Here is a 103,425-nt window from a genome sequence, read left to right as displayed (position 1 = left end):
CCGAAAAGCTTTTCTACAAGTGGAAAGGGCTTTTCCTAAAGCACAAGAAGCTATGGCTGGGCGACCTTTTGAACACCACCACTTCCTCTGAATCGTTCATGGAAAGTCTGATCTCTGAACCTTATTCCAGGTTCATTTCGAAATTCATCAGTACTTTCACCTTCTCATTCCTTCAGGCTCACAAAAATCCATCCGTGACCTTCAGGAATACCGCAGGTTACTGCCAGAAGGTTTTTACTCCGGATTATTTTGTTGTATGACCACACAACCTGTTCTTAGTCCTCTGACTTCGAAGCCTTTATTATGTAGAAAAAGATAAAGGAGGTTCAAAAAACATGTCCAATAATCCCGAAATAACAAAACATGATGCCGATATCGCACAGTTCCGTTTTGCCCTTATAGCTCCTGTCGTGCAGGGGCTTTTCACTGATGCTTCAGCCACTGCCTATTACAAAAGGATCGCTCAGAATCCACTAACGCTTCCTGATGGGACCATAGTGAAATACAGCTACAAGACACTGGAGAAATGGAAATCCCAGTACTCCATCGGAGGTCTCGATGCACTTCTCCCGGGAAAACGATCGGATCTTGGTACCTCACGTGCCCTGAATGACGAAGCGATCTCTGAGATCTACCGTCTGAAAGAAGAATTCCCACGTATGAATGCCACCCAGATCTACTATCACCTTATCAAGGAGTCATTCATACCGGCATGTGTCAGCGTGGATTCAGTCCAGCGGTTCATAAAGAACAATGACCTGAAATCCGCACGCAATCCAAACCTCAAAGACCGTAAGGCATTTGAGGAAGACAGCTTCGGCAAATGCTGGCAGGCCGATACCTGTTACCTTCCATACATCACTGAAGACGGGAAAAACCGCCGTGTCTACTGCATGATAATAATCGATGATCATTCCAGGCTCATCGTAGGCGGAGGTCTGTTCTACAACGACAATGCTTATAACTTTCAGAAAGTCTTCAAGCAGGCTGTTGCCACCTATGGGATACCGGACAAGATCTACGTTGACAATGGGTGCAGTTACTCCAATGAACAGCTGTCCATGATCTGCGTTTCTCTCGGTACCGTGCTCCTTCACACAAAAGTACGTGACGGGGCCAGTAAAGGGAAGGTGGAGCGCCATTTCAGGACGCTTAAAGAAAGATGGTTATACACCCTTGACCTGGAATCCATCACTTCTCTGGCTCAGTTCGATGAGATGTTGAAGGACTACATCCGTACCTACAACACCACATTCCACCGTGGTATAAACTCATCACCAATGGACAGATACCTTAATTCCAGCTACAGGATCAAGCAGGCTCCATCTGCCGAGTGGCTTGATGAATGCTTCCTTAACCGTATAACCAGAAAGGTGAGAAACGACTCAACTGTCTCGATAGAGAAAGTCAGCTTTGATGTCCCCATGCAGTTCATAGGATCCAGAATCGAGATCCGTTTTCTTCCCGATGACATGGATTCTGCCTACATTCTTTTTGAAGACAGTCATTATGAGATCCGCAAGACTAATCGCAACGAAAACTGTCGTGTTAAGCGCCAGAATCCAATTGATTATTCCAAGATTGGAGGTAATGCCTGATGTACAACAGTTTTTATGGACTTTCCTACAATCCTTTTGACAAACAGCAGTTGAAGGAAAAGGACTGCTTCATATCCAAAGACTTCACAGAAATGACTAGTCGGCTTGAGTATCTCAAGGACATCCGTGGGATCGGTGTCTTTACCGCAAGGCCCGGAATGGGAAAATCCTATGCTCTCAGATGTTTTGCAGCGAACCTAAATCCCAGCCTGTACCATATGGAGTACATGTGTCTTTCAACCATAAGCGTTGCCGACTTTTACAAGCAGTTCTGCGCCATACTCGGTGTTTCCGAGAAAGGCGGTAAACCGGCCATGTTCCAGGCGATCAGGGAACAGGTAACCTATCTTTACAAAGAGAAACGTCAGCCCCTCCTGCTTGCCATAGACGAAGCCCAATACCTCAATACCGGCATACTCAACGACATCAAGATGCTGATGAACTATGGTTATGATTCAGTCAACTATTTTACACTGATACTTTGCGGCGAGTCCCATCTGAATGACACACTCAGAAAACCTGTACATGAAGCACTCCGTCAGAGAATCACAGTCCACTATAACTACAATGGTCTCGATGATGAAGAAGTCGCAAACTATGTCCTTCATAAGATCGCTCTCACCGGAGCTTCCAAAAAGATCATAGATGCTGCAGCGCTCTCAGCTGTTCATAGCTACACGCAGGGCAATCCCCGTCTGATAGATAATCTTATGACAGATGCCATTGCGATCGGTTCCCAGCAGAAAGCCAAGGTCATCAATGCAGATATAATCCACGATGCTGTCGATAATCAGGTTCTGGGTTGATGAAGTTTTCAATGTTCAAGGCTGTGACATCTCTGGTGTCATGGCCTTATTTCAAAATACACTCTGGTTGTCTTTTGAAATAAGGCTACAACAATCTGCGGTATCACCGCTGATATCGTGCGGTCGATAATTATGCCGCACGATCGGGGAGTGATATCTGCCTAAAATAATCAGCAGTTACCGCCTCCCACAATCTGCCGTCGGACATCTAAGGTAGGGTATACTGTTAGATATCCCTCTGAATATCCTTCATCATCCCTATAGTAACAGTTATACATGTAGACATATTTCCCAATCGGTTCATCCTGCAAGAATTTTTGTATCATCTGATCCACTGTCTCTATGTACAGATTGAGGCTTTCATGAAGACTTGACCATCCCATGTCATATCCTTTGGGTGGTTGCCCGCAATCTGGCATGGTCTGAATGAGTTCCTGCCAAAGTGGCTTTTTTTCTTCGTAAGACAACCTGTGACACTGATATATGAGCCATGCTGCCTCCAAAGAATTGAACTTATAATCTTGACTCCATAAGTACTCTCGTATGTCTTTGGAATTGATTAAGGTGAAAACATCCATTGTATATTCCTTTATTTCGGGATGATAAAAATATTTTATTCATTCCCTTTCAATTGCCTGCGTCGAATAATCCCACCAACTGATTGTAGTATCATTAGCAAGGACTTGTTCCAGGTATTTCTTCCTGAAAACCCTTAGAAGAACTTCAACATCAAATTTCCCTTTCATATAATTGCTGAGTACTTTCAAAAATTCCTCTTCCGGTTTTAATGGCTCTCTATAGAACTCATAATCCATATAATTATATGGGTGATCGTAATCTATTCCGTAATTAGGGAACGCCATGTATACAATGCCATTCATATCAGTGTTATCCCTGTAGGTTTTATCTACATCCGGAGAATCCCAAGTACATAAATATTTTAATACAAAGCGCTCGTCACAATATCGATCAAAAACGCCTTTGTAATTTGGAATCCAAAGGATATCCCCCTTTTCAAAAGGTGTTGGGAATTCCAAGTAGAGTTCCTCAAAAAAATTCGGGATAGGATTATATTCATCGGGATTCTCGTATATATCAAGTATTTGTCCATCACTACGATATGTTACCTCTATGTAATGATATGGATTATCAAGAGATTGTTTTTTGATTTTATATGAGAGAACTTCATCTCCATCCTCAGACTCTTCTTGAAAATCAGCAAGACATAACTTCAAAGATGGAAAAATCGCATAATAATCTTCAGTCCTTTCCTTTTCATAAGACCCGTACCGATAACTGTACATATAGACGTTTTTATGATCCGGTGCATTATTTAAGAATAATTTTATCTTTTGATCAAATATCTCAATATAGCGCCGGATGCTTTCATGAAGGCTTTTAGTTTCTGTTTCGTAGCTTCTCTGTGGCAAAGTGCAGTTTGGCATAATCTGTATAAGTTCTTGCCACAGCATTTTTTTCTCTTTATAGGACAATCTATGGCATTGATATATTAGCCAGGCAGTTTCCAGAGAATTAAATCGGTAGTTGATGCTCTGTAAGTGATCTCGAATATCTTTTGAGTTTATAAATGAATAAATATCCATAAGAAACTTCCTATATGTTTGATCTAGGCCTTAATACTCATTAGCAAAAGATTTTTCATCAAAGATTCTATTTCTTTATCTAAAAGTGTCTTTTCATTTTCGGAACCCGTTATTTTACTATTCTCAAGATTATTGATTCTATTCATAATTTTATCTATCTATTTCTTGATAATGAATGGTTGAACAATCATGATATATGCTCCCTTCAAGTAATAATTCATATTAATACTGTCATTAATAATACTAGAAGCTTTTGAACCAAGGATTTCACAGTTAGTATTTAATAAAACCAGATAAATCAACAAGCTTTTATTTTTTTGCAATCTATCACAAACCCCACTCATATATATAAAAGTGAGGCTTTAGAATATTATGTTCACAAGATAATCACCTTTTCAATGGATAGATTGTTGTATTTAATCCTTAATGCATATTACGAACCTCAACGGCCAAGTTTACGACACCAAACGGCCGTATTCTGGACCTAACAGCCACAGGGGAAGTATTCCTATCCTTAATCGCTTAATTACCATTAACCGGTATTGGTCTGGGCAGTCAAGTATGCGTAGCACAAAGCTTGTCCTTGACTGCCCAGATCAATACTGGCATTCATATCTAAGCGGTTAAGTATGGCCGTTATGCTTCGGAAACCGACCGTTCGAAAACGGAATGGCGACCGCCAGGCTCCGTAAACTGCACTTAACGGAAAACCTTTAAAATATCAGGTAAATCCTTATAAAATTTGTAAATTTTCCATAATCGACGAACTATTGAAAAAATAATATTTATAATAATAGCAATTATAATTAATTTAAGTATATTAGGTATTCTAAGTTTTTCTCTTTTGCTTTTTTTATTTAAAATCCTTTTATTTAACTCATCATATTCGGACTGAGTTATTACATCATCATCTAAAAGAGCTTTTAATTCATCTCTATTCTTCATAAAATCACCTATTATATATCAGAATCATTATTTTTTTTGCGTAATTCCCAATCTCCCCATTTACCTTTAGTCACATACTCAGGTTCTTTACCTTCTTTGATGCTAACAGCAAACGCTACAGCTGAAATTAATATACCAACTGCACCTCCGATTACAGCCATTGTAGCTTTTTTCCAATTTCTATTTTCAGAACTAATATCATTAATTATAGTATCGTTTGTGTTTTGATCGATTAAACCTGGATCATTTGTGTCGTTCTTGTTTATATTATCATTCATGATTCATCCTCCTTGATAATCAATGATTTTTCGTTAAATAAAACATCGGAAATATAACTTAAATCTTTTGATGTTATTAAAAAATGATTATTACTTATAGTTGCAGATCTTCCTCCATAACTTAAATATCTCTCATATCCATATTTATTCCTTAATGATTGAATATATTCTGACTCTCTTTTTTCAGTCAACATCATTTCATCAAATTCGCCTAAATTTGCTTGAACCAATATGATTAATTTAATAGCTGCACAGTAAATATGGATGTTTTCATTCAAAATATTAACGTTTTGATCTGCAGTAGATTGTTGAATTCCACAAAACAATTTCTTTAAAGTACTTTTAGGAAGCTTGCTAAAAAAGGCCGTCATCTGTTCTATTTCGGTTTTGATTTGTCGAATCGCATCTATTAATTTAGAATCAATACTTTGTAGTAAATCATACCTTGAAGTTAAATCTTTTTTAGCTTCAGCATTTTCATACATATCAAAACATGCCTTAACATCACTTACATATTCATCATGCATTTTTTCTGCAATACTATTAATTTCATTATGAATAGAATCTAATTCATTTAATGCACATGCACAAAAAAATTTAACCATCGATTCATAATCATCTTTGGGAATATTGATTTTTATGTTTCCATAACTATCCTCCTCAATGATGTCATTTAAATCAATAGATTTATTTACTCTGGACAGTTCTACGGAAATCTTTGGTGGAGTATTATTTTCAAGGTATTTAAAACAATACTCTTTAAAAGAACTATCTGAATTATTTGAATATAAATAGTCCTTAAATGATGATATAGATATATATTTATTATCTAGTTCACTGCCACAATTTTGACAGTATTTTCCGTCATTAGCAGTATCTTTTCCGCATATTTTACATTTCATCCTATGACCTCTATATTACTTTTTTTTTCTGATTTTTTTAAACGCCTTTTTAAGGACAGGAGTTTTTTGTATTCCTGTTTTGTCTAATAACTCTTCTGTAGTTTCATCTATTATTTTCTTAACTTGTTTTTTTATGGCTTTTTTTATTTTTCTAATATTAGGTGATATCACTTCTTCAAGTATTTCATTTTTATAATCTGATACTTCTGTCTTAATATCATCATTAAATACTTTGTCTCTTATATTATCTTCATATACTGTATCTTCATAGTTAATATCTATGTCATCAAACTGTCTAACTCCACAAATAGGGCAAATTTCACTATTATCTTCTATTTGTGAACGGCAATTTTTACAAAACATTTTTGTGCCCTCCTGTTAATGATTATAATTAAAGGTTTGTTGCTTAATTCACTGTTGTAATACTACTAGATGATGATTTTGATTAATTGTTTTTTATATCATTCTATAAGTGTTAATTTAATGAATAATATTTTGGCTTCGTTGCAATTTACATTAGGATTTTCTTGATCCACAATATTAACATCATTTCTATTTGCATTTTTGATAACAAAACAAACTTTACACATTTAATAGCGTAAACCATCAAAAGAAAAATGTGACCTATAGTCAAAATTACTCTATGCCAAAACGTCATATAATTTATCGTACACAGTCTGTAATTCATCTGCGACCTCAGTTATTCGTTTGATAATTTCATCTGAAACGTCAAACTTGCTTTTAAGTTTATCAAACATTTCTGTTTCTGATTTCTCTATCTTAGAGTCTGCACATATCATTCCGTATAATTCAAAAAGTATAATCTTCTTAACCGGCTCATTTCTAGTAGCGAAGAAATCAATCAACTCGTCAACACTCCTCGTATCACCAACATTCTTGATGTTGAGCTCTGCTTTATAACTATTAATTATGTCTTCTTCATCTTTAGAATAATTACCATCGACCTGAGCCAACTTATATGCAAGTTCTAAAAAAGCTTCTTTTTCATCACTATTCATAGAATTCAAAAACATAAAAAACCTCCTAACTAAAGAATTCATCTACTTGTTGTCGACTTACTACAATTCTGCTCTTTTCTACTCCGGAAATCTCCGCGAGTGTGATAGAGTGTTCAGCACGACCTTGAGAAGTATTATTATCATCAAATGTTTCTTTGAGTTCAAAATATAGTTCTTGATATTCTTTTTCAATTATTTGAGTATACTCTATAAACAGTATATCAAGCTGATCTTGGTATTCCTCTAATCTTTGATTAAAATCATAAATAAGTTTCTTTTCTGCTGGAGTCTTTACGGCAGCCATTGAATTATCAATAAACTCACGAATTACAAGATCAAGAACTGGACCATACCTTATTTTTAATTCACTTAATACTAAAGTTATAAGACGCATCCAACCGACAATATTCAAATGACAAACAAAACTTACAATATTAAATCCTCCATCTACAATACCATGAAGGGCTGAATCGGCTCCATCAATAATACATAACGTGCTATTTCCAACTATCAGCATGATTCTAAGGTCTGTGTGATCTTTTGTTGGATAACTTTGATTCCAGCTTTTTTTTCTAATATATTTCTGTCTAACAACCCAGATAACTTTAATCATCAATTCTTCCATGATGACAGGGATTGCCATTGTAGTTGCAAATCTTGTATCGTACCCTTCTTCAAATACTTTTACCATAATATTTGAGAAAGTTTTTCCATCTATATTCCCAAAATCACAGAACAAGAATAATTCGTAAAACGGCATAGGTATTCCTGCTCCTCTGCCTGTTTTTCCTTCTTTACGTGTTGAAGATGATCCCACAAGGTCAGACATGAGATGTCCAATCCAATTCACAAAACCACAAAAAAGCATTGATGGTAGTGTTGTTCCTTGCAAATATGGAATTGCTCCGGATGTTTTTTTAGGGATTACATGAATTAATTTTCCATTGTCAATAAATGTTGCATAGCCCATGAACTGGTCTATTATTGAGAAAATCAGTCCTATAGGATCAGGGCTATGTGCCAACGACATTAAATGATGATTGGAAGGACGCATCCTAGCAAGAACACCATCTTTAACCATAAGGTCTTTCGAATATCGAGCATCATAGTTAACAGGAAATGCTTGTTCTAAATAACTTATACATTGCTCTAATGTCTGAGGCATTTTTTTAGGTTTTCCAGATTGTCTGGGATCTTTTATCCAAAACATCTGAGCTGCCTTCTTAGTAAATCCATCGGCAACCTTATCCATGGATTTACCTAACTTACTAGTTAATGGATCCCCAACAAAAAAAACATCAATGAGACCTGCCACGCCTCCACAGAAGGCTGCAATCATAAAATCATATTTATCACATTTTGCTGTTTGCCAATCATTTATATCTAATGATGTAGGTATATATGGTTCGTTATCGATCAAACAATTTTCACTCCAATTCTTTTTGAAAGTGCTTCCGCAGAATTTATCATCATCATCAATGTATCCTTATCGCTATCAGAGAACATCTTGTAATTATTATATTCCAATGTCCTCAATGATTTTAATACAGACTTTACTCCAGAATTTAATTGATCAATTGCCTTGATTTCAGCACACACCTTGCTGTTGGTCTTTTGTATATTGATAGTTTCTGCTTTTATTTCTTTGGTATGTTTTTCGGCTTCTGCAGCAATTTTTTTATTTTTGCTATTTGCCAATAAACCACCACCTATCAAGGCTGCTCCACCTATAGCCCAACCAGCTGGTCCAGCTAAAGCTAACAGGGCTTGTCCTGCGGCCATTCCGCCACCACCTGCTGTTAATGCTCCACCACCGAGCCAAGCCAGAGCAGCATTAGTTTGAGCCACCCCAGACAAAGTTGCAATAGCTGTTCCTGTAGATGCTGTACCGAATGTTGTGGCTACACCCATGGCTGCTGTTGGTCCAAAAGTGGCAACACCCACTCCTGCCAATGCACCTGCTCCTGCAACATTTTGACTGACTGTATTTGCTTTCTTGCTTTCAAGATTAATCTTTTCTATTTCTTTTTCAAATTCCTTTCTACGAACAGAGATCTCACTTTTCTTTTTCTCAATATACTTTGGTTTATTTGCTAGAGAGTTAATATAGTTTTCGTAGTCTAGAAGAATATTTACAGCATTTTTCTTTTTCTCATATAGTTTTTCGCAGCTTTCTACCGTTGTATCAAATTGTTTCTTATATTCCTTTCCTGCACGTTCGTAAGCCTTTAAAGCTTCTTTTTTATATCCGGCATTAAACATTATTTTACCTCTTGAGTAAATGTTAGTTATGACTTACCAATTAATCTAATTTGCTTATTTTAAGATAAAAAGAAGTATGGTGATACTAGTACAGCATATATTAAGTGTTTTATACATCATATTCACTTTGACAGCGTAGATTTAAGTGATTTGTTAACACATAGTGTGCTAGATACTTATTATTCGATGTACTAGGCAATATCTCTTATATTTGTTCAGGTCTGTTTTTTGCTTTTTATAGCAGTTTAAGGCATCAATCAATATATTTCCTTTTCAGTCAAAGCATATCTCGTACACTTATACTATATAATTTTTACATTTTCGCCCTGACTTTTCAGCCACATATCTATCCCATCACCAAATACTTCTGCCTGAATTATATACTTTCCGTTATTTTCACGGATAATCTTTGCTGTTGGCAGTCTATCCAAAACTGCTTCTAAAGAATACCCTGTGTATTCGAATTTGACTCTTTTTAGTTTTCCGCCGAACATGAACTGGATTCTTTTCCTGAACTCGCCTTCTTCGAATCGGTCTTTATATGGAATCAAAAAGTGTTCGGAAGTTATTTTTAATCCATTTATTCTGTCAATTCGATATATAGTAGGATTTATGTCATCAGGATTTTCAAATTGTTTTTTGGGGTTAACATTCTCAAGAATAGCCGCTAAATAGAAATAGTATTCAGAGAACATTATTGCCAAGGGTTTAACTGTCCGTTCGTGGCCAATTTTCCCTTGGATTCCTTTATAGAAAAACTGAATTTTTAAACCATCTCTAATTGCAGTACCTATGGACCACATCTTATTGAGAAAATGACTGTTATGCGTCGGAGGGATATAGTGGTATATTTCATTACCAATAAGACCTGTCACAATCTTCTGACTTTCCTTCGGCACACAGCAGTCCAGTAGTTTAGCAAGGATCGTTTTCATGTCGTCTTTTCGAAAAGCTCGGCTGTCAAGGAGAATCTTGCATATAGCAAGTATCTCATCATTTGTAAACTTCATTTTGTCGATATGCTCGAAACGGTATCCCCGATATTTGTAATCATAAATAAGATCGTTATGAATATCTTCGCTTACAAATTGACCATCAAGAAACAGCCTTATGTCCTCAAGGTCACGCTGTATCGTCTTTTCATTTACATGGAACTTTTCTGCAAGATCTTTTTTATTTAAAATTTTTCCGTTCAGAAGTTCTGAATATATAGTTAATACTCGATTGCTTTTATTCTGGTCATTCTCATACATATAGATACTCTCTTATCAATGAACAATTTAAGTGCTCCTATAAGCAGTATACTGATCGGGTTGGCCATTATATGTCCAAGTAAAAGCGTTATTTATAAACATTTAGTAAAAAATATTAATCATAGAAATATATCAATGCCATTTATACAGAAAGGACTTTTTTTAATTTATCTTTCGCATATACCCAATATTTTTATCGGCAAAAAACATTATATTCATGATGCTATATAATAATGATTAATTATGCTGTTCATGTAAATTTTTTACACCATATATAAAGCCACCAGAAATCGAAGCTGCCGATTCTGGTGACTATATGACTTAAATAAGTTGTCACTCACTTGTGATACAGAGGTAAAACAGTATCAGATGTCTCAAGTTGTTTCGGATTTCTTCTTCGTTGGAGCTGTAAAGGCATAGTATTCCGTCTGAATCTCCCCCACCAGCTCATCATAAAGATAGAAGCTTGTCTTCTTCTCACTCCAGTCATACTCCACGCTGTCAAAAACAATCTCCGACTCCCCGTTGTAGATCTCATACCTCGCCTCCGGAGCAGTCTTGATCCTTATACTCTTTCTAAGCTCACAGTAATCCGCCCGTGGCACGGTGATGAGCATCTGCGGCACTGCTTCTTCATCTCTCCTCTTAAGCGGCGTAGCATCCAGCGCCAGAACACCATCATTCAGTTCCTTTATAGTAAGTCTGCATCTTCTATGCTTTATAAGTGTCCACTTTGTCCAGCCCGGAGAATAGAACTTTACAGTCCGTCCTTTATCTACAAACTCCTTCCGGGTCTCTTCCAGGGCCTTCTGAATGTTGTTAAAGACCACGGTATCCCCGTAAAAGTTCAGGTCTATTCTCTTCCGGATGGCATAGTCTGCCTGCAGGTAGTAATAGTAAGCAGCTTCAGCATTAACTTGAGCTCCGATGCCCTCTCTGTATACATTACCCATGCGGAGTGCTGCATCGGCAAATTTACAGTCATCGCCCTTCATAAAGCGCTTTAGGTTCTGCTTATAAACCTTCCAGTACAGATGGTTTGCGGAATACTCGTCCTTGACCACTCCGTAGCCGTGAGCCAGCATATCGGCAAGCTTGTAGGTACTCTCAAAGTAAGAGTAGGCATGGCCCACGCTGAAATACATAAAAGCCTTGTCGTACTCAGGCACGCCGCCGGTACACCTTCCGTAGTAGTAGATGTAACCGAGGGTATTGGCGGCCGAAGCATCTCCGGTCATCTGATAATATTCCTCGAATGCATCCCGGGCCTTAAGCCAGTCATTCGGGAAGATTTTCGTTCCGCAGTAATAGCAGTAACCTCTACGCTGTATGGAACCGGGATCTTTCTTCACATCACACCAGTAGTCCAGGCATTCCTTGAACAGCTTCTGAGTGGCCTCGGACTGCTTGTCGATATCATTGTCATCGTACTGGGTAGCGATCTCATGCTTTATGAAATCAGAATACTCCTTCCCGTCGGATTCCACCCAGGTTCCCAGGATATCATTAAATGGAGCCAGTTCATCCTCACAAATATCATCAGGTTCAGAGTCGGACAGCTCCCAATGAAGCTCATCCATCACATCTAAGACATATGCCAGAATATTCTTCTCCGTAACTGAATCAACAACCAGTCTGCTCATATCTTCAGGGAAATGCATATCCTCTACCAGTAGCATGATGGTATCGATCCAACGAAAGACCTCGTCCACTGTCTTTCCGGTATAATGCTTAACTCCGGCATAAAAGTCCTCCGTACTGATCCTGTACTCCACCGAATCCTTTTTTGCCCGGTCATCGATCAGATTAGTCCCATTAGAAATCTCAGTAAGGCTAATGTCTCCACGCACAAACGCCCGGAGCTCTGATGTCTTAATTTTCGGCAGCTCAACAACCTTCAGTTCATGCTCTTTAAATGTCAGATCTTCAGGATGTATGAATGATTTGTCGTAGAACGAAACGATAACATTGGACTTCTTCCGGCTGACTACTTCACCTACACGTCCGGTTGCGATGACTTCAACATAGCTACCATCACTAATATGTTCCATAACTGTCTCACTTTCAGTATTAATATCAATCCTCTTCCGCCGCCTCATACGCCGAATCATAGTCCAGGCCCTCGGCATCCATATACTCTTCGGCCAGGTTCTCCATATAGTCATCTCTTCTGTGTGTTTTTGAAGAACTCTTCTTGGTTCCGGGATAGACATAGGAGTATGTATATACAGATCGATCATGCTCTCTTAACCATTTCACATCTGCCGTTGGTTTATACTCTTCTGTTTCTTCAACTTCTGTAACATCGTCACTCAATTTATCGGTCACCATACTGATTTCATAACTTTTGGCGGATTCAGTTTCCTTAAGACTAATGTCTACACTTGTTGACTCGATCAATTCCCGTTCTTTTCTGCGAATCTCCGCCATTTCCTTTTCTCTTTGTATCTGTTCATCCTTTTGATGGTTATGCTTTACTAGAAAAGTATTGTATAGAAGAATGATGGTGAATAAGATAACTAAGGCACGTAACCTTCTAATGATATCTTCTCTATTAAAATTCTTATCCATATTTTTAAACCCTTAACATATAGCCTGGATAATGCTTACGATCAGCACTACCGGCATGATCATTAAGATCAAACATGAAAGGCAACCACCGGAATTTCGGTGCATATTATCAAGCATAAATAAATCAAATAACTCATCATCGTCATCCATATAAATACCTGCCTATTCTAAATATCGACTTATCTCTTGCTTCTATATCTTAATTCTACTCGTACTCAAAACAAAAAAATGCACATCTATAACAAGTTTATAATCATTTAATAATTGAAAAAAGCCGTCAGTAACCGGTGATGTCCGGTTCTAACGGCTTGTATTGTTAACCTATATTCACGATATTTGCCCCAAACGGACAAAGACACAGCTTTGCGATCTTAAAGTGTATAGCTGCAATTTTTCTTGTATAAAAATATCGAGGCTATACTATAATTTACTTAAACAACACGAATTAATACCATATAACAAGCAGTTCCGGCAATGATAGATAAATACATGTTTTTCCTTATGAGTTGCAGAATGACAATTAATGTACAGGCGATGAGTTCCGGAATCCCGTATGGAAACTGTCCGATGTTCATATTCCGAAGACAATAAAATACAAGTACCATCATAATTGCGGGAGGAAGCACACTGCCTAGATACTGTATCGTTTTAGGCAACGGTCTGCTGCCGAATAGCAAGAACGGGAAGGCACGAAGAATCCACGTGACAATTGTAATAACGGAAATGACTGCAATCAGATAAGCCGTATTATTCATTCGGGATGCCCTCCTTTATTTCAATGGGTCTGCGGAGCAGTATCAGTGCGATAAGACAGCTAATCATGGTGGGAATCAGGAAATACTCTTTTCCGAGCAAGAGGTAAAATCCTAGCGCACAGACAGCCGCCGTTAAGAAAGGTAATTTGGAACGATACTGCTGCCATTGGTTAACGACTACAATCAAAAAAAATGCTGTAGCGGAAAAATCAATCCCACTCATATCAAATTGCAGGAATTGTCCGGCACAGGCGCCTATGAAAGATCCGAATACCCAGTATAAATGGTCAAGCATGGCAATCATGAACGCGGCCCTATCTTCATCAAGGTTTGCCTCATACTTTACAGAACAGAGAACAGAGTATGTTTCATCGGTCAGAGTCAGGATCATATACGGATAACGCCAGCCCATTCTGCGGAATTTCTCGATAAAACCGATGCCATAAAAAATATGACGGGCATTGATGAAGAAAGCCATAAACGCAAGTGAGGGCAGGGATGCACCAGAAGTCATCATTGGAACCATCACAATCTGCATTGATCCGGCAAAAATAAACAAGCTGGAAGCAGTGGTGAGCAAAATGCTATAACCGGCATCGCTCATCAGTATGCCGAACGCAATACCGATGAACAGATAAGTAAAAAAAATAGGAATCGTATTTTTGACTGCAAAACGAAACTCTTTCATTGACTTCGCTCCCATTGACATGAAAATAGATTTGCTATATTTTAGGGCATATCATTGTTCTGTACAAGTACTCTAAAAATAGATAGATACTATCATTTTTGATACTGTGAGGAGGAAATATGAAATCCGGCAAAAAATTCAATTGCACAATTGAAGCTTCTATACCTATCATATACTACTGCTATAACGATGTATTTTTCTACCGCGCTCTTTCTGAACTCCACGAGCATATGTCGTTTCAGGATATCCAAAGCCAATGATAAGTCCCATATAATGATTCTTAGGAACACCCAGCATCTGCCTTGCATCCGGAGCAAGTTCGTTTAATACTTCAGCTGGATAACTCATAATCGCAGTCCCAAGACCATGCGCATTGCACAGAAGCTCAAAATATGCTGTAGCAATGTTACAGTTGACTTTTGCATCTTCAGCCCACTTTCCTTCACTCTTTTCATGCGCAATAAAAAGATGTGGTGCCCCGCAAAAGAGAAGATCATCTTTTCTTACGGTTTTTTTAGCCTGTTCCATACCATCACCTTCTTACTCAATGATCTGTACTCTCCCAGGCTTTCTCGGTTTGCTGATGGGTTGTTCCCCGTCGATATAACCGAGTATCACAAAAGCCTGACATATATAATTATCGGGAACGCCCCATTCTTTCATGAGCGCCCGGCCTTCTTCACTGTCAAACGTTTCTTCACCCCTGGAGATGATACAAGAGGCAATACCCAGTTCCGTAGCCTGCAGCACGATATTTTCAGCCATGCAGAAAGCATCCGCGGTCTTAAACAGGAAATTACCCTGGGCAAAGATTGCAATCACTGTAGGTGCTCCATAGAATCCATCCTACATGGTGGGATCATCAATGACACTCGGCTGCTCCTTAGATACATAAGAACCTACCAGGTTCCCTCTGTTAAACTTCGCAAGATTCATGACACCAAGCTTTCTTGTCAGTTCCCTGTTATGCAGTGCTACCATCATGCTTCGTTGTCCGCCGCCTGCATTAGGAGCAAAATTTCCCGCTTCAAGGATCTTCTCAAGATCCTCACGACTGATCTGTTCGTCCGTATATTTTCTGATTGAATGTCTGCTTTCTTGTTAAAGTATGTCTTGCACCCCTTCGCTTCATATTCTTTGAATTTCTTATCACATATGGCAAGTAGTTCTCTATATTCCTGTGCGGTCATAGATGCATCCAGTTCACAGCCACTCGGCACATATCTTGAAAAAGCGAATACATTTGCACCTGCCTTAACTACTTCATCAATGATTCCCGGAACCTCCATACGGTTTGTCTTTGAAACCGTAGTCATGATGACACTGCGGATGCCCGCCTTATTGATACATTCAATCTTTTCAAGTGTACAGTCAAAAGAACCAGGTTTTCTGAACCAGTCATGTGTTTCTCTCAGACCATCAATGGAAAGCTGATACTTCTCGCATCCATAACCTTTAAGTTCCATGCAGACCTGATCGTTTAAGTAAAAAGGATTCCCCATGATAGTGAACCTGATATCATGCTCCTTCATCAAAGACAGAAGTCTCCAGAAATACGGATGGAGGAATGGGGCCTGGATTATAAAAAAAACTTGTAGAAAAAAGGAGCAATGGGGTTTTATTTCTAAATACCATTGCTCCTTTTCCCATCACCTATTTACTTTTTATCATTTCCAAAATCCCAAAAACCTGTCCCCGTTTCGGCATCGAATTGTCTTTTGATTACACCTCCGATAACAGGGCGAAGCTCTATTTCAGCTGTATATAAAACCGTGATAGACTTTATATGTCCTGCAGAAATATGGTGCTGATTGCCTTTTTTATTATTTTGAAAGTCTTGCTCCCATTTGAAAAGCCATATCGAGATCTGCTGGAAACTGCTTCTCTCGCATTTCTTTCTTATGTTCTTCACTAAAGCCTGCCATATTAAACTTGCTATAGTCTGCTACCTGCAAAGTATCACAGCAAGGATATATTTCGACAGTTCCATTAAGCGCTTTAAATGCTTCCATTTGTCTCTCCATCTGAGCCTTATATGCGCTTTCATAAAAGGCTTTTGGAGCATTCATAGTAAGCACTACTCCTACATTCACCTTTCCCTTAAAATAGTTAGAATAATCATCGTATGACAAATCACAAAAATGTAGCCTTTCAATCAATGCATGAACCTGGCTGGTGATATCTCCAAGATAAATCGGAGAACCTATAAACATTGCATCTGCTGAAAATATCTTATCTATAACAGGAGACAAATCATCCTTCCAAAAGCAGTGGCATCTTTCTATATCCTTGCGTTTGCAGGCCATACAGCTTCTACATCCGGTATAGTTCAAGCTGTATAAATCAATGTATTCCGTCTCTGCACCAACTGACTCAGCACCCTTCTGCACTGACTTAAGCATTTCTGCTGTATTCCAGTTTTTTCTTGGGCTTCCATTTAAAATGATAGTTTTCATAGTTCCTCCTAACATGATCAAATCACTTTATATCCAGCCGCTTCAAGTACCGATAATGCTCTGTCAAAATTATCAGCTTTAGTCAGGATATAATCTGTATTATAGGTCGATACTGCGAATATCCCTATCTTATTATCAGCCAATATGCCTGAAATCTTTGAAAGAATTCCAATAAGAGAGAAATCCAGAACTCCCTGTATCCGAAATGCTCTCCATCCATCGTCCCTTTCCAAAGTATTGGCAGGAGCATCCTCTGTCTTACATACTAAAGATATCTCCTCATCCGTTTTCCCAACAAAATAAAAACTCTTTGTGACATCTATATCTGAATCTTGTTTCAATTTACATACTGTAAAATCATAGTGTATCTTCTTTAATTCCATATAATCATTCTCCACTCTAAAAGGAAGATGTTCGTATTATCCAAAGCTCTGTGGTACTGAGCTCATTAAAATGCTTAACTATCAAATCCATCAAGTATCTTCATTAACTCCTTATTTCTTTCAAGCATATTATAAATGCCATGCCTTGTATTTATTCTTTATGTACTTGGATACATCATCTCTTATGGATGCCATCAAAACACCTCCTGCTATAATCTCACACATTATTAGTCCGGCTGCTGACCATCATGAGCCTTCCATGCGCAATCTGTTATTTGCATATCTGTAAATACGGCCTTAAAGCTGGAATCTTCCGGACTGCACGCATAGGTTCCAAAGGAAATCGTTCCGGCTCCTTCCCACATATGGCAGACTCTCATTTGAGAAAAATCTTTTCCATCGTAGGAACACTCAATACAGTAATCATCTTCTCTCCTGCTAAATCTATACCACATCTGCTTTACATCAGCTGGAATAGCCGTAGTTGCCCAATCAGAATATCCGTGGTTTGTAACAACAGAGCCAAGATGCTGAAACTTATCATTTTCATACTCAACAGAAGCCTTAAGCCAGTTCTCTGAATCAAGATACATGACAATTCCGCACTGATCAAAACGATGATGGCTGTCGGTAAAGTCTGTCTTTACTATAAAGGAGAAGAATTTATCATCTGTTTCCATCTGCAAAACAGGAGCATTGTCATTCCTAAAATGATAGTAGGTTCTCTGCCACAAATCTGTGTACGGCATCGTTGTTACCTCAATGCACTTTTCTGTGATTTTATAATCCTCAGGCTCCCTGAGCCATTTCATTTTTTCAATCATCTCTCTGCCCCTCATTATTCTGCCTTAAATATGCTTAATCCCTTTAAAATCTCATTACTAAACCAACTTATCCAGCTCAGCCTTGCACTTACCCAAGTACTTAAGACACTCTTTTGAGTTCTTTATCGTATCCTTATCCAGCGAGCATTTTTCATCTTCAAGCTCTTTTATATTGGCTTCAACTTTCTTAATTGTATGCTGACGCTTAAAATACCTTTATTCTTTTGCAAAAGAAAATGGGCTTTGCAACCGGTGCTGTGTTCCGTTCGCTTGACCCATTGTAAATATAACACGTCCAAAATCCATTGAAAAGATGCACCAATGGAGAACTTTTGGGGCACCGAAATCATAGGTGCCAGTCACTGTGAACATGGGCTTTATCAGTATGTGTGGCTACTATGAAAGCATGATTTCCTCCGTTTCATCAAAACGGAGCGGCATCACTGCCGCCCAATGTATGTGTTTTGTCATGTGACATTAAGGTTACTGTTTTTACAAAAAGTTAATTTCTTTTTTTATTGAATACATTGAATTTTTAATTGTTTTCGCTTAAACTCATTGGTACGTAGAGCGGCCTGCTAGATGGTCATTCATCAAAGTGGCGTTTGTAAGAGTCGGAGCGGCCTACCGGATAGCCCAGCTATCGAAGTGGCAGTTGTTAAAAGTCGGAGCGGCCTACCGGATAGCCCAGCTATCAAAGTGGCAGTTGAAAAGGACTGTTCTTCGGAGCAGTCCTTTAAGTTTGGAGGACTTAATGAAACAAGAGCAGCTATCTTTTTATACTGTGGATATGAAACTAATCCGTAATATGCATAATCAGGGCGATGACAGAGTATTCTCTGTTTCACCACAAGCAGGTAAAGATAATCGTCCATTCGTAGGTTTGATAGTCATGCTTAATGAGCGTCAATACTGTGTTCCTTTAAGTTCCCCAAAATCAAAACACGAATCTATGAAAAATGGTCTCGATTTTCATCGTATTCTTGATTCAGAAGGAAAGCTTATTGGTGTTTTGGATTTCAACAATATGATTCCCGTCCGTCCCGATGTTGTAAAAAAGATTCATCCTCAAATACGTAAAAACGACAATTCTGCAGTTCAGCATTATAAAGAGCTCATAAGTGACCAGTTGACATTCTGCCGTCAGAATCATGAAGTTATAGTTAACAAAGCAAATAAGCTTTATCGAATGGTTCATCAGAAGAAAACCAGTGGTTTTGTGAAACGCCGATGCCTAAACTGGACAAAGCTTGAAGAAATACTTGATCGTTACAAGTCAGATTAATCTGATACTCATCACCTTTGAGCGCATTCAGAAATGAATCAAACACTTCGTATTCCCTGCGCATCATGGCTATCGTCCATATATCCTTTTTATGTTTTTCAGGATTATCCGTGTCCTTGAGGATCCCACCATCCGTATCACATCGTTCTATTGCCTCACGGATCATCACCCTCTCAACAGCCATCTTTGCTGTAGGATCGCTTTTATTGCTTGTCTGGACTCTTACTCCGAGATCAGCACTGTTCTTGGCTCTTCTGTTGTATTCCTTCTCATTAAGGATTGTGTTGAACAGCCCGATTTCAAAACAATCAACCAGCTGCGGGAACACAGAGTAGTTCTCGTAAATCAGATCAAATCTTTCTTTCGCATTGCCTGTTCCATAAGATTCAACAAGTTCATCTTTTGTAATGCTCATATCGCACCTCCTATTTGAACCCCGGAGGTCAGGTTAGCCGGCTAAGCTGTACCTCTTGCTTACATATGTAATTCTACGGAACGTGACGGAATAATACGTTCTCTTAGATATAGAACTTTAGGTTCGAGATTTTCGAACAAAAGGACAAAAAAAGCACCAGCCACAAGTGCATTTGCACTCATGAACTGATGCTCTCTTATTATTTCTTCTTATGATAAGTAATAGCAGGACACATGTCATTCGACTCGTGGTTGATAATCGTTACCTACTCCTCATTTTCCTTGCCACAAGTTTTTCTCTTGTTATTGTCAAAAATGATAGTCAAAAGCTGCAACTATATAATAAACATCTCCATCCTTGCAACGACGCATTAACTGCTCAGGGCTCTCAAAATCTCCATAATCACTGTAGAATTGCAAAGCACATGTATCATCCATTACACACTGCAGCTTATACAGCAAATAACTGATATCTCTGTCTTCACTATCCAAAAGTTTTTCCAATGTAAGAGCATTGCTGAATTTTTTTAAAGCCTTGCGATATCTTTGATAAACGCCTTTCATGAATTTTTCACGATTTTTAATGGTCATCTTGTACTGCACAAAGTTGTCTTCAGGATAATCCTCATACTCCGTTTTCATGATCTCTGTCTGAAAAAATTCGGAGTAATATCCAGAAAAATAGTCCCTTGCTTCATACTCAAGATTCGTTACACCACAATAATCATATCCCCGGCGCTCTATCTGACTCACTGAAAAATAGTCATCGTCAATGACATCGTTTTCCGAAATCGGATTATCATTCAAAACAAAAATTGTAGAATGCATTATTTGTTCACCTTATCTCTGATTCGCAATTCTAGCCAGTTCTCGCTTAAATGCATCGTAATTCCGACTGTCCTTAGGACTGCAATAAACAGCAAATTCTATATTTTTGAACATATACAGATAGTCATTAATCACATTTGCTGCAGCTCTGGCAACAATCTCCGGTTTATTCTGAAATGCTCCACATCCAAATGCCCCCAATATAACTACTTCATCAGCATTAGCCACGGCAACATCCAATATTCTCCTTAGCCTCTTTTCATGAAGCTCAAGTAGATCTTTATCTGATATTTTCACTTTTTTCGTTCCATCGCTCTTATTATATGGATTGCTGGGGTTGTCCCTAAGATTAGGAGCAGCACATGTAATAACGTCAACCTCATACCACTGAGTTTCTGGCATGGCAACAGGAGCTGCTGTGTCTGTTTTAAACACTACAACTCCCGGAGTATATATAATGTCATCATTGTGAATTGGATCAGCTGCATTCCTGTGAGGAGCATAAAATCCATTCCACATCTCCTTGGTATTAAGCATGCTGTACAAAGTCGAGCATCTGCACAGACATTCTTCCTGGGCTGTAGATCCCTTAACTACTCCACCGCCCGGATTTGTTGCTGAAGCAAAATTGTGAACAGCAACCCTCATTCCCTTATATGCACTTGCAGCTTCTAATGCTCTTTTCTTTGAGACTATAATCTTAGCCGCCTCATCATATTTATCATTGTCATATGCAGATGTTGAATCGCCCTCCAGAATAAGCTTCTGATTCTCAGATGCCAGTTTTATAGACTCCCTTAATCGACCGTTCTCTTTGCACATTTTTTCCGTATCCTGGAATATTGCTACATTTTCATCTCGTCCCATTATTCTCACCTTCTTATTCTGTCAATTCGTATCATGAATACAATTTCTCTAAAAGAGCTTCATTGTCACAATCATATTTTTTAATCTCATCACGAATCTTCTGCTTAAAGTGTCTGAAGAATAATTCTATGTTCTCCCGTTCAGAACCTGTGTAGTTATTCGTCTGATGATGGTACTTATCCAAACTGTAGATATAGAGAATAGACTTTGAGATTCTCGGGTCAGCATTACATGCAACTCCCACAGCAAAGAAATATATCATATCAAATGTCTGTTTTCTTGCAGATGCTATCATACATATACGCGGACTCTCCATCTGCAGAATTCTGAACGCATCTTCTTCGAACTTCTTGTTCTCAATATCAGTTTGTGAAAGAGGTCCGTATTTACTCATATCAACCTCTTTCTCATCATGGTCCATAAAGTTACCAAGAAATAGTTTCTGCCCGCAAGAACAGCTGACTGTTATTGCCATGCCAAGAGATGTTGGTGAAAAAGAATAGGAAAACCTGTCTCCAGCCAGTCCCTCAAGACAGCCATCATGAAGCTTTTGGAATTCATTAAGTTTTTTCGCATCTCTGCCTATTATTTTAAATGTGATGTCCTCAGTTTGCATCTATATTCTCCTGTTTCCATCCTTCTAGTGCCTCATCTTCTCTCATAAAACTAAATCAGCATAATCTCTGGTGTCGTACCATTCTGATTTGTACCAGTCCTCACAGAACTTCATTGCATAATCAACGCCACATTGTTCGCCAGGAACGTCATAGATACTTCCTCCTGGTCCGAGGAATGCACCCCAGTATTCATCAGCTTCCTTACTGTCCCTACTAAGCTCTTTGGCTCTTAGCTCACAAATCCTATACACCGCAAGCGCTCCAGATTCACTATAGTTAAATACATAGATACGTTCATCAGGACTATATAAATCCCCAACATCCTGCAAGTATGTGAACATTTTCTTAGCTGAATCAAATGTAATAGGGCGATATTTAATACTATTTCTATTATTGTTTTCGATTCCCGAATTCATAAGCTACATTCTTTTAACTGCTATTCATAAATCCCACGCATCTTCTGTCAGCAAGCTTTCAGGTTCTCCCTTAATTCTTTCCTATAACTTCCATAATTTCTCAGCTTTCAATTACTTATCTCAGGATACTCCACAATCAGTTTTTCAACATTTGCCGGTGCAAGCACTGCCATGATATCAGTGATGTCCTTTTCGTTCCCAATTGCCTTGAATCCAGCCCATGCGTATGGAGAATCCTTTATGGTCATGGCTACTGCTTTCCTGTCGTGGTCGTATTCTTCATAAAGGCGCCTGGAATAGAGCATCATGTCTTCTGCTTTATGCTTCATCTCAGCAAACTGCCAATCATAGTACTTAATGATATGGGCATTAGCCGGAAAATCTTTTGCCAGCTTTGAAAGATCCTCACCATTACAGAAAAACTCAGCCATTCTCTTTACAGTGAACACTTTATTCGTAGATAATCTGTGCATAGCCACGTATGCCGGAGACTTTATCTTGACCCTGTTATGTTTCTCATCAACCACGACAAAGCCCTCATCCTCTATCTCGTCGCCCTTATTTAGCGCAAGAGCAGCAACAAGACACTCATTCAAAGATATTAGTGCAAAGCTCCTGGGTCTCCTAAATTGCAGAAGCTCTGTATCCAACTCTTCACCTGTAAGATTATTTCTTGCGGTCAGGAAGAACAAAGCAGTCATTTCATATCTGACAACAATCTGAGTAAGCGGAGAAACAAGCTCAAAAATGTAGGTATAGTCTTTATTCAGTTCCTCAAAAGGAATCTCATTTACGTTTTCAGCACGGGCAATTATGTCCGCATAAGTCAGTTCGTTATACCCTGGAATAGCTGCATCCTTAGCATCACAGGTAGAACTTGTCGCAAATCTCCAAGCATCTTTGTACCAGAAAAGCTTTATCATAGAGCCATCTATCTTTTCCAGCACCCTGGCGCTATTCCAGTCGATATCTGCAGCATACTGTTCCTGTACATTAAAAAACTTATCAAACGGCCAGCAGACCACTACGCGCTGAACCACGTCAATTATAATTCCTCTTGCTTCGCATACCAGCGGATCTGAGAAATCGGCTTCAGTTGCATATTTGAAGCACACAAGATCTCCGTTATGGTTTGTGCGTATAAGCCTTTCATTCAGCTTTTCTTCCCAGGTATCCGGGTTATTTTTTATGAATTCTAATATTCTCGACTTCATGTCTGTGTCTCTTTGTTAATCCACTTCTTTTCCTTCTTATCTACGGCGTGGTCAATTGTGATCCTGTGAATGCCGTCTATATCCGACAAAATCCCATCCTTTATCAGTTTTCCCAGATTAACCGGTGTATATCCGCAGACATTGGCTGCAAGATTCAGATGCTTACACCCTTCTTTATACATTTCCATATTGCTATGATCGTGGCCATGAATGTTAAGGCACCACGGCAGACCATAAACCGGCTCATGCGACAAAAGAATCTTATCAGCTATAAAAAGCGGGCCGGCATATATCTCATCAAATAGCCCTGTATACGCGCCTCTTCTATCATGATTGCCAAGAAGCAGAATCTTTTTTCTGACCTTAAGCTGTTTTACATACTCAGGCTTTCCTACATCACCAAGGCATACAAAGGTATCATTTTTCATGATCACAGAATTCAGTATTCTGACCTGTTCCGCAGGATCTATCCAATTCGGATCCATTAGCTTACAGTCATCATCATCAAAATGTGTATCAGACAGGATATATACCGATCCGTTTTCTGACCAGTGCCTAAATGGCTCATACAATGTAGATATCATGTTCCCTCCCGTCTTTGATTACTCATTATTTTTCCACAATGAGTCTATTACAAATTCTTCATCATCTTCCTGTGTTTCTATCCCACTTGGAAGTGGCGTTAATTCAACAACTGATATGCTATACTCATGCTTGGATTTATACAGATCTCTTATCTCACGCTCACTAAAAGAATCCAGTAATTTTTTTGAATCTAACGAATTTATCACAGCAGTCCTGCACTCGAAATCAACTTTATCGGTAACCGCTTCATCGCGGCCAACTCTTTTTTCACACTCCTCAACATATTTGTTGAAAATATCTTTAGCAACAGTACTAAATCTTTTAGGTATAATATGATTCGGTTCATCTTCATCACATATCAGATATACAAATTCTTCAATTACCTGTTCCTTTACATCATCTAAAAATACAGGGTCATCATTATAGGCATAGTCTAGCGTGTTTTCCAAGAATATATCTACTGCATCATACATATTATCTGCGTGAACTAAGTTGTATGTGTGAATCGAGCAGCTACCAACCACAAAAAAATCTTCATTGAACCCATCAGCCAAATCTCCGCGCCAGCAGACCATATAATCTCTCACTTTTTCCTCCAAAAATTGCCTACAGCACAGCCATGCGGTATCACTTCAGGTCAACCGGCTTAGCGCCAAACCTTCCCATGGATTTCAGCATATCTCTATGCCTAAAGAACAGTTATCCTCTGACTATTCAAAAAGCAAGACAAAAACCGATAAATAAACATGATTCATAAATAACCAAGAACATAAAACCCAAAATAGTGGAGACTATTATCAGCCAGTCGAGCTGCCAATGATTGCGACAATCATTGGGTTCCAAAAACAGGATTTGAACCTGTATTTCAAGCTTTTGGGCTTGCGCCTTATCCATTTGGCTATTTCGGACTTTTAAGTGGTTTTACAGACCATATTGTAACTTGACCCTGTTACAGAGAAGCCGGGTTCGAAGTTTTCGTGCTGCAGGCAATACTTTTACATTAGATTTCTATAAAAGTTGTAGCGTTGGACACCTTGATCTGAGTATCAAGCTCAGTAAGCAGGGTATCGCGTTTTTCTTTTAGCGCATCAGCTTTTTTCTGTGCTTCAAGCGGATCAACTACTTCAGTTGTATTTTCCTTAACATATGCATCTACAACTCCCAGTGGCTTATCATCCTTTACCTTGGTATCCTTACCAAGGATAGAAAGCCTCATGCTTTCAGCAGTACTTTGGAGCTGCTTATTCTTCGTATCTGCATACTGGATCATTTTCTGAAGATCAGTCTCCATCTTTTTCTGAAGCATATATTCAAAATTTGTGCTGCCATCATAAGAGCCTGTGCTTCGAAGTCTATTTCTTAGAGAAATCGCTCCAGCAACAGTATACTCACCATATGAAGTCTTTACCTTGGTCTTGGCATTTGATGCTACTATGGCTGAATCTATTTTCTGATATCTGTCTATCAGATCCTGGATCTGTTGATATGCGCTCTCTGCATTTTTAGCAAAATCTTCTCTGGAAATTCGCTCTTCAAATACCTTATCCTCATTAGGCTTTATCGTATCAATGAAAACCGCTTTACCTATCTTATCAGTGATTTTGTCAACAAGAAGGTCTCTTTCATCAAGTGCCTGTGTTACAAGCATTTTCTCTGCCATATCTACCACTCTCCTTTTCTAAGTATTACTCATCATTCTTCATTAGATATTTGTTGTTTATTACCTTCATCGATAACGGTCCGCTCAATGTATACGAATGAACCGGCTCTATGGGACGGATTACTATTCCTTCTCTGGTAGTTCCGTTGAAACCAATTCCTTCTGCCCTAGCTAAAAGAGCTGCTTCATCAGGATACTTTGCAAGAAGGTCATCTCCTTCCTCTTCAACCGGAACCATCTGGCAATGAACGTATTCACAGATTTCCCTTAGCGTTGCCAGATCAGTTCTCTTGTCATCCATTTTGGCTGTAAACACAAACCACTCCGGTTTCTTTAACTTAAGCCTGTTCTTCTGAATTCCTTCACCGCACCATTCTCCCTGAAGAACCAACGTGCTAAGCCCATGCTCATCTGCATACTCTTTCATCTTCTCAGGTATTCCTGCGGCCTTTACATGCTCAACAAATGCAGACTTTCCATCATCCTTATAAGTGAAGTTATGTCCGGTAAAAGATATTTCCCCATCCCTTACACCTATTGAATGGCTTGATCCATCCATCTTTGTAGTTATGTAATATGGAAGCCCCTTGAACTCGTTTAGCAGTTCAGGTGCAGACTGTATTCTGGTCTCATCAGTCTTAGGGATATATCCCGGACGATCTCCAATCATAGTTCCTCCGGATCCTGCACGCTCAGGCATTTCCCATTCACGCACACCAAGGATTTCCGTGACGTCCATTCCTTCCTCCAGTGTCATGCCCTGAAGCTTTGGCAGCTTATCTATCCCCAGACATAAACCCTGGGATATCTCTCCTCTAAACTTCATGGTCTTAAGCCTGAATCCTTCTCCCACGAACTCATTGTTCTTGTAGGAACTCTTTCTTAAAAACTCGAACTCATCACATAAAGGCAGAAAAGAGTCTATCTCGAAATAGACCACCATATCTCCTACATGAAATTCATCTTTTCCACCGACGCACTTCCATCCAAGTACCTGGACAAGTTCCAGTCTATCCGCATCCGGTATAGGCATGACTGCCTTGATTTTCTGTATTGATGCTAGTTTTCTCATCTTTTCTTTCCTTCCTTCTCAATAATACTTCGAATAAGCTCCCCATATTCATCTCCTATCGGAAGCTTGTAATCTACATGTATCCTTTTGCGCGTTGTCATTTTAGTCTCGCCTGACAAGGGATTAGTGCCCTCTTTCTCATACTCTTCCATCCACATACCGACTCCGCGTTTCTGCCATGAAGGCAGCTTATCGTAATTAATTCCTCTGCTGAAAAGGAGTTCATTTTTGTAACTCACACCTTTGCCATTCAGCTCTGATGTCGCCTTGTGAACTGACACCCCTTCTTTTCTAAGCATCCAGTAACAGTGCGAATTAAGAGCATTTCTGTTAGCATCCTCCTGTCTCCATCGGAAGTAATCTTCAACTCTTTCTACATTTGGGAGAGGCACCATTCTGCAATCAAAAGTTGCTGCCATTCCAAGTTCCAGTGAAAACACTACACTGGCTTCAGCAGCCAGGGTTGAATTGTATTTTCGCACTTTCCTTCCAAATGCATCCTCGCCAGCAGCAAACAGTAATGATATCTCATCGCTTTCTGTGTATGCATACACAACTCTGAATCCACAATCCATGAGCGCCTTTGTAGTTTTCACCATCATATCTCTAAATTTTTCATCAAACGGTGCTTCAAAGTTGCAAACTTCTTTTGTAAGCTTTGTAAAGCCCCGACCATCAAGCCTTGCAACCATATAAATGTCAGGAAGTAATACCTGATCTAACGACTGCTCATAAATTCGCATCTTTGCATCCATCTCATCAAAACGCATTGTTTTCTCCTCCATTACTATTCTCTACTAACAATAGTATTCCTCCCCTGCACAGTTGTCAGTTAACTCGTGGTTGATAAAACGAAGTCGCGGGGGCAGGAGTCGAACCTGCTATCACTTGGGATATGAGCCCTGTATGGTCATTCAGTTCCACTCCCCCGCAAAGGCCGGATGAAGGATGTGCGCCCTCCTCTGATGATTACAGGTCACCTGCATCGCTATCTATGCTTATCCGGCGTGATGTTTCAGTGGACCGCACGGGAATCGAACCCGCCGTCTCTGGTATGCAAAACCAGCGTCACCCCATTGCGACTTCCGGCCCATGGCGCAGAAGACCGTGCCTGTGGCCTTCTGCTATATTTATTTGTTTGTCCAGAAGTAAGGAAGTGCCTGCCTTCTCCTTCTGAGAGTGGATAACCGGTTATGATCCGGCACCTTCGGTTTGGAAGACCGATATGCTGCCAATTGCACCACATCCACGTATTTTTGTATTAAAAAAGGATCCATCCAACACGGACAGATCCAAAAATCTACAGTTTATTCCGATGCCACTATTAACCTCTAACATCGGACTTTACAATCTGTCCTGATATATTTTTCTATTCCCCATGTTGGTTCTGATGATCCTGAAATGAGCGCACTAATAACAAACGTATCAGCTGTAAAGCCATACGCCTTTGTCGCGGTTGTGAATGTCAAATTAGAAATCATCATCTGTTTCATTGAAAGCTTTCTACCTTGCCTTTCTATCTCATCACTAAATCTGTTTAACAAAAAAGGAAGCGACCACATATTTACATTGATGTTTGCATCAAAATAAATAGGACAGGCACTTCCTATGAACCTAAATCAGCACCTGTAATATGAAATGTAAAGCTTGTTTTACAAAATCACGAAACATCAAATTTCTATCCGTTCTGAAACTTTGCCTTCATTTAGATTAGAAATTGCAGCATCCATCACATTTAACGTGTTCCTAGATATAGAAAATTCGTCAGTACTATGTTCTTCAAAAAAACTCACAATCTGCTTAGCTGATACCGGGAAAAAGTTATTGGCATCTACACCAACATCATATCTTCTCTGTCCATCAGACCTATTAGTCTCGTTGTACTCCATACGTGCATGGATATGTCCATGGAGATGGTAACCTCCGCTACCCTTTTTAGGCCAAGATAACATCGGATAATGCATTAAAGAAAAAGCTTTCCCATCTACAGAGATTTTCATAAAATCCTGAATATCTGCAAAAAGCCGCGGATCATAATTCTTATCATGGTTACCTCGAATAAGATATTTCTTTCCATTCAGCTTCTTTATCAAATTATCAGCGTCTTCGATTTTCATATGATGACAGATATCTCCAAGGATATATACAGTGTCATCTTTTTGGACAACAGCATTATAATTCTGCAAAAGAACTTTATCCATTTCCTCAACAGATTCAAATGGTCTGTTCTGCATTGTTATTATTGCCCTATGTCCAAAATGCATATCTGCAGTAAAATATATCATCGTATCAGTCCCTACTTTGCCTCTTCGAATTTCCTCGTCAAAGTATCAACGATGTAAAGTTTCTGATTCCCGAAAGGATCCCCTTTTGAGTAAGTCGAGTAAAGATCCAGTGTCAGCACTCCACAAGCATCTAGCGGTTCCTCTACGGGTGTATGACCCACTACCTGATACAAGAGATCATCCCTAAACATCCTGTAAAAGTCAGCCTGAGGCCTTGCCCATATAGGCGAACTATCTCTCCATAGTTCCTGTTTTCCCATCCGATTGATCTTTGCAAGGATATCTTCAATTTCTTTCATATGATATCCACACGTCTGAAAGACAAAACTCTCCGTAAGACCGGCATGACTGAATAGCACATCATCAATTTTATGGACAAATCTATAACGTTCTCCAAGAACACGTTCCAGTCTGGTAACGCCTTCAATAGCAGTTATCCTTGCCTGGACAGAATATCCCGATTCCATGGCATCCCAAAGATAAGATACATCGTGATTACCATAGCACCACAATGACTGATCATGCTCTTTGCCAAATTCAGCAGCACGATCCAGCGTCTCTTTATATGCGTCTAAATCATTTCCTTTCCCCCAGTCATCTACCAGGTCCCCGAGTATTACGATGTCGTCGTAGCTGTTCTCATCAACTCTATCAGCCACATCAAAAATCCATGGCTTTAGATGCACATCAGGAATCACAAGTACTCTGCTCATTTCAAAAAATCTCCAATTATTCCATCTGTTTCAGTGCTTCACTAATATCAAGATCCTTTACATCCCACAGATCAGAATCCCCCAGCGCGTACTGCAGGATTTGTCCAAGCCTCATATCCGGATGCTTTTTCCATACGTTTGAAATAGCTTTTAGGCATACTTCTATTCTTGCAGGATCCCTTGCTTCATCTTTACCTTCTATTACTTTTTCAAATTCCTGCCACACCTCTTCTTCGGAATATAGTTTCCCTTCTCTTATGGATTCTTCCGCCTCGTCAAGAGATTTCATAAGACCAAGCAGCGCGGCAGTCTTCCCGATTTCCTCATCATAGGGCTCAAGCTCTTCAAATAGATAATATGGGTATCCTGTGTGCCTGGGATGCTCCTTTATGTGAATGAACATCCCATCATGTCGTCCGCCATGAGGTACTATAGTATATTCCTTGCCAATCTCCAGTTCTTCCTCAGTAAAATAATTACCATCGCCAAGAAAATCATGCTTCCTTCCTATGCATCTGATCTTTCTTGGTGTATTGTCAAATGTGTTAAGATCCTTCGTCATCACAGGACGATTATTATCTGCTGTGCCTGCTTTATTGCCGCTTGCTCTATTGGCAAAAACATCAAGACGCCTTAAAAATTCGCTTTCTTCACAATTCCACAGTTTATCCTGATCAGGAATCACATCCATCACAAATTGACCGAATCTAAGATCCGGATGATTCTCCCATTCTTCCGCTATTTTGTTTAAAAATGGCCGTATTCTATTCTTATCTCTCATCTTTTCTCAATCAAAACTTCCCATTTCTTTACGGCCACAGGGACTAAAAGATTATCAACACTTACACCCAAGAGACCGCTGAGAACATAAAGGTTTTCAATCACAAAAAATGATCCTTTATGGCGCCATTTATTAACTGCCTGTGGAGTAATACCCAATTTATCAGCAATAGTCTTGTCTTTTAATCCCTTTGATTTAATCAGATCGCACACCCTATTCTTTGTAGCTTCAATGTCAAGTCCTTTTACCCTGTCAGGTTCTTCCCAGCATGCTGTGTAATCCAATAGTCCCAGTCTCTGCCGAAATCTATTCATTTCAATGATCTCCATAATTTTTTCATATCCTTCATCCATAAATATTTTCCCTCTATGCCTACTATGAATGTAATCTTTTCATCAATCCCAAAGGTCCCAAAACCATTCTTTAAACATATCAATAGCTCTGTCCTTGCATTCGTCTCTATATTGGTCAAGTTTCCTACTTTCTTCAAAATATCGGTCTTCTATCTCTTTATATTCAGGCACATCTCCTGGATGATACAACCTGTACAAGCCCTCTTGTTTCTCCCTGGCAATTTCATCCTCTGTTCTTAGTTTTTGTCCATGCTTCCCATATTTTTCTCTAAATTCCTGATATGCCTTATGATAATCCTCTTCATATTTGTTTTTCTTAGTGCAGGTATCCTCATTCGATTCATTCAAAAGAAATATCATTTCCGACAAGATGTCATCCCATTTCTTCATACCTGCATTATCAACATCGTCTGATTTACCTGTACCAAACAATGCATGTGAAGTGTTTCCGCAAAAATCCGGATAGCTATGAGTTGTGTCTTTCAATTGTTTCAGCATCCCAGGCATCACCATCAAAAACCAGTAATCAATGCTCCATACATCGGAATCACAATAGCCATACTTTACACGCTGAAAAATAAACCTAATATTGCGTTTCCATCGTTTTATCTTATCAACCGGCTTCTCAAAACCTTTATACTTTTTCTCAATGCATGTTTTTCCTGTTTTTTCAATATTCATTTCGCTTCTTATACCATGTAATCAGTAAACTTATGCCTTTTCTCATATATATTGTATTGGAGATTAATTCCATTGTATATAAACCCGTGGTTGATAAATTAGAAAATCGCTCTATCAAAATGATTAAATAATAGTCCCAAGAACGGGTAGCAGGCATCCGTGGGATGCCATGCTTGCGACTCCGAGCTCTGCGAGGGATCCCATAACCTTCCGCGTATGAAGCGGGTGCTCTACCTCCCACGCTATCCTGGAATAGCGGATACAGAGGGACTTGAACCCACAACCTCCCGGTTAACAGCCGGGCGCTCTGCCAATTGAGCTATGTATCCATAACTGCGGTAGTAAGATTCGAACTTACAACCTCCTGAGTCAGAGTCAAATGCTCTACCAGTTAAGCTATACCGCAATAGTGCCGCTACAGGGGATCGAACCCTGAACCTTCAGATTAAGAGTCTGCTGCTCTTCCAGTTGAGCTATAACGGCGAAGTGCTCCCCACGGGGGTTGAACCCGCATCTCTCGGCTTAAAAGGCCGGTGCATATCCGCTCTGCCAAGGAAGCATAATGGGCACGGACGGTATCGAACCGCCTCACAGGGATTTTCAATCCCTCGCTCTACCATTTGAGCTACGAGCCCTTAGAGACAAAGGTGGGATTCGAACCCACGATCCTGGAGTTGCAGTCCAGAGCCTTTCCAGCTTGGCTACTTCGTCTTAAACTGCGGCAATAGGACTTGAACCTATAATAATCCTGAGTCAAAGTCAGGCGCTCTGCCAATTGAGCTATACCGCACTGTGCAGTCTTAAGCAACTGCGATTATGTCATCAATAGGAACTTCAAGATAAACTGAAAGAGCCACAATCCTGTCTATACTTGGAAGAACTTCTCCTCTTAAGTACCTGTACAAAAGCGATGTGCTTGCTCCAAGGTATTCTGAAACCTCAGATACTGTATGTCCGCTCTCTCTGATCAGCTCCCTGATTCTTATTCCTGTTCCCTCGATATCTATTACTGGATAATCCATTTCTTTTTCTCTCCTTTTTGCATTAAAAAATCCACCTAACGCAAGTTAAGTGGACCCAGAACTACTCTATTCTTAATGCTCAGGATTTCTTCGGACTATCTTTTCCCGGAACCCGGATCATCAACCACCAACTTGCAATTTGCATAACTAACATAGCACTTCTGATTTTTGCAGAACTGCATGAACTGTTTGTTATTAAATTGCTTGTTGATAGTTACGTAGTACATTCTTAATTCTTCTCCTTAAACTTCGCTGCTGTTTCGCAGCTCTTTTGCGTTTCTGTAATTGTATTATTATCTAGAAACCTTGATCTGTATAGTGTCATCAGATGACACTGAGCTTTTGCGGAAGGATTCGAACCTTCGGCACAGTATTCCGTGCTCTGCATTAGCAGTGCAGCACCATAAGCCATCTCGGTCACGCAAACGTAGTGGGCAGGGTGAGACTCGAACTCACGGTGTTTCTGTTGTCAGGGTTTTACAGACCCCTGCCTTCGCCGCTAGGCATACCTACCCATAATAGCTCCTGCGGGGTTTGAACCCGACATCTCCAGCTTGAGAGGCTGGCGTCCTAGCCGATTAGACTAAGGAGCCTTACTGATTCCAACGGGACTTGAACCCGGTATCTCTGGCTTGAAAGGCCAGTGTCCTAACCCTTTAGACTATGGAACCATGCGCAGGCGATTTCACGCCCGCTAATCTATATTCAGTTCATGCGCTTAGTGAATAAAGCCATTCACCTTCGACTACGATAATGTCATCCATAGCAACACCTAAAACAGCTGCTAATACGACTAAATTGTCCAGTGTTGGCATGGCAGTTCCGTGCTGCCACTTGTAAATCGCCTGTGGAGTAGCAAAACCGAACACATCCTGTAAATCCCTAACAGACATACCGGCTGCCACTCTTAAATCTGTAATTCTCTGTCCCGTAGCGACCATGTCGATCGCTGGAATATTCTGTGTCATTTCCGACTCCTTTCTGGCTCTTGGCCAAGTACACGAGGTGGGATTCGAACCCACATGCATCACTGCGTCTGATCCTAAATCAGGTGCGTCTACCAACTTCGCCACTCGTGCAAAACAGACCCGCCAGGACTTGAACCCGGACTAACAGTTTTGGAGACTGCTGTGCTGCCAATTACACCACGAATCTATAACGCAGAGCCTGGGATTCGAACCCAGATATCCATGAGGAATGTCGGTTTTCAAGACCGATGCTGTACCAATTGAGCCAACTCTGCATATTTTTAGACAAAAGAAAAAGCTGCCTGCCTCATCTAAGAGGTAAGCAGCTGCTAAACATGTTCATCTATAAGCTCGGATCCCGTCTATCACGGTCCTGCCAAAACAACATTTTCTCGCATTTGCCTATCCTTAAATGAGCGCATGAAATTAAACATCCACTCTGATTTGCTCTGGAGTGATGATTCATAACTTTCGCTATAGAGGCAATAATTGCGATTCACTGTTGTCATGTCTCTTTCTTTTCCTTTCCGGGAGCTCTTATCTGCTCCGCTTATCTCTCTTATATATCGAATGATAACACCGGTAAGATTAGTTGTCATTATATTTGTAGTATAAAATAATCGGTCAGATCTTTGCAACAGCCCTCATCTGAACCAGCATAATCTGCTTGGTCTTTTCATCCATAGCCCCAAACAGCTTAAGAAGCTCAACAGAATCCGCATCAAGCTCCGGGGCCTTGATAACTCCACAGATAAGGTATTCAACTGTAGTGCAGACTCACCGCTGATGGTGAGTCTTTTATTATGCCATTCTTTCCATCTTCACATTTACTCTACTCCATATAGGATTTGTATTTCATTTAGAATCCGCAACCTTCCAGCTTCCATTTTTTGTCGAGCCCTCGCGTGTAATAATGCCTGCTTTCTTAAGCTTTGTCATGGCTTTTCTTACTCCACCCTCAGACATACCGATTTGAATTGCCAAATCTTTTTGTGTTATATTGCTGTTCTCAGCTATTATTGTAACTATCTGCTTTTCTGTCTTATTCAGATTACCGATACCGTTACTTTTCTCCGCTACTTCTCCGCTACTTTCTCCGTTACTTTCTTCGTTACTTCCCAAGGTTGAATGCTGCACCGGCTTTGATTGCCAGTAAGAGAAATGTCCCATATGGAAGAGTATATTTCCTTGCACCTTCAAAATAACTGCAGAACCTGTGACCGCTTCTTTTTAAATACTGGTCAAGGTTCACAGGCGGTGAGTTGTTCTTTTTCATTTGCATCCTTCTGTAATCCATAAAGAGATGCATCGTTACTAAGAAGCCTTGGAAATTAAAAAAGTCAGGTATTCTCTATTGCTAGAAAATACCTGGCTAAATATTAACCAATTTTAATTGTCAAGATATTGTGTGAACCGGTTGATCCCATGAAACATTCATAAATGGTCGTAAATCTACCATTCATGACAACACTTTTACAATCCATAGAGGACACTGAAATTTTAAGGTAAAAATCCATACACGCTCATAGAAGTCCATGGATGTCCAACAGGTTCGTTGTACTCCTGTGTACTGATTGGATTATATTGTATCGCTATGGTTTTCTTTGTTGTTCAATGAATCCATGTATCAGTTATTACTCTTCAGTGTCGGGAACAACAACACATCTCTAATCGCCGCACTATCTGTCAACAGCATTACGAGTCTGTCGATTCCATAGCCGATTCCACCGGTAGGCGGCATACCGATCTCCATTGCGTGAAGGAAGTCCTCGTCTGTGTGGTTAGCTTCCTCGTCACCGGCCTCTGCAAGTGCATCCTGTGCCTTGAAGCGCTCTCTCTGATCGATAGGATCGTTGAGCTCGGAGTAAGCATTACACATCTCACGTCCGTAGATATAAAGCTCGAAACGCTCAACCTTTGAAGGGTCTGAAGGCTTCTTCTTTGTAAGAGGTGAGATCTCAACCGGGTGATCCATGATGAATGTAGGCTGGATCATCTTCTCCTCACAGAAGGTCTCGAAGAAGAGGTTCTCGATGTCACCGATCTTGTGGTGATCCTCAAATTCAATGTGGTTCTTCTTGGCAAGTTCGCGGGCCTCTTCAAGTGTCTTTACTGTATCGAAGTCGATACCGCTCTCTTCCTTGATGGCCTCTGTCATGGTGAGACGACGGAAAGGCTTTCCAAGGTCAATTTCTGTGCCCTGGTATGTGATGGTTGTTGAACCGCAAACCTTCTCAGCAAGGTAACGGAACATTGACTCTGTAAGCTCCATCATGCCTTCATAGTCAGTGTATGCCTGATAAAGCTCCATAAGAGTAAACTCAGGGTTGTGACGTGTATCTACACCCTCGTTACGGAATACACGGCCGATCTCGAACACTCTCTCAAGTCCGCCGATGATAAGTCTCTTAAGGTAAAGTTCAAGAGATATACGGAGCTTAACATCTTCATCCAGAGCATTGTAATGTGTCTCAAACGGACGTGCAGCGGCACCGCCGGCATTGGAAACCAGCATAGGAGTCTCGACTTCCATGAAGTCGCGGCCTGCCAGGAAGTTACGGATCTCACTGATGATCTGAGAACGCTTGATAAATACTCTCTTTGACTCCTCGTTCATAACGAGGTCAACGTATCTCTGTCTGTATCTGGTATCTGTGTCCTGGATTCCGTGGAACTTCTCAGGAAGCGGATAAAGTGACTTTGAAAGGAGTGTAAGCTTCTCGGCATGAACTGAGGTCTCACCGGTCTTTGTCTTAAATACATAGCCCTCGATACCGATGATGTCACCGATATCAAGCTTCTTGAATGCCTTGTACTCCTCTTCGCCGATACCGTCACGTGATACATATGACTGGATTCGGCCCTGCTTATCCTGAAGGTGTACGAAGGATGCCTTACCCATAACACGCTTCAGCATGATACGACCTGCGATAGCCACATGCTGGTTCTCAAGAGCCTCGAAATTCTCTTTGATCTCCTCTGAATGATGTGTCTGATCGAACTTGGTTATCTGAAAAGGATCCTGTCCTGCTGACTGAAGCTCCGCAAGCTTGTCAAGACGTGCCTGTACGATGTGATTGGTATCCTCAACCGGCTGATTCTGCTGATTGTTCTGCTGATTCTCTGCCATTCTTTTCTCCTTGAACTTTGATCTATTATGCTAATGAAGACGGCCGGGTCATCTTCACCCTGCCGTCTGTGATATTAAACTTCTGATTCCTCTGTCTTTCTGACTGACGGACGGAATAAAAAGACTTTAAGTAGATTTCTTATTCTGCTTCGTGACGGGCAACCTCAAGTACTTTGAACTTAAGAACGCCTGCTTCTGTCTCAACCTCAACCTCGTCACCTGCTACGTGATGAAGGAGTGCATGTCCTACAGGAGACTCATTGGAGATCTTTCCTGCAAGGCTGTTAGCCTCTGATGAACCTACGATGAAGTATGTTACCTCTTCATCAAACTCTTCATCCAGGAGTACTACGCGGCAGCCAACATTGATCTCGCCTTCAACGGACTCGTCAACTACCTCTACATTTTTAAGAAGAGCCTCAAGCTCACTGATTCTTGCCTCGATATCACGCTGCTCATCCTTAGCTGCATCATACTCGGCATTCTCTGAAAGATCACCCTGCTCTCTTGCTTCCTTGATCTTGGCAGCGATTTCCTGTCTGCGGTTTACCTTGAGATCATGAAGCTCAGCCTCATATTTGTTGAGACCTGCACGTGTGAGTAAATTCTTTTTAACTACCTGCTCTTCTGCCATGTTTTACATAGCTCCTTTCACATATATTGCTGTCGGAAAGACCCGGCAAATTGTTATCATAAAAATTTGTACAAATGTCAAATTTGAATGCTTCTTTTACAAATGGTGATTTTATACATTAATGGCTAGTTTGTCAACAATCTCAAAGAGTTTTTCGATACTGCCCGCTGTGTTGATTTCTGCTCTCAGCTTTGATGATTTAGGCTGCCCTTCCGTATACCATGAGATATGCTTACGCATCTCCCTGATGGTGGTGTATTCGCCCTTTATTTCCTTCATGAGTTCAGTGTGCCGGTGGATCATTTCGATGATCTCTGATATGGTTGGCTTCGGCAGAAGTTCACCGGTCTCAAGATAATGCACAGTCCTTTTAATGAGCCATGGGTTCCCCTGTGCGCCTCTTGCAAGAGCTACTCCGTCGCAGCCGGTTTCGTCCATCATCCTTTTCGCGTCCTCAGGCTCGAATATGTCTCCGTTTCCGAATACAGGTATCTTTACGGCCTCCTTGACACGTCTTATAACGTCCCAGTCGGCTTTTCCCGCGTACATCTGGGATCTGGTCCTTCCATGTACCGTTACAGCGGAAACACCTGCGCTTTCAGCCATTTTTGCGAATTCCACTGCCGTATCATCTTCTTTTGCAAAACCTTTTCTGAATTTGACGGTAATGGGGGTGTGACATTTCTTTACCATCCGGCTTAATATTTCGTAAGCCAGATCCGGGTGGTTCATAAGGTCGCTGCCTTCATGGTTGCTGACGATCTTACCTACCGGACAGCCCATGTTTACGTCAATGATTTCGAACCGGTCTTCTATCTGATGGGCAATATCAGACATTATCTCCGGGTCTGAGCCGAAAAGCTGTACCGCAACGGGACTTCCGTCACCGCCCCGGGTCATAAGCTCCTCGGTGTTTTTGTTCTTATATAATATGGCCTTGGCGCTTACCATTTCCGTCACGGTAAGGCCGGCTCCCATTTCATGGCAAAGAGTTCTGAAGGGGAGGTCTGTGACGCCGGCCATGGGCGCCATGTAAACATTGTTTTTAAGTTCTATATTTCCGATATACATTATATTCTTTCTATTAATTTACAGGTACAAGGAGAAAATGCCATTGGAATGCGCTGACGCGCAGGCATTTTCGTTTGATTTCGGCTTAGCCGAAACCAGCCTCGCCGGCTGGGCGGCATCCACAATCTCCGATTGTGGATTAGTCCCCAAATAACGTATGATATGCGTTCTGCTCGGCGTCGGGGTCGTCGGGGTGTACCGGCATATCCCAGGAGCCGGTCTTTTTGATGGTTCCCTGCTCTTCCTCGGTGACTACGGTCTGATCCATATCGGTATCATCGCCGTAGAAGCTCTGCATCTCTTCGGCAGTAGCCTGTCTGACCTCTGCGATACCTTCGGGATTGTTTAAACCTGACTCTCCATTAAGGTCCTCATCGGTGATCTCAACCTCTTCTCCGCCTCTTTTGGCATTTCCACGAAGTGTCTGAAGGGCTGTGTAGTAGGCTTCCAGCTTTGAAAACAGGGGCTCATATTTTTCGGCAAGCTCGTCTATCTTCTTTCTTGAATTATCTTCATCAAAAAGGCTGTCACCGTCTTCATGCATGGATTTAAGAACCAGCTTGTCATCCCTGTTAAACTCCATCAGGAAGATGCCGCCTATCTCTTCTGTATAACCTACTGAAATTATCTTTAGCTCCTTCTTTACATCCTCCGGAAGATTGTTGTAATCCGGATTCAAAAAGAACTTCTGATTATAGGCATTAGCCGCACAAAGGACGATGTTGCTGCCCTCGAGGTTTTCGTTATTTTTTATATCTGCCATAGTTTACCCTTTCATTATAAGATGTAATCTACTTTTAATGCGTGCACGCATGATAACACAAGTACAGGATGTGTGCAAGCACTCTGAAGGTCAAAAAAAGATGTGGCTTCATAAGTGAAACCACATCTTTGAAATTATTATCTAACGAGAAGACTTGCAATCCTGTACTGATCCTCAGGGATGTCCTTCTTCATCTGAAGTGCTTCCTGGATATCGAAATCCACGAACTCGCCGTGCTTATAGGCAACGACTCTGTTTGACTTACCGTCGCGAAGGAGCTCTGCTGCTCTTGCGCCCATCATGGATGCATAGTAACGATCCTTACAGGTCGGTGAACCACCACGCTGGATATGTCCGAGGATGGTTGCTCTGGTCTCGATTCCTGTAGCAGCCTCGATACGTTTAGCCATGGATGTGCTGTGTCCGATACCCTCGGCATTGATGATGATATAGTGCTTCTTGCCTCTCTTACGAGCCTCGATGATACGATTGATGATCGCCTGCTCATCTCCATCGTAACGCTCAGGAATAAGGATCTCCTCTGCACCGTTTGCCACACCGCACCACATAGCGATATATCCGGCTCTTCTACCCATAACCTCGATGATAGAACAACGCTCATGGGAAGTAGATGTATCTCTGAGCTTATCGATAGCTTCCATTGCTGTATTGATGGCTGTATCAAAACCGATGGTATAATCTGTACAAGCGATATCAAGGTCGATGGTTCCGGGGCAGCCTATGGTGTTAATGCCGAGAGCTGAAAGCTTTCCGGCACCTCTGAATGATCCGTCTCCACCGATTACTACGATTCCGTCGATTCCGTGTTTTCTGCAGACCTCTGCACCACGCTGCTGACCTTCAGGTGTTGTGAACTCCTGGCATCTTGCTGTATAAAGAATAGTTCCGCCACGGCTGATGGTATCGGAAACGGATGTGGTATCCATATCCACGATTTCTTCCTGAAGAAGTCCCGCATAACCTCTCATAATTCCCTTTACCTTGAGACCTTCATGAATAGCGGTTCTTACAACGGATCTTACACAGGCATTCATGCCCGGTGCATCGCCTCCTGATGTCAAAACTCCAATTGTTTTCACAGCTTTAGCAGCCATAGTAGTTCCTCCGTATTTGACAAGATTCATCTGGATCAGCCTGAAATCTGTTACAGACTTAAAACAGAACGTATCCAAACAACTATTTATTTAAATTAAATACTCTAAACTGAGACTATATATTAGTTTAATTTTGTATTTTTTTCAATACTTTATATGTAACTTTGACATTTTTTTCACTAAGTAGGCTGCTGAGTGTTGTTAATAGTGCATTATTCACATTGACAGCCTGATCCCGGTTCAGTTTCTTTACGGCCTTTTCTTTTTTCAGATATACCGAAACCTGGTCAAGACCCTTATGTTCAGCCAGAATCCGGTCTACTTTGGCAGCCAGATTCAGGTAACTGTCTTTATCATCAAACTGAAGCCACAGCTCCTTCGGTGCCTCATCAAAGGTGTAAATGTTGTTGGCGATAAGCTTTGCATTGGCGTCATCTGAAATATCTACTGAACCATATATGAAGACCTTATTGTCCGGCTTTATCAGCTCACGCTTTTTCTGATAAGTATTGGGAAATACCACTACATCTATAGTACCGACCATATCTTCGATTTCTATAAATGCCATTTGCTGTTGTTTGCTGGTTATTTTATTTTTTATATCAGTGATGATGCCTCCTACAGTGACCTGCTGCTTGTCCCTGAGAGGCTCCCGGTCGGTTTGTGCCTCACGGTTAAATGACAGACTGGTGGCAGTGATATTGGCACTCATAACCTCTCTGAATTCATCCAGTGGGTGTCCGCTGAGATAAAATCCCAGGGCCTCCTTCTCGAACTGGAGTATCTCTGACAGATCAAATTCGGGAAGCTTCGGCATGGTGATCCTGAACTCCTCCGCATCCTTGCTGTCCTCTCCCAGAAGATCTGCCAGAGTCATCTGCCCGGCCATGGAGCTGTTCTTTTCCTTGGCTTTGTTTTCAAGGATCATGGGAAGCACGATCATCTTCTGTCTTCTGTTTCCGGGGAATTCATCGGTTCCGCCGGCCTGTATAAAATACTCGATGGCTCTTTTGTTAATGCCTTTGGCCGAGGCTCTGGTGACGAAATCTTCAAAATCCTTAAATGGACCATGCTGATTTCTCTCGGTAATGATCTGCATGGCGGCGGAACGTCCCACACCCTTTACGGCACTGAGGCCGTATCTTATGGCGCCGTCCTTAACTGAGAAGCCAACCTCCGCATAGTTTACATCCGGGGGAAGTATCCTGATTCCGAAGGACTTAACAACATCTATGTACTCTGCGGTTTTTGACATATTGTCCATAAATGAGGTCATGAGAGCCGCATAAAACTCAGCCGGATAATAGCAGCGGAGGAAGGCTGTTTGGTAAGCCACAACCGCGTAGCAGGCTGCATGAGACTTGTTGAAGGCATACTTCGCGAAGTCGATCATCTCATCATAGATTCGGTTTGCTATATCTTCACTGATGCCGTTTGCTATGCAGCCGGGTATGTTTTCCTCTTTATTTCCGTATACAAAGTTCTTCCGCTCCTTTTCCATGACGGAAGTCTTCTTTTTACTCATGGCACGGCGAACCAGGTCGGATCTTCCCATAGAGTAGCCGGCCAGATCCCGGACGATCTGCATTACCTGCTCCTGGTAAACGATGCAGCCATAGGTGTTTTCAAGTATGGGCTTAACTTCCGGGCAGTCGTAGCTTATATGGTCGGGGTCAGTTTTTCCTTTGATGTACTTTGGAATGAAATCCATGGGGCCCGGTCTGTAGAGAGCCACACCGGCTATGATGTCCTCGATGTTCTTAGGCTTCAGCTCCTTCATGAAGTTCTTCATGCCCGTGGATTCCAGCTGGAACACGCCCTCGCATTTGCCCTGGGAGATCATCTTATAAACCTTGGGATCGGTGTAGTCGATCTTATCTATATCGAGATTTACCCCGTAGGATTCATTAACATAGCGGACCGCATCCTTTATAACCGTAAGGGTTCTGAGCCCCAGGAAATCCATCTTCAGAAGTCCCAGTTCTTCAATGGTGGTCATGGTGAACTGTGTGGTGATGGAGCCGTCGGAGCCTCTTGACAGAGGAACGTAATTCACAACCGGCTGCCCGGAGATAACCACTCCCGCCGCATGCATGGAGCTGTGCCTGGGGAGTCCCTCCAGACGTTTACTCATGGAAATGATACGATGGGTCTCTTCATCAGACTCATACATTGTCTTCAGCTCCGGGTTCATTTCCAGAGCCTTGTCCAGGGTAATGTTAAGCTCGTTAGGTACCAGCTTCGCGATAAGGTCGCACTTTGCGTAAGGCACATCAAGAACACGTCCCACGTCGCGGATAACGCCTCTGGCCGCAAGGGTACCGAAGGTTACGATCTGGGAAACGCTGTCCTTGCCATATTTCTCTGTTACATAATCTATGACATCCTGTCTTCTTTCGTACTCGAAGTCCACGTCAACATCGGGCATGGTTACACGTTCCGGATTAAGGAAACGCTCAAATATGAGATTGTATCTCATGGGGTCGATGTCGGTAATGCCTATGGCGTAGGCAACGATGGAGCCGGCAGCCGAACCTCTTCCGGGACCTACGGAAATGTCGTGGGTTTTGGCATAATGGATGTAATCCCAGACGATAAGGAAGTAGTCAACAAAGCCCATGGAGCTTATGGTGTCAAGCTCGTATCTGAGTCTGTCCTCATATTTGGAAGCTTCCTCCCCGTAGCGCTCCTTCATGCCCTGTTCACAAAGCTCTGTAAGATAGCTTTCGGCGGTATAGCCCTCAGGAACTTCATATTTAGGCAGGTGATAATGTCCGAACTCGATCTCAACATTACACCTTTCGGCAATTTTATGGGTGTTCTCAAGGGCCTCCTTTGCATAAGGGAAAAGCGTCTGCATCTCCTCTTCCGACTTTATATAGAACTGTCCGCCGGGATATCTCATTCTGTCTTCATCGGACACTTTCTTGCCGGTCTGGAGGCACAGAAGGATATCGTGAGCTTCAGCGTCGGACTTATAGGTATAATGTATATCATTGGTGGCAACCAGAGGTATGCCGGTTTCTTCATGAAGACGGAGGATTCCTGCATTAACCTTTTTTTGCTCGGGATAGCCGTGATCCTGAAGCTCCAGGAAAAAGTTGTTATGGCCGAAAATTTCTACATAATGAAGTGCCGCAGCCTTTGCTTCATCATAAAGATCCCTGGAGAGATTTTTTGAAACCTCTCCCGCAAGACAGGCTGAAAGGGCAATGATTCCTTCGTGAAATTCCTCAAGGGTCTCAAAATCCACTCTCGGCTTATAGTAGTAGCCGTCTGTGAATCCACGGGACACGATCTTCATGAGATTTGAGTAACCAAGGTCATTTTCCGCAAGAAGCACCAAATGATAATATCTGTCGTCACCCTTCCCGACTTCTCTGTCAAATCTTGAACCGGGAGTCAGATATATCTCACAGCCAAGTATAGGCTTAATGCCCTGATTTTTTGCTTCTTTATAAAAGTCTATGACTCCGTACATAACGCCATGGTCAGTGATGGCCATGGAATCCATCCCCAGCTCCTTGCAGCGGGCTATCATCTCCGGAATCCGTCCCGCCCCGTCCAAAAGACTGTAGGATGTATGTACATGCAAATGTGTAAAAGCCATTGTGATCTCCTATTGCTGTTTTCTTCGTTTGAAAAACATATACATCATACCACACATGGTGGAAATTTAGAATATTTGTTCTGAATAACTTGAGACATTAAAAGGGAGCTATCCTTCAGATGATGATCATCTAAAATGATAGCCCCCTTGAGCGTTTCACTATTTATGTTTATTAAACTGCCTCACCCTTGAGGTAATGTGAGATAGCCTCAACAGCTGCATCCTCATCTGAACCTTCAGCGGAAATAACGATCTCCTGGCCATTGTTTACACCGAGTGCCATCATGCCCATGATTGACTTGGCATTAACCTTTCTTGGGCCGTCAGCCATATATATACGTGACTCATATCTGCTGGCGATCTGTACAAGCATAGCCACAGGGTGGTCATCAGATTTCTTTGGTAAATTAACTACTACGTTTGTGTCCTTCATCATTGTCCTCCATGAAGATCAGCTAATGTGAGCAATGAATACAGGGATTCCCCCTTGCATTGCAATTAACAAAAAACTCAACTTCTTTTCATACTCTCTCGGCGGTCTTTTCACGTAAGGAGTCAGCGATTTTTGCAATCTTTCTCATACGGTGATTGGCTCCGCTCTTTCCAATAGGTTCACTGAGTCTTTCTGCCAGTTCCGAAAGAGAAGCATTGGGGTCTTCCAACCTCTTTTCAGCTATCTCTCTAAGTCCCGGATCTATATTCTTAAGTCCCAGTTCCCTTTCGATAAGTTCGATATCTTCAACCTGTCTGATGCCTGCAGAAACAGTTCTCTGCAGATTGGCTGTCTCGCAGTTAACGCGTCGGTTGACCTTTTCACTGACTTCTTTGAGTATACGTACATTTTCAAACTCCATAAGGCCGTCAACGGCTCCCATGAGATTCAGAACGTCAGATATCTGTGCGGCATCCTTCAGGTAAACCACCAGATGTCCGTTTCTTTCCATAATCCTTGGTTCAAGTTGAAATGCACATAATCCGTCTGAAATCCGGTCAGCATCTTCTGCACCTTCACAGACAAACTCCAAATGATAATCTTTTTTTGGATCTGTAACCGAACCGGAATTTAAAAAACATTCTCTTATATAAGAGCGGGTTTTCAAATCCCTTGAATCGACGCTACCAATATTAATTACTTTTTCATAAGCTGTAAAGTCTTTTTTCCGTAACTCATCCTTTACCCGGCTTGAAAAAGATATTTTGTTTTTAGAATGTTCCATTCTGAATCTCCCGGGTTTGAAAAAAGTATCAAAAACGGTAATCAAAAACCAGTCGTATTGTTGAAACTCGACAAAGACATTGGATACAAAATTCTTTATGGGCATATCCATAAAAATATTACATAGGAAACATACCTAAAATTCATATAAATTGTCTTAATGCCTATTTGCTTATATCCCTATGATCGATACGTATGCCATAATCCGCTGATTTACTGAGGCTTTGGTACAAAAGCTCAGCTATGGTAACGGAACGGTGTTTTCCGCCTGTGCACCCGATACTGATAACCAGCTGGTTTTTTCCTTCTTCTATATAATGAGGAATCAGGAAGCTTACCATATCCTTCAGCTTCGTCAGAAATTCATCTGCCACACCGTCCTTCTGAACAAAATCCTTTATGCACTGCTCAAGTCCCGTATGAGTCTTAAGCTCCTGAACATAATAGGGATTGGGCAGGAATCTCACATCAAAAAGCAGGTCGGAATCCTCCGGGATACCGTACTTGAATCCAAAGCTTAATATTGTCACCTGAAGATTCTCATAAGCCCTGTTCTTTTCAAATATATCGGCAAGCTGAGCTCTGAGCTCCTTTGTAAGTAAGCGGGTAGTGTCAATGATGAAACCGGCATTATCCTTCAGCCAGTCCATCTCCTGACGTTCAGCCTCGATTCCGGTCTCTACTCTTCCATCCTTACTGAGAGGGTGGGCACGTCTTGTTTCTTTAAAACGCTTTAAAAGTGTTTCGTCCGATGCATCAAGAAAAACCACCTCATAATCCACATTTCCCTTGATGTCCCATTCATCAAAGATTTCCTTTAGTAAAGGAAGATCCTTTCCGGAACGTACATCTATGCCGAGAGCAGCTTTGGTGATCTGCTCATTACCGTCAGTGATCAGCTCGGCAAATTTATCCACGAGAGGGATGGGTAGATTGTCAACGCAGTAGTACCCCATGTCCTCAAGAGATTTAAGGGCAATGGTTTTTCCTGCACCACTCATGCCTGTAACTATCAGAAGTTTCCCCATATTTTAACCTCCGGAGTGAGTTCTACACCCTGTTCCAAAAGTACTCTCTTACGTATTTCTCCAATGAGCCAGTATATGTCGGCTGCTCTTGCGGTGCCGTCATTGATCACAAATCCGCAATGCTTTTCGCTTACCATGGCACCGCCGTGTTTGTAGCCTCTTAAACCGCAGTCTTCGATAAGCTTTCCGGCAAAATGTCCTTCGGGTCTTTTGAAGGTGGAGCCGGCTGAAGCCTTATCTATAGGCTGCTTATCCTTACGCCTCTGCTGGTAGTCCGCCATCAGGGCATTAATCTCCTTCTTCTCTCCCTTTTTCAGTGCAAATGTTACCGACACCACAACATATTCCTTATCGGGAACGATGCTGTAACGGTAGCCGAGCTTAAGCTCCCCGGGAGTAAGTGTCAGAAGCTTTCCTTCCTTTGTGATCACATCTACAGAGTGAAGAACATCTATCATCTCGGTACCATACGCACCGGCGTTCATTGTGACCGCGCCGCCAACAGTTCCGGGAATTCCTCTCAGGGCTTCCATTCCGGCGAGACTGTTATCGGCAGCAAACTGAGCGGCTTTACCAATGAGAGTGCCGGCCATAACCTTAAGGAGGTAAACATTGGCATCTTTTTCTTCGGTGGATTTGTCTGATTTTTTTTGATCTGAATCTGTGGCTGCAGCTTTCTTTTTCTTGCCAGATTTTTCGCTGATTGCATCGATACCTGAGTTTATTCCGGAAGATGCAGTCACTGTGCACTGTTTATCAGCACAGGAGGTTTCCGAATCCTGACCCTCAACAGTGAGTGTCAGTCCCTCCAGAGTCTTTCCGATCTCCACGACAATGGCATCCACGCCCTCGTCGCTTACCAGAAGATTTGTTCCGTTACCGATGATCTTGTAAGGAAGCTTTTCCTCATAGAGAAACTCTATAAGCTTCCGGAGCTCATAATCGTCCTCCGGAATAACATATACCTTTGCAGGACCTCCTACACGAAAACTTGTGTGCTTCTTCAGAGGCTCATTTTTCAAAACTTTCATTCAACATTTTCCTTTAATCTAGTCTTTATCCGTCAGTTGTCCACCGTGGACGGCTCTATCCACCAAGGACGGTTCTCTCCGGCAAGAACCGTCCCCGGTGGACAGAATTGTCCCCAGTAGATAGAATTGTCCTCAGTGGACATCTCATAGGTTTTTGTTTCTGCATTATTCGTTGTTTTTCATGTTTGCGGTTACACGCTCGTAAAGCACCTGTGCCGCATTGTAACCCATCTTCTTTGCACGGTTGTTAACGGCTGCACATTCTACTATGATGGCAACATTACGTCCGGGACGAACCGGGATATCATAGCATATAACCTTGTTGCCCAGAAATTCTGTGTAATTGTCCTTAAGACCCAGTCTGTCGTAGTCCTTGTCCTTTGACCACTCTGCAAGCTTTATGACCATGTCAATGTTCTGGGTATCCATAACAGACTGAACACCAAACATTTGCATAACGTCTATGATGCCAATGCCTCTAAGCTCGATGAAATGTCTTGTGATATCGGGAGCAGAACCTACCAGTGTTTCGTCGCTTACTTTTCTTAACTCAACAACGTCATCGGATACAAGTCTGTGTCCTCTCTTGATAAGTTCAAGGGCTGCCTCGGATTTACCGATTCCGGAGTCACCCATGATGAGAACACCCTCGCCGTAAACATCAACCAGAACTCCGTGAACAGAAATCATCGGAGCCATCTTTACCTTGAGAAAACTGATGATCTCGGCTTCAAGCTCAGTCGTAGGCTTTGAAGACTGCAAAAGAGGTATCCTTGCGGTGCGGCAGGCATCTACCATGCAGCTGTCAGGAACGATATCTCTTGCGTAAATGATACAAGGTATCGGGAATTTTGTAATGGCGTCATACTTTGCTCTTCTCTGAGGTGCCTCGAAAGTCATGAGGTAAGCATTCTCAACATTACCGATAAGCTGAACGCGCTCTGAATCGAATTGATCAAAGAATCCCGCAAGCTGTAAAGCCGGGCGGTTAACATTGGGTATGGTAATGTATACATTATCTGTGTTGATCTCGGGAGTGAGATTCACAAGCTTCACTCTGTTTATTAGTTCGGTTACACTGACTTTGTCTTCACTTGTCATAGGAGACCTCCAAATTAAATAAATATGATATGATTATAAATAGCCGATACCGGACTGCTCAGAGATCACTCTCCCGCAGTCCCACTCATTTAAGTATATTTTGACGACAGGGAAAAATCAACTTGAAGCGGCGGGGAAATGGTTCTATCATTTAATATACTGATTGTAAAGTGAAAGCCGGTGGGCATCTGTTAATGAACGGAGTGCCCCGGTTTAAGAATCCGGAATTGAATACAAACTTATCTACCGGGGACAGTTCTCGCCGGCGATAACCGACCCCGGTGGATAAAGGCTGGTAATTCCCGGCGGATAGCCGGCATAACTGTTTGTATCTGAGTTCATCAACTGAATTGATGATATTAAATATAGATTTATGGAGTAAGTATGATTTCTAGACGATCTCCCATCGGAGTTTTTGACTCAGGGGTGGGTGGCATCTCCGTGCTTCGAATCCTTAGGCACGATATGCCAAATGAAGATTTTATATTTTACGGGGACAGCATCAATGCACCCTACGGCGATAAAAGTGAAGAACGGATAAGAGAAATGTGCGATGACAGCATTCGCTTTTTGTTTTCGCATGGAGCAAAAGCCATAGTCATCGCCTGCAACACAGCCACATCCGCCGCAGCAACCTATCTTAGAGAAAAATATAAAGATGCCATCATAGTTGCCATGGAGCCCGCAGTAAAACCCGCAGTTGATAAAGCGATTAATGCTTACCCCCACGTTCTGGTGTTGGCAACCAACTCCACAATTCATGGCGAGCGACTCCACCATCTTATAGGAAGATTCAGCGAGAATGCCGACATCTATCCCGTTGCAGCTCCGGGAATAGTTCCTTTGGTGGAAGCAGGCAAAGAAAACTCACCTGAGATAGACGCCTACCTGAAGGATCTGCTGCAGCCCTTCCGCAAAAAAGAAGACGGAGGCGGAGGTCAAATTGTAGACAGCGTCGTCCTCGGTTGCACCCACTTCCCCTTCGTGACCGACAGAATCCGTGAAGCCCTTGGCTACGACGTGATCTTCCATGACGGTGCCTACGGCACCTCCCGCGAAACCCGCCGCCGCCTTCGCGAAGCCGACCTCCTAACGGATAGCACCACCCCCGGCAAAGTAGAGCTCTACTCCACCGCTGCTAATGACAACCCCACAGCCCTCGCAAAGCGGCTACTAGAACTTCCGTTCGAATTTCGGCCATGACAATTTTCGGGAATACCAAATCCGTTACAAGAGGACATCTATAAAAATACGAATAGTACCTGTGGGATTATTCTGATGAGACTTGATTTTTGACTCTTAATAAAATATATGGAAATGAAGTCAATAATAACAAGTTCAGGAAGTGACTTATATCGGACGTTACTGGATTTGAAGTCAATTAACTATAGTTTGGCTTTTGACTTATATCGTATATTTCTGGGTTTGAAGTCAATTAATCACACATATTTATTTGACTCAATTTCAAGATTTTATTAATTGGAGTCATAGAGGCGCCACAAAGCAATTGACTCAATTTCAAGATTTTATTAATTGGAGTCATAGAGTTGCTACAAAATCATTGACTCAATTTCAAGATTTTTAAATTTCAGTCATAGAAATACAAGGATTTCATTGGCTCAATTTGGATATTTAATGTTTTGAGTCATTTAAGTTCTGAATTTATTGACTCATTACTATGAAATACCGCCTTCCAATACGTGATTGAAAATTTGAGGGGATGTGCGGCTAGGACTGCGAACTGAAAGAACATTCGGCACAGGCATGTACGAACCAGATGCACGTCAGTGCAGCTGGGGCGAACATGAATGTGTCGAATGTTCTTTCAACTTCGTGGCCCGTCGCGCATCCCCTCGAATTTTCAAGACCCACTTGAAATGAAAATAAAAACATGCTATAGTACTACGGTATTTTAAAAACTAATTGCGAATAAGGTGGTGAAGATTTATGAAAATCGCACTTGTAATCATATTTTGTATCATTGGCGTAGCACTTTCAGCTATCATTCTTATGCAGGAAGGCAAGAGTGCAGGACTTGGAGCTATCTCAGGAATGGCTGAGTCATACTGGTCAAAGAATAAAGGACGTTCCATCGAAGGCGGACTTGAGAAGTTCACAAAGATCGCTGCAGCTTTATTTTTTGTTATCGCTTTGATACTTGATATCATCTGGTGATTGTTTTTATAAGATCTCAAAAAGATTGAACTATAAGTTTAGTGACAGTTATCTCACACCTGCATACAATTAGTATGCAGGTTTTTTTCTGCATAAGTTCGGTATCAATACAGCAATGTGTTGGTCTGCTACAGGCTTTCGAATTCAACTCGGCATGTAGCGTCAGCCCTCGCGTTAAAGGACTGTCGTTTCAAGGACTTATGCTTCAATTTCGACGGATCACAGAATCCGGACAAGGAGTTTATATGCAGGATTATCAAAAGGACAAGCTTGCAAAGCTGATAGTCGATTTAGTCAAAGATAAGATTTATCAGCCCATGAAAGCTAAAGAAATGGCCATGCTTCTGGGTGTACCGAAGCCTGAAAGAAGGGATTTTCAGGAAGTTCTGGACAAACTGGTTTCTTCCGGAAAGATCGGTATCTCACAAAAAGGAAGATACGGACGTACAGAGAATTTTACACATGTTGGTACATTTATAGCAAACCAGAGAGGTTTTGGCTTTGTAAGTCTCGAAGGACATGAGGATGAAGACGACATTTTCATTCCCGCTGATTTTACAGGGGATGCTCTGGATGGTGACAGAGTCAGGATCATCATCACAAGAAATTCAGACAGCAATCATCGCTCCGAGGGACACGTTACTCAGATACTTGAACATGCAAATAAAGAAATCATAGGAATTTATCGAAAGCAGAAAAACTTCGGCTTCGTTGAGCCTGACAATCAGAGGATACTTAAGGATATTTTCATCCCTCAGGGCAAGGATATGAGGGCTGTAAACGGCCACAAGGTAGTCGTCAAGGTCGTAAACTACGGAGATGCAAAGCATAAGCCTGAAGGTGTCATCACCGAGATTCTCGGTCATGTTAATGATCCCGGCGTGGACATCCTCTCTATAGTCAGGGCTTACGGACTGCCGGAGGAATTTCCGAAGGAAATCATAAAAGCGGCGCAAAGTGTTCCCGATACGGTTCCGGAGGAGGCTATCGCTCAGAGAAAAGATCACGATTTCCGAAACCTTACCACTGTCACAATCGACGGTGAGGACGCCAAGGATCTGGATGATGCCATCTCTCTCACTTACGATGAGGCCTCAAAGATATATACACTTTATGTTCACATTGCGGATGTCTCCCATTATGTGACAGAACACAGCCTCATCGATCAGGAGGCTTTGAACCGCGGAACTTCCGTATATCTTACAGACCGAGTCATCCCAATGCTTCCGAGAGTGCTCTGTAACGGCATCTGCTCTCTCAACGAGGATGAGGACCGCCTGACCCTCAGCTGCATCATGAAGATCGATGAAACAGGTAAGATCATCGACCATGAGATTTGTGAATCCGTGATCCACAGCAATAAGAGAATGACCTACAACGGGGTTCATTCCGTTCTTACAGGGGCGGAGCTTACAAACGGCGAAGACCTCGAAACATATCTCCCATATAAAGATATGCTTTTCAGAATGTATGAGCTTTCAAAGCTTCTGAGAAACCGCCGTCACGAGCGCGGAGGCATTGACTTTGATTTCCCTGAAACCAGGATCCTTCTTGATGAAAAGGGCAAGGTCACGGAGATTCTTCCATACATCAGAAACGAAGCTCACATGCTCATCGAGGATTTCATGCTGGCCGCCAATGAAACTGTGGCTGAGGACTTTTTCTGGCAGCAAATGCCTTTTGTTTACCGTGTTCATGAAAGGCCGGATCCTGAAAAGTTTGAGGCACTGGGACGTGCAATTGAGAACTTCGGACATTTTATAAGAATACGTGACGAAGAAAGCATTAGACCAAAGGAAGTGCAGAAGCTTCTTGAGTCAATAGAGGGTAAGCCGGAGGAACCTATCGTCAAGACAATGACACTAAGGTCCCTGAAACAGGCCCGCTACTCCACCGAGTGCAGCGGACATTTCGGACTTGCTGCGAAGTACTACTGTCACTTCACCTCTCCTATCAGAAGATATCCGGATCTTCAGATACATCGTATAATCAAGGAAGATCTCCGGGGCGAGCTTAAGGGAAAAAGGCTTTCACATTATCACAATCTCCTACCGGGCGTTGCCGAGAGATCTTCGACTCTGGAGCGAAGGGCCGATGAGGCGGAAAGAGAAACCGATAAGCTGAAGGAATGCGAATGGATGCAGCATCACCTTGACGAGGAGTTTGACGGTATAGTCTCCGGTCTTACAAACTACGGTATCTATGTTGAACTGCCAAATACCGTGGAGGGAATGGTTTCCCTTAGGCTTATGGACTATGATTATTTCGTGTTTTATGAAGACAAATATGAGTTGGTTGGCGAAAGAACCGGCAGGGTTTACAGGCTCGGGGACAAGGTCCGTGTCAGGGCTATAAGGGCCGACAAGCTCACAAGGACTATAGATTTCCAGTTGATAAGGGATGAGGAGGACTGCTATGGCGAATTATGGTAAAGAGGAAGGCACAAAGCTCATAGCCAACAATAAAAAAGCATATCATGATTATTTTGTAGACGAGACTTACGAGTGCGGCATTGAGCTTGCAGGTACCGAAGTAAAGTCACTGAGACTGGGCCAATGCTCCATCAAAGAGGCTTACTGCGGCATAAGAAACGGCGAGGTCTTCATCCAGGGCATGCATATCAATCCTTATGAGAAGGGTAATATCTTCAATAAGGACGCTCTCAGAGACCGTAAGCTTCTCATGCATAAATACGAAATCAACAAGATTCTGGGTAAGCTGAAGGAACAGGGTTACGCTCTCATTCCTCTCCGGGTTTACTTCCGTAAATCTCTTGTGAAGGTGGAGGTTGGTCTCTGCCGTGGTAAGAAGCTTTACGACAAGCGAGCGGATCTTGCGAAGAAGCAGCAAAAGCGTGAGCTTGAGAGAGATTTCAAGGGCGCTAATCTGAGAGTCTGAACCTTTTTTTATAGTTATTATATTATTAACAAGTCTTCTGATGCCGATAAAGATAATGTATAAGTTTGTACACAATTATTCAGTATTTATCGTCGAGCGCACCGTTTGTTAAATGGATGCTCCCCGGCTCTTTCATACTTATACCTTGTCTCTACTGTTTCGTCTTATAGAAATGGGGCTATATGCATCAGAAGACTTTTGTTATTAAGGGCTTAAATGATTTAAATAACCTTACAAAAAACAAGGAAATAAGAAATCTCTTCGCCAATAATTACCATACCTATGCTCAGGTTTACACAACCAGAATTCATAAGGATGACATCGGTGAGATTCTGAATGTCCTTAAGTCCTCTTTTCCGGATATCAAGATAGCCGGTATGTCTTTGTTCGGCGTCGGGGATTTCAACAGTCAGTATACTGCCATACTGAGTTTTATGTTTTTTAAGAGATCCGAAACCCACACTTTTCTTTATGATTTCTCAAAGATTTCTGAAGAAGAAGGTGCCGCTGAGCTTAACAGGAAGCTTAAAAGACTGCCTCATCTTAAGGGTGTTCATCTGTTCCCTGCGGGCAAGAACATTGGCATCTCAAAAATAATTGATGATGTAAGTGATGGTTTTGATGAACTTCCTTTTTTTGGAGCAATGGCAAGCAATCATATTGAGGATTTTTTTCAGGGTGCCCAGCCTTATGTATTTACGGACACCCCTGTTGAATATGGTCTTGTAGCAGTTGCTTACTGCGGAAAAGATCTGAATATAAAAAATGATGCATGTCTCGGGTGGAAACCTTTGGGACGCAGTTTTACTGCCCATGTGAGCAATGACATCGACCTTAAAATCGGTGAAACCTGCCTGGAAAAGCTGGATGATACACCGGTGGCCGAGGTTTATAAATATTATCTGGATGCGGATCTCAATGCCTACAATATGGCTAATATCAATGAATTCCCGCTCATTTTAAAACGAAAGGATGTACCTTTTGTACGTATTCCTTTTTATGCCGGTAAACATGGAGAATTATACTACTATGGTGATATAAAAGAAGGCGAAAAGCTTCAGATTGGTTACGGAAATCCCAAGGAATTGATTGATGAGTCAGAAAAACTCAGCCTGAGGATGCAGGATTTTGTTCCCGAAGCCATGAGTAATTTTGTCTGTGTCAGCAGATATATGCTCCTTAATAACCGATACAAAAAAGAAATTGAATTTTTCACAAGAATGCTCCCCCAGGCCACTCATGCCTTTGGGTCGGGGGAAATATTTAAACAATACGGCGTGGGGGGTCTTCTTGCAGGCTCCATCGTTTCCATATGTTTCCGTGAGGGGCATGTTACGGATTCCACACCAAAAACATATTTCAAACAGAGTACCGAATCGAGGTCCGGAGGTCTGGTGCCGCTTTCGGAAAGGCTTGTTTCCTATCTTGAAAAGACCTCGTATGATCTTAATGAAATGGTTGTGAAGGCAGGCAATGCCAATAAATCAAAGAGCGAGTTTCTGTCAAGAATGTCTCATGAGATAAGGACTCCCATAAATGCCATCATCGGCATGTCAGAGATGATTCTCAGGGAATCCACTGATTTCCAGATTCTTCAATATGCCTCTGGAATCGCCAATTCAGGTGACCATTTACTGAGCCTTGTTAACGATATACTGGATTTCTCAAAGATCGAAGCCGGAAAGATGAATCTTATCCCGGTTGATTTTGATCTCCTGAAGCTGCTTACAGATCTGGTTCAGATCGGACAGCAATACTGTGAGAAGAAAAACCTTAAATTTAATGTTGAGATCAATGAGGATATGCCCTTCATGATCCGTTTTGATGAGATCAGGCTGAAGCAGATTCTCACCAATGTCATATCCAATGCTGTAAAATACACCGAAAAAGGTTCGGTTACCTTTACAATGGATTTCAAAAAAATTGACGAGAACAATGAATATCTGACCATCCATGTTAAGGATACCGGAATAGGTGTAAAACCTGAAGATAAGGACAAACTGTTCCGGGAATTTGAAAGATTTGATGAGAAGAAAAACCGAAGCATACAGGGAACAGGATTAGGTTTGTCCATAGTACAGAGAATTCTGGCTATGGCAGACAGTAAGCTTCAGTTTGTCTCCGAATACGGTGTTGGTTCCGATTTTTACTTCACCATCAAGGTTCCGGTTGTACACTGGGCTACTGTCCGGTCTCATAAGTCTGTATATAAGAGACTTTTACAGGAAAAGCATCTTTATCATGAATCCTTCAGGGCGCCAAAGGCCAGAATCCTGGTTGTGGATGATATAGATGTAAATCGTTTTGTATTTAAGTCTCTCCTGAAAAAGACTGAAGTTGATATAACCGAAGCTTCAAGCGGTGTTCAAGCTGTGGCTTTGTGTAATGATTTTGAATTTGATCTTATATTTATGGATCATCTTATGCCGGATATCGACGGTATAGAAGCTTTTCGCGCCATACGAAAGCTTAAAAAGCCATGGGCAGCAAAGGTACCTGTGATTGCTCTTACCGCCAATGCCATTTCCGGTGCCAGAAACACATATCTGGAAGAAGGTTTTATAGATTATCTTCCAAAACCTATATCACCGGAGCATCTTGAAGCAAAACTTATACAGTACCTGCCAAAGGATAAGGTGGAAATTGTGAAGTCGGATAAGGCAGAATCTGATAAGAATGCTGATTTCCTTAAGGTTAATGCTTCGGCTAAGGATCCGGGTGCCTTCATCACACAGCTGACGGATATCAATCTCATATCAGGTTTGAACTACTGTGGCGATATCCAGACATTAGCAAAAGCGCTTGTGAGTTTTGTTGACGGAATTCCGGGAAATCTTGAAAGACTTAAATCCATAAAAGACAGAAATGCACGTCAGGAATTTACCATGCTGATGCATTCCTTAAAAAGCACCTCCCGAGCCATAGGTGCCACACAGTTAAGCAGATTTGCAGAGGTATTGGAGAAGGCAGGCATAGCCGGTGACGTCGATACCATCATAGAGAACGCTCCTGTCTTTGCGGCAAACCTGAGTGTTATTTATGAAAAACTGAGTCCACTAATGGATTACTTTAAGAAAGATTCTATTCCTGCGGAAGCCGCAGACGCTTTATTAATCAATAAAGATAATCAAAGTGGCAGCATGTCTTCTGCTCCTGTGTCAGGTTCTTCCGCAGATGATAAGAAAGTATTTATAAAAAACAGCTTTGCTGCCGGTCAGTCTACAGGTGCGCCTGCTAATGATCAGAAAGGATTTTCAAAGGGCAGTATACCGTCTGCTGCAGAGATGATTCATTCTGTCGGTGAGCAGAAAGAGGAAAATAATCCGATTGAAAAAATTGGAAAAGTCGAGAAACTGACTTATAATGAAATGGTAGAAGCATTCGAACTTCTAGAACATAAGGCTGAAGAGTATGATCTGGATGCCTGTGAAAAGCTTGTGGATTTCCTTACGGCTCAGTCGGTTTCTCCATATATGAAGAACACTCTTGTAAAAATCAAAGGGGCTCTTGATGATATAGACTGGGATCTGGTACAGCAGCTCGTAAGTAATTTCAATATTAATTACAGTATATTTTAGAAGGACTAACTATGACAGCTGAAGAACAAAAATTAATTCTGTTGGTTGATGATGATATCATGTACCTTAAGATGCTCCATGGTGCATTGATGAAATATTACCGTGTTGCGGTTGCAAAGAACGGGGATCAGGCACTGGCATATCTTAAAAAAAACAAGCCGGATCTGGTACTCCTCGACTATTTCATGCCTGTCAAATCCGGAAGGGAAGTTTTTAAAATCATGCAAAGTGATCCGGCAACCATGGATATTCCGGTTATCTTTCTGACCGGAGCCAATGATTCGGAAAGCGTTATGGAGGTGCTCAAGCTTAAGCCGGCAGGCTATGTGCTGAAGTCCACTTCGCTTAAAGACATTTTTGATACGATATACAATTTCTTCAGAAAGCAAAGTGAGTCGGAAGATGATATATTTGCTTTTTGAAAAAAAGAACCGCCGAAAGGCGGTTCTTCTTTTTAGCTTCTGAGTGAAATTCCGAGTCTCTCAAGACCGTTCAGGATCTTCTTTACTACAGAGTTTATCTCATCGTCTGTAAGGGTGTGATCCTGGGCACGGAGTGTTACTTTATAGGCCATTGACTTGTAGCCTGCAAGAACCTGTGCGCCAACATAGATATCGAAAAGTTCAACTGACTCGCAAAGCTTTCCGGATCTCTGGGTAAGCACGTCTTCTATCTCGCCTGCTGTTACCTTGAGAGGTACAAGCATTGAGAAGTCACGGCTTACTGAAGGGAACTTGGCAAGCGGGGTGAACTTGGTGTCATCATTAACAAGAGGATAAACCTCAGGCATATCAAGAACTGCGATGTATGCTCTGTCACCGATTGAATAGTTCTCAAGCACTGTAGGATGAACCTCTCCCAGGTATCCGATAACCTTGCCATCATAGATGATATTTGCGCGTCGTCCCGGGTGAAGGAATGGCTTCTCACATCCCTGCGCGTCATAGTGGAAACGACCTCTGATTCCAAGCTGGTTAAGGATATTTTCAACATCACCCTTCATATCAAAGAAGTCGTCCTCTCCGATGGAGCCAAGTGTAAGAGTCATGCGCTCGTCAGGAAGCTCGGTGAGAGGTAATGCCTTCGGGATATAAATATTGGCCATCTCATAAAGCTTTGCAACCTTGTTTCTTCTGTTGAAGTTGGTTGAAAGTGAGGTGAGCATTCCGTTCATGCTGGAGGTTCTCATAACAGAGAAGTCCTCACCGAGCGGATTGGAGATCTTGATCTGCTGTCTCTCTGCTGCGTCCTCAGCGAAAAGGAGCTTGTCATAAACCTTCGGAGACTCGAAACTGTACATGAAGGCCTGTGAGTATCCAAGTGCCTGAGCATAATGTCTGACTCTCTCATTGATTGCAAGATCCGGAGCGAGACGGCCTGTTACCTCGGAGCCACCGGGAAGTGAGGTGGGAACATTGGCATAGCCATAGAATCTTGTGATCTCCTCTGCCACGTCGCACATAAGGTGGATGTCCTGACGGAAGGTAGGTGCTGTAACTGTGAGACTGTCTCCGTCTGCACCGATCTCGGTCTTGAGTTCAATGCGCTCAAGGTACTCCTTCATCTCCTGTGCTGTAAGGTTGAAGCCGATGAGATGATTGATCTCGGAAGCTTTGCACTTAACCACTGAAGCCTCGCGCTTTACAGGATAAACATCGATCATTCCGCCGATAACCTCACCTGCATGAAGCTCTTCAATAAGAGCGCAGGCACGGTTGATGGCTGACTCTGCAAGGTTTGGATCGAGACCTTTCTCGAAGTAAGCGGAAGCGTCTGTTCTGTCGCCAACCTTACGGGCACTGAGTCTGATGTTTGTGCCGTCGAAGGTAGCTGCCTCAAATACCATTGTCTTTACATCATCGGTAATTTTTGAGTTCTGACCGCCCATGATTCCGGCGATGCCGATGGCACCCTCCGCGTCACAGATTGTAAGTACAGTGTGGTCAAGCTTTCTCTCCTGCTGATCCAGAGTCTCAAATACCTCTCCGTCCTGAGCACGTTTAACTATGATCTTGTGACCTCTGATCATATCGTAATCGTAGCTGTGCATAGGCTGGCCGTACTCAAGCATTACATAGTTTGTGATATCTACGATGTTGTTGATAGGTCTGATGCCGGCGCTGGCAAGACGGATCTGCATCCACTTTGGAGATGGCTCGATCTTGATGTTCTTAACCATTCTGGCTGTGTATCTCGGGCAGAGATCTGTGTCAATGACTTCGACGCTTAAGTAGTCATTGATATTCTCGCTGTTGCCTGATTTCTCTTCCTTAGGCATTACGAAGGTCTTCTTGAAGGTAGCTGCACCCTCTCTTGCGATTCCGATGACACTGTAGCAGTCAACACGGTTTGAAGTTACCTCATACTCGTGGATAGCGTCATTGAGACCGAGTAATGTAGGAGCATCCTGTCCTACAGGAGTTCCCTCAGGGAAGATGTAAAGGCCTGACTCGGGAGCTTCAGGATAGAACTCTCTGGTTGAGCCCAGCTCTTCGATGGAGCACATCATACCGTAAGACTCGATGCCTCTAAGCTTTCCGGCCTTGATAACTACGCCGTCCTCGGGCATCTCTCCGCCGTCATGTCCTCCGGCAACTTTTCCGCCGTCAAGTACAACGGGAACAACATCGCCAACCTTCTGGTTCTGTGCGCCCGTAACGATCTGAACATTGGCCTCCTGTCCTACGTCTACCTGGCAGATCCAAAGGTGATCTGAGTCCGGGTGCTTCTCCATGGACTTAATCTGGCCGGTTACGATCTTGTCGAGATTTTTATTTAAAATGGTACAGGTCTCAACCTTAGTACCTGTAAGTGTTACTGCGTCTGTCCACTCCTTAGGAGTACAGTCAAGATCAGGAACATACTCCTTGATCCAATTCATTGATGTATTCATTTTGATTCTCCTTTTTTTCTTATCAGAACTGGCTGAGGAAACGTGTGTCGTTCTCGTAGAGAAGTCTCATGTCATCGATCTCGTACTTAAGGAGAGCGATTCTCTCAAGACCTACACCGAAGGCAAAGCCCTGATACTCCTTGGGGTCAATGCCGCACATCTCAAGAACGTGAGGATGAACCATACCGCAGCCGAGAATCTCGATCCAGCCCTCTCCCTTACAGAAACGGCAGCCCTTTGCGCCGCACTTGAAGCAGGAAACATCAACCTCTGCTGATGGCTCTGTAAATGGGAAGTGATGAGGACGGAGTTTTGTTTTGGTATCCGGTCCGAAAAGTTCCTTGGCAAATTTATCAAGTGTCCCCTTAAGATCTGCGAAGGTTACGTGCTTGTCGATAACAAGTCCCTCGATCTGATGGAAGGAAGGTGAATGGGTAGCATCCACTGCATCTGAACGGAAAACACGTCCGGGGCAGATCATACGGATGGGAAGCTTGCCCTGCTCCATAACTCTTGCCTGTACGGATGAGGTCTGGGTACGAAGGAGGATATTGTTATTGATGTAGAAGGTATCCTGCTCGTCTCTTGCGGGATGTCCTGCAGGGATATTGAGCTTTTCGAAGTTGTTCTCGTCATACTCAACTTCAGGTCCTTCAACTACTTCATAACCCATTCCAACGAAGATTTTCTCAACTTCTTCAAGAGCTCTGGTGTTTGGATGAGCATGTCCGTAAGCCATCTTCTTTGCAGGAAGTGTAACGTCGATGGTTTCTGCTGCCATACGTATTTCCTTGGCTTTTTCCTGAAGCTCAGTCATCTGCTGATTGAGTTCTGTTTCGATCTGTTCGCGGATGGCATTGACCATCTGACCGAACTTAGGTCTCTCTTCAGGGCTCAGATCCTTCATTGCCTTAAGCATAGTTGTGATCTCACCTTTTTTTCCGAGATACTTTACACGGATGTCGTTGAGTGCATTGGTATCTTTTGCGTTCTGGATATGCTCCTGCGCGAGCTTTTTAAGCTCTTCCAACTTTGTGTTTTCCATTTGGTCTCTCCTTTGTTTTTTATTCGAGTAGGGAAAAAGAAAAGTCCCCGGGTCTTATTTCTAAGACACAGGGACGAAATGATTCGCGGTACCACCCAGGTTCCTGATGATTTATCATCAGACACTCGATATGCTTAACGCGCATAACACGTTCCGGACTACTGTCAGACTACGCATTCAATGAATAACTCCAAATGCCTCAGTCATTATTTTAGAGACATTTCATTAATCTTACAAAGAAAGCTTAAGTTATAGTTTTCATCCGGACGACTCCGGTGGGAAAATTCATATCAGAATCTCTCAGACCGCTCTCAGCGCCTCACGGTCATTCTCTTGGAGAGGTGGCTCTGTACTACTGTGCACCATCTACGTCTTTTTAATATAAAACTTGTTACATCATATTTCTAAAATGGACAGTTGTCAAGTGGATCAGAGCCGGATGACCGCTGTTAACATGTGAGTTTGACCGCAAACCCAGAATTGTTCAAAATGAGTCAACAATAGCAAGGTAGCTGTATGACTGCTTATCAAGATATATACAAAATGAGTCATCTGATGCTAACTAAAGAATTGACCGCAAATCCAGAATTGTTCAAAATGGGTCAACAATAGCAAGGTAGCTGTATGACTGCATATCAAGATATATACAAAATGAGTCATCTGATGCTATCTAAAGGATTGACCGCAAATCCAGATTTATTCAATATGAGTCAGTCAGCGATATGAGGTTTGCAGAAAATCTATTGCTTCAGGATGATTAACTATTAAATCTATCTCAGAAGTTTTTTTGCCTTCAGGTAATATGCTGTCAGTACTGAGGTTCCTGTTATTATCCAGGAAGCTATATACACCATCATGAGGGAGGTGAAGGTGCCGAAAAGTGGGAAAATAAATAGTACCCACATCACGCGGAAACCGACGCAGCCGAAGACAGTAAGGAAGGTTGGAAGCATTGAGATGCCCATGCCCCTGAGAGCGGATCCGGATACTTCGTAGGAAGCGGCCATCCACTGGAAGATCATTACGTGGGACATACGGGTAAGGGCGAATGCTGCTACCTCAGGGTCTCCGGTGAAGATGGCAATGATACTGTCGTGGAAAATCAGTGAAAGGACATTAATAAGTCCGCAGGATAAGAACGCACTTACGAGGCACATGATAAATATCTTCCTGCATCTGTCCGGCTTCTTCGCACTGTAGTTCTGGCTGATGAAGGTGGTTGCTGCCTGGTTGAAGGCATTAATCCAGAAAAAGCTCATACACTCCATGTTCTGGCTGGCGGTGGAGCCGGCTACTGCGGCTGAACCGAAGCTGTTAATTGAGCTCTGGATGACTGTGTTTGCGATGGCAAATATTACGCCCTGAAGGCCTGCGGGAACTCCTATCTTAAGTACAATGGATAAAACATCTTTCTGAGGCTTTAGTTTGCTGAGCTTTAATCTGAAATCTTCCTCTCCGTTAACGAGGGTTTGCACCACCAGACCCGAAGATATGATGTTGGAGATCACGGTGGCATAGCCGACTCCGGCAACCCCCTGCTTAAAAACGATAACAAAGAGAAGGTTAAGGACGACATTGACCACACCTGCCACTATCAGGGAGTAAAGCGGTGTTTTGCTGTCGCCTTTACTTCTGAGGATCGCTGATCCGAAGTTATAAAGCATGATAAAGGGCATGCCTGCCGAATAGATACGGAGATACTTTATGGCAAGGGGAAGTACGTCCGAGGGCGTGCTGATGGCGGTTAGTATGGGACTTGATAACAGTATGCCCACAAATAAAAGCACTACTCCGCTTCCGCCTGCAAGAAGCATGATGCAGCCTATGGCATCGTTGATCTTTTTTGTTTTGTTTAAGCCGATGAGTCTCGAGATGGCAACATTGGCACCCACGGAAAGACCGATGAAGAGGGAAACAATGAGGCTGATGACGGAGGCATTGGCACCTACTGCCGCCATATCCTGAGAGCTTGCAAAACGTCCAACCACTGCGGTGTCGGCAGTATTGAAGAGCTGCTGTATCATGCTGCTGAGAGCAAGTGGGATGGCGAAAAGCAGGATCTTGTCGAGAAGGGAGCCTTCGAGCATGTTGACGGAGGATTTGGCGGTTTTGGTGGCGGGGTTCATTTTTGTTGTTTCCGGCTTAGATGACATTGTTGATGTATTTGATGGTGTTGTATCTTTTTTAAAACTATTTGTTATGTGACCAAGACCTGCTGTATTTGCACTGTTCATTACTTAAATCCCAATTATTTTAAATTAAAAGGAGGATTTCACGTTCCTCCTTTGCTAAATCACCAGTATGATGATAAGTAACCTTTACATTTATTAGTATCCTATAATAATGCTTTTCTGAATTTCATCAATTGATGAGTCTCACAAATAATATGAATGGTTTAATGCTTATCACAGCATTTTGTTGAAAGCGATTACACAACCTCGCGAGAATAATAAAAATATCCGGCGGACGAGACGGTTAAATGTTTCGTCCGCCGGATAAAGACTAATATATCTAATAATTAGTAACCGGCACATAACGCATTGTACGATTGATGTATTAAAGCGGCTTCTATGGTAATTCATGTGTCAGAAATATAATAAACACTGTACTAAATCCGAAGCTGTTTCCAGTACAGAGGGCCGCCGGTATTATCCCTGGTGTTTTTGGCGGGTATTACGTATTCGAAGTCGGATATTCTGCATAGTATGTTTATACGGTCGAAGCCTGCTTCTTTTATAAGGTCAATGCCTTCCTCGAAGGCTCCGTCCAGGAGTTCTTTTTGGTGCGCGTCTGATGACAGAAGAACTTCTCCTCCTGCTTCTTTTATATATTTAAGAAGCTCAAGAGATGGGTAAGGCTGGTGTTTTCTCTTTCGGTTTACTGCTCCCAGGTTCACTTCAAAGGGTATGCCGTAGGTCACAAGTTTATCTATGGCTTTTCTTGCAGGTGCGAGATATCTCTCATCGCTTTCGTCCAGGAAATGGCCTCCGTCTTCTTTTGAAAGGTCATTGAATCTGGTGATGAGGTCGAGATGTCCTATGAAGGTAGGCTTCAGTCTGTCACATACCATTGACTCAAAGGCGAAATATCTTTCGGACATTTCATAGTAATCACCGTGGAAATACTTTTTGCAATTATCATGGACAGCCTCGGGTGAGCCGTCGACACCGCAGACTTCAGAATCCGGATCTCCTTCTTTGTGAGTGCCATAGGGGGCGGTTTTCTGCCAGAGTTCACTTCCGGGAATCGGGATAAAGTGTGTGGAACCGATGATGTATTCAACTCCTGAGACTGAATCCGGAGTGTAGACATTATCAAGCTCGGCTCCACGGAAGATCCGGATTTTACCTTTATAGAGACTCTGCAGGCGGTTGATTTCTTCTAGATATTTTTCGAAATCCATGGAAACGCCCGGATCCATGTGACCGCTGAAGCCGAGATGAGTGAAGCCTTTTTTGAGGGCTTCCTGAACAACCTCCTCCGGGGAATCGCTGCCGTCACAGAAGGTGGTGTGGGTGTGGTAGTTTGCTTTTATAGTCATAAGACCTCCTTGGCTCAGATTTGAACCATATTTGATATCATATTTCTATCGATATACTTCAGTATCAATCATTTATCTACCATAGAAAACTGTCCAGGTTGATATCACCGGAGAAAACCGCCAAGGTTAATATCACCGGAGAAAACCGCCAAGGTTAATATCACCGGAGAAAACTGTCCAGGTTGATAACTGCCTGTTTACATATCAAGAGGTGCGTCAGATGCAAAAAAGATGCAGTTCTGGGGTACATAAGGGTTTATCTCATCATCACACTGGAGCAAAAAGGTGTAGTTAAAAACTTCTGAAAAAATTTCCATATCCTTTTTAGGCTGTACGGCGCCGTTTCCTTTGAGAGGAATCACAAGGTTTGCAGCATAGATGCCGTCTTCCCTGAGGCAGCTCTTGATGAGGGCAGCGGATTTCCTCAAAAGATCACTGGATTTGTGACCTACGTAGGCGTCATTCAGGATCAGGTCGTATTTCAAAGATTCAGCATTAGCGGAAGCCTTGATCCTGAGGGCAAGGTCGATGAGGTATTTATTGCCGTCTTCCACTATAACCTTCAGGTGCTCACCGTACTTCTCTTCCAGCTCTGTGAGGCCGAAATACTTTCGGGAAATATCGACTATGGTCGGACTGATTTCGATCGCGTCAATATAGCGGTCGGGATACATATCAAGATAATATCGAGGATATGTAAATCCGCCGCCGCCGATCAGCAGTGTCTTCTTTATGTGCTTGTTGATTCTGTAGACCCAGTTAAAGCTTTCCATATAGTCAAAGGGCAGCGCGGTTTCGAGGCCCTCGTCCGTAAAGTTGGCTGACTGCATGGCATCATCAACTAAAAGAAAGCGCATATGATCCCCAAGGTAATAACCTTCGCAGACTTCGATATGTCCGAAATCCGGGTCATCCGTGGAGTAAATTGTTATGCGGTCATCGATGTAATCATCTATATTGAAGTTTTCCATATAGGCTTTCCTGTGTGAGTGTAGCTGCGTTTCAACAGATATCCACTGTGGACGGTTCTCGCCGGAGAGAACCATCCCCGGTGGATATCTGCCTGCTATGTAAAATAAAAAGTGTTTCACTAAAAATAGATTTCTGAAGTATATTCAGAAATCTACTTATAAAATTATAAAATATTCAATTCTCTTTTCCAAGTGCCTGAAGCAGTCTTCTGTAATGCAGGAAAGACGACTGTTCGTTTAGCTCTGTGATTTCATCTAATGTAGCAAACTTGTGGTCTATGGCTTCGGATTGCTCTATAGTTACATCCTTCTCATCAAAAGGAAATACGAAGTGGTATATGTCCACAAAGTAGTTGTCACCCCTCTCGAGGTCTTCATTAATATAGGAAAATACCGGAGTTTTCTGTTCATCCGGACATGCTGAGATATCAAGGCCTGTTTCTTCAATTACCTCACGTTTTACTGTGTCTAATGAAGACTCCCCGGCTTTGGAACCTCCACCCGGGATTTCCCAGGCTCCGGCAGCCCATTTTTTATCCAGAGATCTTTGTGTGATAAGGAGTTTGCCGTCTTCTTCCCTTTCCAGGATCGCCAGGACATACATCATGAACTCACCTTTTTTGAGAGGAGTCTTTCGATCCACTACTCTTCCGGTCTTTTCTTTTTTCTCGTTATATATGTCCATGTATTCGGTTTCTTTGCTCATATATTTTCCTCATCTATAAATGCATGTTTTCCGCCTTTATTACTGACACACAGATGTCGATCCAACCGACTATATGTAAGTTTCATTTGGGAGCTTTAATATCTGACATACATATGTCAATCTAACCGGCTCAATTAAAGTTGTATTTGGAAGCTTTAATATCTGACATACAGATGCAGATATAATCGACACCTTAGAACGGCTTGTTCTCAGGCCAATACTGACACAGTGAGTCATCAAAGCAGCTGTCATTTCCGCGGTGGCATGCAGGACCATCCTTTATAACCTGAACAAGTATGGCGTCTCTGTCGCAGTCTGCCTCCAGGGTAACGATATGCTGGAAGTTTCCGCTGGTGGCGCCCTTCAGCCATAACTCCTGACGTGAACGGGACCAGAAACAGGTGCATCCCTTTTCAAGGCTAATGCTTAAGGACTCTCTGTTCATGTAGGCCAATGTCAGAACGCGCTTTGTTTTGTAGTCCTGAACGATGCAGGGCACCAGACCCTTTTCATCAAATTTAATTTTCTCGATATCAAAATCTTCAATCGCCATAAGCCCCTCACAATCTTACAGAAATACCTTCGTCTCTGAGTGTCTTCTTGAGGTCATCGATCTTTACTTCTCCGAAATGGAAAATGGAAGCCGCAAGACCTGCCGATACATCAGGGATTTCCTTGAAGAGTGTCACAAAATCCTGAATGGAGCCGGCTCCTCCCGAAGCAATGACCGGGACCTTCACAATAGCATTAACAGCTTTGAGCATCTCAAGGTCGAAACCCTGTTTCACGCCGTCGGTATCGATGGAATTGAGAACAACCTCACCTGCTCCGCGCTTTACGCCGTCTTCAATCCATTTAAGAGCATCCATTCCGGTATCCACGCGGCCGCCGTTCAGGAACACATGGAAGCTTCCATCCACACGCTTTGCGTCAACAGACAGAACCACACACTGATTTCCGTATTTTTGAGCCGCCTCATTTATAAGATCGGGATTTTTGATTGCTCCGGAGTTTACAGAAACCTTGTCGGCACCGCACTTCAAAACTCTGTCGAAGTCATCTACTGTATTGATTCCGCCGCCAACTGTCAAAGGGATGAATATCTCGCTGGCCACCTTTGTAAGTATATCAGTGAACAGCTTTCTTCCTTCAAAACTTGCGGTGATATCGTAAAATACCAGCTCATCTGCTCCGCAGTTACTATAATATTTTCCGAGTTCCACAGGGTTATTTACATCCCTGAGACCTTCAAAATTTACACCTTTGACAACGCGCCCGTCTCTGACATCAAGGCACGGAATGATTCGTTTGGTAATCATTACTTCTCCTTAAATGGGGTCAGACCCCATTACAATAATATGAATGATTGTTTAATTCTCTGTAAGGGGGCAGACCCCATTACGGTTTTATTAAGTCACCCGGAATACCACCGGGGACGGTGGATTAACTCTGTGTTTTATTCTTCGGTCAGCATCAGTGCATCTTCAAGCTTGATGGCTCCGTTATACATGGCCTTGCCAAGTATTGCACCGTAGATATCCATAGCCTTCAAAGCTTTAATGTCATCGAGAGTTGAAACTCCGCCGGAGGCAGTGATGTCAATGCCCTGAAGCTTTGAAAGCTTTTCATAAAGCGGAAGATTTGTGCCTTTCATGGCGCCGTCTTTTGAAATGTCTGTGACGATGGCTGTCTTCACGCCCATTTCCCTGAGTTCCTCCAGGAAGTCGAACATGTCCACATCCAGCACCTCAAGCCAGCCTTTAACTGCTACCTTGCCATCCTTTGCGTCCACACCGACAGCGATTTTGTCGCCCCATTTTCCAAGGGTTTCCTTCAGAAATTCTTTATCTGTAACTGCCTTTGTACCAAGGATGACCCTGGATACACCGGCACTGAGATACTTCTCGATAGTCTCAAAGCTTCTGATGCCGCCGCCTATCTCAACCTTGAGACCGGTGTTCTGTGCTATGGATTTTACCACATCAAAATTCGGCGTTGTTCCGTCCTTGGCACCTTCAAGATCCACAAGGTGTAGCCATTTGCCTCCTATTGCTTCGATATCTTTGGCAGTTGCCAGAGGATCCTCGCTATAAACGGTCATCTGTTGGTAGTCGCCTTTCACAAGTCGAACCACCTTTTTGTCGTATAAATCGATTGCCGGAAAAAGCAGCATATATCCTCCTTTTTTACAACTCTGCAAATGCCTTCAATATCTTCATGCCGATCTCACCACTCTTTTCAGGGTGAAATTGAGTGCCATAGACATTACCGTTCTGTACTGCAGCGGTGAGGGGAACTCCGTACTCCGCGGTTGCGATGAGATTTTTGTTGCAATTGAAAGCCGCGTAGCTGTGAACGAAGTAAACGTAGTCCCCTTCCTTGAGCTCTTTAAAGATCGGACTTTCGGCAAATGCCTCTCCCGAAGCTGCGTGAAAGCTTAAAGCATTCCAGCCCATGTGGGGAATGTCAAGGTTTGCAGGAATCACACCTTCTATAGGTCTGACTTCTCCGGGAACCAGTCCCAGACCTTCATGCTCGCCGTATTCAAAGGATTTGTCAAAAAGCATCTGCATGCCGAGGCATATTCCAAGGAATGGTTTTCCGGTAGCCGCCTGTTCCTTTACAAAATCAAAGAGATCTCTGCTTCTGAGCTTCTCAACAGCGTCCTTGAAAGCACCAACACCCGGAAGGATGACTTGATCCGCGGAATCAATGACACTTTTGTCCGAGGTTACAACGGCTTCTTTTCCGATGCTGGCTATTGAGCTTTTCAATGAGAAAAGATTCCCAACACCATAATCTATAATTGCAATCATTATTTCTCCCAATGGGGTCAGACCCCATTACAATATATTTAAAGTTTATTTCAATCCCGGTCTTCTTTACCGAATCGGATGTCCACTGCTCTTGCGTGAGCTGTCAGACCTTCTCGGCGCGCAAACAGTGAGATCTTGTCATAGTCCTTTTCCAGTGCTTCCTTTGTGTAGTAGCTGTACTGCATTTTCTTCACAAAGTCATCCACTGAAAGCGGGCTATAGAAACGGGCTGTTCCGGATGTGGGAAGCGTGTGGTTAGGGCCTGCAAAATAGTCGCCTGTAGGCTCTGCATTGTAGCGTCCCAGGAAAACAGATCCCGCATTCTTTATAAGCGGCAGGTAATCAAAGGGTTGATCCACGCAAACCTCCATGTGCTCAGGAGCGATGCGGTTTGCGGCATCGATTCCTTCTTTAAGGTCTCTTGCAACGATGATCTTTCCGTTGTTCTCGATGGAAGGACGTGCAATATCTTCTCTCGATAACTGCTTGAGCTGAACTTCAAGCTCCTGCTGAACCGCCTTTGCGAGCTCCATTGATTCTGTGATGAGCACGGCAGAAGCATTCTTGTCATGTTCTGCCTGGCTGAGAAGATCTGCGGCTACGAAACGGGGATCTGATTTTCCGTCTGCAAGCACCAGAACCTCCGAAGGTCCAGCAATCATGTCGATTCCCACCTGACCGAAAACCTGCTTCTTGGCTTCTGCTACGAAAGCATTACCCGGGCCCACGATCTTGTCGACTCTCGGTATGGACTCAGTTCCGTATGCCAATGCTGCCACCGCCTGTGCACCACCGATCTTGAAGATTCTTCCAACGCCGGCAACATGAGCTGCCGCAAGGATGTACGGGTTCACAGATCCTTCCTTGTTTGGAGGAGTCACCATGACGATCTCTTCAACTCCCGCGATCTTTGCAGGGATAGAATCCATCAGAACAGTTGAAGGATACGCTGCAGTACCGCCGGGAACATAAAGACCAACCTTCTCAAGAGGGATCACCCTCTGTCCCAGAATAACACCCGGCTTGTCAGCCATGATGAAGCTGTTACGAACCTGCTTCTCATGGAATGCACTTATGTTTTCAGCAGCCTCTTCCAGAACTTTTATAAACTCCGGCTCAACCTGCTTGAGAGCGGCTTCAATCTCCGATTCACTAACCTGGAAATCCGAAAGGTCCACATGATCAAACTTTGAACTGTATTCCTTTAAAGCCTCGTCTCCGTTCTTTCTGACGTTCGCGATGATGTCTTTAACAATATCTTCAACGCTTGAAGTTGGTTCAAACCTGGCAAAGATCTCTTCGTCCTTGATCTTTCCCATTTCAAAAATCTTGATCATTGTGTCTCCTCCCTTTTTTAGTGCTCCAGCTTTATTGTCTGCACCTCTTCGCCGCTCTTCACAATGTTCGAAAGCCCGTCGCGCAGCCTGATGATTTCCTCATGCTTAAACTGATAGCTCACCTTGTTGCACACAAGTCTCGCACTGACCGGCACAACCTCCTGCAGAACCTCCAGATTGTTTTCTCTCAGGGTTCCGCCTGTCTCCACTATGTCAAAGATGACATCGCTGAGACCAAGTAGCGGCGCAATCTCTATGGAACCGTTCAGCTTTATGATGTCAATGTCTCTGCCGATGGACTCATAGTAGGTCCTGGCAACATTAGAAAACTTCGTGGCCACTCTCAGAGTGCGCTCTTCATTGTCGTAAAAGTCCTTGGGCCCGGCCACGCACATCCTGCATTTGCCTATCCCGAGATCCAGAAGTTCATATAAATCCGGATCGTATTCCAGTAGAATGTCTTTGCCGCAGACACCCACGTCAGCCGCGCCACGCTCTACATAGATCGCAACATCCGAAGGCTTAACCCAAAAATATCTCACACCCTTTTCAGGATTTTCAAAAGTGAGCTTTCGGTTTTTCTCAAGGATAGCCGGGCAGTCAAAACCCGCAGCCGCCATCATTGAATAAGTCTTTTCTCCGAGACGGCCCTTTGCCAATGCTATATTAATCATATATCAGCCGCCTCCTTTTCTGCTTCTTTTAATGTAAGAATCTTGCGAGCCCTGATCTTGTGCTCCATGTGGTCCACTTCGTCTGTTCTGACGGTCCGCACCTTGTATTCGGCATGATTGAAGGTCTCGATGACAGCCGCCACCTTTGCAGGCGGGTCTGCTTCTCCGTCATAGGTTATGAGATAATCAACGTCATACCCCGGAATCTTTGTGAGATAGTTTCCGACTGTATCAAGGTCTAATGCGAAGCCGATGGCACCGAAAGATTTCCCCATCTTCTCCGGAAGCTTGTCATATCTTCCGCCTGACAATATGGTAAACGGAATGTCCGCTACAGCTCCCTGGAAAATGATCCCGTTATAGTAGTCCATGGAATTCACAAGTGAGAAATCAAGGTATATGGACTCAAGAACACCGAAGCTTTCAAAAATAGCAGCAAGCTGTGATAAGTGATCTGCCATCCTGGCGGAAATATTGGAAATGGCATACTTCTTGAGTTCTGCCACACCCTCTTTGAAAGGCTTGTAAAGGTCAACCATGCTCTTCAAGGTGTTGGCGCTGGCCTCAGTGATCTTACCCTGCTCCACCAATGCGTCAAAGCCGGCAGCATTCTTCATGGAGAAAAGCTTTAATGCCTCTGCCTGGGCTGTTTCACTAAGACCCATGGTCTCAAACATTTGCCTGAGAAATGCCGCGTCAGAGATACGGATCACAAATCTGTCGGAGATTAGCTGCAGAGACTTAGCCGCAAGGGCTATAACCTCCGCCTCACTGTAGGAGTCAATATTTCCGATACACTCAATTCCGGACTGAAGAATCTCTCTGTAGTGATCGTCCTTCGGGCGATAAACTGTTTCGTTGTAGTAAACCTTCTCCTCGCCCCCGAGATTTGACTTTATGATACTGAGGGTCACGTCGGGCTTAAGGGCCAGGAGTGAACCGTCAAGATCGGTGAAGGTTATGAGCTGGTTTGATTTAAGAAAATCTCTGTTGTCTGCATAGAGATCGTAGGGCTCAAACTTCGTCATCTTAAACTGACGGTAGCCATACTTCTCATATAAGCTGTTTAACTTAGCTGTAATCATTAAGCAAGTACCCCCTTGGTACTGGGAATGTCGGTGCCGAAGCGTTCGTCAGCGGAAACCGCCTCTCGTAATGCTCTGGCAAGTCCTTTGAAGCAGCCTTCCGCAATGTGGTGGCTGTTGAAGCCTGTGATCAGGCGAATGTGCAGCGTGATTCCTGCATTGGCAGCAAAGGCTGTCATGAATTCGGTCACGAGCTGGGTGTCGAAGGTGCCGATCTTTTCTGTTTGAAATGGAATATCTCCATAGAAGCCGCCGCGGCCGCTGATGTCAACAGAAACCAGAACCAGTGCCTCGTCCATGGGAAGGGTCAGGCTTGCGTAGCGCTTGATGCCTTTCTTGTCGCCGAGAGCTTCTTTCAGGGCTTCTCCCAGGGTTATGCCAATGTCTTCGACGCTGTGATGGTCGTCTACCCAGGTGTCTCCTTCGCAGGTGAGGCTCATCTGGATGCCTGAGTGTCTGCTGAAGAGTGTCATCATATGGTCGAAAAAGCCGATGCCGGTTTTGATTTCGGATTCTTTGCCGTCGCCGTCCAGGTCGAGCCATAAATTCACATCTGTCTCATTGGTTACGCGGTTGATTTCTGCTGTTCTCATGATTGCTCCTATAGGTTTATTAAGTCCGTCCGGAAAATGTTCGGATGCGCGCCGGGCCACTCGATTGAAAGTACAGCCTGATTGAAATGTGCGCCCCATCTGCACAAGTGTGTGCATCTGGGTCGTACATTTCAATCAGTCTGTTCTTTCAACTCGCAACCCTTGGCACACATTCCGAACATTTTCCTACGTTGTTGTATATATTTACATGTGTTAATCATTTAGGAATATTGATAGAATCAGTATTCATTTAATATAACTTTAATAGTATCAATTAAAATGTCCATCTCTTCCCTGGAACCGACAGTTATACGGTTGAAGTTGGAGATTTTTGGGTCTGTGAAATGGCGGACAAGGACGCCGCGGTCTTTAAGGGCCCGGTAGAGGGCGCCGCCTTCTATTTTGTCGCTTTCGGCGAAGAGGAAGTTGGTCTGAGATGGTAAAACATTGAAACCAAGCTTCTCGAGTTCTGCTTTGGCGTAAGCCCTGTTTTCTCTTATGGTATTACAGTTCTTTTCGAAATAGGCATTGTCCTTCAGGGCCTCTACTGCGCACTTCATGGAAATGCGGTTTACGTTGTAGGGGTTGTTGGAGTTTCTCAGGGTTTCAAGGTCCTGTATGATGGGGGCGCTTCCTATGGCGAAGCCGACTCTTGCGCCTGCAAGGGATCTTGATTTAGAGAAGGTCTGGACAACCAGGAGGTTTTCGTATTTCGGAACCAGAGCTACTGCGGAGGTGCCTTCTTCTGCGAAATCCACGTAGGCTTCATCAATGATAACTACGTGATCTTTGTTTGCTTCGCAGATTCTGGAAATGTCCTCAAGGCTCATGGCTATTCCGGTCGGAGCATTGGGATTTGCGATGACAATGCTTTTGCCGGATCCTTTGTGGCTGCCGTCAGCATTTTTCTCTCCAAGGAAAGCTTCTACATCAACTGTGAAATCGCTGTTAAGTGGTTTGATATCTGATTCAACCTGATTAAGATTGGCGATTACTATATAGAAGCTGTAAGTTATATCCGGATAAGCGATACCATCTTCACCGAAAGCCATGAATGCATAGTTTAATACTTCATCCGAACCGTTACCTATGAAAACATTGTCTGTTGTCATGGCAAATGTCTCAGCAAGCTGTGCCTTCAGGGGCTTAAGCTCCGGATCTGAATAAAGTCTCAGATCCATTGCTTCGCTTTCGTTTACAGCTTTTATAACTCCCGGTGCCGGTGGAAATGGTGACTCATTTGTATTGAGCTTCACGTACTTTTTGTCCTGTGGCTGCTCTCCCGGTGTGTAGGGTTCCAGTTCTTTATATATCGAGTTAAAAAATACAGACATCTTTATCTCCATTCTGTGTGATGACCACCTGTTGATTATACCGCTTTTTGAAAGTTTTTTCTTCTATAACTATATGGATTCGAAAAAATAATTTGATAAATCAACCGGTGAAACAACTTTATCGCTCTACCAATTTATCACGCTAAAGCGCTATGGAAATAATACAGACTAAACCACCGAATGTCAAGTATATAAGTTTGTTATCCCAGATATACCCTTAAAAACACATAATAATAAAGAGGCCCTTTCGGACCTCTTTAAAAACACGAACTCGTGTAACGTCAAATATACTTTTTAAGACTTATACTTAGCCTGCATTAACATCCCGGCCATCACCTACCAAAGATGCCTGCTCACTCAACTCCTCTGACTCATCATCAAATCCAATCTCAAAATCTGATGAACCCAGAGCGCCTTCAACTAATTTGATAAGCTCAAGAGCTGAACGAAAATATTTAGTCTTGTTGCGGTCAGCCCAAGTAACGCGTCCCTGCCATGTACCATGCTCCTGATCAAGGATCTGGATTACGAATACATTGTCCACCTTACTCGGAGCTTTTTTTCTCTTGTCGTTAGAATTCTCGCTCATGATATCCTCCGTCACACAATCTTACGTTAACAATATACCAAATGAACTATCAAAAAAACTATTAAATCGGAGATAGGATTTGTAATTTTGCGAATAAATTTTAAATATGTTTAAAAATTTTTAAATTTAACAAAAATTTAATATTTTTTCATTTACTCTATTTATATCGATATCCCGTAGCTATCTGTTATTTAAATTTATGTCATTTTATCTTATAATTTATATATATGTATAGACTCAAAATTGATTTTAAAAAACAAGGAGTCAGGCTCCATGAATCTCAAATGTAGACAAATAAGATTTTTATCTTTATTTATCATATTCTTTTGTCTATTGTTCGAAACTTTCTCTACCCTTGTATATGGTTCGGACGATATCGACCGTCAGTATCGTATTCTGTTCATTTCTTCCTATGGTTTCTCCAATGCAGTGGTACCGGATGAGCTCAGTGGATTTGAAGCGGGACTGGAAGAACTAAACTATCAGATTGATTATGAATTCATGGATACAGAGTACTACTATCGCGCTGAAGATATTGACAATTTCAGTGATTATCTTTCTTACAAGATATCTGCCGGTGGAAATTTTGATCTTATCGCCCTGGCGGATGATCAGGCTCTCAGATTCTTAAATAATCATAGACAAACCTTGTTAAAGAATAAACCTGTTGTTTTCTTTGGAGTAAACAACACCACGGAAGCCATGACGACTTCTGATCTTCCCGGAGTCACCGGTATTGCAGAGGTGATAGATATAGAAGGAAATTACAAGCTTATGCAGGAGCTCTTTCCTGACAGAAAAACATTGGTTGCCATAGTTGATGCCACAATATCAGGACAGGGCGATTTTGTGGAATTTATGAAGTTCAAGGATGCTCATCCTGATCTCAAAACAAGAATCATCAATACTTCATACTACACAGCTAATGGTATCAAAGATGTTTTGCACGAACTTGGAGAAGACGATATCATATTATTTCTGGATTTTTCAATCGATGGTGAGTCCAATCTGTATCCCCTTCAGACTGCTGCAAGCTTTATTTCTAAAAATACAACAAATGTACCGATATTCAGGGTGGGCTCTGCCAATATAGAGCATGGCGTGCTTGGCGGTCTGTCCTATTCCTATTATGATGCAGGTCTCATGGCCGGAAGTATGGCGAGAAAAATCCTTCTTGGTGAAGATCCTGATTCCATGCCATTAGTTACAAGCGCAATATCTACTCCATTTTTTGAACAGGGACAGATGGATATCTTCAATCTGAAAAGCAAAGATCTTCCCATTGGTTCAGTTGTTTTGAATGAGCGACAGACATTAACAACATTTTACAGGGATAATTCAACTGTCAGTAATCTTGTGATGCTGACTGCATTGCTTCTGATCATAGTCATAGGACTTCTTCTTGGCAGTAACCGAAGAAGGTACAAACTTATCAGAACAGATTATCTGACCCAACTGCCTAACAGAACATTCATCACCGAGAAAATTGCCAAAGTCGTAGAATCAAAAAAATCTTACGGCATAATCATGATGGACGTGGATCATTTCAAGGGAATAAACGATACAAAAGGACATCAGGTTGGTGATGAAATCCTTGCCGGTGTCGCTGAAAGATTAAAAGAATTTTCAGGAAGAAATATCACATTTGCCAGACTCGGAGGAGATGAATTCTCAGCCATAATCTCAAAAACTGACAAAGAAAAAGTCATCCGCATCTGCGAAAAAATAGTCAGCAGAATGCAGGATGACTTTGAGACCAGTATAGGTACGATCAAAATAACAGTGAGCCTTGGATGTGCACTTTATCCTGAAGATGTGGATGATATAAATGAAGTCATGGAATATGCAGACAAGGCCCTATATGTCACTAAGGAACATGGACGAAATGGTTTCCATCTATTCTCCAAGAACGATATTTCCGTTTGAATCATAGGTATAATAGCCGGTATCAAAGAGTTCTTTTTTAATATTGCTACTATCCAAAGCCTTGGGGATAAGCAGATATGATTTCACATTTTTTCTTCCGTTGTTGTAGCTTGTGGTATCATATCTGCATTCAAAATCCCAACCGCTCTCTTCTATCAGCTTCTCATCCGAAAAACCTCCTTCCAGAACAGCCCTTGTCAGATCAACTGTCACTATGGCTTCGTTTTCCAGAGCCTTAAATACGGTCATACTCTGATTCCCGGACAGTATATTATAAACATTCTTCACGTCGGCGTCCTGTCCTGTAACAATCACTTTATTGTCCTGAGAGTAGTCACTTTTTATAGCATTAACAACTCCTAAGGCAGTGGAGTCATTGGCACATACTACTGCATCGAGCCTGTTATGCTTATAATATGAATTCAAAATGATCTGCATACGCTGCTGTGCAATCTCAGTAGACCAGGTTCCTGTAGCTGTCACATAGAAATCCTTCTGTCTGGAGACTATATTAAGCTTACCTTCCTCGAAATAAGGAGCCAGAGTATCCATCTCTCCATTATAAAAATAACGTGCATTATTATCTACAGGATCTCCTGTCACAATCTCTATATTCCTGGTTTCATCAGAAGCATCAAGCTCAAGTGCGTCTATAATATATTTTGCCTGAAGCTCCCCTACAATGTAATTGTCGAAAGATACATAGTAATCAACCACATCCGTATCCATGAGAAGTCTGTCATAGGCAATTACTTTGACGCCTGCCTGAGATGCCTCATCCAGCACTGAAGAAAGAGTTCCTCCGTCTATGGCAGATACCACAACGAGGTCCACCCCTTCATCTATCATATTCCGAAGTTCACTGATCTGCTTGTCTATCAGATTATCAGCAAAGGAAAGTATAACCTCATAACCGTATTTTTCAAATTCCGATTTCAGGAAGGCTCCGTCCCGGTTCCACCTCTCAAGCTGCTGATCGGGCATGCTGATACCTACTATTATCCGACCGTCATCAGCTCTGTTCACAAGGCTTGACGACACAGCAGAGACTGCCTCCTTATCAGCAGATGTCTCATTTGTTGAAGCTTTGCCGCACCCTGTTATCAAAAGAGTAAACCACATTAAGCTGAGAAAAATAAAATTTATATTTTTCATGAAATAATTATTACCTCACTCAATCCAGGCATCTTTGACACCTGCTTAACTATCTCCAACATCATCGATGACTTTTTTATGTTTAAGCCGACTCTTAACGAGCTCATTTAAATCATGCTCAGTCAGTTCCGGACAATCTTTGCTATATTTTATAGGACTGGTGCTTGCATCTTCTATCATCTTTTTCTGAGATAAGTTTGGTTTCATATCAGAACGCAAAACATAATGCACAGTATCATGAACATATTCTATTAATTCACCGGTTTCTGAATATACATATTCTTTCCCAAAACGAACTAATGGATTTTCAATAGATCCAGGTTCTCCCTGTTTTGGATTGGATTCCCTGGCATATTTTTTTAGTATTTTTTCTTTGACTGAAGCCCTATAAAATCTTCTTCCATTAATAATAACTGAATTATTATCAAGTACTGCCTGATCAGCTTCACTAACTGTATATCTTTTTTTAAAAAACTCTTCATCGGAGAGTTTCTCAAGATAATTAATACTTTTATCGTTTGACATATTCTCTCCTTTCATTGATCATTCCAAATAATCTGCATACTTCATCATCAAATATGTTTTTGCTTCACTTTTATTTGCAGTTCTTGCGGATATTATTCTTGTCTCTTCACCAAAATCTCCAACTTGCTGAACAAATACTACAAAGAGAATGCCTTCTACTTCACCAATTACTGCCCGTGGTCTTGTTTTTGTTGTATCTATCGGATGATTATCATCAATCGGAGAAGAAGGCTCACCTATTACTTGTTCTCTTAATTCACCATCAACATATCTATTATCATCTTCCAACCTGAATTCATCATTAAATACATACGCAGCAGTATAGAAATCTATTCCATGTTCAGTGATATTAGCCTCATTTTTTGATTTATCCCAAACAAACAGTTTTTCTTTAACAGAAAAGTACTCAATCAAATGACTTACACCTTTTTGAAAATATGAATCACCATCCTGTCTGTTTTTTCTATACGCTCTATATTCTTTACGATTGAAATCGGACATATAATTACTTTCCTACTCTATATTATAGCATCCATTAATATATCCAACAATTTTACGATTTTTTTAATCAAATATTTTATACGTGCCTTGTCGGATATTGGCACTATTGTAATTATAATTAATGTTAATGTCAATATGTATTATGGCACAAATGTTATGTCAACCCAAAAATGAAGATTTCCTAAGTATTTTCAAGGGTTTTACCCTTTTGGTTGTTCACAATCCATCGCTAGTTGTACAAAAGTTTTGGAAGTTCACAATCGTAATTCAAAAAATCGGAGGGCATCCTGTATATAAATTGATGCCCTCCGGTCTTAACTACTGTACTGGAGAAAACTGTTTATAAAATTTTCATGGTAAACTGTACTGTTTTCTCATTCATCAATCCTGACAAGTCCGGTGATTTTGAGTGGACTGCTGTCATGTATAATCTGAATAAAGGAAAAAACGATGACCTCAGATTAAAATGCAAACCATTACATGAATACATGATGCTCATAGAACGAATCCGTGATAAAATGAAAATGATCGAGGACATTTCCAAAGCCATAGACGCTGCAGTAGTATCCTGTATCAATGATGGCATACTTAAAGATTTCTTACTGGCCCATAGGGCGGAGGTAGTTACTATGGTATTAACTGAATTTGATGAGATGACATTTGTGGATGGAATCAAAAAAGAAGAACGAGAGGAACAAATTGCCAATATGCTCAAAAAAGGTAAGACTCCTGAACAGATTGTTGACTTCTGTGACTATCCGATGAAACTTGTATTAGAGGTTCAGAGTAACTTAAAGTCAGTTCAAAAACATTGAATCATGCCTTATAGTATCCTGCATAAATGCTGGAATGCTTATTGATTTTTTCTCCCAAATTTATCAGAATTTGAAGGAGGTACCGGAAATGAACGAAGCTCTTATAAAACTTATGAGACCAGAACTTGATGCAGCAAAAAATGAAGGAAAAGCTGAGGGCAAAACGAGTTGGCTGAAGTCACAAAAAGATTAAAAAACGGTTATACAGATGAGAAACTTCTTATCGAAGGCTTTGATCCTGCTATCGTGAAATCCGCCAATGAGTTGTTAGCGGCTTTATCGTAATGATCTACCGAGCATGAAGCTCATGGTTCGAATCCGTGATAAAACGAAAGAAATCAAGGATGTAGCTGAAGCCGTAGATGCCACGGTAGTATCCTGTCTAAATGATGGATTCCTAAAAATATTTCTTACTGGCCCATAGGGCGGAGGTTGTTGGTATGGTTTTAACAGAATTTGATGAGAAAACTTTTGTTGAAGGTATCAAGCAGGAAAGCATTAATGAACATATTGCAAATATGCTGAATTAAGGTAGAACACCTGAACAAATAGCTGAATTCTGTGGTTTTCCTATGAAACTTGTATTAGATGTACAAAAAAACTTAAAAACATTTCAAAAGCAGTAAATCCTGCTTCTGTAGTATCCTGCATATATGATGGAATACTAAAAGATTTCTTACTGGCCCATAGGGCGGAGGTTGTTGGTATGGTTTTAACTGAATTTGATGAGAAAACTTTTGTTGAAGGTATCAGGGCAGAAGGTAAAACCGAAGGCGCTAACGAGTTAGCTGAAGCCACAAAACGAATAAAGAAAGGTTATACCGATGAGAAACTTCTTAACGAAGGTTTTGATCCGGTCATCGTAAAGTCCGCTAATGAATTGTTAGCGGCATTATCGTAAAAATATTTTCTAATAAGCCCATGATACTAGAGTATAGTTTAAAGGATCAGTTTAAATGTAAATCAATATCTATACTGAGATCGACAGAGCTACTATGGTTTTCCCATAGTAGCTCTGTTTGGTATTACATCTAAATATGTTATAAGGTCGTCGAGATAAAAGACGCTCACATGATATCTTATTGTTAATCCTTCAGGAAATTTACATTAAATGTAATTCAAAAAACGGAGGGCATCCTGTATATAAACGGATGCCCTCCGGTCTTAACTGCTGTACTGAAGAAAACTGTTTATAAAATTTTCATGGTAAACGGTACTGTTTTTTTGATATATGTTCCTCTTGCTTGATCGTAAAACCAAAAAGCCGGAGGACATCCTGTTGTTAAATAAGATGTCTTCCAGCTTTTTTTATCTTGAATGGACTTTACTATCTAAATATCACTCCATCCAGTCACCATAAAATGTTTTTGAACTAATCCAGTTCTTAAAAGGATAAAACTTTATTGTTCGTGTCGCATCAAACGGAACTGTATTATTGGTAAATGTTTCATTTGTAGCGGTAATGTTGGCAGAGTCAGTCTTTGTTACTGGTGCCAGTCCCACTTCACAACCATCTCTTGTGACAATCGGATACAAGCCTGTACCCTCATCTAAATAATATGAGTTGTTAATTGAGGCATTATGATATGAATTGTTATGATACAACTGTCCTACAAATGCACCTACAGAGCTAGGTGATCCATTTGCATAACTTAATCCAGCTAAATGGCTATAACTATAGCAATCATTAATTAGCAACTCGCCACTTGACTCTGAACCAACTTTTCCAATAAAGCCTCCTATATAGTGATCATAACTGGTATCTGTAGAATCCGGAGTAAATATTACTGAGTTGGTGTTAAAACAATGTTCAACTGTGCATATTCCAGACAGACTTCCAATGAAACCACCAACGTATTTACCACTGGATATAATATTAAATCGTCCAACTATATTTTCATCAATAGTATCAACAAATACTCCACCTGTAGTATGACCACTTGCATAACAATTATTGACTACGCCTGATGATGCATTAAGATTTCCAATTAGACCACCAACTGATTCACTAAAACCTTGTAAGTACACTGAACTATAACAATTCTGCAAATTAACATTTGCCCAATTAGTATAACCTATCAGTCCTCCTAATGCTGTTGAAATTGTTTCCAGTTTATAACCTCTGGAGTTTATTATACTTCCGTTAGCTGATGTAACTCCTACATTGGAAACGTTTAAGTTATGTACATTATGAAAAGCATCAGTTCCATTATGGAAAGCTAATACACCACCAACATGAGTCCTTCCTTCAAGTTTTAAGTTAGTAGAATTAACAAATGTATTTTCTATTGATACATCTCCAAAAGCATAACCTACAATGCCTCCAACTGAACTGGATCCATTATTCGTGGTAATGTTTAAAGCTGTATTATCAATTTTTGAAGATGCAATCTCTACACCTTGTGATGCAAAGGCAATAAATCCTCCTAAATAACTACTGCCTACAATATCAGGGTCATTAATGTTTAAAGTATTGCAATCAATAGTACATCCGGTAAATATTGCTTTATTATTTGTTTTAGCAACTAAACCGGCAATATTGCGTGGACTGCCACCTGTACATGAGACATTCAGTTCACCTGTGACTCTATTGTCAAATGTTGTAAAGTTGTTTACTCCACAATTCTCAACTTTAAGTTCACCGGAAACTTCTCCAACAAATCCACCGGCATTTGATTTTGCGGTTACGGTAGAAACACCTTTTAAGTGAACATTTGACAAAGTAAGATTTTGTTTTGCAGAACCAACTACTGCACCGGAACTATCAGACTTACCATCTTCATGATTTCCTATATTGTCAGATACAGTATTGATCAATGTAAGATTCTTAACAGTGAAATCCTTATTCGTTCTGCCAAATAATCCTGATACATGTTCTGCTGTTTCATGATCGTCCAAATTCAGGTTATATATTGAATAGCCTCCTCCATCGTATTCAGCTAAAGAATAACTGTCATTTACATATATCGGTCTGAATTTGCCGGAAGATGTATATTTAAAATCCTTATTATATTGATAAATGTATACATTGGAATCAGATGAAACTTGAGAAAGTTCTGTTATATATGGTTCCACCTTTGCTGTATATCCAGTAGTTTTATAGGATCCATCATTTTTCCAATATATATTGTCTGTCTGTACAGCTCTGCTGATTTTGTAAACCTGAGTAGATGTTTCATTTTGTTTTCCGGAAACTGTTACTTCTAGATTTTGTAAATTTCTGCTGTTCGCAATTTTAGCAGTGTATGTTCCGTCACCGTTAGCATCTAAACTTTCAAACAAACTATTGCCTACAGCTTGAGTATTGTTACCTGTCAGATTTTTTGCACCGTCAAATGTATTGCTGACATTGACAAGGACATCTTCACCCGGAAGTGCATTTTCAGGACCTTGACTCATGGTCATCAGATAATCTGATTTAAGAGCTGACAAATCATCAATATAAAAGTTAAGTAATGATGAATTTGGCAGATAATCAAACATAGAAATATATCGTTCAATGTTTACCTGATTTTTCCACTCATCTAATTGAGCAATAGCCTTATAATTATTATCATTATATCTCACCCTGTATATCGTATTGGCACCACTTGTTTGCCCTACAAGCTTTATGTAAGTTTCATAATAATATCCTCCTGGAACAGAAGCATCAGTTACAACACTATATGTTTTATCTTTTGTAAGCCAAATCGATGCTGTCAATCTGTTACCGTTTTCCAGACCAACATAACTTGACCTAGGTATCATCCAGTCACCATAGAATACACAATCATCAGTTCCGATGCCCAATTCTTCATTAACAATACCACGTGCATTATCTTTGAATGGATACTCATTTACATTTGCCATATTGAATGTTTTTATCCATACAGAAGATGCATTATTATTAACTATCATTGGTGAATCTGCCTCAACAAATATAGATTCAGATTCACTGTTTAAATATCCATCTGTACCATTATTTTTATCTACGTTTATTGCTAATAATGACTCGTTAAAGCTAATTCCACGTAATACAGACACATTCTTATAGGTTGGCTTAGAGTGTTGTCTTAGGTGATTCATTCCTGTAAAGCCTCCTACATTATTGGTATTATTGGAATCACCAAATACACGTCCAGCTACATAGCAAGAGTCAAATTTTATGCTTTCTGTAAATTGTAATAATCCTATAAATCCGCCGGCACTAGTACCATGATCTTCAACTGTTTCTTTCCCCTTACCTTGTGCCTTTACAGAAGCCGTTGTGAAACAATCATTGATTTCAATAGGCAAAGTGGATACATGCGTAGCATCACCAGCCCCAAATAAATAGCCAATAAAGCCTCCTGTATTTTTTTGTGACCAAACATTATAACCACCGTCTCCATTATTTAGTATATCTGTGAGGTTTCCATTTACACTGACATCAACTGCTACAGAATCTATATAGTCATGCGTAGACTCAGAAACATGTCCTCCAACAAAACAATCTTTAATAATTGAAGTATTAGTACTATCTTGTGGTTTATAATCTCCTATAAATCCTCCTGCGGATTGTTGAGCGTAAACATAAGTAGAAGCTCCTGAATTAGTAATGTTGAAATTTCCATACCAGGCTCTTCCAATTAATCCTCCGGCTTCAGCAAAATAGCCAAGTGCTTTTATTAAAGAATTTTTACCATAACTATATACTTTATCAACTCTTAATTTTCCTTTATTATAATATGCCCCAAAAAGAGCGCCTGCACTACTAAATAGTGGATTACTACTAGAATAAGCTCCCTTAGTAACTACAGCAAAATCTTCTATTAAACACCTGGAAATATCAATTGTTGAATTACAAGCATTTGATGATAGGTAATTTGATCCACCCAGTCGACCAATTAATACTCCGGCATCTTTATTACCTGTGATAATTACAGAATCTTTTGATGTGACATTTTCAATGGTGAACTTTGGATCTTTTCTATTATTTTCAATATAGATTTCACCAAATACTGCAGCAACATTTCCTGATACAGCATTAACCTTACATCCCAATGTGTTTATATTGGTAGCATTAAATGTGAAATTATCATCAGCAATTATTCTACCTATCACTCCTCCTGCTGAATCACACGAATTACAGTTTATATCAGAATAATTAACTTTAATATTGTTGATATTGTATACTTGATAATTATATTTTGAATAAGCTTTACCAATAACTCCTCCTGCAACACCTGTTGTTGTATTAACTACAGGATAATTAATCTCAATGTTGTATGCATTAAAATCAAGGTAGTGATCTCCAATTACAGTTCCAATCAGAACCCCTGTATCACCTGATGTCCCATTAACTTTAGGATAATTAACTTTAATATTTCCTATAGAAAAGCTTTTATTACTTGTAAAATCAGCTTCTCTAAAGATACCTACATAAGAAGTACCTTTTGGTTCTATTGTTACGTTATTAATCGAGTGATTCTGCCCATCAAACTCAATAAGCTTATAAGCTTCATCTCTCCCAATTCCGTAGAATGAATTATCTGCTGCCAAAGGATTATTTTCATTTGTAGCATTCCATTTAAATATTTTAACCACTTGACCTGATGTATTCTGATCATCATTAATAGCAGTTATGAAATCATTAAAATATTCATCCTCTTCGGTTGTTTGAACAGGCATATGATTTACCTGTTCTGTCCCGTATTGAGCATAAGAATTCCAATACAGATCCTTACAGAGCTTTACCTTTTCAACATTAATACCACATTTGATATTTGAAACAGCATCATCAAGATTCTGTAAATGTCTGAAATTTGTAATAAGCGCAGTTCCGCTATAAGCGGTCTTATCCAGCGCGGGATCAACAATAGCGTAATTTGGATTTATATCACTGTAATAATCTGCATTTTCATAATTTGAGTTAAATGAGCCGTCAGCAAATAAGCTATTGGTAATGCCTACAAATGCTCCGCTGCTTTCATTTGTTTGTGCACTCTGCAACTCTTTACTTGTATAAGGAGCTGTACCGGCCATTGCAGTTATACGGATATCTTCTCCTTCTTTCATACAATCAAATATTTGATGGAATGAGCCTTTAGCTTTTGTGATGTCATCATAAAAAATATAGTACTCATACTGCCCATCTTTTGTTTTAAAATTATAATTCAAAAGTGATTCATGGATATCCGTTGCATGTCCATCAGCTGTATGATTTTGTGTCACTCCACTATTATCTAATTTATAATTTGCATAATATGATTTTTTACTGGTAAGACCTTCTACAAGAACCGATATGGTTTTACCTTCGAATGCGTTACCCTTGAGTACTAATGCCAGCTTTTCCGCATTTCTTATAAATATACCTTTTTTTCTATTATCCTCAGTAACAACAACCCAGTCACCCACATGCTTATTAAGGGAACTATTATCGCCTGACAGCTGGGCAACTGTCTTGTAGGTGTAGTTTTTAGGCAATTCAGGATCCCATCGTTCAGCCACTGCAGCAGTGGTTACTGATATTTCTGTGCCGGCAGTTTCGGAAACTCCTGTAAGAGTTCCACCACTACCCACAGCAGGAACATCATTGAATCCGTTACCCGCTGAGTCCTTGCCTCTCAGATAATAATTTGAACCTGTAGCAGAGATAGTGCCGGTTCCAGCAAAGCCTCCCACTGTCCCGCCTTCAGTCACAGAAACAAGACCTGCGCTGTAGACATTATTTACAGACAGATTTACACACGTTCCAACGAAACCACCGGCTATTTTGCTTCCGGTAAGATTCTTATAATTTGAAGAATAAACAGAAGCTGTGGTATAGGAATTCTTTACAGCAATCGCGTCAGAATGACCTATAAAACCTCCGGTGATGCCATTGGCTATAATGTTAAAATTATCTACATGGGAAGCAGTCTCTCTTGATGATTGCGTACCTGTAGCATAATTTTTATTTTTAGTATGGCCTGACACATAGCATCTTTCGATAATGCTGTCTGAAGTGGGACTATCAACGGATCCGATGAAGCCACCTGCGATACCACCGCCGGTATCACCGCCAGGTTCAACATCAGCATAAACATATGCTGTACTGTAAGTATCCCTGATATCAACCTTTCCTGTCGTAAGGCCGGCTATGCCTCCTGCTACGTTTCCTGCCACGTTCAGATTCTCACCGGATACATGACACTTACTGATAGTGAGATCAGTATCAGATTTACCAACTAAACCTCCTGAAGTATTACCAACCGGATTAAAATCCTTTCCCTCAACGTAAGAATCCGTGATAGTGCATGCCGCTACAGCATAGCCTACTATTCCACCTGAATTATTTCCTAGTATATTCAGTTTATCTGAAGAAACATAGGATCTGTTTACTGTAAGTGTATCGGTGGTTCTTCCGATTAAACCACCGCCGGCATTTACTCCGCCCATACCGGCAGAAATATTTATAGTCTTTGTATTGTCAGCACCCTTTACATTAACATATTCAAAGGTGATCGGAGTTGAAGCCAAACCTACAGCGCTTCCGGCATCACCTGAAGAAGCCGAAAAATCACAGTCGACTATATCAACATTCTTCATCCTGAAGTTTATATTCTCTCCGGTACGGTCTACAGTTCCGATTATGCCGGAATTTCCGCCATTACCGCCTGTGGAATTAATATTCTTAATCACATGGTTGGTTCCGTCATATTCCTTCAGGTCGGTATTATAGATACCATAGTAATTCTGTATCGAAGTATTGGTTCCATCGTAGATTGTAGTTCCTAAGTCAGTTACGAAATCAGCATAATCAATATCGGCTATCTGCTTTGCAATAATCTCATTAATGGCAGGTTCACCGGTTTTGGCTGCTTTTGAAAAATTGGATATTGATGTATCCAGATTCTCAAGATGTCTTATGTTACTGAGGATGGCAATGCCGTCTGAAGATCCCTCATATTTGTTGTAGCTGTTAAATAAGCTGTTATCGATAACATGGTTACTTTCAACCGGATTTGCGAATCTTGTTCTGTCACTTAATTCGGCAACAAGTTCGATATCTTCGCCGGGGATAAGCGGACCGCTTGTTGTTTCGTTCGTATTATGGGTCTCGACTACAAACTGATCGTAAAAATGTTTATTGGGGGTTGTAATATCGTCGAGATCAAACTCTATTCTTTTATCGTTAGTTAACTGAATAGTCTTGTAATTTCCGCTGGTCTTTCCTGTGACTGTTAATGTAACAATCTGGTTACTGTTATCAGCATTCACAGTACTGTCAAAATTTGGATTTTGAATAATGGCTGTAAGTTTATTTCCATTGGAAACCGATAAAATAAGCGGCAGCAGTTTGGTACCGGGAATGATGTCCTTGTTCTTGCCTCCGAAATAGCCGATAACCGTATTGTCTGTAAAGTTCTTTCTCTTAGCTTTACTTTCAACTGCTTCTTTTATTGCATTATCATCAACATCACTCGCAGTGAATGTATAAATGCTCTGTCCTCCAAAACCTGTATGTGCATTACCCGAATAGAAAACAGAAAGTACAGTTCCGGAATTTGCTTCATAAACTATCATGTAGTTTCCGTTTTCGGATACTTCATTGTCTATTGCAAACTGAGGAAGCATATAGTTCAGGATCTTGTTTTTTGGTGAAGCTGCTGTATGAATAACTACACGGTATTCATGTTCACCGGATTTGTCACCTGCAACGTCATTCACATAAGAAGGCCTTGAAATCACGGTGCCAAAGTCTGATTCATCTGATGAGCCGTCTCTGGCTAATCTCAGTTCTTCTTCATACTCTCCGCTTGCATAAGCAGAACTCAGGTGATTCTGTGCAGCAATAAGCATTTCTTTCGCTGTCTCATCCATTTCCAATGCCTGAAGTCCGCGAATATATGTACTCACACCAACAAAAGAAATTCCTGCAAGTATCGCCATGATGGCAATGACCACAAGAAGTTCTGAAAGCATAAAGCCTGCCTTGTTTGATGTTGTTTTCAGTCTGTTAATCTTCATACTCTATCACCCATTAAGAAGTTAAATACAAATGTTTCCTACTTTTTTAAATATATTTTAAAGATATCAGGCTCATATTTTCTTAAATAATGCCTGACACTTTGTATATGTCATCGACAAAACTATAGGGAAATATTATACAAAAGCTGTTTCATCCATTTCCATCATCTGAAGACTGCGAATATATGTATTCACACCAACAAAAGAAACTCCTGCGAGGATTGCCATTATGGCAATAACCACCAGAAGTTCCGAAAGCATAAAACCAGCCTTATTAAGTTTGTTTTTAAATCTAAGCATCATCATATTCTGTCACCATTCAACAGTTTTATTTCATAGTTTTCCACCTTGATAAGTTCTGTTCCATCTGATTTACATACTGATACCGTGACTGATAAGATTCCTGATCCTTTATTTGTGACTACCCAATTGTTATAAAGTGATGTGGAATTCTGATATGAAACCATGGGATAAAATGTTGTGCTGCCTTCACCATAACTAATACATATCCCTTTATCTTTATTTGCTTCATTTTGAAACTTGATGGTTTCTTTGCCGTTTTTTACATGTTCAAATGTAATAGAATTCGTTGTTACATTGATTGAATCCGGTAATGCATAAATCAGCTCATCATGTAAAGCGGTAATGGTATTTGTAAGCATTAACTGGGCATTGGTATGCTCGGTTATCTGTTTATAAGCTCTTGAGGCACTTATGATACCTGTGGTAACCATGATTCCCACAAATGACATAATGATCATTGTTGAGAGTGTCTCTGTAAGTGAGAAACCACTTTTACTATTCAGTTTTCTGAAAAAATAATAAAGCTTCTTCACCTGTATCACCCTGTCATTCTTAACTTCCTGTTTTTTCATAACCAAAATACATCACACCGTTTTTGTTGGTATAAATGGTTATAGGTATTTCAGCAGAATGCAAATCATTAATTGTTACATCTCTTTTTGAAAATAACTGAGAAAAACCATCATAATACTCTACGATCTTTTTATTACTTTCATCTACAATGGCTTTGGAAGCCATAACCATTCCGGCAAACATCACCATGGAAAGAGCTGCAATCAATGTAGCCACCAAGGTTTCAGCGATGGTTTCGCCTTTTTTGTTTTTTAGTTTTTTAATAAAAGACATAACATCAACCTTTCTTTATATCTCTTACTTTGAAATCGAATTTATACTCGTTAGTGTATGTAGTGGTTGTTGTGGTGGTTGTAGTTCCTTCATCATCACCGTCGGTCTCTACTATTACATCAACAGAACTTTTGCAAGGAACATCGACATCAACAGTCAATGTCATTATGTACTTATCCTTGTTAGGTTTCTCATATATTGTATCTGCATTTTGAACTCTATAGGTTAAAACACCGGTTGAATCGAGATTAATATCTATATCTACATTAAGATCTTCGATAATACTATAACCATTATTAGGATCAGGTAACTTAATCTCTTGAGAAACCTTTAAAGTATTTAGTGCTTCTTCATTAGTGACACTATCTTTCACCATGCCCTTAAACCATTTTTTGTTAAAGGCATCATGTTTTTCTTTGTCTGTTGCTCCTCCGGATTCTGAATCGAAATCATCAACAGAGGCTTTAGCAGAAGCTTTCCCGGACTCTTCTTCATCGTCTTTACCGTATGGTGCAACATAGTCTGCGGTTGACGTTTTTAATACATAATTACTGATTCTCGTTTCCTCATTATTCCCTGTATCGTTCTTGTCTGCCAGACCTTTAACCCAAAAACAAATAGGAAAATCGTCATCAAATTGTTGGTAACTTACGTTATATTTTGTCGTAGTAGTAGTTTCTGTGTGAGTGTGTTTAGTTCCATCTTCGTCTTCTGTTACAGTTTTGGTTTCAACTTCTGTAACAACCAACTGATCGGTAAATGCAATATTCATTTCCTTCATCTGCTGTTCACACATCTTTATGGCTGACCTTACAGCGAAGTAGTTCTGGTCTCTCCGCTTCATGTTCTCAAGTCTGCCTGCGGATACACCGGCACTGGTCAGGATCATGGACCCTGTGACCGCACAAACGATAAAAAACAAGAGGGCCAACATGAGTGTAGCGCCATTATTTGATTGTAACTTTCTCAGCACCTTTCCCATTTGACCCTCTTTAATTATCTTGTTTTATGAAAGTACTTATGATTATGTCTTTCGTTATTCGTTTTTAAACAACCTGTTTCGGGATATATCCAGATCAGTACTTAACACCATGTTCTTCTGCTATTGACTCTGCCATTGTTTCCAATGTACTTCTCTGAAGGCCTGAAAAATCAGCACCAGCGAGACCAACATGACCTCCTGAAGTATTGCTCTTTGCCATATCAAGACCCGCTGTTGTAACTGCACCGATAAGTGTCTCATAGAAAGTGACACTTAGATTGCAATTGATGGGGCTTGTGAGCAAGGTTATATAAGTATTTGAAGATTTATCGGTAGCTGAGATGGTGATATCGCTTATCATGCATCTGTACTTACTGTCATGAAGCCTCTGTAGTATATCTCTGCATACTCTGTAGTTTGCTGTTGAGAAGTTGATATTAATTGTTCTTCTTACGGTGTCGTCAGTTGCTACAGGTGTCTGAAAGCTGTAGTTATACTTTTCGGCAAGAGGAACAAATATAGAGTTAAGGAGCGCAGCTTCAGACTTGAAGTTGTCGTAGGTTGCAACAACACCTGTCAGGGTATCCTGATTGGTAGTAACCTCATCCTTCATGTCTTGAATCATTTTTTGCTTTTTAAGCTCCGTCTCTATCTGCTGTTCTATCTCAAAGGTATCAGCTTTTGCTATTCTTTCCTGTACCGGGATTTTCACAAATCTGTAGTAAACAAGGCAGAGCAAGGCTATAACTACGATGAGAAGAAATGCTTTTTCAAATTTTGAAAAGGGTCGTTTCAGCATTTATTGCTCCTAAATCAATGTAATGGATTAATTGATGAATCTACTGTTCCCAAAGGTGAGGACGGACCAAAACTTGAGTTGGTAACAGGACTTGAATCTGATGATGCTCCGGTTCCAACTGTTGGACCCGATGTCGAAGATGAAATCGGTGATCCGGACGTTGATGTCGGAGATCCTCCTGAAATAGTAACATTACCACCAAACTGACTTGTATCTGTATCAATATATGAAGTCTGGCTGCTGGCGGAAGAAGCTGCCTGTTGTTGTGCCTGAGCCTGAGCAGCTGCCTGAGCAGCCTGCTGTTCTCTCTGCTTAGCGGCTGCCTGCTGTTGTGAAGCTGCCTGAGCATCAGCTGCCTTCTGTGCAGCCTGTGCTTTAGCCTTGGCATCTGAACTACTGCTTGATGAACTTGACTTTGAGCTTGAAGATTTCGAATCCGAAGAAGACTTTGACTTATTGTCTTTAGAGCTTTTATCTTCCTTTTTGGTATCCTTCTTCTCTTCTGTCTTTTCTTCCGTATCTTCGGAAGGTTGCTCTATGATTGCCGGTACATAAACATTTGTACCTGTTGCAAAGCCTGTCGGACTTGCATCAAGGTAGGCATCCACTGCTGTCTCACCGTTAGCAAGTGCTGCCTCAACCTCCGCCGGTGAACGGAAGTTTACGGTTATGGAAGCATCCACATATAACGGAGTAAGGACATTCCCATCCTCATCTACCTCAACCTGTGTGTTGTTTTTCTTATCAACTGTACTTGCTGTCTGAGCTGTTACATATCCAACATACTCCGACTCTTCAAGTTGTTTGATGATCTCCGGAATCATTTCTGCTTCAGGCACACCTAAGTTTATATGTGCAATGTTATCAACGATCTTGATATTCTGTATACCGCCTGTGGTATGTATACGCTGATCGAGGACATTCAGCATGGTTATCTTGTCCTGAGCTGCAACTTCGCTTTCGGTAAGAAAACCGTTTCCATAATGACTATACTCAGTGATGACATTTGCATATTCATTGTTTTCGGCTTGAAGAGCATGAAGCTCTTCAAGCTTTTGATTAAAGTGACTTTCTGCTGCGTCAGCCTTACTTAGCTGTGCACTTACTCCGTATTTCGAGAAGAAATACAAAGCAACAAGATACAACATAAATATCAACAAAGTGAAAACGATATCAGTTCTCGTCTTCTCTTTATACATGAGATTTATGGTTTTCTTGACAGGTAACTTCCTTGCCCTACCGATCTGTATTTTGTTTGCATTAGCTTTAAGTGCCAAATCGGTACCCTCCCTTTAAATTCATGAAGTTTGTCCTTTTAAAAATCGTTCAGTAAGTTCTTCTATGGCTCTGTCAGTATCCGTATCATATTCGTCTTCGTCCAAATGTTTTACCCATTGATCATCGGATTCTTTGACAGGATCATCCATATAGTCGTTTAGTCTGATAAGTCTTGCAGCAAAATCATTTTCTGAAGACTCTTCTGTCTTTGTATCATTGTTTGTTGAAGATTCTGCTTCCTGACCATCAGAAGACTTTTTAGCAAGACTTCTTATCAGATCGAAGGCCTGTTGCTCCAGCTCATCTTCAGAGATATCTCTCGAAAACATCGGAGGTTCCTGCTTCTCCTCTACAGCATTTACTACCGGAGAAGCTTCCTGAACCGGTGGTGTCACTGACTCGATGACAGGTGATGTTTCCTTGACAGATGCTTCCTGTACAGCTGCCACCACTGATTCAATGACTGGTGGTTTATTCTGAACAGATGTAGTCGTTGGATTAGCTATAGAATGTACATCCTGGACTGAAGCAATCAATGATTCGACCACAGTAGGTTTTTCCTGAACCGGTGGTGTCACTGATTCAACGACAGGCGAAATTTCCTGAACCGGTGCTGACACCGACTCAATTACCGGTGGTGCATTCCGGACTACAGGCTCTTCCACTGATTTGATCACAGGAAGTTTCTCCTGAACAGGTTCAGCCACGTCTTTGATGACCGGGGCTACATTCTGAACCGGTTCAGCCTTTGCTTCCATGGTTGAAACATGTTCTTCCAAACCAATCGGTTTAAGCTCTGAATTATTTGTAAACTGTTTCAGATCCTGTGAACTTAGTGGAGCTGAAACCGCCCATTCTGTAATAACTGGTTCACGTATAGGTTTGATAATCGGCTGTGTTTCCGGTTCCGGTGTGAATTTTGATACCGGCACAGTTTCGGAAGTCTCAGGCTCTGATGTTGGTATAATCAGAGGAACAACTTCAGAAGTAACCTGCTGAACAACAGGTTCCGGTGTAGGCTTGATAACAGGAACAGCATCTGTGACTACCTGTTGCTGTACAGCATTTACGACCGGCTGTATTACCGGCTCCGGTGTAGGATTTATCACCGGTACAGTATTTGAAAATACCGGTTGCTGTATAGTATCAACCACCGGCTGTACTACAGGCTCCGGTGTGGGCTTGATTTCAGGCACTGCATCTGTGACTACCGGTTGTTGTACGGTTTCAACGACTGGCTGTACTATCGGTTGAACAACAGGCTCTGGATCAGTTTGTATCACTGGTACAACGTTTGTAGGAACCGGTTGAGGTATAGGTTGCTGTACAGCTTCAACCACTGGCTGTACTGCCGGCTGAACAATCGGCTCCGGTGCGGGCATCGGTGTAGGTATCGCTGCAGGCATCGGTGCCGCCTGGCTCTCGGCTTCAACTGCTTTACTTACCTGTGAAGCCAGAGAGTTAAGGTCTGTATCATTGGCATTCAGCTTTGTTTCGGAGACAGGTTTTTCTACGGTACCTCTATACTCTTCGTCTTTGAAGGAATCTATCTTCTGCTGCTCATACTTTTCGATATGAGCTCTGAACCTGTCAGCCTCCTCAGCTGTCAGAGGCTTAGGCTCATAATCGGGATCCACGGTGATTCCATGGCTTTGGGGACAGGAGATGAAGCTATCTCTTACTTCATCGTCCATTACAGCTACCAGATCGCCTAAAGGTCTCACAGGAAGATTAACGGTTTCAGAAAGAACCTTTATATATTTCCTGATGTTGCTGACTCCGCCGCAATAGTACAGTGTATCGATATTGTTGTTGTTATTGCTGTAGCTATAGAAGTTAAGAGCTCTCATGATCTCAACCGCTCTGTTTTCATACATCTGAACCAGACTTGGATGAGACTGTATATTATTGAGATTTTCTTCCAAAGCCAGATGCGAGATATGTATATCTGTACCGTTTATCTCACTTATTTTTTCTGCCAATGCATAACCACCGGGTTCAAATGTTCTGGTGGCGTTGTATATTCCTTTATTATAGAAATGAATCTTGAAGCTCTGATCTCCCATGTCGAGGATCGCAAAATCCTTCTGCTCCTCGATGGAGAATTGCTGTTTGTATGCACCCAGAATTCTCTGGATTCCGATAACCTCCGGAACCAGTCCGATAGGAACCAGCTTTGCAGCCTTTGCCATCTTACGGTAGCGTTCAATGAGCTCCTTACTGCAGGCTACGGCCTGAAGCCTCATACTCTTATCTGTCTTTTCTATAACCGCATAGTCATAGAAATATTTGTCTGAACTTTCAGAAATGTAGTCATGGAACTCAAACGGAAGATTCAGCTCAAGTTGCTGTAGATTCATAAGAGGCAGCTCGATATTACGGATATAAACACCGTTCAGAGGCACACTGAAGATTACATTTTTACATTTTATGCCGTGCTGTTTCAGAGTGTCACGGAGAAATTCTGACATGGCATCCCAATACTGGATCATGCCGTCTTTTACCGCATTGTCCGGTACGTTCTCATAAAAGTAACTCTTTAATTGTCCTTTAACTACATAAGAAACCGATATACGGTAATTACCTATGCTAATGCCGACAACCTTATTGATTCTCATCATTAACCCCTAACTAATGTGTACTAAACATTTAAATAGAATCCTTATTGAAAGGTTCCGTAATCCCTAAAACATTATCTAAAACAAAAGACCGATATACCAGTCCACAAATTCACTTCCTATAAAAATAGAAATCATTACAGCAAGTGAAATTGAAGGTCCAAAAGGTATTTTGTCTTTTTTTAATATAAAAACAAATATGAGTCCAACGATGCAGCTTAGGATGAGATTAAAAAGTGCCACCCCGGGTCTCATATAAAGTCCCGTCATAAATAACAGTTTAATGTCTCCGCCTCCCAGACTTTCCTTTCCTGATATTTTGTCGAAGACGATTGATAAAACAAGCATAAACAGCGCTATTCCAAAACCGCTTATAAGCCCGGACTTTAAGTCCTGAAGCAATAGCTCAATAGTGCTCAGGGATTCGATTTCGGGCATTTCCACCATGTTTTCGGCTTTTAAAACATCATTTGCAAAACAGGAAGTGACGCCCTGACCTTTAGTGAGTGCTATCATGGACAGAGTCATTAGCCACCAGATGATGCCCATAACATGAAACCTGTCCGGAATAATAAAGGTCTTGAGATCCACCAGACTAAGTCCCATGAGAATAACTGCAAGTCCCATGTATCGCAGTGCCTTGAAGGAAAGATCAAATTTCAATACAAGAATTACAAACGTAACGCCTAATATAAATTCAACCCAGGTTGACTCCGAACTTATCTTGGCTCCGCAGTGACTGCATCTTCCTTTCGATTTGAGATAAGATACTATGGGGATAAGATCCGATGCAGTGAGCGGTGTTCCGCAAACATCACAATGAGAGCGTCCTTTGAGAACACTCTCCTGCTTTACAATTCGCCATGCCATACAATCGATAAAACTACCGAGAACAGTTCCGAGAATAAATACTATAGTCAGAATATAAAAAGTTAATCCTAAACTTGTATGGTTCATATGATCCCCTGCATATAAAACAAGAGTATGATTCCCTTCGGTGACTCTTGATGCACCATTATTAAATTCCGATAAAATTTATTAAAAAAAATCCCTTATTGATACGTCGACTTAAGATAATTCAAATATAAGCTAAATATAGTAATTTTCGCCAAAAATCTTAAAAAAAAGATTAAATTTCCGCTAAAACTTTGTTGGGTGAGCTCGTAAAAAAGATTCAAAAGAGTAGCAGTACAATGTAATTTAATGTGAGAATTGAATAGAGTCTGTCTGTGAAATTATTAACTTTCTTGTCGAAATATTAAAATTTTGCGCTCCAGTATTGAATTTAATCACTCTGATGTTATACTTCAGTTGTTTAATAGTGTGAGGGGACAATATATTACTCCCGCATACACAGCGTATCACTTAAAAGCGGTGCATGCGCAATTAATGTTCTTAAACCAGGAGGGTTATATATGAAGTTAAAGAAGCTTTTAACAGCAACAATCGCTGCTCTTATGATCACAGGATCAGCAATGACAGCTATGGCAGGATGGATTGCCAATGGTAATTCATGGTACTATCTCAAGAGCGATGGCACATGGGCTGTTAATCAGTGGGTAGGCAACTACTATCTCGGACCTCAGGGCGTTATGCTCACAAACACATGGACACCGGATGGTTATTTCGTAGGCGCTGATGGAAAGTGGATACCAAATGCAAATACTACAGATGTAAACTCATCTATCGCTCTTATCGGAACATATCAGTGGACATACACAGAGTATGGCTCTAGTGTTACTCCTGCAACTTTTATTGATACACGTGAAGTTTCCATTAACACTGATAAGTCTCTTACAGTTATCGAGCGTGTAAACGGACAGGGCGCTACAACATCACAGGTATCATTCATCTCAACAAATCATTACTTAAGTGTTATCAATGATCGTACATTCGATTTCAACAATGGTGAAATGACCATCACAAATACTGATGGAACCATTATGCACTTTACAAAGATTGCTTAATCTGAAACTCATATAGAAAAGTTATAAGTCCTACGCATTGCGTGGGACTTATTTTTTATCCACCCCGTGTGGATTTATTTTTGCGATAAAATTGTCACGCGGTATTGTGCTTATACAAAAGCACATGTGACGGATAATAAAAAAGATCCCAAGACAGTTAACCATCTCAGGATCTTATTCTATTCTATAAATGAAATTCAATACTCTGACCATACACATCTTTCCTCACTCAAAGATTTTTGTTGCCTGAAAATCAAACAACACGGTCATAAGTAGATCTTTCTTCATCCACTAAATAATCGCTGTCCAAAGTATACGTGCTATCTGCATAAACATCCACATTACGATATGCAACATCGGAATAATGAATCTTTGCATTACGTATCTCTTCTTTAGACTTTGCCTGTTTTAAAATACGCTTGTACTCTTTTACTTCCTGCTCCCTTTGAGTAACCTTACGATAGGAATCGGGATCATACTGCTGGAGATAAGCCTTCTCATCAGAAGTAAGCTTTTGTCCGGAGTCAGCCTTGCGCTTTAACTGATCAAGGTTTTGCTGATTAGGACGCTCAAAGAGAATCCTGTTCTCTTCCTTTGCCTGTTCTGAAGTTTCATTCTGAAACTTTCTGCTTTCAGACTGATTTGTTTGATCCAGCTTCTGGTTGTTGCGGCTCCGCAAATCTAAATACTGCTGCCAGCGATTTTCCGTACTGATCCGTTCCTGGTTATCGTATCTGGCTACACCCTCGATTGCCTGATAACTCATTTTGAACCTCCTTGTAAATGCTAACGACTCTCCTTCGCCGTTAATATGTAGTTACAATACACGTACATAGTATTTTATGAATTTATTATAGTATAGATTTTCTAAATAGCAAACAGAATATAAGTAGTTTTTTCAAAAATAAAATTAAAAATCTATAAACTTTATAAATTAATTTTAATAATTCGTACTATGAAGTTTTTTTGAACGGGTTTTGAGGAAGTAATCGGGGGACAGGAACAGTTACTGCAGGAGAAAACTATCCATGTTATTTTATCTTTGGAGGTGAAAAATAAACAGGTCTCGTATGTAAGAGACCTGTTTATATGTTAAAAAATTTTATAAACTTCTGCTTAGCCGTACTGTCCTGCTTTCTTCTTAATGGAGAATTTATCACACATTTCAACAGCAAATGGTATAGGATAAAGCTGCACCATGGTAGAATGTATCAGATCACCGATATCCATCTTGAATGCCACCTTAACAAACTGTTCCGTATTGGAATCAAAGATCTTTTCAAAGACTTTGACACTATCTACATCGATTTTACATACATCAGGCGGACTGATATCAACCATACGATCCAGCAATGTAGCAAGAGAGCTTGCCGAAGCTCCCATCATCTGATTCATTGCTTCGGAAATGGCACTCATGTGCATATCATCCACTTCTCCTTCGCTGTTTCCGGGTCCACCCATCATGAGATCTGTGATGGCGATAACATCCGGCTCCTGCAGGATGAAAACATTATTTCCATCAAGACCTTTAACATAATGAATCTGTACAAAGATACAGGTATTTTGATAATCATCCAATGCATTGCTTCTACTGATGATACTTACGCCGGGAGTTGTGATATTTACCGGGTTATTTACCATCATGCTAAGATTTGTAGCTGCATTTCCCATACTGATATTTGCGATCTCTCCCAAAATATCCTTTTGCTCATTTGTTAATTCGCTCATTCGTATTCCCTCGATTTTAAATGATCATTTCCTTTATTTGTCTTAAAAAGCAATCTATGTTTTATGCTTACAATATATGAATATTGCCTCCCTGCTTTATCCCAAACACAGCATGTAAACTCCCGGTTGCTCTTCAATACAGAAATAGCTTTCTAATAATATTTATCGGTTAAAGCATTATCTTAATAAGAGGTTTTTTAGAAAATTTAAAGAAAAAACATTTTGCTTCTAATCTGTTTTTGGTTTCCAGCTTCTGGACATATGACCGTCATCATCAAATGCGTAATAATAGTCGTCAATAATTTTTGTCTTGCTTTTTATTTTCTTTCCGTTGGAATCGAAATAGAACCAGTATTCTCTGGTGGTTCCCGCCTTTCTTTCATAAACAGGAAGCTGTATCCACCCTTCCCTAAGGTAACAATCATTCCATTCACCAAAATAGTAGTCTGAAAATACCCAGGCAATGGAATCATAGTCCTGCTGCTTTACATCGGTGGAATCGATCCAGCCATAGAGCATACGACCATTTTTGTCGAAAGCATACTTTTTTCCTTCTATGGTTTTAATGTCTTCTTCCGTAAAGGTTTTACCTGATTTATAAGCTTTTCCGTCATTTCCGAAATAGTACATAAAGTACTGAGCCTTGTAGTTCTTTTTTTCGGACTGATCTATGGGGATTGCTTTCCATGAATCTCTGAGGAGTGCACCATTTGAATCTACGTAGAAATAATCAATGCCATCGGCATTTTCTTCGGCAATCAGCTGGTTTTTGCTAATGTTTCCGTTGGAGTCCAGATAGAACCAGTAACCATTGGCGGACTTCCATGTATCTGTGGCAACAGTGCCGTCATCTTTTATCCATTGCCATACCCCGGAGGTGTTTTTCCACCCTTCGGCATATGAAGTCAAGACACCTGCCGTCGTAATTATGACATATGTATATAGTGTGATCAAAATTCCGGTTTTGATCTTTGTCTTCAGTTTCATCCCCAAATCACCCCTGTCTATATCGCTTGGCATAACGGAAAATATAGAGATAGCTGTTCCCCGTGCTATCTCTATTTGTTTTATCGGATGGAAAACATCGGAGTATTAATAATATTTGTCAGATTTACTCTTTAAATATTTTGAAAGCTTCCTGTATGATTCAAATATGCGAGGAAATCGACGTTGAAAATTACTTTAAATAAATTTGTATTGTTACTGACATGGGAGTTGGTAAGAAATCAAACGTAAAGGTGCAGACCTACTTAAAACCACCGGGGACGGTTCTCGCCGTTGAAAACCGTCCCCGGTGGATAGGAGGCAAACCCCTTGCGGTGTGAGACTACGGATTATCGTCTTCTAAGTCCGCTTTCCTGATAGTACCGGTCTTTGTCTTCATACATTTTCTTATCTGCCATTCGTTCAAGTTCATCTATATCAGATTCCGGATGATCTTTGTGTGTGGCATATCCTATGGACAAAGACATTTGATTAACAAGCTTGCCATGCCACTTTTCAGCTTCCGATAATATATCTTCTTTTAGTTTTTCGGGTTCTGATGAATGTGCAATGATGAAATATTCATCTCCGCCTGTTCTGTAAACACGACCGTTTCCTGCCACAACCAGGGACATGCAGTCTGCCGCGCCCTTTATAAGCTCATCTCCCGCGGCATGGCCTATCTTATCGTTCACGGATTTTAAACCATTTACATCAACTGAATAGATGACAAAATCATCTTCCATTCCGTTGTTTCTTATACTTATAAGATCCTCTTCAAAGCATCTTCTGTTGTAAAGTCTGGTGAGTTCATCCGTCATGGATATACGGACGAGATGCTCTTCACGTTTTTTATCTTCATCAATATTCTGCAGTGTGTAAATAATTACCTGAGGCACACCTTTTTCGTCTACTTCAACCGGGATATACAGTGCCCTATACCATCCTGAGAAGATACTCTCAAATTCATAGGTAATATATTTTTTCCCGATAAGTCTTTTCTGAACAGTTTTTATATTGGTGAATCTCTGGAAATCATTAACATATTTATGAATAACTTCCATTTTTATCTTGCGGTTCATGATGGAATGGGTATAAGAGTTTAAGTCCAATGTATGCTCCACAGGAACTTCCTCTCTCAGTGACATTTCCGTCATCTTCGTGAAATTAAGGAGGTTAACATTGTCATATATCTCCGCCATGGAATTTAAAATATGAAGCTGATCTTTCAACTTCACCTTGTCGGCCTCAATGGTCTGATTCTGGTTGAACATATCCTCGAGATAACTGTTCATGGTTCTCAGAAGACCATAGCCTCCTCCAAGCATTACAACAGTCTCAATGGTCAGTCCGACAATCATATTTATGAAATATGAAGTGACCGAACTAAAGTCTGTTCTTAATGCTCCATAATACGGCGCAGTGATAAAGGTTCCAAGCACCATCATCATATAATTTGTAATGACTGTGGTGAGATAAAACCACTTGTCGCAGAAAAGCAGTGATAGTACAGGCACTGAGAACCATGTAAGATGAATTCCTACATGGGCGTAACACATGTATAAAAGGAGGATTTCCAGGGCCAATAGAGCGAACATACTTACCCAGGCTGATGCCGGTTTCCAGCGTCTCAGATAATAATGAACAAGTGCGATGATCAGCATGGTCAGTGAGATATGAAGACATGTTATCATCTGAACTTTTCGAAATACCCCGGTATAGACTCCGCCTGCAATTGCAGGACCCGTAAGGATACAGAACCACAGAATATTATTCAGGTATTTATTTAGCTTAACCCTGTTATTATTTATGAATTCTCTGTATTTTGTTGAGTTTTCCGGAGAATTCCGGTTCTGGTTGGTGATAGTCTTATTTATGTCCAAAGTGGTGGGTCTCCTCTGCTTTTTGCGCTTTTAGTTGCATCTGCGTTTTTAGTTGCATCTGCAATTTCACTTGAATCTGCACTTTCACTTACATTTGTGCTCTCACTTGCATCTGCGCTTTCACTTGCGCTTACGCTTACACTTGTTCTTACGCTTACACTTGTTCTTACGCTTGCTCTTGCATGCTCATATATTATTAATTTAGTTAAGATATCTGAACACAATAATGCGTTTCTAATTTACTATATATAGTATTTCGTGATAAAACATTTGATTTATAAGTTTTTTATTAGTTTTGGAATAATTATTCTGTAAAGATTTAATCCGGATTCTGATTCAACAATATAAGGTTTAGGATTTGACAATATAAGGTTTAGAATTTGACAACAAATGGATAGGTTCGGCCTCGAATACAATAAAAACCATCTCCCAGCATGACTCAGGATGGATATTAATTGACTTGAAGTCAAAAACAAAAAGTCGGTGGGTTGACTTCAGATGGATAAAACCGGTTATGGAGTCAATGATCACAAGCCAGTGGTATGACTTCAGATGGATAAAACCGGATTTGGAGTCAATGAACATAATCCGGTGGAATGACTCCAGATGGATAAAACCGGTTTTGGAGTCAATGATAGTAAGCCAGTGGAATGACCTCAGATGGATAAAACCGGTTTTGGAGTCAATGAAAGTAAGCCAGTGGAATGACCTCAGATGAATAATACCGGTTTTGGAGTCAATGAAAGTAACCCAGTGGAATGACCTCAGATGGATAAAACCGGATTTGGAGTCAATGAACATAAGCCCGTGGAATGACCTCAAATGGATAAAACCGGTTTTGGAGTCAATGATAGTAAGCCAGTGGAATGACCTCAGATGGATAAAACCGGTTTTGGAGTCAATGAAAGTAAGCCAGTGGAATGACCTCAGATGAATAATACCGGTTTTGGAGTCAATGAAAGTAACCCAGTGGAATGACCTCAGATGGATAAAACCGGATTTGGAGTCAATGAACATAAGCCCGTGGAATGACCTCAAATGGATAAAACCGGTTTTGGAGTCAATGATAGTAAGCCAGTGGAATGACCTCAGATGGATAAAACCGG

General features: G+C 41.3%; 98 protein-coding genes, 18 tRNA genes and 2 pseudogenes. 16 read left to right on the top strand and 102 right to left on the bottom strand.

What is annotated here, in order from left to right; translation table 11 throughout:
* From BLV86_RS17790 to BLV86_RS07340, 3 genes are all read left to right on the top strand, one after another.
* Positions 1-260 (top strand): hypothetical protein (locus BLV86_RS17790; protein WP_330386208.1); only part of this gene is annotated, 260 nt, incomplete at its 5' end.
* Between the two features lie 75 nt (positions 261-335).
* On the top strand, positions 336-1,598 hold the full coding sequence (locus tag BLV86_RS07345; protein ID WP_090815972.1) for a DDE-type integrase/transposase/recombinase: 1,263 nt from the start codon (positions 336-338) through the stop codon (positions 1,596-1,598).
* The gene (locus BLV86_RS07340) at positions 1,598-2,404 is read left to right on the top strand and encodes an ExeA family protein (protein WP_090815969.1); all 807 of its coding nucleotides are present in this window, start codon (positions 1,598-1,600) and stop codon (positions 2,402-2,404) included. The genes BLV86_RS07345 and BLV86_RS07340 overlap by 1 nt, the downstream gene beginning before the upstream one ends.
* 170 nt (positions 2,405-2,574) lie before the next feature.
* On the opposite strand, the gene BLV86_RS17545 is transcribed toward BLV86_RS07340, so the two are convergent.
* The 20 genes and pseudogenes from BLV86_RS17545 to BLV86_RS07235 all read right to left on the bottom strand — a co-directional run bounded on the left by BLV86_RS17545 (position 2,575) and on the right by BLV86_RS07235 (position 18,344).
* Complete coding sequence (locus BLV86_RS17545; protein WP_139297894.1) at positions 2,575-2,787, bottom strand: hypothetical protein; 213 nt, start codon at positions 2,785-2,787, stop codon at positions 2,575-2,577.
* 234 nt (positions 2,788-3,021) lie between these two features.
* Complete coding sequence (locus BLV86_RS07330) at positions 3,022-4,008, bottom strand: hypothetical protein (protein ID WP_090815965.1); 987 nt, start codon at positions 4,006-4,008, stop codon at positions 3,022-3,024.
* Between the two features lie 699 nt (positions 4,009-4,707).
* Positions 4,708-4,953, bottom strand: a complete 246-nt coding sequence (locus BLV86_RS07325) for a hypothetical protein (RefSeq protein ID WP_090815963.1) — start codon at positions 4,951-4,953, stop codon at positions 4,708-4,710.
* 11 nt (positions 4,954-4,964) lie between these two features.
* The gene (locus BLV86_RS07320) at positions 4,965-5,231 is read right to left on the bottom strand and encodes a hypothetical protein (RefSeq protein ID WP_090815961.1); all 267 of its coding nucleotides are present in this window, start codon (positions 5,229-5,231) and stop codon (positions 4,965-4,967) included.
* Complete coding sequence (locus BLV86_RS07315; protein WP_090815959.1) at positions 5,228-6,133, bottom strand: hypothetical protein; 906 nt, start codon at positions 6,131-6,133, stop codon at positions 5,228-5,230. Before BLV86_RS07315 ends, BLV86_RS07320 begins: the two co-directional genes overlap by 4 nt.
* A 15-nt stretch (positions 6,134-6,148) precedes the next feature.
* Positions 6,149-6,496, bottom strand: a complete 348-nt coding sequence (locus tag BLV86_RS07310; protein ID WP_090815957.1) for a hypothetical protein — start codon at positions 6,494-6,496, stop codon at positions 6,149-6,151.
* Between the two features lie 278 nt (positions 6,497-6,774).
* A complete protein-coding gene (locus BLV86_RS07305; protein WP_090815955.1) occupies positions 6,775-7,167 on the bottom strand; it encodes a hypothetical protein in 393 nt (130 codons plus the stop codon).
* 10 nt (positions 7,168-7,177) lie between these two features.
* Complete coding sequence (locus tag BLV86_RS07300) at positions 7,178-8,572, bottom strand: hypothetical protein (protein ID WP_090815953.1); 1,395 nt, start codon at positions 8,570-8,572, stop codon at positions 7,178-7,180.
* Positions 8,569-9,414, bottom strand: coding sequence for a hypothetical protein (locus BLV86_RS07295; protein WP_090815951.1), 846 nt, complete (start codon positions 9,412-9,414; stop codon positions 8,569-8,571). Before BLV86_RS07295 ends, BLV86_RS07300 begins: the two co-directional genes overlap by 4 nt.
* Before the next feature lie 302 nt (positions 9,415-9,716).
* A complete protein-coding gene (locus BLV86_RS07290) occupies positions 9,717-10,667 on the bottom strand; it encodes a helix-turn-helix transcriptional regulator (protein ID WP_090815949.1) in 951 nt (316 codons plus the stop codon).
* 374 nt (positions 10,668-11,041) lie between these two features.
* Complete coding sequence (locus tag BLV86_RS07285) at positions 11,042-12,718, bottom strand: tetratricopeptide repeat protein (RefSeq protein ID WP_090815947.1); 1,677 nt, start codon at positions 12,716-12,718, stop codon at positions 11,042-11,044.
* Positions 12,719-12,743: 25 nt separating this feature from the next.
* Complete coding sequence (locus tag BLV86_RS07280; protein WP_139297893.1) at positions 12,744-13,238, bottom strand: hypothetical protein; 495 nt, start codon at positions 13,236-13,238, stop codon at positions 12,744-12,746.
* 431 nt (positions 13,239-13,669) lie between these two features.
* Positions 13,670-13,993, bottom strand: a complete 324-nt coding sequence (locus BLV86_RS07275; RefSeq protein ID WP_090815943.1) for a branched-chain amino acid transporter permease — start codon at positions 13,991-13,993, stop codon at positions 13,670-13,672.
* Entirely contained in the window at positions 13,986-14,681 is a 696-nt protein-coding gene (locus BLV86_RS07270; protein WP_090815942.1) for an AzlC family ABC transporter permease, read from the bottom strand. The genes BLV86_RS07275 and BLV86_RS07270 overlap by 8 nt, the downstream gene beginning before the upstream one ends.
* A 168-nt stretch (positions 14,682-14,849) precedes the next feature.
* Positions 14,850-15,209 (bottom strand): nitroreductase family protein, encoded by a 360-nt coding sequence (locus BLV86_RS07265; protein WP_090815940.1) that lies wholly within the window; start codon positions 15,207-15,209, stop codon positions 14,850-14,852.
* A gap of 12 nt (positions 15,210-15,221) precedes the next feature.
* A pseudogene (locus BLV86_RS18250) lies at positions 15,222-15,716 on the bottom strand (nitroreductase family protein).
* The gene (locus tag BLV86_RS07255) at positions 15,662-16,264 is read right to left on the bottom strand and encodes a radical SAM protein (protein WP_330386209.1); all 603 of its coding nucleotides are present in this window, start codon (positions 16,262-16,264) and stop codon (positions 15,662-15,664) included. The pseudogene BLV86_RS18250 and the gene BLV86_RS07255 overlap by 55 nt, the downstream one beginning before the upstream one ends.
* A 240-nt stretch (positions 16,265-16,504) precedes the next feature.
* Positions 16,505-17,137 carry a flavodoxin family protein gene (locus tag BLV86_RS07245; protein ID WP_090815936.1) on the bottom strand — a complete coding sequence of 211 codons (633 nt, stop codon included), beginning with the start codon at positions 17,135-17,137 and terminating at the stop codon, positions 16,505-16,507.
* Between the two features lie 17 nt (positions 17,138-17,154).
* The gene (locus BLV86_RS07240; RefSeq protein ID WP_031555341.1) at positions 17,155-17,520 is read right to left on the bottom strand and encodes an ACT domain-containing protein; all 366 of its coding nucleotides are present in this window, start codon (positions 17,518-17,520) and stop codon (positions 17,155-17,157) included.
* A 227-nt stretch (positions 17,521-17,747) separates the two neighbouring features.
* Positions 17,748-18,344 (bottom strand): DUF1349 domain-containing protein, encoded by a 597-nt coding sequence (locus BLV86_RS07235; RefSeq protein WP_090815934.1) that lies wholly within the window; start codon positions 18,342-18,344, stop codon positions 17,748-17,750.
* Positions 18,345-19,098: 754 nt separating this feature from the next.
* Here BLV86_RS07235 and BLV86_RS18625 point away from each other — a divergent pair.
* Positions 19,099-19,629 carry a type III toxin-antitoxin system ToxN/AbiQ family toxin gene (locus BLV86_RS18625; RefSeq protein ID WP_031555333.1) on the top strand — a complete coding sequence of 177 codons (531 nt, stop codon included), beginning with the start codon at positions 19,099-19,101 and terminating at the stop codon, positions 19,627-19,629.
* A 723-nt stretch (positions 19,630-20,352) separates the two neighbouring features.
* Here BLV86_RS18625 and BLV86_RS07225 read toward each other — a convergent pair.
* The 49 genes and pseudogenes from BLV86_RS07225 to hprK form a co-directional block, all read right to left on the bottom strand.
* Positions 20,353-20,871 carry a hypothetical protein gene (locus BLV86_RS07225; RefSeq protein ID WP_090815932.1) on the bottom strand — a complete coding sequence of 173 codons (519 nt, stop codon included), beginning with the start codon at positions 20,869-20,871 and terminating at the stop codon, positions 20,353-20,355.
* A gap of 12 nt (positions 20,872-20,883) precedes the next feature.
* A complete protein-coding gene (locus BLV86_RS07220) occupies positions 20,884-21,738 on the bottom strand; it encodes a TIGR02452 family protein (RefSeq protein WP_090815929.1) in 855 nt (284 codons plus the stop codon).
* Between the two features lie 31 nt (positions 21,739-21,769).
* Complete coding sequence (locus BLV86_RS07215; protein WP_090815928.1) at positions 21,770-22,354, bottom strand: hypothetical protein; 585 nt, start codon at positions 22,352-22,354, stop codon at positions 21,770-21,772.
* Between the two features lie 42 nt (positions 22,355-22,396).
* Complete coding sequence (locus tag BLV86_RS07210) at positions 22,397-22,771, bottom strand: hypothetical protein (RefSeq protein WP_031553874.1); 375 nt, start codon at positions 22,769-22,771, stop codon at positions 22,397-22,399.
* Between the two features lie 107 nt (positions 22,772-22,878).
* The gene (locus tag BLV86_RS07205; protein WP_090815926.1) at positions 22,879-23,985 is read right to left on the bottom strand and encodes an RNA ligase; all 1,107 of its coding nucleotides are present in this window, start codon (positions 23,983-23,985) and stop codon (positions 22,879-22,881) included.
* Complete coding sequence (locus BLV86_RS07200; RefSeq protein ID WP_090815925.1) at positions 23,982-24,569, bottom strand: metallophosphoesterase; 588 nt, start codon at positions 24,567-24,569, stop codon at positions 23,982-23,984. Before BLV86_RS07200 ends, BLV86_RS07205 begins: the two co-directional genes overlap by 4 nt.
* Positions 24,570-24,587: 18 nt before the next feature.
* Positions 24,588-25,157, bottom strand: a complete 570-nt coding sequence (locus tag BLV86_RS07195) for a hypothetical protein (protein ID WP_090815923.1) — start codon at positions 25,155-25,157, stop codon at positions 24,588-24,590.
* Between the two features lie 250 nt (positions 25,158-25,407).
* Positions 25,408-25,478 (bottom strand) — tRNA-OTHER (locus tag BLV86_RS07190).
* 92 nt (positions 25,479-25,570) lie between these two features.
* Positions 25,571-26,230 carry a hypothetical protein gene (locus tag BLV86_RS07185; protein WP_090815921.1) on the bottom strand — a complete coding sequence of 220 codons (660 nt, stop codon included), beginning with the start codon at positions 26,228-26,230 and terminating at the stop codon, positions 25,571-25,573.
* A 25-nt stretch (positions 26,231-26,255) separates the two neighbouring features.
* Positions 26,256-27,302: an RNA ligase (ATP) gene (locus BLV86_RS07180; protein ID WP_090815919.1), complete on the bottom strand. Its 1,047-nt coding sequence runs from the start codon at positions 27,300-27,302 to the stop codon at positions 26,256-26,258.
* On the bottom strand, positions 27,299-28,087 hold the full coding sequence (locus BLV86_RS07175; RefSeq protein WP_242873259.1) for a tRNA(His) guanylyltransferase Thg1 family protein: 789 nt from the start codon (positions 28,085-28,087) through the stop codon (positions 27,299-27,301). Before BLV86_RS07175 ends, BLV86_RS07180 begins: the two co-directional genes overlap by 4 nt.
* A 72-nt stretch (positions 28,088-28,159) precedes the next feature.
* Positions 28,160-28,235, bottom strand: a tRNA-Met gene (locus BLV86_RS17785).
* Between the two features lie 86 nt (positions 28,236-28,321).
* A tRNA-Ala gene (locus BLV86_RS07170) sits at positions 28,322-28,394 on the bottom strand.
* An 86-nt stretch (positions 28,395-28,480) separates the two neighbouring features.
* Positions 28,481-28,552: transfer RNA gene (locus BLV86_RS07165), tRNA-Gly, on the bottom strand.
* Between the two features lie 420 nt (positions 28,553-28,972).
* Complete coding sequence (locus BLV86_RS07160) at positions 28,973-29,587, bottom strand: metallophosphoesterase (protein ID WP_090815915.1); 615 nt, start codon at positions 29,585-29,587, stop codon at positions 28,973-28,975.
* 11 nt (positions 29,588-29,598) lie between these two features.
* Positions 29,599-30,300: a metallophosphoesterase gene (locus BLV86_RS07155; protein ID WP_090815914.1), complete on the bottom strand. Its 702-nt coding sequence runs from the start codon at positions 30,298-30,300 to the stop codon at positions 29,599-29,601.
* 16 nt (positions 30,301-30,316) lie between these two features.
* Positions 30,317-31,081 (bottom strand): hypothetical protein, encoded by a 765-nt coding sequence (locus tag BLV86_RS07150; RefSeq protein WP_036613025.1) that lies wholly within the window; start codon positions 31,079-31,081, stop codon positions 30,317-30,319.
* Positions 31,078-31,434 carry a helix-turn-helix domain-containing protein gene (locus BLV86_RS07145; RefSeq protein ID WP_051671803.1) on the bottom strand — a complete coding sequence of 119 codons (357 nt, stop codon included), beginning with the start codon at positions 31,432-31,434 and terminating at the stop codon, positions 31,078-31,080. Before BLV86_RS07145 ends, BLV86_RS07150 begins: the two co-directional genes overlap by 4 nt.
* A gap of 42 nt (positions 31,435-31,476) precedes the next feature.
* Positions 31,477-32,115 carry a hypothetical protein gene (locus BLV86_RS07140; RefSeq protein WP_090815912.1) on the bottom strand — a complete coding sequence of 213 codons (639 nt, stop codon included), beginning with the start codon at positions 32,113-32,115 and terminating at the stop codon, positions 31,477-31,479.
* 256 nt (positions 32,116-32,371) lie between these two features.
* Positions 32,372-32,444, bottom strand: a tRNA-Asn gene (locus BLV86_RS07135).
* Positions 32,445-32,448: 4 nt separating this feature from the next.
* Positions 32,449-32,521 (bottom strand) — tRNA-Gln (locus BLV86_RS07130).
* Positions 32,522-32,525: 4 nt separating this feature from the next.
* Positions 32,526-32,598: transfer RNA gene (locus tag BLV86_RS07125), tRNA-Lys, on the bottom strand.
* 4 nt (positions 32,599-32,602) lie between these two features.
* Positions 32,603-32,674 (bottom strand) — tRNA-Lys (locus BLV86_RS07120).
* A 4-nt stretch (positions 32,675-32,678) separates the two neighbouring features.
* Positions 32,679-32,750: transfer RNA gene (locus BLV86_RS07115), tRNA-Phe, on the bottom strand.
* A gap of 4 nt (positions 32,751-32,754) precedes the next feature.
* Positions 32,755-32,826 (bottom strand) — tRNA-Cys (locus tag BLV86_RS07110).
* A 5-nt stretch (positions 32,827-32,831) separates the two neighbouring features.
* Positions 32,832-32,905: transfer RNA gene (locus BLV86_RS07105), tRNA-Gln, on the bottom strand.
* 10 nt (positions 32,906-32,915) lie between these two features.
* Positions 32,916-33,137, bottom strand: coding sequence for a helix-turn-helix domain-containing protein (locus tag BLV86_RS07100; RefSeq protein WP_090815910.1), 222 nt, complete (start codon positions 33,135-33,137; stop codon positions 32,916-32,918).
* A 95-nt stretch (positions 33,138-33,232) separates the two neighbouring features.
* Entirely contained in the window at positions 33,233-33,364 is a 132-nt protein-coding gene (locus BLV86_RS18455) for a hypothetical protein (protein ID WP_278308776.1), read from the bottom strand.
* A 112-nt stretch (positions 33,365-33,476) separates the two neighbouring features.
* Positions 33,477-33,563 (bottom strand) — tRNA-Ser (locus tag BLV86_RS17780).
* Positions 33,564-33,568: 5 nt separating this feature from the next.
* Positions 33,569-33,652 (bottom strand) — tRNA-Tyr (locus BLV86_RS07095).
* 4 nt (positions 33,653-33,656) lie between these two features.
* Positions 33,657-33,730, bottom strand: a tRNA-Glu gene (locus BLV86_RS07090).
* Between the two features lie 4 nt (positions 33,731-33,734).
* A tRNA-Glu gene (locus BLV86_RS07085) sits at positions 33,735-33,808 on the bottom strand.
* Positions 33,809-33,847: 39 nt separating this feature from the next.
* Positions 33,848-34,105, bottom strand: coding sequence for a helix-turn-helix domain-containing protein (locus tag BLV86_RS07080; protein WP_022778260.1), 258 nt, complete (start codon positions 34,103-34,105; stop codon positions 33,848-33,850).
* 29 nt (positions 34,106-34,134) lie between these two features.
* Positions 34,135-34,216, bottom strand: a tRNA-Leu gene (locus tag BLV86_RS07075).
* A 4-nt stretch (positions 34,217-34,220) separates the two neighbouring features.
* Positions 34,221-34,292: transfer RNA gene (locus BLV86_RS07070), tRNA-Trp, on the bottom strand.
* A 4-nt stretch (positions 34,293-34,296) separates the two neighbouring features.
* Positions 34,297-34,380, bottom strand: a tRNA-Ser gene (locus BLV86_RS07065).
* A gap of 580 nt (positions 34,381-34,960) precedes the next feature.
* Positions 34,961-35,227 (bottom strand): winged helix-turn-helix domain-containing protein, encoded by a 267-nt coding sequence (locus BLV86_RS07060; RefSeq protein ID WP_175456468.1) that lies wholly within the window; start codon positions 35,225-35,227, stop codon positions 34,961-34,963.
* On the bottom strand, positions 35,217-35,381 hold the full coding sequence (locus BLV86_RS17775; protein ID WP_175456467.1) for a DUF6462 family protein: 165 nt from the start codon (positions 35,379-35,381) through the stop codon (positions 35,217-35,219). The genes BLV86_RS07060 and BLV86_RS17775 overlap by 11 nt, the downstream gene beginning before the upstream one ends.
* Before the next feature lie 360 nt (positions 35,382-35,741).
* Positions 35,742-37,235, bottom strand: a pseudogene (lysS, locus tag BLV86_RS07055) (lysine--tRNA ligase); the annotation flags it as partial.
* 139 nt (positions 37,236-37,374) lie between these two features.
* Positions 37,375-37,869: a transcription elongation factor GreA gene (gene greA, locus BLV86_RS07050; RefSeq protein WP_090815906.1), complete on the bottom strand. Its 495-nt coding sequence runs from the start codon at positions 37,867-37,869 to the stop codon at positions 37,375-37,377.
* Positions 37,870-37,980: 111 nt separating this feature from the next.
* Positions 37,981-38,940 (bottom strand): tRNA dihydrouridine synthase DusB, encoded by a 960-nt coding sequence (gene dusB / locus BLV86_RS07045; RefSeq protein ID WP_090815904.1) that lies wholly within the window; start codon positions 38,938-38,940, stop codon positions 37,981-37,983.
* 139 nt (positions 38,941-39,079) lie between these two features.
* Entirely contained in the window at positions 39,080-39,703 is a 624-nt protein-coding gene (locus tag BLV86_RS07040) for a DUF6145 family protein (protein ID WP_090815902.1), read from the bottom strand.
* Between the two features lie 137 nt (positions 39,704-39,840).
* On the bottom strand, positions 39,841-40,818 hold the full coding sequence (pfkA, locus tag BLV86_RS07035) for a 6-phosphofructokinase (RefSeq protein WP_090815899.1): 978 nt from the start codon (positions 40,816-40,818) through the stop codon (positions 39,841-39,843).
* Positions 40,819-40,945: 127 nt separating this feature from the next.
* Positions 40,946-44,428: a DNA polymerase III subunit alpha gene (locus tag BLV86_RS07030; RefSeq protein ID WP_090815897.1), complete on the bottom strand. Its 3,483-nt coding sequence runs from the start codon at positions 44,426-44,428 to the stop codon at positions 40,946-40,948.
* A gap of 172 nt (positions 44,429-44,600) precedes the next feature.
* Entirely contained in the window at positions 44,601-44,861 is a 261-nt protein-coding gene (locus tag BLV86_RS07025; RefSeq protein ID WP_031553948.1) for an HPr family phosphocarrier protein, read from the bottom strand.
* A gap of 88 nt (positions 44,862-44,949) precedes the next feature.
* Positions 44,950-45,645, bottom strand: a complete 696-nt coding sequence (gene whiA / locus BLV86_RS07020; protein WP_090815895.1) for a DNA-binding protein WhiA — start codon at positions 45,643-45,645, stop codon at positions 44,950-44,952.
* Positions 45,646-45,808: 163 nt separating this feature from the next.
* A complete protein-coding gene (rapZ, locus tag BLV86_RS07015) occupies positions 45,809-46,672 on the bottom strand; it encodes an RNase adapter RapZ (protein ID WP_090815893.1) in 864 nt (287 codons plus the stop codon).
* A complete protein-coding gene (gene murB, locus BLV86_RS07010) occupies positions 46,657-47,703 on the bottom strand; it encodes a UDP-N-acetylmuramate dehydrogenase (RefSeq protein WP_090815891.1) in 1,047 nt (348 codons plus the stop codon). The genes rapZ and murB overlap by 16 nt, the downstream gene beginning before the upstream one ends.
* A gap of 165 nt (positions 47,704-47,868) precedes the next feature.
* Positions 47,869-48,804, bottom strand: a complete 936-nt coding sequence (gene hprK / locus BLV86_RS07005) for an HPr(Ser) kinase/phosphatase (RefSeq protein ID WP_031553959.1) — start codon at positions 48,802-48,804, stop codon at positions 47,869-47,871.
* Positions 48,805-49,188: 384 nt separating this feature from the next.
* Here hprK and murI point away from each other — a divergent pair, with 384 nt between their 5' ends.
* The 6 genes from murI (at position 49,189) to BLV86_RS06975 (ending at position 57,877) form a co-directional block, all read left to right on the top strand.
* Positions 49,189-50,007, top strand: a complete 819-nt coding sequence (gene murI / locus BLV86_RS07000) for a glutamate racemase (RefSeq protein ID WP_090815889.1) — start codon at positions 49,189-49,191, stop codon at positions 50,005-50,007.
* Between the two features lie 744 nt (positions 50,008-50,751).
* Complete coding sequence (gene secG / locus BLV86_RS06995; RefSeq protein WP_031553970.1) at positions 50,752-50,979, top strand: preprotein translocase subunit SecG; 228 nt, start codon at positions 50,752-50,754, stop codon at positions 50,977-50,979.
* A 245-nt stretch (positions 50,980-51,224) separates the two neighbouring features.
* The gene (gene rnr / locus BLV86_RS06990) at positions 51,225-53,411 is read left to right on the top strand and encodes a ribonuclease R (RefSeq protein ID WP_242873258.1); all 2,187 of its coding nucleotides are present in this window, start codon (positions 51,225-51,227) and stop codon (positions 53,409-53,411) included.
* Positions 53,395-53,877: an SsrA-binding protein SmpB gene (gene smpB / locus BLV86_RS06985; RefSeq protein ID WP_031553974.1), complete on the top strand. Its 483-nt coding sequence runs from the start codon at positions 53,395-53,397 to the stop codon at positions 53,875-53,877. Before rnr ends, smpB begins: the two co-directional genes overlap by 17 nt.
* Before the next feature lie 182 nt (positions 53,878-54,059).
* Positions 54,060-57,455 carry an ATP-binding protein gene (locus tag BLV86_RS06980; RefSeq protein ID WP_090815887.1) on the top strand — a complete coding sequence of 1,132 codons (3,396 nt, stop codon included), beginning with the start codon at positions 54,060-54,062 and terminating at the stop codon, positions 57,453-57,455.
* Between the two features lie 11 nt (positions 57,456-57,466).
* Positions 57,467-57,877, top strand: coding sequence for a response regulator (locus BLV86_RS06975; RefSeq protein ID WP_049962451.1), 411 nt, complete (start codon positions 57,467-57,469; stop codon positions 57,875-57,877).
* Positions 57,878-57,909: 32 nt separating this feature from the next.
* Here the strand turns inward: BLV86_RS06975 and pheT are convergent, their stop codons facing one another.
* The 16 genes from pheT to BLV86_RS18245 all read right to left on the bottom strand — a co-directional run bounded on the left by pheT (position 57,910) and on the right by BLV86_RS18245 (position 75,039).
* Positions 57,910-60,348 (bottom strand): phenylalanine--tRNA ligase subunit beta, encoded by a 2,439-nt coding sequence (pheT, locus tag BLV86_RS06970; RefSeq protein WP_090815885.1) that lies wholly within the window; start codon positions 60,346-60,348, stop codon positions 57,910-57,912.
* A gap of 22 nt (positions 60,349-60,370) precedes the next feature.
* Entirely contained in the window at positions 60,371-61,393 is a 1,023-nt protein-coding gene (gene pheS, locus BLV86_RS06965; RefSeq protein ID WP_090815883.1) for a phenylalanine--tRNA ligase subunit alpha, read from the bottom strand.
* A 770-nt stretch (positions 61,394-62,163) separates the two neighbouring features.
* A complete protein-coding gene (locus BLV86_RS06960; RefSeq protein ID WP_242873257.1) occupies positions 62,164-63,627 on the bottom strand; it encodes an MATE family efflux transporter in 1,464 nt (487 codons plus the stop codon).
* 374 nt (positions 63,628-64,001) lie between these two features.
* Positions 64,002-64,934 carry a histidinol-phosphatase gene (locus tag BLV86_RS06955; protein ID WP_090815881.1) on the bottom strand — a complete coding sequence of 311 codons (933 nt, stop codon included), beginning with the start codon at positions 64,932-64,934 and terminating at the stop codon, positions 64,002-64,004.
* 197 nt (positions 64,935-65,131) lie between these two features.
* Positions 65,132-65,905: a spermidine synthase gene (locus BLV86_RS06950; RefSeq protein WP_175456466.1), complete on the bottom strand. Its 774-nt coding sequence runs from the start codon at positions 65,903-65,905 to the stop codon at positions 65,132-65,134.
* Between the two features lie 175 nt (positions 65,906-66,080).
* A complete protein-coding gene (locus tag BLV86_RS06945) occupies positions 66,081-66,611 on the bottom strand; it encodes an NUDIX hydrolase (protein ID WP_090815877.1) in 531 nt (176 codons plus the stop codon).
* 193 nt (positions 66,612-66,804) lie between these two features.
* The gene (hisI, locus tag BLV86_RS06940) at positions 66,805-67,164 is read right to left on the bottom strand and encodes a phosphoribosyl-AMP cyclohydrolase (RefSeq protein ID WP_090815875.1); all 360 of its coding nucleotides are present in this window, start codon (positions 67,162-67,164) and stop codon (positions 66,805-66,807) included.
* A 7-nt stretch (positions 67,165-67,171) separates the two neighbouring features.
* A complete protein-coding gene (gene hisF / locus BLV86_RS06935; protein WP_090815873.1) occupies positions 67,172-67,930 on the bottom strand; it encodes an imidazole glycerol phosphate synthase subunit HisF in 759 nt (252 codons plus the stop codon).
* Positions 67,931-68,067: 137 nt separating this feature from the next.
* Complete coding sequence (hisA, locus tag BLV86_RS06930; protein ID WP_031554005.1) at positions 68,068-68,784, bottom strand: 1-(5-phosphoribosyl)-5-[(5-phosphoribosylamino)methylideneamino]imidazole-4-carboxamide isomerase; 717 nt, start codon at positions 68,782-68,784, stop codon at positions 68,068-68,070.
* A gap of 13 nt (positions 68,785-68,797) precedes the next feature.
* Complete coding sequence (hisH, locus tag BLV86_RS06925) at positions 68,798-69,427, bottom strand: imidazole glycerol phosphate synthase subunit HisH (protein ID WP_090815872.1); 630 nt, start codon at positions 69,425-69,427, stop codon at positions 68,798-68,800.
* 50 nt (positions 69,428-69,477) lie between these two features.
* Positions 69,478-70,764 carry a histidinol dehydrogenase gene (gene hisD, locus BLV86_RS06920; protein WP_031554011.1) on the bottom strand — a complete coding sequence of 429 codons (1,287 nt, stop codon included), beginning with the start codon at positions 70,762-70,764 and terminating at the stop codon, positions 69,478-69,480.
* A gap of 17 nt (positions 70,765-70,781) precedes the next feature.
* Positions 70,782-71,438, bottom strand: a complete 657-nt coding sequence (hisG, locus tag BLV86_RS06915; protein ID WP_090815870.1) for an ATP phosphoribosyltransferase — start codon at positions 71,436-71,438, stop codon at positions 70,782-70,784.
* Positions 71,435-72,523: an ATP phosphoribosyltransferase regulatory subunit gene (locus BLV86_RS06910; RefSeq protein WP_090815868.1), complete on the bottom strand. Its 1,089-nt coding sequence runs from the start codon at positions 72,521-72,523 to the stop codon at positions 71,435-71,437. The genes hisG and BLV86_RS06910 overlap by 4 nt, the downstream gene beginning before the upstream one ends.
* The gene (gene hisB, locus BLV86_RS06905; protein ID WP_330386204.1) at positions 72,523-73,176 is read right to left on the bottom strand and encodes an imidazoleglycerol-phosphate dehydratase HisB; all 654 of its coding nucleotides are present in this window, start codon (positions 73,174-73,176) and stop codon (positions 72,523-72,525) included. Before hisB ends, BLV86_RS06910 begins: the two co-directional genes overlap by 1 nt.
* 179 nt (positions 73,177-73,355) lie before the next feature.
* Positions 73,356-74,450 carry a histidinol-phosphate transaminase gene (hisC, locus tag BLV86_RS06900; protein WP_090815864.1) on the bottom strand — a complete coding sequence of 365 codons (1,095 nt, stop codon included), beginning with the start codon at positions 74,448-74,450 and terminating at the stop codon, positions 73,356-73,358.
* 307 nt (positions 74,451-74,757) lie between these two features.
* Positions 74,758-75,039 (bottom strand): hypothetical protein, encoded by a 282-nt coding sequence (locus BLV86_RS18245; RefSeq protein ID WP_044917040.1) that lies wholly within the window; start codon positions 75,037-75,039, stop codon positions 74,758-74,760.
* A gap of 273 nt (positions 75,040-75,312) precedes the next feature.
* Here BLV86_RS18245 and BLV86_RS06890 point away from each other — a divergent pair, with 273 nt between their 5' ends.
* The gene (locus BLV86_RS06890; protein WP_090815862.1) at positions 75,313-76,965 is read left to right on the top strand and encodes an ABC transporter substrate binding protein; all 1,653 of its coding nucleotides are present in this window, start codon (positions 75,313-75,315) and stop codon (positions 76,963-76,965) included.
* Here the strand turns inward: BLV86_RS06890 and BLV86_RS06885 are convergent.
* Genes BLV86_RS06885 through BLV86_RS06875 form a run of 3 tightly spaced genes read right to left on the bottom strand, consistent with a single transcriptional unit; the run spans position 76,936 to position 79,146 of the window.
* Positions 76,936-78,120 (bottom strand): substrate-binding domain-containing protein, encoded by a 1,185-nt coding sequence (locus BLV86_RS06885; protein ID WP_242873256.1) that lies wholly within the window; start codon positions 78,118-78,120, stop codon positions 76,936-76,938. The genes BLV86_RS06890 and BLV86_RS06885 overlap by 30 nt on opposite strands.
* A 45-nt stretch (positions 78,121-78,165) precedes the next feature.
* Positions 78,166-78,645 (bottom strand): hypothetical protein, encoded by a 480-nt coding sequence (locus BLV86_RS06880; protein WP_031554029.1) that lies wholly within the window; start codon positions 78,643-78,645, stop codon positions 78,166-78,168.
* An 18-nt stretch (positions 78,646-78,663) separates the two neighbouring features.
* Positions 78,664-79,146, bottom strand: a complete 483-nt coding sequence (locus tag BLV86_RS06875) for a BrnT family toxin (RefSeq protein ID WP_090815860.1) — start codon at positions 79,144-79,146, stop codon at positions 78,664-78,666.
* Positions 79,147-79,499: 353 nt separating this feature from the next.
* Here BLV86_RS06875 and BLV86_RS06870 point away from each other — a divergent pair, with 353 nt between their 5' ends.
* Together BLV86_RS06870 and BLV86_RS06865 are read left to right on the top strand one after the other, a co-directional pair.
* Positions 79,500-79,961 (top strand): hypothetical protein, encoded by a 462-nt coding sequence (locus BLV86_RS06870; protein WP_090815858.1) that lies wholly within the window; start codon positions 79,500-79,502, stop codon positions 79,959-79,961.
* A gap of 706 nt (positions 79,962-80,667) precedes the next feature.
* Entirely contained in the window at positions 80,668-80,862 is a 195-nt protein-coding gene (locus BLV86_RS06865; RefSeq protein WP_090815856.1) for a hypothetical protein, read from the top strand.
* 437 nt (positions 80,863-81,299) lie between these two features.
* Here BLV86_RS06865 and BLV86_RS06860 read toward each other — a convergent pair whose 3' ends face one another.
* From BLV86_RS06860 to BLV86_RS06825, 9 genes are all read right to left on the bottom strand, one after another.
* On the bottom strand, positions 81,300-88,931 hold the full coding sequence (locus tag BLV86_RS06860) for a type II secretion system protein (RefSeq protein ID WP_090815854.1): 7,632 nt from the start codon (positions 88,929-88,931) through the stop codon (positions 81,300-81,302).
* Positions 88,932-89,066: 135 nt separating this feature from the next.
* A complete protein-coding gene (locus BLV86_RS17535; protein WP_139297891.1) occupies positions 89,067-89,237 on the bottom strand; it encodes a prepilin-type N-terminal cleavage/methylation domain-containing protein in 171 nt (56 codons plus the stop codon).
* Entirely contained in the window at positions 89,234-89,806 is a 573-nt protein-coding gene (locus BLV86_RS06855) for a PulJ/GspJ family protein (protein WP_090815852.1), read from the bottom strand. Before BLV86_RS06855 ends, BLV86_RS17535 begins: the two co-directional genes overlap by 4 nt.
* The gene (locus BLV86_RS06850; protein ID WP_090815850.1) at positions 89,787-90,080 is read right to left on the bottom strand and encodes a hypothetical protein; all 294 of its coding nucleotides are present in this window, start codon (positions 90,078-90,080) and stop codon (positions 89,787-89,789) included. Before BLV86_RS06850 ends, BLV86_RS06855 begins: the two co-directional genes overlap by 20 nt.
* A gap of 4 nt (positions 90,081-90,084) precedes the next feature.
* Positions 90,085-91,062: a hypothetical protein gene (locus tag BLV86_RS06845; protein WP_090815849.1), complete on the bottom strand. Its 978-nt coding sequence runs from the start codon at positions 91,060-91,062 to the stop codon at positions 90,085-90,087.
* A gap of 94 nt (positions 91,063-91,156) precedes the next feature.
* Positions 91,157-91,861, bottom strand: a complete 705-nt coding sequence (locus BLV86_RS06840; protein WP_090815848.1) for a hypothetical protein — start codon at positions 91,859-91,861, stop codon at positions 91,157-91,159.
* Between the two features lie 14 nt (positions 91,862-91,875).
* Positions 91,876-93,138, bottom strand: coding sequence for a hypothetical protein (locus tag BLV86_RS06835; RefSeq protein WP_090815847.1), 1,263 nt, complete (start codon positions 93,136-93,138; stop codon positions 91,876-91,878).
* 21 nt (positions 93,139-93,159) lie between these two features.
* Positions 93,160-95,757 (bottom strand): pilus assembly protein PilM, encoded by a 2,598-nt coding sequence (gene pilM, locus BLV86_RS06830; RefSeq protein WP_175456465.1) that lies wholly within the window; start codon positions 95,755-95,757, stop codon positions 93,160-93,162.
* A gap of 78 nt (positions 95,758-95,835) precedes the next feature.
* The gene (locus tag BLV86_RS06825) at positions 95,836-96,714 is read right to left on the bottom strand and encodes a prepilin peptidase (RefSeq protein ID WP_090815845.1); all 879 of its coding nucleotides are present in this window, start codon (positions 96,712-96,714) and stop codon (positions 95,836-95,838) included.
* 458 nt (positions 96,715-97,172) lie between these two features.
* Here BLV86_RS06825 and BLV86_RS06820 point away from each other — a divergent pair, with 458 nt between their 5' ends.
* A complete protein-coding gene (locus BLV86_RS06820) occupies positions 97,173-97,724 on the top strand; it encodes a hypothetical protein (RefSeq protein WP_049962456.1) in 552 nt (183 codons plus the stop codon).
* Positions 97,725-97,977: 253 nt separating this feature from the next.
* On the opposite strand, the gene BLV86_RS06815 is transcribed toward BLV86_RS06820, so the two are convergent.
* The 5 genes from BLV86_RS06815 to BLV86_RS06795 all read right to left on the bottom strand — a co-directional run bounded on the left by BLV86_RS06815 (position 97,978) and on the right by BLV86_RS06795 (position 102,543).
* The gene (locus tag BLV86_RS06815; protein WP_031554059.1) at positions 97,978-98,490 is read right to left on the bottom strand and encodes a hypothetical protein; all 513 of its coding nucleotides are present in this window, start codon (positions 98,488-98,490) and stop codon (positions 97,978-97,980) included.
* A 350-nt stretch (positions 98,491-98,840) separates the two neighbouring features.
* Positions 98,841-99,452 (bottom strand): flagellar motor switch phosphatase FliY, encoded by a 612-nt coding sequence (gene fliY / locus BLV86_RS06810; protein WP_090815844.1) that lies wholly within the window; start codon positions 99,450-99,452, stop codon positions 98,841-98,843.
* A gap of 228 nt (positions 99,453-99,680) precedes the next feature.
* Complete coding sequence (locus tag BLV86_RS06805) at positions 99,681-100,439, bottom strand: hypothetical protein (protein WP_049962457.1); 759 nt, start codon at positions 100,437-100,439, stop codon at positions 99,681-99,683.
* Positions 100,440-100,786: 347 nt separating this feature from the next.
* Positions 100,787-102,319 carry a GGDEF domain-containing protein gene (locus BLV86_RS06800; RefSeq protein ID WP_090815843.1) on the bottom strand — a complete coding sequence of 511 codons (1,533 nt, stop codon included), beginning with the start codon at positions 102,317-102,319 and terminating at the stop codon, positions 100,787-100,789.
* Entirely contained in the window at positions 102,310-102,543 is a 234-nt protein-coding gene (locus BLV86_RS06795; protein WP_090815842.1) for a hypothetical protein, read from the bottom strand. The genes BLV86_RS06800 and BLV86_RS06795 overlap by 10 nt, the downstream gene beginning before the upstream one ends.
* Positions 102,544-102,833: 290 nt before the next feature.
* On the opposite strand from BLV86_RS06795, the gene BLV86_RS17530 reads away from it, so the two are divergent.
* Both BLV86_RS17530 and BLV86_RS17525 read left to right on the top strand, forming a co-directional pair.
* The gene (locus BLV86_RS17530) at positions 102,834-103,037 is read left to right on the top strand and encodes a hypothetical protein (protein ID WP_175456464.1); all 204 of its coding nucleotides are present in this window, start codon (positions 102,834-102,836) and stop codon (positions 103,035-103,037) included.
* 21 nt (positions 103,038-103,058) lie between these two features.
* A complete protein-coding gene (locus tag BLV86_RS17525) occupies positions 103,059-103,253 on the top strand; it encodes a hypothetical protein (protein ID WP_139297889.1) in 195 nt (64 codons plus the stop codon).
* The last annotated feature ends 172 nt before the right edge of the window (positions 103,254-103,425 follow it).

It is taken from the genome of Oribacterium sp. KHPX15, from assembly GCF_900107835.1.
GTDB lineage: Bacteria > Bacillota > Clostridia > Lachnospirales > Lachnospiraceae > Oribacterium.
The sequence above is the reverse complement of the archived record's forward strand: the minus strand, read 5'-3'. Positions and strand labels throughout refer to the sequence as shown.

Bases quoted from the DNA above. Each gene is read 5' to 3' on its own strand.
- BLV86_RS06960 (WP_242873257.1), bottom strand. From the start codon at position 63,627: ATGAACAGTGCAAATACAGCAGGTCTTGGTCACATAACAAATAGTTTT.
- BLV86_RS07150 (WP_036613025.1), bottom strand. From the start codon at position 31,081: ATGAGAGATAAGAATAGAATACGGCCATTTTTAAACAAAATAGCGGAA.
- hisH (WP_090815872.1), bottom strand. From the start codon at position 69,427: ATGATTGCAATTATAGATTATGGTGTTGGGAATCTTTTCTCATTGAAA.
- BLV86_RS17775 (WP_175456467.1), bottom strand. From the start codon at position 35,381: ATGAAAAAGAACAACTCACCGCCTGTGAACCTTGACCAGTATTTAAAA.
- BLV86_RS07235 (WP_090815934.1), bottom strand. From the start codon at position 18,344: ATGATTGAAAAAATGAAATGGCTCAGGGAGCCTGAGGATTATAAAATC.
- BLV86_RS17525 (WP_139297889.1), top strand. From the start codon at position 103,059: ATGAAAGTAACCCAGTGGAATGACCTCAGATGGATAAAACCGGATTTG.
- greA (WP_090815906.1), bottom strand. From the start codon at position 37,869: ATGGCAGAAGAGCAGGTAGTTAAAAAGAATTTACTCACACGTGCAGGT.
- BLV86_RS17535 (WP_139297891.1), bottom strand. From the start codon at position 89,237: ATGATGATGCTTAGATTTAAAAACAAACTTAATAAGGCTGGTTTTATG.
- BLV86_RS07295 (WP_090815951.1), bottom strand. From the start codon at position 9,414: ATGTTTAATGCCGGATATAAAAAAGAAGCTTTAAAGGCTTACGAACGT.
- hisD (WP_031554011.1), bottom strand. From the start codon at position 70,764: ATGATCAAGATTTTTGAAATGGGAAAGATCAAGGACGAAGAGATCTTT.
- BLV86_RS06840 (WP_090815848.1), bottom strand. From the start codon at position 91,861: ATGCTGAAACGACCCTTTTCAAAATTTGAAAAAGCATTTCTTCTCATC.
- BLV86_RS07160 (WP_090815915.1), bottom strand. From the start codon at position 29,587: ATGATATATTTTACTGCAGATATGCATTTTGGACATAGGGCAATAATA.
- BLV86_RS07175 (WP_242873259.1), bottom strand. From the start codon at position 28,087: ATGGAGGAGAAAACAATGCGTTTTGATGAGATGGATGCAAAGATGCGA.
- BLV86_RS07315 (WP_090815959.1), bottom strand. From the start codon at position 6,133: ATGAAATGTAAAATATGCGGAAAAGATACTGCTAATGACGGAAAATAC.
- pheT (WP_090815885.1), bottom strand. From the start codon at position 60,348: ATGAATACATCAATGAATTGGATCAAGGAGTATGTTCCTGATCTTGAC.
- BLV86_RS07345 (WP_090815972.1), top strand. From the start codon at position 336: ATGTCCAATAATCCCGAAATAACAAAACATGATGCCGATATCGCACAG.
- BLV86_RS06980 (WP_090815887.1), top strand. From the start codon at position 54,060: ATGCATCAGAAGACTTTTGTTATTAAGGGCTTAAATGATTTAAATAAC.
- hisF (WP_090815873.1), bottom strand. From the start codon at position 67,930: ATGATTACCAAACGAATCATTCCGTGCCTTGATGTCAGAGACGGGCGC.
- BLV86_RS06815 (WP_031554059.1), bottom strand. From the start codon at position 98,490: ATGAGTTATCAGGCAATCGAGGGTGTAGCCAGATACGATAACCAGGAA.
- BLV86_RS07290 (WP_090815949.1), bottom strand. From the start codon at position 10,667: ATGTATGAGAATGACCAGAATAAAAGCAATCGAGTATTAACTATATAT.
- BLV86_RS06910 (WP_090815868.1), bottom strand. From the start codon at position 72,523: ATGATTACAGCTAAGTTAAACAGCTTATATGAGAAGTATGGCTACCGT.
- BLV86_RS07210 (WP_031553874.1), bottom strand. From the start codon at position 22,771: ATGAATTCGGGAATCGAAAACAATAATAGAAATAGTATTAAATATCGC.
- BLV86_RS06865 (WP_090815856.1), top strand. From the start codon at position 80,668: ATGGTTTTAACTGAATTTGATGAGAAAACTTTTGTTGAAGGTATCAGG.
- BLV86_RS06885 (WP_242873256.1), bottom strand. From the start codon at position 78,120: ATGAAAAATATAAATTTTATTTTTCTCAGCTTAATGTGGTTTACTCTT.
- smpB (WP_031553974.1), top strand. From the start codon at position 53,395: ATGGCGAATTATGGTAAAGAGGAAGGCACAAAGCTCATAGCCAACAAT.
- BLV86_RS07325 (WP_090815963.1), bottom strand. From the start codon at position 4,953: ATGAAGAATAGAGATGAATTAAAAGCTCTTTTAGATGATGATGTAATA.
- hisC (WP_090815864.1), bottom strand. From the start codon at position 74,450: ATGTCTGTATTTTTTAACTCGATATATAAAGAACTGGAACCCTACACA.
- BLV86_RS06870 (WP_090815858.1), top strand. From the start codon at position 79,500: ATGGTAAACTGTACTGTTTTCTCATTCATCAATCCTGACAAGTCCGGT.
- BLV86_RS07225 (WP_090815932.1), bottom strand. From the start codon at position 20,871: ATGCATTCTACAATTTTTGTTTTGAATGATAATCCGATTTCGGAAAAC.
- BLV86_RS07200 (WP_090815925.1), bottom strand. From the start codon at position 24,569: ATGATATCTACATTGTATGAGCCATTTAGGCACTGGTCAGAAAACGGA.
- BLV86_RS07275 (WP_090815943.1), bottom strand. From the start codon at position 13,993: ATGAATAATACGGCTTATCTGATTGCAGTCATTTCCGTTATTACAATT.
- BLV86_RS17530 (WP_175456464.1), top strand. From the start codon at position 102,834: ATGGAGTCAATGATCACAAGCCAGTGGTATGACTTCAGATGGATAAAA.
- rapZ (WP_090815893.1), bottom strand. From the start codon at position 46,672: ATGGGGAAACTTCTGATAGTTACAGGCATGAGTGGTGCAGGAAAAACC.
- BLV86_RS07025 (WP_031553948.1), bottom strand. From the start codon at position 44,861: ATGAAGGACACAAACGTAGTAGTTAATTTACCAAAGAAATCTGATGAC.
- BLV86_RS18625 (WP_031555333.1), top strand. From the start codon at position 19,099: ATGAAACAAGAGCAGCTATCTTTTTATACTGTGGATATGAAACTAATC.
- BLV86_RS07040 (WP_090815902.1), bottom strand. From the start codon at position 39,703: ATGGCAGATATAAAAAATAACGAAAACCTCGAGGGCAGCAACATCGTC.
- BLV86_RS06975 (WP_049962451.1), top strand. From the start codon at position 57,467: ATGACAGCTGAAGAACAAAAATTAATTCTGTTGGTTGATGATGATATC.
- hprK (WP_031553959.1), bottom strand. From the start codon at position 48,804: ATGACAAGTGAAGACAAAGTCAGTGTAACCGAACTAATAAACAGAGTG.
- BLV86_RS06955 (WP_090815881.1), bottom strand. From the start codon at position 64,934: ATGACTATAAAAGCAAACTACCACACCCACACCACCTTCTGTGACGGC.
- BLV86_RS17545 (WP_139297894.1), bottom strand. From the start codon at position 2,787: ATGGGATGGTCAAGTCTTCATGAAAGCCTCAATCTGTACATAGAGACA.
- BLV86_RS07320 (WP_090815961.1), bottom strand. From the start codon at position 5,231: ATGAATGATAATATAAACAAGAACGACACAAATGATCCAGGTTTAATC.
- BLV86_RS06805 (WP_049962457.1), bottom strand. From the start codon at position 100,439: ATGAAACTGAAGACAAAGATCAAAACCGGAATTTTGATCACACTATAT.
- hisI (WP_090815875.1), bottom strand. From the start codon at position 67,164: ATGGCGATTGAAGATTTTGATATCGAGAAAATTAAATTTGATGAAAAG.
- BLV86_RS06845 (WP_090815849.1), bottom strand. From the start codon at position 91,062: ATGGGAAAGGTGCTGAGAAAGTTACAATCAAATAATGGCGCTACACTC.
- BLV86_RS06820 (WP_049962456.1), top strand. From the start codon at position 97,173: ATGAAGTTAAAGAAGCTTTTAACAGCAACAATCGCTGCTCTTATGATC.
- BLV86_RS07330 (WP_090815965.1), bottom strand. From the start codon at position 4,008: ATGGATATTTATTCATTTATAAACTCAAAAGATATTCGAGATCACTTA.
- BLV86_RS07030 (WP_090815897.1), bottom strand. From the start codon at position 44,428: ATGGCTTTTACACATTTGCATGTACATACATCCTACAGTCTTTTGGAC.
- BLV86_RS07240 (WP_031555341.1), bottom strand. From the start codon at position 17,520: ATGGAATTAAAGAAGATACACTATGATTTTACAGTATGTAAATTGAAA.
- BLV86_RS06880 (WP_031554029.1), bottom strand. From the start codon at position 78,645: ATGTCAAACGATAAAAGTATTAATTATCTTGAGAAACTCTCCGATGAA.
- BLV86_RS07305 (WP_090815955.1), bottom strand. From the start codon at position 7,167: ATGTTTTTGAATTCTATGAATAGTGATGAAAAAGAAGCTTTTTTAGAA.
- BLV86_RS06850 (WP_090815850.1), bottom strand. From the start codon at position 90,080: ATGTCTTTTATTAAAAAACTAAAAAACAAAAAAGGCGAAACCATCGCT.
- pfkA (WP_090815899.1), bottom strand. From the start codon at position 40,818: ATGGCTGCTAAAGCTGTGAAAACAATTGGAGTTTTGACATCAGGAGGC.
- BLV86_RS07280 (WP_139297893.1), bottom strand. From the start codon at position 13,238: ATGGATAAGAATTTTAATAGAGAAGATATCATTAGAAGGTTACGTGCC.
- rnr (WP_242873258.1), top strand. From the start codon at position 51,225: ATGCAGGATTATCAAAAGGACAAGCTTGCAAAGCTGATAGTCGATTTA.
- hisG (WP_090815870.1), bottom strand. From the start codon at position 71,438: ATGATTAATATAGCATTGGCAAAGGGCCGTCTCGGAGAAAAGACTTAT.
- BLV86_RS06945 (WP_090815877.1), bottom strand. From the start codon at position 66,611: ATGAGCAAAGAAACCGAATACATGGACATATATAACGAGAAAAAAGAA.
- fliY (WP_090815844.1), bottom strand. From the start codon at position 99,452: ATGAGCGAATTAACAAATGAGCAAAAGGATATTTTGGGAGAGATCGCA.
- BLV86_RS07155 (WP_090815914.1), bottom strand. From the start codon at position 30,300: ATGAGCAGAGTACTTGTGATTCCTGATGTGCATCTAAAGCCATGGATT.
- BLV86_RS06825 (WP_090815845.1), bottom strand. From the start codon at position 96,714: ATGAACCATACAAGTTTAGGATTAACTTTTTATATTCTGACTATAGTA.
- hisA (WP_031554005.1), bottom strand. From the start codon at position 68,784: ATGCTGCTTTTTCCGGCAATCGATTTATACGACAAAAAGGTGGTTCGA.
- BLV86_RS07310 (WP_090815957.1), bottom strand. From the start codon at position 6,496: ATGTTTTGTAAAAATTGCCGTTCACAAATAGAAGATAATAGTGAAATT.
- pilM (WP_175456465.1), bottom strand. From the start codon at position 95,757: ATGAGAATCAATAAGGTTGTCGGCATTAGCATAGGTAATTACCGTATA.
- whiA (WP_090815895.1), bottom strand. From the start codon at position 45,645: ATGGAACATTCTAAAAACAAAATATCTTTTTCAAGCCGGGTAAAGGAT.
- BLV86_RS07205 (WP_090815926.1), bottom strand. From the start codon at position 23,985: ATGAAGTCGAGAATATTAGAATTCATAAAAAATAACCCGGATACCTGG.
- BLV86_RS07215 (WP_090815928.1), bottom strand. From the start codon at position 22,354: ATGCAAACTGAGGACATCACATTTAAAATAATAGGCAGAGATGCGAAA.
- murB (WP_090815891.1), bottom strand. From the start codon at position 47,703: ATGAAAGTTTTGAAAAATGAGCCTCTGAAGAAGCACACAAGTTTTCGT.
- murI (WP_090815889.1), top strand. From the start codon at position 49,189: ATGATTTCTAGACGATCTCCCATCGGAGTTTTTGACTCAGGGGTGGGT.
- BLV86_RS07140 (WP_090815912.1), bottom strand. From the start codon at position 32,115: ATGAATATTGAAAAAACAGGAAAAACATGCATTGAGAAAAAGTATAAA.
- secG (WP_031553970.1), top strand. From the start codon at position 50,752: ATGAAAATCGCACTTGTAATCATATTTTGTATCATTGGCGTAGCACTT.
- BLV86_RS07265 (WP_090815940.1), bottom strand. From the start codon at position 15,209: ATGGAACAGGCTAAAAAAACCGTAAGAAAAGATGATCTTCTCTTTTGC.
- BLV86_RS07080 (WP_022778260.1), bottom strand. From the start codon at position 34,105: ATGACACAGAATATTCCAGCGATCGACATGGTCGCTACGGGACAGAGA.
- BLV86_RS07100 (WP_090815910.1), bottom strand. From the start codon at position 33,137: ATGGATTATCCAGTAATAGATATCGAGGGAACAGGAATAAGAATCAGG.
- BLV86_RS07285 (WP_090815947.1), bottom strand. From the start codon at position 12,718: ATGGAACATATTAGTGATGGTAGCTATGTTGAAGTCATCGCAACCGGA.
- pheS (WP_090815883.1), bottom strand. From the start codon at position 61,393: ATGGAAAACACAAAGTTGGAAGAGCTTAAAAAGCTCGCGCAGGAGCAT.
- BLV86_RS07185 (WP_090815921.1), bottom strand. From the start codon at position 26,230: ATGGCAGAGAAAATGCTTGTAACACAGGCACTTGATGAAAGAGACCTT.
- BLV86_RS07145 (WP_051671803.1), bottom strand. From the start codon at position 31,434: ATGGATGAAGGATATGAAAAAATTATGGAGATCATTGAAATGAATAGA.
- dusB (WP_090815904.1), bottom strand. From the start codon at position 38,940: ATGTATATCGGAAATATAGAACTTAAAAACAATGTTTACATGGCGCCC.
- BLV86_RS06860 (WP_090815854.1), bottom strand. From the start codon at position 88,931: ATGAAGATTAACAGACTGAAAACAACATCAAACAAGGCAGGCTTTATG.
- BLV86_RS06890 (WP_090815862.1), top strand. From the start codon at position 75,313: ATGAATCTCAAATGTAGACAAATAAGATTTTTATCTTTATTTATCATA.
- BLV86_RS06875 (WP_090815860.1), bottom strand. From the start codon at position 79,146: ATGTCCGATTTCAATCGTAAAGAATATAGAGCGTATAGAAAAAACAGA.
- BLV86_RS07220 (WP_090815929.1), bottom strand. From the start codon at position 21,738: ATGGGACGAGATGAAAATGTAGCAATATTCCAGGATACGGAAAAAATG.
- BLV86_RS18245 (WP_044917040.1), bottom strand. From the start codon at position 75,039: ATGAGCGAGAATTCTAACGACAAGAGAAAAAAAGCTCCGAGTAAGGTG.
- BLV86_RS07245 (WP_090815936.1), bottom strand. From the start codon at position 17,137: ATGAAAACTATCATTTTAAATGGAAGCCCAAGAAAAAACTGGAATACA.
- BLV86_RS07340 (WP_090815969.1), top strand. From the start codon at position 1,598: ATGTACAACAGTTTTTATGGACTTTCCTACAATCCTTTTGACAAACAG.
- BLV86_RS18455 (WP_278308776.1), bottom strand. From the start codon at position 33,364: ATGTACTACGTAACTATCAACAAGCAATTTAATAACAAACAGTTCATG.
- BLV86_RS06950 (WP_175456466.1), bottom strand. From the start codon at position 65,905: ATGGAAAACTTCAATATAGATGATTACATCGATGACCGCATAACAATT.
- BLV86_RS07270 (WP_090815942.1), bottom strand. From the start codon at position 14,681: ATGAAAGAGTTTCGTTTTGCAGTCAAAAATACGATTCCTATTTTTTTT.
- BLV86_RS06855 (WP_090815852.1), bottom strand. From the start codon at position 89,806: ATGAAAAAACAGGAAGTTAAGAATGACAGGGTGATACAGGTGAAGAAG.
- BLV86_RS07180 (WP_090815919.1), bottom strand. From the start codon at position 27,302: ATGAGAAAACTAGCATCAATACAGAAAATCAAGGCAGTCATGCCTATA.